The 115,343-nt window shown below is 68.6% G+C and carries 86 protein-coding genes, 1 pseudogene and 1 riboswitch (1 of these 88 running past the window's edge); of the genes and pseudogenes, 51 read left to right on the top strand and 36 right to left on the bottom strand.

The features are described from left to right. The 10 genes from AMD30_RS00430 to AMD30_RS00385 all read left to right on the top strand — a co-directional run. A protein-coding gene (locus tag AMD30_RS00430; RefSeq protein ID WP_044507199.1) for an MCE family protein crosses the window boundary here: on the top strand, positions 1-1,082 show its 3' portion. 40 nt of this gene lie to the left of the window's left edge; only the last 1,082 of its 1,122 coding nucleotides appear in the window; its start codon lies beyond the left edge, outside the window; it ends in the stop codon at positions 1,080-1,082. Then, the gene (locus AMD30_RS00425) at positions 1,075-2,133 is read left to right on the top strand and encodes an MCE family protein (protein ID WP_014928754.1); all 1,059 of its coding nucleotides are present in this window, start codon (positions 1,075-1,077) and stop codon (positions 2,131-2,133) included. Before AMD30_RS00430 ends, AMD30_RS00425 begins: the two co-directional genes overlap by 8 nt. Beyond that, a complete protein-coding gene (locus AMD30_RS00420) occupies positions 2,130-3,350 on the top strand; it encodes an MCE family protein (RefSeq protein ID WP_055474377.1) in 1,221 nt (406 codons plus the stop codon). The genes AMD30_RS00425 and AMD30_RS00420 overlap by 4 nt, the downstream gene beginning before the upstream one ends. Position 3,351: 1 nt before the next feature. Then, a complete protein-coding gene (locus tag AMD30_RS00415) occupies positions 3,352-4,626 on the top strand; it encodes an MCE family protein (RefSeq protein ID WP_010840628.1) in 1,275 nt (424 codons plus the stop codon). Next, positions 4,623-5,900 (top strand): MCE family protein, encoded by a 1,278-nt coding sequence (locus tag AMD30_RS00410; protein ID WP_010840627.1) that lies wholly within the window; start codon positions 4,623-4,625, stop codon positions 5,898-5,900. Before AMD30_RS00415 ends, AMD30_RS00410 begins: the two co-directional genes overlap by 4 nt. After that, positions 5,900-7,333, top strand: a complete 1,434-nt coding sequence (locus tag AMD30_RS00405) for an MCE family protein (RefSeq protein WP_010840626.1) — start codon at positions 5,900-5,902, stop codon at positions 7,331-7,333. The genes AMD30_RS00410 and AMD30_RS00405 overlap by 1 nt, the downstream gene beginning before the upstream one ends. Beyond that, positions 7,297-8,238 (top strand): hypothetical protein, encoded by a 942-nt coding sequence (locus AMD30_RS00400; RefSeq protein ID WP_055474376.1) that lies wholly within the window; start codon positions 7,297-7,299, stop codon positions 8,236-8,238. The genes AMD30_RS00405 and AMD30_RS00400 overlap by 37 nt, the downstream gene beginning before the upstream one ends. Further along, complete coding sequence (locus AMD30_RS00395) at positions 8,238-8,960, top strand: hypothetical protein (protein WP_231632605.1); 723 nt, start codon at positions 8,238-8,240, stop codon at positions 8,958-8,960. The genes AMD30_RS00400 and AMD30_RS00395 overlap by 1 nt, the downstream gene beginning before the upstream one ends. Before the next feature lie 343 nt (positions 8,961-9,303). Next, complete coding sequence (locus AMD30_RS00390; RefSeq protein ID WP_055474375.1) at positions 9,304-11,421, top strand: heavy metal translocating P-type ATPase; 2,118 nt, start codon at positions 9,304-9,306, stop codon at positions 11,419-11,421. Positions 11,422-11,557: 136 nt separating this feature from the next. Next, positions 11,558-12,523 (top strand): hypothetical protein, encoded by a 966-nt coding sequence (locus tag AMD30_RS00385; RefSeq protein WP_055474374.1) that lies wholly within the window; start codon positions 11,558-11,560, stop codon positions 12,521-12,523. Here AMD30_RS00385 and AMD30_RS00380 read toward each other — a convergent pair. The 4 genes from AMD30_RS00380 to AMD30_RS00365 all read right to left on the bottom strand — a co-directional run bounded on the left by AMD30_RS00380 (position 12,480) and on the right by AMD30_RS00365 (position 15,810). Further along, positions 12,480-13,187 (bottom strand): FABP family protein, encoded by a 708-nt coding sequence (locus tag AMD30_RS00380; protein ID WP_010840621.1) that lies wholly within the window; start codon positions 13,185-13,187, stop codon positions 12,480-12,482. The two genes, AMD30_RS00385 and AMD30_RS00380, sit on opposite strands and share 44 nt — an antisense overlap. Before the next feature lie 201 nt (positions 13,188-13,388). Then, positions 13,389-13,694, bottom strand: coding sequence for a DUF1416 domain-containing protein (locus tag AMD30_RS00375; protein WP_010840619.1), 306 nt, complete (start codon positions 13,692-13,694; stop codon positions 13,389-13,391). 5 nt (positions 13,695-13,699) lie between these two features. Then, positions 13,700-14,539: a sulfurtransferase gene (locus AMD30_RS00370; RefSeq protein WP_010840618.1), complete on the bottom strand. Its 840-nt coding sequence runs from the start codon at positions 14,537-14,539 to the stop codon at positions 13,700-13,702. A 413-nt stretch (positions 14,540-14,952) separates the two neighbouring features. Further along, positions 14,953-15,810: an LmeA family phospholipid-binding protein gene (locus AMD30_RS00365; RefSeq protein WP_055474373.1), complete on the bottom strand. Its 858-nt coding sequence runs from the start codon at positions 15,808-15,810 to the stop codon at positions 14,953-14,955. Positions 15,811-16,022: 212 nt separating this feature from the next. Here AMD30_RS00365 and AMD30_RS00360 point away from each other — a divergent pair, with 212 nt between their 5' ends. Next, positions 16,023-16,847 carry a winged helix-turn-helix domain-containing protein gene (locus AMD30_RS00360; protein WP_010840616.1) on the top strand — a complete coding sequence of 275 codons (825 nt, stop codon included), beginning with the start codon at positions 16,023-16,025 and terminating at the stop codon, positions 16,845-16,847. A gap of 4 nt (positions 16,848-16,851) precedes the next feature. Further along, the gene (gene mshD / locus AMD30_RS00355; RefSeq protein WP_055474372.1) at positions 16,852-17,757 is read left to right on the top strand and encodes a mycothiol synthase; all 906 of its coding nucleotides are present in this window, start codon (positions 16,852-16,854) and stop codon (positions 17,755-17,757) included. A 3-nt stretch (positions 17,758-17,760) separates the two neighbouring features. On the opposite strand, the gene AMD30_RS00350 is transcribed toward mshD, so the two are convergent. Beyond that, positions 17,761-20,391: an alpha/beta fold hydrolase gene (locus tag AMD30_RS00350; RefSeq protein WP_055474371.1), complete on the bottom strand. Its 2,631-nt coding sequence runs from the start codon at positions 20,389-20,391 to the stop codon at positions 17,761-17,763. Further along, positions 20,388-21,722, bottom strand: coding sequence for a lipopolysaccharide biosynthesis protein (locus AMD30_RS00345; protein WP_055474370.1), 1,335 nt, complete (start codon positions 21,720-21,722; stop codon positions 20,388-20,390). The genes AMD30_RS00350 and AMD30_RS00345 overlap by 4 nt, the downstream gene beginning before the upstream one ends. Positions 21,723-22,123: 401 nt before the next feature. Between AMD30_RS00345 and AMD30_RS00340 the strand changes: the two genes are divergently transcribed. Further along, on the top strand, positions 22,124-22,969 hold the full coding sequence (locus tag AMD30_RS00340; protein ID WP_010840612.1) for a glycosyltransferase family 2 protein: 846 nt from the start codon (positions 22,124-22,126) through the stop codon (positions 22,967-22,969). 275 nt (positions 22,970-23,244) lie between these two features. Here AMD30_RS00340 and AMD30_RS00335 read toward each other — a convergent pair whose 3' ends face one another. From AMD30_RS00335 to AMD30_RS00315, 5 genes are all read right to left on the bottom strand, one after another. Further along, complete coding sequence (locus AMD30_RS00335) at positions 23,245-25,413, bottom strand: hypothetical protein (RefSeq protein WP_055474369.1); 2,169 nt, start codon at positions 25,411-25,413, stop codon at positions 23,245-23,247. After that, entirely contained in the window at positions 25,410-26,744 is a 1,335-nt protein-coding gene (locus AMD30_RS00330; protein WP_084817169.1) for a glycosyltransferase family 2 protein, read from the bottom strand. Before AMD30_RS00330 ends, AMD30_RS00335 begins: the two co-directional genes overlap by 4 nt. Continuing rightward, a complete protein-coding gene (locus AMD30_RS00325) occupies positions 26,741-27,520 on the bottom strand; it encodes a glycoside hydrolase family 16 protein (RefSeq protein ID WP_055474531.1) in 780 nt (259 codons plus the stop codon). The genes AMD30_RS00330 and AMD30_RS00325 overlap by 4 nt, the downstream gene beginning before the upstream one ends. Positions 27,521-27,546: 26 nt before the next feature. Then, the gene (locus tag AMD30_RS00320) at positions 27,547-28,542 is read right to left on the bottom strand and encodes a glycosyltransferase family 2 protein (RefSeq protein ID WP_055474368.1); all 996 of its coding nucleotides are present in this window, start codon (positions 28,540-28,542) and stop codon (positions 27,547-27,549) included. 65 nt (positions 28,543-28,607) lie between these two features. Then, complete coding sequence (locus AMD30_RS00315; protein WP_055474367.1) at positions 28,608-29,909, bottom strand: hypothetical protein; 1,302 nt, start codon at positions 29,907-29,909, stop codon at positions 28,608-28,610. 232 nt (positions 29,910-30,141) lie between these two features. Between AMD30_RS00315 and pstS the strand changes: the two genes are divergently transcribed. The 4 genes from pstS to pstB all read left to right on the top strand — a co-directional run bounded on the left by pstS (position 30,142) and on the right by pstB (position 34,113). Continuing rightward, positions 30,142-31,218, top strand: a complete 1,077-nt coding sequence (pstS, locus tag AMD30_RS00310; RefSeq protein WP_010840606.1) for a phosphate ABC transporter substrate-binding protein PstS — start codon at positions 30,142-30,144, stop codon at positions 31,216-31,218. Positions 31,219-31,359: 141 nt separating this feature from the next. Then, positions 31,360-32,388, top strand: coding sequence for a phosphate ABC transporter permease subunit PstC (pstC, locus tag AMD30_RS00305; RefSeq protein WP_010840605.1), 1,029 nt, complete (start codon positions 31,360-31,362; stop codon positions 32,386-32,388). Positions 32,389-32,390: 2 nt separating this feature from the next. Beyond that, positions 32,391-33,290, top strand: coding sequence for a phosphate ABC transporter permease PstA (pstA, locus tag AMD30_RS00300; protein ID WP_035716889.1), 900 nt, complete (start codon positions 32,391-32,393; stop codon positions 33,288-33,290). 46 nt (positions 33,291-33,336) lie between these two features. Continuing rightward, positions 33,337-34,113 carry a phosphate ABC transporter ATP-binding protein PstB gene (gene pstB / locus AMD30_RS00295; RefSeq protein WP_010840603.1) on the top strand — a complete coding sequence of 259 codons (777 nt, stop codon included), beginning with the start codon at positions 33,337-33,339 and terminating at the stop codon, positions 34,111-34,113. Between the two features lie 105 nt (positions 34,114-34,218). On the opposite strand, the gene AMD30_RS25190 is transcribed toward pstB, so the two are convergent. From AMD30_RS25190 to AMD30_RS00270, 6 genes are all read right to left on the bottom strand, one after another. Continuing rightward, positions 34,219-34,368, bottom strand: coding sequence for a hypothetical protein (locus tag AMD30_RS25190; RefSeq protein ID WP_010840602.1), 150 nt, complete (start codon positions 34,366-34,368; stop codon positions 34,219-34,221). 166 nt (positions 34,369-34,534) lie between these two features. Beyond that, positions 34,535-35,197 carry a phosphate signaling complex protein PhoU gene (gene phoU / locus AMD30_RS00290; RefSeq protein WP_044507185.1) on the bottom strand — a complete coding sequence of 221 codons (663 nt, stop codon included), beginning with the start codon at positions 35,195-35,197 and terminating at the stop codon, positions 34,535-34,537. Positions 35,198-35,304: 107 nt separating this feature from the next. Further along, positions 35,305-37,560 carry an LCP family protein gene (locus AMD30_RS00285; RefSeq protein ID WP_055474366.1) on the bottom strand — a complete coding sequence of 752 codons (2,256 nt, stop codon included), beginning with the start codon at positions 37,558-37,560 and terminating at the stop codon, positions 35,305-35,307. A 176-nt stretch (positions 37,561-37,736) separates the two neighbouring features. Beyond that, a complete protein-coding gene (dusB, locus tag AMD30_RS00280; RefSeq protein ID WP_269432730.1) occupies positions 37,737-38,870 on the bottom strand; it encodes a tRNA dihydrouridine synthase DusB in 1,134 nt (377 codons plus the stop codon). A gap of 128 nt (positions 38,871-38,998) precedes the next feature. Then, positions 38,999-39,991, bottom strand: a complete 993-nt coding sequence (locus AMD30_RS00275; protein WP_010840598.1) for an acyl-ACP desaturase — start codon at positions 39,989-39,991, stop codon at positions 38,999-39,001. 365 nt (positions 39,992-40,356) lie between these two features. Then, positions 40,357-40,914, bottom strand: coding sequence for a nuclear transport factor 2 family protein (locus tag AMD30_RS00270; protein WP_055474365.1), 558 nt, complete (start codon positions 40,912-40,914; stop codon positions 40,357-40,359). A 105-nt stretch (positions 40,915-41,019) separates the two neighbouring features. Between AMD30_RS00270 and AMD30_RS00265 the strand changes: the two genes are divergently transcribed. From AMD30_RS00265 to AMD30_RS00255, 3 genes are all read left to right on the top strand, one after another. Further along, positions 41,020-42,939 (top strand): serine/threonine-protein kinase, encoded by a 1,920-nt coding sequence (locus AMD30_RS00265; protein WP_010840596.1) that lies wholly within the window; start codon positions 41,020-41,022, stop codon positions 42,937-42,939. Continuing rightward, a complete protein-coding gene (locus tag AMD30_RS00260; RefSeq protein WP_055474364.1) occupies positions 42,939-43,772 on the top strand; it encodes a hypothetical protein in 834 nt (277 codons plus the stop codon). Before AMD30_RS00265 ends, AMD30_RS00260 begins: the two co-directional genes overlap by 1 nt. A 131-nt stretch (positions 43,773-43,903) precedes the next feature. Then, positions 43,904-45,304 carry a WS/DGAT/MGAT family O-acyltransferase gene (locus AMD30_RS00255; protein WP_010840594.1) on the top strand — a complete coding sequence of 467 codons (1,401 nt, stop codon included), beginning with the start codon at positions 43,904-43,906 and terminating at the stop codon, positions 45,302-45,304. Between the two features lie 17 nt (positions 45,305-45,321). Here AMD30_RS00255 and AMD30_RS00250 read toward each other — a convergent pair whose 3' ends face one another. Genes AMD30_RS00250 through AMD30_RS00235 form a run of 4 tightly spaced genes read right to left on the bottom strand, consistent with a single transcriptional unit; the run spans position 45,322 to position 49,036 of the window. Next, positions 45,322-47,358, bottom strand: coding sequence for an NAD(+) synthase (locus AMD30_RS00250; RefSeq protein ID WP_055474363.1), 2,037 nt, complete (start codon positions 47,356-47,358; stop codon positions 45,322-45,324). A 50-nt stretch (positions 47,359-47,408) separates the two neighbouring features. Next, on the bottom strand, positions 47,409-48,233 hold the full coding sequence (gene nadE / locus AMD30_RS00245) for an ammonia-dependent NAD(+) synthetase (RefSeq protein WP_055474362.1): 825 nt from the start codon (positions 48,231-48,233) through the stop codon (positions 47,409-47,411). A gap of 21 nt (positions 48,234-48,254) precedes the next feature. Beyond that, entirely contained in the window at positions 48,255-48,749 is a 495-nt protein-coding gene (locus AMD30_RS00240) for a SixA phosphatase family protein (protein ID WP_055474361.1), read from the bottom strand. Beyond that, the gene (locus AMD30_RS00235; RefSeq protein ID WP_055474360.1) at positions 48,746-49,036 is read right to left on the bottom strand and encodes a hypothetical protein; all 291 of its coding nucleotides are present in this window, start codon (positions 49,034-49,036) and stop codon (positions 48,746-48,748) included. The genes AMD30_RS00240 and AMD30_RS00235 overlap by 4 nt, the downstream gene beginning before the upstream one ends. A gap of 115 nt (positions 49,037-49,151) precedes the next feature. On the opposite strand from AMD30_RS00235, the gene AMD30_RS00230 reads away from it, so the two are divergent. Next, the gene (locus AMD30_RS00230) at positions 49,152-50,093 is read left to right on the top strand and encodes a DMT family transporter (RefSeq protein ID WP_055474530.1); all 942 of its coding nucleotides are present in this window, start codon (positions 49,152-49,154) and stop codon (positions 50,091-50,093) included. Between the two features lie 28 nt (positions 50,094-50,121). On the opposite strand, the gene AMD30_RS00225 is transcribed toward AMD30_RS00230, so the two are convergent. Beyond that, complete coding sequence (locus AMD30_RS00225; RefSeq protein ID WP_010840588.1) at positions 50,122-50,562, bottom strand: flavodoxin domain-containing protein; 441 nt, start codon at positions 50,560-50,562, stop codon at positions 50,122-50,124. Between the two features lie 101 nt (positions 50,563-50,663). On the opposite strand from AMD30_RS00225, the gene AMD30_RS00220 reads away from it, so the two are divergent. From AMD30_RS00220 to mmsB, 3 genes are read left to right on the top strand one after another with little or no spacing between them, the layout of a single operon-like run. After that, the gene (locus tag AMD30_RS00220; protein ID WP_014927954.1) at positions 50,664-52,253 is read left to right on the top strand and encodes a CoA-acylating methylmalonate-semialdehyde dehydrogenase; all 1,590 of its coding nucleotides are present in this window, start codon (positions 50,664-50,666) and stop codon (positions 52,251-52,253) included. Between the two features lie 6 nt (positions 52,254-52,259). Beyond that, positions 52,260-53,435 (top strand): acyl-CoA dehydrogenase family protein, encoded by a 1,176-nt coding sequence (locus AMD30_RS00215; protein WP_010840586.1) that lies wholly within the window; start codon positions 52,260-52,262, stop codon positions 53,433-53,435. Between the two features lie 39 nt (positions 53,436-53,474). Beyond that, positions 53,475-54,344 carry a 3-hydroxyisobutyrate dehydrogenase gene (mmsB, locus tag AMD30_RS00210; RefSeq protein ID WP_010840585.1) on the top strand — a complete coding sequence of 290 codons (870 nt, stop codon included), beginning with the start codon at positions 53,475-53,477 and terminating at the stop codon, positions 54,342-54,344. Between the two features lie 16 nt (positions 54,345-54,360). Here mmsB and AMD30_RS00205 read toward each other — a convergent pair whose 3' ends face one another. Then, on the bottom strand, positions 54,361-55,281 hold the full coding sequence (locus AMD30_RS00205; protein ID WP_055474359.1) for a type IV toxin-antitoxin system AbiEi family antitoxin domain-containing protein: 921 nt from the start codon (positions 55,279-55,281) through the stop codon (positions 54,361-54,363). Positions 55,282-55,381: 100 nt separating this feature from the next. Beyond that, positions 55,382-55,885, bottom strand: a complete 504-nt coding sequence (locus AMD30_RS00200; RefSeq protein WP_055474358.1) for a MarR family winged helix-turn-helix transcriptional regulator — start codon at positions 55,883-55,885, stop codon at positions 55,382-55,384. Positions 55,886-56,774: 889 nt separating this feature from the next. On the opposite strand from AMD30_RS00200, the gene AMD30_RS00195 reads away from it, so the two are divergent. Both AMD30_RS00195 and AMD30_RS00190 read left to right on the top strand, forming a co-directional pair. Beyond that, the gene (locus AMD30_RS00195; protein WP_055474357.1) at positions 56,775-75,095 is read left to right on the top strand and encodes an amino acid adenylation domain-containing protein; all 18,321 of its coding nucleotides are present in this window, start codon (positions 56,775-56,777) and stop codon (positions 75,093-75,095) included. Beyond that, complete coding sequence (locus AMD30_RS00190) at positions 75,092-76,147, top strand: hypothetical protein (protein ID WP_231632603.1); 1,056 nt, start codon at positions 75,092-75,094, stop codon at positions 76,145-76,147. The genes AMD30_RS00195 and AMD30_RS00190 overlap by 4 nt, the downstream gene beginning before the upstream one ends. Positions 76,148-76,202: 55 nt before the next feature. On the opposite strand, the gene AMD30_RS00185 is transcribed toward AMD30_RS00190, so the two are convergent. Continuing rightward, positions 76,203-76,832, bottom strand: coding sequence for a TetR/AcrR family transcriptional regulator (locus AMD30_RS00185; RefSeq protein WP_010840580.1), 630 nt, complete (start codon positions 76,830-76,832; stop codon positions 76,203-76,205). Between the two features lie 251 nt (positions 76,833-77,083). Between AMD30_RS00185 and AMD30_RS00180 the strand changes: the two genes are divergently transcribed. From AMD30_RS00180 to AMD30_RS00140, 9 genes are all read left to right on the top strand, one after another. Further along, entirely contained in the window at positions 77,084-78,649 is a 1,566-nt protein-coding gene (locus AMD30_RS00180) for an amino acid permease (protein WP_055474355.1), read from the top strand. A gap of 194 nt (positions 78,650-78,843) precedes the next feature. Next, the gene (locus tag AMD30_RS00175; RefSeq protein ID WP_010840578.1) at positions 78,844-79,695 is read left to right on the top strand and encodes an urea amidolyase associated protein UAAP1; all 852 of its coding nucleotides are present in this window, start codon (positions 78,844-78,846) and stop codon (positions 79,693-79,695) included. 25 nt (positions 79,696-79,720) lie between these two features. Continuing rightward, positions 79,721-80,401: an urea amidolyase associated protein UAAP2 gene (locus AMD30_RS00170; RefSeq protein WP_055474354.1), complete on the top strand. Its 681-nt coding sequence runs from the start codon at positions 79,721-79,723 to the stop codon at positions 80,399-80,401. A 50-nt stretch (positions 80,402-80,451) separates the two neighbouring features. Continuing rightward, positions 80,452-82,521: a 5-oxoprolinase/urea amidolyase family protein gene (locus tag AMD30_RS00165; protein WP_055474353.1), complete on the top strand. Its 2,070-nt coding sequence runs from the start codon at positions 80,452-80,454 to the stop codon at positions 82,519-82,521. Next, positions 82,518-84,191 (top strand): allophanate hydrolase, encoded by a 1,674-nt coding sequence (gene atzF / locus AMD30_RS00160; protein WP_055474352.1) that lies wholly within the window; start codon positions 82,518-82,520, stop codon positions 84,189-84,191. Before AMD30_RS00165 ends, atzF begins: the two co-directional genes overlap by 4 nt. A 228-nt stretch (positions 84,192-84,419) precedes the next feature. Then, positions 84,420-86,057: a hypothetical protein gene (locus AMD30_RS00155; RefSeq protein WP_055474351.1), complete on the top strand. Its 1,638-nt coding sequence runs from the start codon at positions 84,420-84,422 to the stop codon at positions 86,055-86,057. A 277-nt stretch (positions 86,058-86,334) separates the two neighbouring features. Next, on the top strand, positions 86,335-86,529 hold the full coding sequence (locus AMD30_RS00150) for a hypothetical protein (RefSeq protein ID WP_014927941.1): 195 nt from the start codon (positions 86,335-86,337) through the stop codon (positions 86,527-86,529). 205 nt (positions 86,530-86,734) lie between these two features. Next, on the top strand, positions 86,735-87,622 hold the full coding sequence (locus AMD30_RS00145; protein WP_010840572.1) for a DUF3558 family protein: 888 nt from the start codon (positions 86,735-86,737) through the stop codon (positions 87,620-87,622). Next, positions 87,619-88,170: a DUF3558 domain-containing protein gene (locus AMD30_RS00140; RefSeq protein WP_010840571.1), complete on the top strand. Its 552-nt coding sequence runs from the start codon at positions 87,619-87,621 to the stop codon at positions 88,168-88,170. The genes AMD30_RS00145 and AMD30_RS00140 overlap by 4 nt, the downstream gene beginning before the upstream one ends. 15 nt (positions 88,171-88,185) lie before the next feature. On the opposite strand, the gene AMD30_RS00135 is transcribed toward AMD30_RS00140, so the two are convergent. Then, on the bottom strand, positions 88,186-89,013 hold the full coding sequence (locus AMD30_RS00135) for an acyl-[acyl-carrier-protein] thioesterase (RefSeq protein WP_014927938.1): 828 nt from the start codon (positions 89,011-89,013) through the stop codon (positions 88,186-88,188). A 100-nt stretch (positions 89,014-89,113) separates the two neighbouring features. Between AMD30_RS00135 and AMD30_RS00130 the strand changes: the two genes are divergently transcribed. The 4 genes from AMD30_RS00130 to AMD30_RS00115 are packed head-to-tail and all read left to right on the top strand — an operon-like array spanning position 89,114 to position 93,866. After that, entirely contained in the window at positions 89,114-90,790 is a 1,677-nt protein-coding gene (locus tag AMD30_RS00130; protein WP_014927937.1) for an FAD-dependent oxidoreductase, read from the top strand. Between the two features lie 2 nt (positions 90,791-90,792). Then, entirely contained in the window at positions 90,793-92,067 is a 1,275-nt protein-coding gene (locus tag AMD30_RS00125; protein WP_035716923.1) for a glycosyltransferase family 4 protein, read from the top strand. Beyond that, positions 92,054-92,785 carry a class I SAM-dependent methyltransferase gene (locus AMD30_RS00120; RefSeq protein WP_010840567.1) on the top strand — a complete coding sequence of 244 codons (732 nt, stop codon included), beginning with the start codon at positions 92,054-92,056 and terminating at the stop codon, positions 92,783-92,785. Before AMD30_RS00125 ends, AMD30_RS00120 begins: the two co-directional genes overlap by 14 nt. Before the next feature lie 25 nt (positions 92,786-92,810). Beyond that, on the top strand, positions 92,811-93,866 hold the full coding sequence (locus AMD30_RS00115) for a prenyltransferase (RefSeq protein ID WP_010840566.1): 1,056 nt from the start codon (positions 92,811-92,813) through the stop codon (positions 93,864-93,866). A 19-nt stretch (positions 93,867-93,885) separates the two neighbouring features. On the opposite strand, the gene AMD30_RS00110 is transcribed toward AMD30_RS00115, so the two are convergent. The 6 genes from AMD30_RS00110 to AMD30_RS00085 all read right to left on the bottom strand — a co-directional run bounded on the left by AMD30_RS00110 (position 93,886) and on the right by AMD30_RS00085 (position 98,905). Further along, positions 93,886-94,707, bottom strand: a complete 822-nt coding sequence (locus tag AMD30_RS00110; RefSeq protein WP_035716922.1) for an ABC transporter ATP-binding protein — start codon at positions 94,705-94,707, stop codon at positions 93,886-93,888. Then, positions 94,704-95,483 carry an ABC transporter permease gene (locus AMD30_RS00105; protein WP_010840564.1) on the bottom strand — a complete coding sequence of 260 codons (780 nt, stop codon included), beginning with the start codon at positions 95,481-95,483 and terminating at the stop codon, positions 94,704-94,706. The genes AMD30_RS00110 and AMD30_RS00105 overlap by 4 nt, the downstream gene beginning before the upstream one ends. A gap of 5 nt (positions 95,484-95,488) precedes the next feature. Further along, positions 95,489-96,517, bottom strand: coding sequence for an ABC transporter substrate-binding protein (locus AMD30_RS00100; protein WP_055474350.1), 1,029 nt, complete (start codon positions 96,515-96,517; stop codon positions 95,489-95,491). After that, on the bottom strand, positions 96,502-97,212 hold the full coding sequence (locus AMD30_RS00095) for a TenA family protein (RefSeq protein WP_055474349.1): 711 nt from the start codon (positions 97,210-97,212) through the stop codon (positions 96,502-96,504). The genes AMD30_RS00100 and AMD30_RS00095 overlap by 16 nt, the downstream gene beginning before the upstream one ends. After that, positions 97,200-97,295: riboswitch (TPP riboswitch) on the bottom strand. (Overlaps the previous gene by 13 nt.) Positions 97,296-97,325: 30 nt before the next feature. Further along, positions 97,326-98,183 (bottom strand): LLM class F420-dependent oxidoreductase, encoded by an 858-nt coding sequence (locus AMD30_RS00090; protein ID WP_055474348.1) that lies wholly within the window; start codon positions 98,181-98,183, stop codon positions 97,326-97,328. 80 nt (positions 98,184-98,263) lie between these two features. Then, positions 98,264-98,905 carry a TetR/AcrR family transcriptional regulator gene (locus AMD30_RS00085; protein WP_055474347.1) on the bottom strand — a complete coding sequence of 214 codons (642 nt, stop codon included), beginning with the start codon at positions 98,903-98,905 and terminating at the stop codon, positions 98,264-98,266. Positions 98,906-99,082: 177 nt separating this feature from the next. On the opposite strand from AMD30_RS00085, the gene AMD30_RS00080 reads away from it, so the two are divergent. The 3 genes from AMD30_RS00080 to AMD30_RS00070 are packed head-to-tail and all read left to right on the top strand — an operon-like array spanning position 99,083 to position 102,161. Beyond that, entirely contained in the window at positions 99,083-100,459 is a 1,377-nt protein-coding gene (locus AMD30_RS00080) for a flavin-containing monooxygenase (protein WP_010840559.1), read from the top strand. Then, positions 100,456-101,409, top strand: a complete 954-nt coding sequence (locus AMD30_RS00075; protein WP_010840558.1) for an alpha/beta hydrolase — start codon at positions 100,456-100,458, stop codon at positions 101,407-101,409. The genes AMD30_RS00080 and AMD30_RS00075 overlap by 4 nt, the downstream gene beginning before the upstream one ends. Next, positions 101,406-102,161 (top strand): SDR family NAD(P)-dependent oxidoreductase, encoded by a 756-nt coding sequence (locus AMD30_RS00070; protein ID WP_010840557.1) that lies wholly within the window; start codon positions 101,406-101,408, stop codon positions 102,159-102,161. Before AMD30_RS00075 ends, AMD30_RS00070 begins: the two co-directional genes overlap by 4 nt. A gap of 27 nt (positions 102,162-102,188) precedes the next feature. Here the strand turns inward: AMD30_RS00070 and AMD30_RS00065 are convergent, their stop codons facing one another. Beyond that, positions 102,189-102,887 carry a class I SAM-dependent methyltransferase gene (locus AMD30_RS00065; protein ID WP_010840556.1) on the bottom strand — a complete coding sequence of 233 codons (699 nt, stop codon included), beginning with the start codon at positions 102,885-102,887 and terminating at the stop codon, positions 102,189-102,191. 50 nt (positions 102,888-102,937) lie between these two features. On the opposite strand from AMD30_RS00065, the gene AMD30_RS00060 reads away from it, so the two are divergent. From AMD30_RS00060 to AMD30_RS00045, 4 genes are all read left to right on the top strand, one after another. Beyond that, positions 102,938-103,912 carry an NADPH:quinone oxidoreductase family protein gene (locus AMD30_RS00060; protein ID WP_055474346.1) on the top strand — a complete coding sequence of 325 codons (975 nt, stop codon included), beginning with the start codon at positions 102,938-102,940 and terminating at the stop codon, positions 103,910-103,912. 63 nt (positions 103,913-103,975) lie between these two features. Then, a complete protein-coding gene (locus tag AMD30_RS00055; protein ID WP_010840554.1) occupies positions 103,976-104,245 on the top strand; it encodes a DUF2277 domain-containing protein in 270 nt (89 codons plus the stop codon). A 145-nt stretch (positions 104,246-104,390) separates the two neighbouring features. Further along, positions 104,391-106,217, top strand: a complete 1,827-nt coding sequence (locus AMD30_RS00050; protein ID WP_055474345.1) for an ABC transporter substrate-binding protein/permease — start codon at positions 104,391-104,393, stop codon at positions 106,215-106,217. 4 nt (positions 106,218-106,221) lie between these two features. Then, positions 106,222-107,001: an amino acid ABC transporter ATP-binding protein gene (locus AMD30_RS00045; RefSeq protein ID WP_014927924.1), complete on the top strand. Its 780-nt coding sequence runs from the start codon at positions 106,222-106,224 to the stop codon at positions 106,999-107,001. A 39-nt stretch (positions 107,002-107,040) separates the two neighbouring features. Here AMD30_RS00045 and AMD30_RS00040 read toward each other — a convergent pair whose 3' ends face one another. From AMD30_RS00040 to AMD30_RS00030, 3 genes are read right to left on the bottom strand one after another with little or no spacing between them, the layout of a single operon-like run. Continuing rightward, complete coding sequence (locus tag AMD30_RS00040) at positions 107,041-107,955, bottom strand: amidohydrolase family protein (protein ID WP_035716880.1); 915 nt, start codon at positions 107,953-107,955, stop codon at positions 107,041-107,043. A gap of 45 nt (positions 107,956-108,000) precedes the next feature. Further along, positions 108,001-109,050: an alcohol dehydrogenase catalytic domain-containing protein gene (locus AMD30_RS00035; RefSeq protein ID WP_055474344.1), complete on the bottom strand. Its 1,050-nt coding sequence runs from the start codon at positions 109,048-109,050 to the stop codon at positions 108,001-108,003. Next, complete coding sequence (locus AMD30_RS00030) at positions 109,050-109,691, bottom strand: PaaI family thioesterase (RefSeq protein ID WP_055474343.1); 642 nt, start codon at positions 109,689-109,691, stop codon at positions 109,050-109,052. The genes AMD30_RS00035 and AMD30_RS00030 overlap by 1 nt, the downstream gene beginning before the upstream one ends. 197 nt (positions 109,692-109,888) lie before the next feature. Here AMD30_RS00030 and AMD30_RS00025 point away from each other — a divergent pair, with 197 nt between their 5' ends. The 5 genes and pseudogenes from AMD30_RS00025 to AMD30_RS24920 all read left to right on the top strand — a co-directional run. Further along, positions 109,889-110,686, top strand: a complete 798-nt coding sequence (locus AMD30_RS00025; RefSeq protein WP_010840548.1) for a lysophospholipid acyltransferase family protein — start codon at positions 109,889-109,891, stop codon at positions 110,684-110,686. 16 nt (positions 110,687-110,702) lie between these two features. Then, the gene (locus AMD30_RS00020) at positions 110,703-112,358 is read left to right on the top strand and encodes an AMP-binding protein (RefSeq protein WP_055474342.1); all 1,656 of its coding nucleotides are present in this window, start codon (positions 110,703-110,705) and stop codon (positions 112,356-112,358) included. A 3-nt stretch (positions 112,359-112,361) separates the two neighbouring features. Beyond that, positions 112,362-113,813, top strand: a complete 1,452-nt coding sequence (locus AMD30_RS00015) for a wax ester/triacylglycerol synthase domain-containing protein (protein ID WP_055474341.1) — start codon at positions 112,362-112,364, stop codon at positions 113,811-113,813. Then, positions 113,810-114,988, top strand: coding sequence for an alpha/beta hydrolase (locus AMD30_RS00010; RefSeq protein ID WP_055474340.1), 1,179 nt, complete (start codon positions 113,810-113,812; stop codon positions 114,986-114,988). The genes AMD30_RS00015 and AMD30_RS00010 overlap by 4 nt, the downstream gene beginning before the upstream one ends. A gap of 203 nt (positions 114,989-115,191) precedes the next feature. After that, a pseudogene (locus tag AMD30_RS24920) lies at positions 115,192-115,343 on the top strand (IS1380 family transposase); the annotation flags it as partial.

The following is a 115,343-nucleotide window of genomic DNA, read 5'->3' as shown; positions in this document are numbered from 1 at the left end:
CGTCGTTCCTCGGTGCCTTCAAGGGCACCCAGCAGGTGACCCTCGTCGCGCCCCGAGCCGGGCTGGTGATGAACCCCGACGCCAAGGTGAAACTGCGTGGCGTCGAGGTGGGTCGGGTCGCCGAGATCTCCGAGCGCGGCGGCGACGCGATCCTGACCCTCGACATCGCCGACGGCGACATGGCGAAGATCCCCGCGAACGTGGCGGCCGACATCAAGTCGAACACGATCTTCGGCGCCAAGGCGGTCAACTTCGTGGTCCCCGGAGAACCGGAGGGCACGCTGACCGCGGGAGCCGAGATCCCCGCCGACCGGGTGGTCGTCGAACTGAACACCGTCTACCAGCAGCTCGTCTCGGTGCTCGCCCAACTCCAGCCGGAGAAGCTCAACGCAACCCTCGGCGCGATCAACACGGCTCTGCAGGGGCAGGGCGACGAGATCGGCGACGCCCTCGAGCAACTCACCGCGCTGCTCGGCAAGACCAACCCGCATCTGCCCGCGCTCAACCGCCTGTTCCGGGAAGGCGCGACCGTCACCAACGTGTACGCGGACTCGATGCCCGACCTGCTGCGGACCGTCGACAACTTCACCGTCGTCGGGAACACGTTGGTGGACAACACGTCCAACCTCGACGCGCTGCTCATCAACGCCACCGGGATGGCGAACACCATCGACGGGGTCATCGCGCCGTCGAAGAAGACACTCATCGGTGCGCTGTCGGACCTCGACCCCATCGCCGCGCTGCTGGGTTACAACGCCCCGGGGATCAAGTGCTTCCTCACCGCCAGCGCGATCGCCTCCGAGGTGGCGGCGCCGTTCCTCGGTGAGCGCAACGGCATGCTGATGCTCGACGCCGGTCTGCTGCCGGGCAAGGATCCCTACGCCTACCCCTACGACCTGCCGCGGGTCGGGGTCGAAGGGCCGCCGACGTGCCAGGGCGGGCTCAGCGATCCCTCCTCCGCGGTGCCGGCACCGTTCTACGTCGGCGACAACGCGCCGCAGCCCTATCAGCCCAGGACCAAGCCGAAGGCGAACTCGCAGAAGCTGTTCCAGATCCTGTTCGGAGAACCGCCCCGTGGATAACCGCGCTCGCGCGTTCCGCGCGACCCTGATCAAACTGGGTGCCTTCACCGTGGTGATGGTCCTGGTGTTCGTCGCGCTGGTCGTCGTCTTCAGCCGCTATCGTTCCGGCGCGTCGAACGAGTACAGTGCCGTCTTCACCAGCGCGTCGGCGATGAAGTCGGGCAGCAAGGTCAAGATCGCCGGCGTCGAGGTCGGATCGGTCGGTGACGTCGAACTGAACCGCGACAACGATGCCGTGATCACGTTCAGCGTCGACCAGAAGTATCCGCTCCCGGAGTCGGCCCGCGCGCTGATCCGGTACGAGAACCTCACCGGCGACCGGTATCTCGAGTTGCAGCAGGGGACGGGCAACACATCGACCTTCCTCGCCGACGGTGCGCAGATCCCGGTCGGCCAGACCGAGCCCGCGCTCGACCTCGACAAGCTCGTCGGCGGCTTCAAACCGCTGTTCCGGACCCTGGACGCCGACGACGCCAACGCGCTCACCAGTTCGCTGATCGCGGTCTTCCAGGGGCAGGGCGGTGCGTTGAACACCTTGCTGGGCAACACCGCGTCGTTCACCGACTCGCTGGCCGACCGCGACCAGTTGATCGGCGACGTGATCAACAACCTCAACACGACCCTCGCCACGCTCGACGGCGACCGGGAAGGCCTGGACACCAGCGTCGATCTCCTGCAGCAACTGGTCACCGGGCTCGCCGAACAGAAGGCCACGGTCGGCAACGCGCTGACGCAGACCTCGCGCGTCACCAACGGTCTCGCCGATCTGCTGGCCACCACCCGGCCGACCCTGCAGTCGATGGTGACCAACACAGGACGGGTCTCGGAGGAGTTGCTGGCCGCGGAACCCTTCATCCGCAACCTGATCTCGCGACTTCCCGAGGACTACAAGACGCTGTCGAACCTGGGCTCCTACGGTGCGTGGCTGCAGATCTACTTCTGTCGCATCCGCCTGTTGCTCCCGGCACCCGGGGGGCAGACGATCCTGTACACCTCGAACAACGTGATGGGCAACACCACGACGGCCGGCGGAAGGTGTGACGGCTCATGAGTCTTCCGTTCGGAGGTATGTTCTCGAGCCGCAGATCCGAATCCGACGAGGCCGACGTCGCCCGCGAGGTGAAGCGCGGGCAGCGAAGCCGCGCGCAGGTCGGCGTCATCGGCATCGTCGTGATCGGTCTGGTGGTGATCACCGCGATGCAGATGGACAAGCTGCCCTACATCTCGCCGATCAGCACCTACACCGCCTATTTCGACGACGCGGGCGGACTCACCAAGGGCGACATCGTCACCGTCTCCGGTGTCCAGGTCGGCACGGTCGAGTCGATCGCACTGGCCGGCACCGACGCCGGGACCAAGGTCGAGGTCGGATTCCGCATGGACGACACCGTCCAGATGGGGGCGGACTCCCAGGCCGCGATCCGGACCGAGACCGTGCTCGGCCGACGCAATCTCACCGTCATCCCGCACGGCGGGGACCGGATCAAGCCCGGTGGCTCGATCCCGGTCGGCAACACGATCTCGCCGTATTCGCTGCAAGACGCGCTCGAGGGCGCGACGGACACCGTGGCCGAGACCGACACCGAGCAGCTCAACGAAGCGCTGAACACGCTGACCATCACCTTCTCCGAGACCCCGGATCAGGTGCAGGGAGCGGTCAACGGTGTGGCGCGACTGTCGAAGGCGGTCGCCGACCGCGACAACGAGTTACGGGCGCTGCTGGCCAAGGCCAACCAGGTCAGCAAGATCGTCGGCGACCGCAACGAGCAGATCAACCGCCTGCTCGTCGACGCCAACGCCCTCGTCGGCGAGATCGAGATGCGGCGCTACGCGCTCAACCAGTTGATCAAGGGAATCGGCGACGTCACCGCTCAACTGCGGGGTTTCATCGCCGAGAACAATGCGCAGCTGACGCCGGTCCTGCAGAAGTTCGACCGCGTCGCGACGATCCTCACCGATCAGGAGAAGGAACTGAAGGAGACGATCGACCGGCTGGGACCGTTCGCCAACACGCTCGGCGAGGCGGTGGCGTCGGGTCCGAACTTCGACTCGCTGGTCGGACTCAACACCTTCGGCGACTACACCGCGGTCTTCCTCAACGCATTGCGCGGCCGGTACCCGCAGCTGTGGCAATCGTTCATGTACACCGCCTTCCCCCTCCTGCCTGATGCCTGGCAGCAGGGACCGCCGGTGGGCAGCGATCCGCCGCGCGGACCCCTGCCGAGGCCGACCTATCCCACGCCCGCGCCGACCACGAGGGGGAGGTGACATGACCGTCGGAAGTATGACCATCGGGCGCAAGGTGCTCTTCGGTGTGCTCGCCGTGGTTCTCGCGATCGCCCTGATCCTCGTCGGCTGGAAGGTGTTCACCAAATCCACGACGAACACCTTCACCGCCTATTTCGGCGGTGTCGCCAGTCTCTACAAGGGCGACCCGGTCCGGGTGCTCGGTGTGAACGTCGGCAGTGTCTCGGCGATAACCCCGCGCGAGAACGACGTGAAAGTCGAACTGCGCGTGGACAAGAGCGTCGACATCCCGCAGGACGCGAAGGCGGTCATCGTCGCACAGAGTCTGGTCTCGGGCCGGTTCGTGCAGCTGACGCCGGTCTACTCGGGCGGGCCGCAGATGTCCGACGGCGCCGACATCCCGATGGATCGCACCGCGGTGCCGATGGAGTGGGACGACATCAAGGCCCAGCTCACCCGGCTCACCGAGGCCATCGGGCCGGAGGGGGCCGATCCGGGGTCGGCGGCCAAGGCGGTCAACGTCTTCGACGAGAACCTCGAGGGCAACGGGGAGGCGATCAACGCCTCGATCCGCGAGGTGTCCGACGTGATCGGCACCCTCGCGGCCGGCAGCGGCGATCTGTTCGCCACCATCCAGAGCCTGCAGAAACTGACCGACGCACTGTCGGGCAGCCACGAACAGCTGGTGCAGTTCAACGGCCGGATCGCCTCGGTCAGTTCGGTTCTCGCGGACAACACGACCGAACTCGACGAGGCGCTGAAAGGCCTCGACGCGGCGATGACCGACGTGCAGACCTTCATCGACACCAACCAGACGGCGCTGTCGTCGTCGGTGGAGCGACTGGCGGCGAGTACGAAGATCGTGGCGGACAAGGACCAACAGGTGCGCGGCGTGTTGCATTCGGCGCCCAACCAGCTCGCGAACTTCTACAACATCTACAACCCGCTGTCGGGTTCGCTCTCGGGTGTGTTCGGTCTGGGCAACGGCACCAACCTGATCACGCTGCTGTGCGGGTCGATGGAATCGACCAAGCGACCCGGCACCACGATGGCCGACGTCGACAAGTGCGTGGAGATCCTCGCGCCCGTCCTGTCGTCGATCTCGATGAACTACCCACCGTTCCTGACCAATCCGGTGCAGGGCCGCAACGCGACACCGAGCCAGCTCCAATATCAGAACGCGAGTGTTCGCGCGCGTGCGAACGCCGGTGTCACCCGGTTGGACAACGAGACCCGGCGTGACAATCGGGGCAGTCCGCTCGAGGATCTGCTGGTCCCGTTCGGAGGTGACCGATGAGGCCGGCACGCCTGCGCGGCGGGCTGGTCACGGGCGCGGCATCCCTCGCGCTGATCCTGGCCGGATGTTCGTTCGACGGCCCCAACTCGCTGCCGGTCCCGGGCGCCGAGGGCACCGGTGGTGGTTCCTACGAGATCACCGCCCTGATCCCGTCGGCTGCCGGACTGGTCAACAACGCGCCGGTCCTCATCGACGACGCGACGGTCGGGAGCATCGGCGACATCGAGGTGGAGGACTGGAACGCGCTGGTCACCATCCGACTCAACGACGGTGTGATCGTCCCGCGCGGGTCGCACGTCATGGTGGGGCTGACGAGTGTGCTGGGTTCGACGCACCTGGAGATCGTGCAACCGGCCGAACCCGAGGGCGGCCGGCTCGAGCCGGGCGACCAGATCCCCCTCACCAAGTGCCCGGAGCAATCCAACATCGTGCCGGACCCGTCAGTGCCCGCGGTCCCCGACATCAATGCGGCACAACAGGTGTCGGCATGCACCTATCCCAGTACCGAACAGGTGCTGAGCTCACTGTCGGTGGTGCTCAACGGTGGTGGCCTGTCGCAGATCGGCGACATCGTGCACGAGATGAGTGAGGTCTTCGGCGGACGCGAGGACCAGATCAAGGAACTCATCCCGCGGCTGAACACACTCGTCGCCGATCTGGATGCGCAGAAGGGCAACATCATCCGGGCCACCGAAGGACTCGACCGGTTGTCGCGCACCATGAACGAGCAGGCCGGCACCATCGAACGCGCGCTCGCCGACAGTCCCCAGATACTGCAGCTGCTCGTCGACCAGCGTCAGCAGTTCCTCGACACGCTCGGCTCGGTCGCGACACTGTCGAAGACCGCCAACGACATCCTCGATGCCAACTCCGAGAACATCGTGACGATCGTGGAGGGCATCGAACCGGCCCTCGATCAGCTCCAGGCCGCCGGTCCCGCGATGACGCAATCGCTGAACATCCTGCTGACCTTCCCGTTCTACGAACCGACGATCCGGACGATCGTCAAGGGTGACTACGTGAACTCGGACCTCGTCCTCGATCTGACCCTCGAACGCCTGAACAAGACGATGTTCGCCAGTCTCGGCGTCACCGGTCCCGAGGGCGTCTTCGGTCGTCCGGCCGGCGCCGCCGCGCGCGGGCTCGACCCGTTCATCGCGCCGCTGCAACCGGGTGGTGAGCGGTTGCCCGACTCGACCGAACCGGTTCCGGCGAACATGATCCCGCGGAGTCCGGCGGTCACGCCGGTCCCGGCGGCGGGGGGTGGCCGCTGATGAAGATCACGCGATTCGTCCGGATGCAGCTGATGCTCTTCGCCATCGTGACCGTGGTCGCGATGGTGGTGATGGCGCTGTTCTACATCCGCATCCCGTCGATGTTCGGGGTCGGTAGCTATCAGGTGCAGCTGCTGCTGCCCACCAGCGGTGGCCTGTACCAGAACGCGAACGTCAGCTATCGCGGCGTCTACGTCGGCAAGGTCGACTCGGTGCAGCTGACCGACACCGGTGTCGAGGCGATGCTCACCATCGAGAACGGTGCGGAGATCCCGGCGTCGTCGACCGCGTCGGTGCGCAGCGTCTCCGCGATCGGCGAGCAGTTCGTGGAGTTCACGCCGGACCCCGAGGCCGGTGAGTCCGGAGAATTGCTGCAGGACGGTGCCACGGTCTCGACCGACAAGGTGCCGGTGGAGATCTCCGCGATGCTCGACCAGGCCGACCGGTTGCTCGCCGAGATCGGCGACACTCGGCTGCGCTCGCTCATGGACGAGGCCTTCGTCGCGTTCAACGGCACGGGGGAAGCGCTCCAGCGGCTGCTCGACTCGATGGTCCTCTTCGTCGACGAGGCGAACAAGAACACCGACACGACGATCCAGCTGGTCGAACAGGGTGCGCCGCTGCTGGCCACCCAGTCGCGCACCGCCGACGCCATCCGATCCTGGACGCGGGACGTCACCGCGTTCACCGACCAGCTCCGCGCGAACCGCCCCGAGATCGGCGACATCCTGCGGAAGGGGCCGGCCACCGCGTCGAAGAGCCAGGAACTCTTCGAGTCCCTCGGTGCGTCGTACCCGCTGCTGGTCTCGAATCTGGGGACCATCGCCAAGACGCAGGTGGTGTACCTGCCGAACTGGAAGCAGGTGCTGGTTCTCTATCCGCGACTGGTCAGTTCGCTGATCACGGCGCTGAACACCGGAACCACGCGGTTCGGACCCAACGTCAACTTCTCGCTGGCCTTCCAGGACCGGCCGCCGTGCAACATCGGCTTCCTGCCGAAGGAGGACTGGCGCTGGCCCTCGGAGCAGACCGCCCGTGAGTTGCCGCCGGGCATGCTGTGCCGGGTGCCGCAGAACTCCAACATCGCCGTCCGCGGCGCCCGCAATTACCCGTGCGCGGAGTTCCCGGGACGACGGGCGCCCACCCCGGCTGAGTGCGAAACCGGCTATGTACCCAAGCCGGGCTCGGTCGACCCGTTCCAGAGCGGACTGCCGTTCGGGCTGAAATGGCAGCCGGCCTCCTCCGGTACCGTGACACCGGGCACACCGAAGGACTTCGACGCGGAGCCCGCGGTGTACGCCACGACATACGACCCGGACTCGGGCAACTTCATCGGACCCGACGGGAAGACCTACAACGCCGGGGCCGGCAGCGATGAGCAGGGACAGAGCAGTACATGGCAGACGATGATCAGCGGGACGGTCGCCCCGTGACCCCGGACGGGCCCGGTACGGCATCCCCAGATCGCACCGGCACGGGTGACAGTCGGAATACGAAGCGGCCCGTGCGGTCGGCTCCGATCAGGCGTGGTCGTCCCGCCGGCAAGAAGCCGTCGAAGTCGTCGAAGCCGACCGCACCGGCTCCCGCACCCGACGATCCCGCAGCCACAGATGGGGACACCGACACGCCGTCGCCGGCCACCGCCGATTCCGCGCACGACACGACGTCGACGGTGTCCCCGCCGGAGTCGAGCCGGCGGACCGACGCCGAACCACCGATCGCGCCCGACCCGTCCGAGGTCGAGAAGACCGTCAGCTACCGGGAGCGCCGACGAGCCCGGACGGCTGCGTCGTCGAATGCCCGGGCACCGAAGGGCAAGCGCCGCATTCGTTATCGCGGTTCCGGCCGTCGCTCGCCGCGGACAATCGTGGGTGTTGTGGTGGCGCTCGTGGTCATCGTGGTGTGTGCCATCGCGTCGGTGGTGTTCGCGCTCGGTATCGCGCGACAGGACCGGACCGACGACCTGCGTGCCGAGTATTCGGCGTTCGCGTCGCAGGTGCTCGTGAACCTCACCAGCATGAACCCCGACACCGTCGACCAGACGCTGAACTCGGTGCAGGAGGACACCAGCGGCAAGGTCAAGCAGGAGGTGGAGACCAACATCCAGCAGGTCGCGGCACTCGTCCGGGACGGCAAGCTGGAAACACGGTCGCTCATCCTCAGCTCCGCGGTCACCAAGGCCGAACCCGACGAGGGCTCGGTCATCATGGTGTTCGGCTGGCACCAGCGGTCCCTCGACGGCGAGGTGCCGTCGCAGGAGAAGGTCTTCCGCTGGCGGGTCGACATGACACGGATCAACGGCGACCTCAAGATGACCGACTTCGAGTGGGTGGCGTGATGGCGTCGAAGTCGAAGTCGAAGTCGAAGTCGAAGTCGAAGTCGAAGTCGAAGTCGAAGTCGAAGTCGAAGTCGCGATTCACGGTGGGGAAGGGGCGTCTCGGGCTGATCGCGCTCGGTGTCGTGCTGGTCGCCGCGGTCGTGGCGACAGCGTTCCTCGGGTTCCGTTTCACCCAGGGCCGCGCCGTCGAGGATGCGCGTGCATCGTCACTCACGGCGGCTCGTGAGTATGCGACGACGATGTTCGGCTACAACGCCGAGAACGTCACCGAGCACATCGATCAGTCGATGAGTGTGCTCACCGGGCCGGCCAAGCCGGAGTACACGAAACTGATCACCGACAACAACCTCGCCGCCGAGGTGCGCAAGCAGTCGGTGGTGTCCGAGGTGACGATCCAGGACGCGGGCGTGGTGACCAACACGGCCGACACCTCGCAGGTCTTGATCTTCATGAACCAGTCGGTGACCCGCGGCAACAAGGAACTCGTCAGCATCAATCCGTCGCGGCTGACCTTCGACATGAAGCGCGAGGGCGACCGCTGGCTCATCAACGCCATCGAGGTCATCACCGACGACACGTTCCGATCGAAGATCGAGGTCGTCGAGTCGCTGCCCCCCGACGCGAAGCCGGTACCCGCCCCGAGTTCCGCCCCCACGGCGACGCCGTCGGGGACGCCATCGGTGGCCCCCGGCCCCGCCGGAGCGCCGGTTCCCACCCCCTGACCGCGTTAATCCGTTGCGGCGCGCCGCAATCGGGCGTACTTTCGCGGGTACACAAGGAAGGAGGTGGTCTGATAGTGATTTCTCATCGGACATGTGAGGTGACCATCCGCTAGCAGTTGACCGTGTGGCATTCGTGTCGCACCGAGACGGGATCCATCCGTCGGTCGGCGCAAGCGAATACCAGGTGGTCACCCGGCCCCCGCATCCCGACCCGGTCCGGTCGGCGCAGGCCCCTCGTGGGCGATGCGGGGGCCGTTCCATGTCCGGCCGCGTTCGGTGAGTACCCGTACGGGGTAGAAGTAGACCTGGCGCAGGTACCCCTGGGGGGTATATCCTCACCCGTATGGACACGCACCACGACCATCCACGCGCAGCGGCCTCGCCGACGACCGGCCACGCGGCGAGCCCCCACACCCCAGCCGGGCACGGCAACCACGGGGAGCACGACGGGGATGCCGACCACGGTGGGCATGCCGATCACAGCGGGCACGTCGACCGATTCCGGCGACTGTTCTGGATCATGCTCGTCCTGGCCATCCCGACCGTCGCGTTCAATGACATGTTCGCCGACATCCTCGGTTACGAGCTGCCCGACGCGGAGTGGGTGCGATGGGTGTCGCCGCTGTTCGGCACCGTTGTCTACCTGTGGGGCGGACGTCCGTTCCTCGTCGGTGCGGCAGAGGAGATCCGTACCCGTCGTCCGGGGATGATGCTCCTGATCTCGCTGGCCATCACCGTCGCGTTCGTCGCCTCCTGGGGTTCGACGCTGCACCTGTTCGACCATGAGCTGAACTTCTGGTGGGAGCTGGCCCTGCTCGTGGTGATCATGCTGCTCGGTCACTGGATCGAGATGCGTTCGCTGGCGCGGACGACGTCGGCGCTCGACTCACTCGCCGCGCTCCTTCCGGACGAGGCCGAGAAGGTCGTGGGGGACGACATCGTCTCGGTGCCGCCCGACTCCCTGGTCGTCGGCGACGTGGTCGTCGTCCGGCCCGGAGCGTCCGTACCCGCCGACGGCACCATCGTCGACGGCTCCGCGAACATGGACGAGTCGATGGTCACCGGCGAGTCGGCCCCCGTTCGGCGTGGGATCGGTGACGTCGTCGTCGCCGGCACCGTCGCGACCGACTCCGGACTGCGGGTCAGTGTGAACGCGACCGGCGACGACACCGCCCTGGCCGGCATCGGACGCCTCGTCGCCGACGCGCAGGCCTCCTCGTCGCGGGCCCAGCGGCTCGCCGACACCGCGGCCGGGTGGCTGTTCTGGTTCGCTCTCGGTTCCGCCGTGCTCACCGCGATCGTCTGGACCGCCGTCGGGTCGCCCGACGACGCCGTCGTCCGCGCCATCACGGTGCTGGTCATCGCGTGCCCGCATGCACTGGGACTGGCGATCCCGCTCGTCGTCGCCATCGCGACCGAGCGAGCGGCGCGCGCCGGGGTCCTGGTCACGGACCGGCTCGCACTCGAGTCCATGCGCAACGTCGACGCCGTGTTGTTCGACAAGACCGGCACCGTGACCAAGGGGGAGCCGACCGTCGTCGAGATCGAACCCGCTCCGGGACACGATCGGCGTCGGGTGCTGAGCCTCGCGGCCGCCGCGGAGGCGGCCAGTGAGCACCCGTTGGCGTCGGCGATCACGCGTGCCGCCCGGGCCGACGGGGTCGACACGCTCGCCGCCCAGGACTTCTCCTCCTCGCCCGCGGTGGGGGTGTCCGCGTCCGTCGACGGGCACGAGGTCCGGGTGGGTGGACCCAACCTGCTCGACGAACGGGGCCTCGACGAGCTGTCCGTCTCGGCGGCGTGGCGTGCGCAAGGTGCGATCATCCTCCACGTGCTCGTCGACGACCGCGTCGCCGGAGCGATCCGGCTCGCCGACGAGGTCCGGCCGGAGTCGCGCGAAGCCGTGGACGAACTCCACGCGCTCGGTGTCCAGGTCGTGATGATCACCGGAGACGCGCAGGCCGTCGCCGACGACGTCGCCGGTCGACTGGGCATCGATCGGGTGTACGCCGGGGTCCGGCCCGAGGACAAAGCTGCCATCGTCGGCGAGCTGCAGCGTGAGGGACATCGCGTCGCCATGGTCGGCGACGGGGTCAACGACGCCCCCGCCCTCGCGCAGGCCGACGTCGGAATCGCCATCGGCGCCGGTACCGACGTGGCGATCGGCTCGGCCGGCGTCGTCCTGGCCTCCTCCGATCCGCGATCGGTCCTGTCGGTCATCGAGCTGTCGCGCGCCGGCTACCGGAAGATGCGGCAGAACCTCTGGTGGGCAGCGGGATACAACCTCGTCTCGGTGCCCTTGGCGGCCGGAATCCTGGCGCCGGTCGGCTTCGTCCTGCCGATGAGCGTCGGTGCCATCCTGATGTCCGCGTCGACGGTGGTGGTGGCGCTGAACGCCCAGTTGCTGCGACGGCTCGACCTGCGTCCCGGTTCCGTCGGAACCCGCTCCGGGCGCAGGTAGGCCAGGCCGGCGCACCGGCGACGGACGTGGTGATCCGCGTAGCGCAGTACTCGCGAGATTTCGGCACCGAACAGCTGGAATGGTCACACAGCAGAGTCCACGGCGCCCGTCGAGGCGTCGAGAGGGAGAAGGAGCGATGGTGGCCACATCTGTCGCCGCGGCGGTCGGAGAGTCGAACCGCAACCGGGATGAACCCGGCGTGGGCGAACGCTATTGGACCCCGGGCGATCCGGACTTCGGGACGGCGTCGCCACCCCGTTTCGAGTTCGCCGATCCCCACGCCGCCGGGTTGTTCCACGCGGGGTCGTTCCACGCCGAAGGCACGTCCCACGACATCGGTGACCGCATCACCATCCACAACCGCGGCCTGCGCGATGCCGCCGCGGTGGTTCTGCTCGCCGACGGCACGTCGTATCTCGAACCGTTGACTCCCGGCTCGGAAATCGTTCTGCCGGAATGTGATTCACTCACCTATGTGCAGGCGCCGCGCACCACCGGCGGGCGGCCGGTTCTGTACGGCGCGGTGTGGGTGCGGTCCGGACGGGTGATGCCGGTGACGCTGCCGATTCCCACTCGGCGCGAGTTTCTCGATGCCCGGTATCTCACCCCGTGGAGCGCGGAGTGGAACGGCGGTGTCTCCGGCAGACAGATCCTCGACGCCGCTGCGGCGGGCATCTCGTATCAGTACCGCACGGGCGGCTCGACGTTTGTCGTGCGCAACTCGGGCCGTGACTGGATCGGCGTGGTGCATCGATCCGGGACCGACATCACCTTCGTCGAGTGTCCACCGGGAGAACGCGTCTGCTTCGAACTGTCCCCACATGCCGCGCGGGCCGAGGTGTTCTCGGTCGTCGGGCGGCGTGTCGGTGGTACGGCCGGGCACGGACCGTACATGTCGCCGTCGGGGACGGTGCATCCCGGCTGGGCGGGACGTCCGGGCGAGGCCACCGCCTACGGATCGGTCGTCGTCATGCTCGGGGCGCCGGTGTACAGCGCACTACCGAAGCGGAATCTGTACATGGCGTTCTCGGATCGGCGACGCGGGGGTTCCGGCCCGATCAGCCGACGTGGCGGCGCAGCTTGGCGGACAGTCGCGGGGTGAGGTCCCCGTCGGCGTCGACGCGTTCCTCGACATAGGCGAGGTCGCCATCGGCGACGAGGCCGTACAGGCGTTTGGCGCCGCCGGTGCGTCGGCCGGATTCGGCCTTGATGACGACGTCGGTGGCGAGTTCCCAGGTGGTCTGGTTCAGCGGGGTGCCGTAGAAGAGCTCGATCGATCCCTCGGCGTGCGCGAGGAGCAACTCGATGGAGTCGTCCTCACCGATCCGCCAGAATCCGGATTCGCGGAGATCGGGCTGTTGATAGGAGGCGTCCTCGTCGATCACCCACGAGCGGGACTCCCAGGCGAGGAAGTTCTGACCGTCGTGCGAGACGACGATCTGCTGTGCGAAGTGGTAATCGGTGTCCGTCTCGGGATCATGCCCTTCACCCTCTCCGCGCCACACACCCACGAGGGGGAGCAGGGCGAGGAGGCCGGGGTGGAGATCGGCACCCAGGCGGAGGTTGGCGGTGTCGGCGGGGAGCGGCAGATCATCCCAGGTGGGGATGTTGCGTTCCCGGCTGCCGGACTCCGCCGCACGGGCTTCGGCCTGACTGATCGCCTCGTCGCCGGACCGGCGGGGTTCGGCGTCGGCGACGAACCCGTCATCGGAGGGCTCCGGATGACCTGGATTGTCCGCGGCCGGACCTCCGGGTGCGGACGTCACGACTCGTCGGTCACCAGGCGGTACAGCGTGTAGACACCGAACCAGGTGATCAGCACAGCGGCCAGGATCAGCAGGATTTCGAAGAAGAGGACCACGAGAGAAATTCTAACCCCGGGCCGGCGGGTGGGCCTCCGCAGGGTCGCAACGAGACAGCCCGGTCACCGCGGATGCGGTGACCGGGCTGTCTGGTCGACATCGGCGTCACTTCGAGACGGTGATGTCCTTCTCGTGGATGCCGGGGCCCTCGGGACTGATCGTCACGTCGCCGTTGCCCACAGCGGACAGGGCGCGAAGCGTCCAGGTGCCGGGGGCGGCGAAGAAGCGGAAGTCACCGGTGGGCGAGGCAACGACCTCGGCGGTGAATTCACCGGTCGAGTCGAGCAGACGGACGAAGGCGCCGGCGACGGGCGAGCCCGAGCCGTCGGTGACCTGTCCGGTCAGGACGGTCTCCTTCTCCACGTCGACGCCCGCGGGCAGCTTCTGTCCCTGCTTGGGTGCAGCACACATATCTCTTACTTTCCTTCTCCGAGTTCGATCGGGACGCCGATCAGCGAGCCGTATTCGGTCCAGCTGCCGTCGTAGTTCTTGACGTTCTGGTGACCGAGCAGTTCCTTCAGGACGAACCAGGTGTGGCTCGAGCGCTCGCCGATACGGCAGTAGGCGATGGTGTCCTTCGAGCCGTCGAGGCCGGCCTCGCCGTAGAGCTCCTTGAGCTCCTCGTCGGACTTGAAGGTGCCGTCCTCGTTGGCGGCCTTGCTCCACGGCACGTTGATGGCGCTGGGGATGTGGCCGGGACGCTGGCTCTGCTCCTGCGGGAGGTGAGCCGGCGCGAGGATCTTGCCCGAGAACTCGTCAGGGCTGCGCACATCGACGAGGTTCTTGACGTTGATGGCGTCGACGACCTCGTCGCGGAAGGCGCGGATGCTGAGGTCCGGCTCGCCTGCCTTGTAGGTCGTGGCGGGGCGGCTGACGGCATCGCTGGACAGCGGGCGACCGTCGAGTTCCCACTTCTTGCGGCCGCCGTCGAGCAGCTTGACCTCGTTGTGGCCGTACAGCTTGAAGTACCAGTAGGCGTAGGCGGCGAACCAGTTGTTGTTGCCGCCGTAGAGGATCACGGTGTCGTCGTTGGCGATGCCGCGCTCGGAGAGCAGGGCGCCGAACTGCTCGGCGTCGACGAAGTCGCGGCGGACCGGATCCTGCAGGTCGGTCTTCCAGTCGAGCTTGACGGCGCCGGCGATGTGGCCGCCGTCGTAGGCCGAGGTGTCCTCGTCGACCTCGACGAAGACGGTCTTGTCGGCATTGAGGTTCTGCTCAGCCCATTCGGTGCTGACCAGGACGTCGGAACGTGCCATGGCGGTGTCCTTTCCAGTGGATCTGTGATGGTCGTCGATCAGATGGAGATGGTGGAGAGTGAGGCGCGGGACGGATTCCCGCGTTCTCGGCGGAGATGATGAGCGCGGGTGGCGGCGCATGGAATCGAGGATTCAGACCTCGGTGGAGACGCCCCCGTCCTCATCGACGGTGTGGGCGGCCGGCTGCTCACGCAGCACGGATGGTCACACCGTCAACGGCGAGTGCGACAACAACAGTCGGCGACACGACAGAAGTCGATCGCCCGGCGTCGTGTGAGCAAGTACTCACGGCGCTGCTGCATGCCCACGAGGGTACAACAGAGCCGATCTCGGACCCCAACGGCCGGGGTGCTTTGGCGCCGACACCGCCAGAAACCCGTCTGAACTGCTCAGAGTCTCCTCGGACGGTCGTCTCAGAAGCGGTCGGGACGGACCGCGGCCGGGCCCGAATCGCCGACCAGCTGGACGTCCCCGCCGAAGCTCTCCGCGCGCTCGGCCGTGACATCCCAGGCCATCGGCAGGCGGGGGAGCGTCATGCTGAACCGGTCGAGCACCGCGGTGCGCATCTCGGGCGGGACCTCGGCGTCGACGTGGCGTTCGGGCCCGGTGTAGAAGCCGGTGGCCCGGATGTCCAGTGCGCCGTCGACGACGGCGAGGTCGACGGAGACACTGACTCGGACCTTCGGCCCGTCGTAGGCCGACGCCGACGGCGGGTCGGCGGGATCGAGGCCGTCGCGCGGCGGCAGCGCGACCGTACCGGTGAACACCACGCCGCTCTGGCGACTGACGGTGCCGTCCTGGGGGCCGCCCGCGCCGGCCCTGCCGTCCGGCCCCGGGGTGCTCACGGTCAGGTCGACGATGCGCAGGTACCGGGCGAGGGTGACGGCGTCGAGGCGGGTGTATGCCGAGATCGAGCGGGTGTGGAGAACATCACTCGGGGAGAATCCGCTGCCGTCGGCGACGTCGAACGGGCCGAGCGAGGCACCCAGCTCACCCCGGCAGACACCGCGAACGGGCTCGCATCCCGGTAGTTCGACGCCCCGCGCGGCGATGGTGGCACCCGCGAAGTGACCGGCGGATGACTGGGAGGTGAACGGGAAACCGGCGATGGTGACCTCGGGATCGAAAGTCACGCGGGGGGATTCGGCGATCGCGCGGGAGAGCTGGTATTCCCCGCGGACGGCGGCCCCGACGTCGACGCCGACGGCGACCCCCACTGCGGCAAGGGTGGCGACGATGCCGATGACGAGCACTTTCCGGATGCGCGGCATACTCGGCCGATCACCCTCCCCGTCGTCGTCATCCTGCGGTCGAGGTCGCCTTGTTAACAGCGAACCGCCCCGGTGGCGCTATTCTGTCACCTGTCCCGCACACGTTGGTAAGGCGGCGTAAACAATCGCCGAGCGCATGTGGGGGTGGCGTTCACGTCGTGGTGAGCGATCTGGATGGTCCGGGACGGGGACGAACGAGATCGGAGTGCTTGGTGGATCTCTTGTTGTTGACGGCCGACCCCAATCCGGAGTCGGTCTTGCCGTCGTTGTCGCTCCTCGCGCATACGGTGAGGACCGCTCCGACCGAGGTGTCGTCACTCATGGAGGCGGGGAACGCCGATGTGGCGCTGGTCGACGCGCGCGCCGATCTGGCCGCAGCTCGTGGACTGTGCCGGCTGTTGGGCAGTACCGGCTCCTCGGTGCCGGTTGCGGCGGTGCTGACCGAGGGTGGGCTGGTCGCGGTCAACGCGGACTGGGGTATCGACGAATTCCTGCTGCCGGGGACCGGCCCCGCGGAGCTCGACGCCCGGCTGCGCCTGCTCGTGGTGCGCACCCGCGGGGTCGCGGCCGAGGAGTCCTCGGGCAAGGTCACCCTGGGTGAACTCGTGATCGACGAGGGGACCTACACCGCGCGGCTGCGCGGACGTCCGCTCGACCTGACCTACAAGGAATTCGAACTCCTGAAGTATCTGGCGCAGAACGCGGGTCGCGTGTTCACCAGGGCGCAGCTGCTGCAGGAGGTGTGGGGGTACGACTTCTTCGGCGGCACCCGCACCGTCGACGTGCACGTCCGTCGACTCCGCGCCAAGCTCGGCAGCGAGCACGAATCGCTGATCGGCACAGTGCGCAACGTGGGTTACAAGGCCGTGCGTCCGACGCGGGGCCGGGCGGCGGCGGCCGACACCGATCTGTCCGACGACGAGCCGGCGGGTCCTGGCCCGGTCGGTGCCGAGCAGGCGGACGCCGACGACTTCGACGGCGCTCTCGACGGTCCGGATCCCTTCGACGAGGAGTTCAGTGCAAGCGCCGGAAACTGATCAGGTGCAGGTGCATCGGGGCGCGCTGCCCGACGATGTCGCGGATTTCGCTCATCGCCTGGTGCGCGATGCGACAGCGGCCGACGGCGTCGCCCCGCTCTCGGAGGGCGCGGTGACGGCCATCGACGCTCCGGACGGATCGCCGGTCGTGCATGTCTGGTCGACTGCGGCCTATGCCGTCATCGTCCCGGGTCGCGACGGTGAGCCGGCGATGATCGAGGCGGTCGTCGATCCGGCCCATCGGCGCAAGGGGCACGGTCGGCAACTGCTCGACGCGGCCTTCGGTGCCGCACCCGTTCCCGAGTCGGGAGCCGGGGTGCGGGTGTGGGCGCACGGTGACCTGCCCGGCGCGGTGGCGCTCGCCGCATCCATGGGCCTGACGAAGCGTCGCGAACTGCTGCAGCTGCGTCGTCCGGTCGGAGCCGGCCACGAACTCCCGGAACTCGTCGTCGACCCGACCGTCGAGCTCCGGACCTATGCCGGACCGTCCGACGATGCCGAGATCCTGCGCGTGAACAACGCGGCCTTCGACTGGCATCCGGAGCAGGGTGGCTGGTCCGCGGAGCAGATCCGCGAACGGGTGGGCGCCGACTGGTTCGATCCGGAGGGTCTGTTCCTCGCCTTCGACCGTTCCGGCGGCGAGGCCGGCGACGAGCCCGGCAGGCTCCTCGGGTTCCACTGGACCAAGCGGCACGACGCCGACCTCGGCGAGGTCTACATCGTCGGGGTCGATCCCGCCGCACAGGGCCGGGGGCTCGGCCGATTGCTGACGCTGGCCGGACTGCACCATCTCGCGCGCGCAGGTGTCTCGGAGATCAACCTCTACGTGGAGGGCGACAACGCCGCCGCGCTGCACACCTATGAGCGGCTCGGGTTCACCCGTTACGCCGTCGACGTCGCCTACGGCTGAGTCTCACCGGTCCCGCGTTCGCAGGACGGTGTCGATGGCGTCGACGATGTCGCCGATGTGGGGTTCGCGGACCACGGACAGGTGGTTGCAGTCGAGACGGAGGACGTCGACGTCCCCGGTCACGATGTGGCGCCGCCAGATCGACGGTTCGTCGCGGTTCTCGCTGCCCTGCACCACCAGGGCACGCCCGGAATAGGGGCGGGGACGATGCAGCCGCCCGACCCGGACGCCGAGTTCCTCGAGGGCCTGGGCGTCGGCGGTCGGCGAGGTCTTCACCACGCCCGCGAGCGGGACGCGAATGCGTCGGCGCCACAGTTCTTTCCGCGGAAGCGGCTCGTACACCGGGGTGGTGGTGAGGGACGGGTCGGCACGTTTGGCGCGATGCAGGATCCGCGGCGGGACGAACGTGTCCACCACGACGACCAGGTCGACACGGTGCCCCTCGGCCTCGAGTCGCCGCGCGGTCTCCAGGGCGATGAACCCTCCCAGCGAGTGCCCGACGAGGACGTAGGGTCCCTCGGGCTGGATACGACGCAGGTCGCGCAGATGGCGACGGACGGCGGCGTTGACCGTCCAGTCGGGGATCCCGCGGGTGTCCAGGCCGTGCGGTGCGAACGCGAAAACCGGTCCGACGCCGTCGAGTTCGCCGACGCGGTCGGCGAACGGCACGAACGTGAGTGCCGAGGCGCCCGCGCCGGTGAAACAGAAGACCGGCCGCCCGTGTCCCCGGCGCAACGGGATCGTCGTCGGTGCCAGGCGTTCGCCTCGCCGATCCCGCGACCCCGTGCCCGAGCCGCCGGTGCGGGCGGCGATGATCGTCGCGAGCTCGGCGACGGTCGGCGCGGAGGCCATGTCGGACTGGGTGAGGCCCGCTCGGTGCGTCGAGTTGAGGCGCACCATGATCTGCTGGATCGTCAGGGAATCCGCACCCAAGGCATAGATGTTCTCGGTCCGCCCGACGACATCCAGCGAGAGTTCACCGGCCCAGGTCGCGGCGACGGATGACTCGAGTTCGCCGACAACGGGTTCGATGTGGCGCCGGGGCTCGGGCAGGGCGGTGCGGTCGATCTTGCCCCGGGCATTGCGGGGCAGGTCGGACAGTTCGACGATGTGCGCCGGGACCATCCAGGGGGGCAACGCCTCGCGGAGGCGCGCGCGCAGGGCCGCTGTCGGCGGTGTGCGCCGGTTTCCCTCCGGGACCACGTACGCGATCAATTCGATTGTCTGGCTCGCATTCTCGCGCGCGATGACGACGGCCTCGGAGAGATCGCCCTCGCGTAGGAGCGCGGCGCTCACCTCGGCCGGTTCGACGAGGTAACCCCGGATCTTCACCGCATCGTCGGCGCGGCCGAGCAGGACGAGGTCCTCGCCGTCGAACCGCCCGTTGTCTCCGGAGTGGAACGTGCGAATCCCATTGTCGTCGACCGAGAACCGATCGACGTCGCCGGCCGGGTCGAGGTAGCCGAGAGCGATGTATCGCGAGGAGATCGACACCCGTCCGGACCGTTCGACCCTCACCGTCTTGTGGAGTGCCGGTGTGCCGGCGGGCAGCGGTCCTGTTCGCGCAGGGTCGCCGGCGCGAACGTCGAAGTGTCCGATCGCGTAGGTCTCCGAGGAGCCGGCCCAGTTGGTGACCGTCGCCTGGGGTGCCAACAACAGTGTGGCGGTCGCGGATTCACCGGTGAGCGGCTCACCGGTGGTGATGATCCGTCGCACCGTCGACCACGCGGGGTGGACGGTGCCGGCGGTACTCGAGCGAACGAGTGAACGCAGCAGCGACGGGGTCAGGAAGACGGTGTGGATCTGCTCCGCCGCGATCATGTCGAGCAGGTCGGTCGGCGTGCCCTGCCTGGGGTCGGCCACGAGGACATCGCAGCCGCTCAGCAGTGAACCCATCAAGACGTTCAACCCGCCGCCGAAACTGATCGGCATGCACAGGGCGACGCGCAAGCGCTCACCGAGCCCGAAGCGCTCCCGCATGAAGATCGAGTCACACAGCCACATCGCGCCCGGTTGCAGCACGCCCTTCGGCGTTCCGGTGGAACCGGAAGTGAACTGGATGTTCGTGACCCCGAACGCGGCGTCGGATCCGGATCGGGTGTCCTCGGTCTCGATCGCCCGCGCCGCCGTGTCCGGTGCGGACGCCGCGTCGACGAGGAGGCCGGTCGTCTCGACGACCGGGAGATCACATCGGGTTCCGCAGTCGCGCAACCCGTCCATGTGTTCGGCGTCGGCGATGGCCAGTCCCGGTGGCCGACCGTGGGTGCGCAGCGACGCGAGGATCGCGTCGATCCGCTCCGCGGGCAGGGCCGTGTCGAGCGTGACCAGGGGGCGCCGCGTCAGGAAGACACCGAGGACCACGGCGACGGTGTCCGGCCACAGACCGAGCTGGACGACGACCGGGCCCTGATCAGTGGGCTGCAGGTCGCGGATGCGGGCGGCGACTCCCCGTGCGGCGCGGAGGAGTTCGCGGTAGCTGATCACGGTGTCCGACAAGCGGAGCGCGATCGCGTCCCCGAACCGGTCGGCCGCCGTCGCGAACGCGTGCGCCAGTCCGCCGGTCAGGTCCGGCTCGGGGGCGGAGACAGGCGTGGGCACCGCGGCCAGGGGGCCACGAGAGGTGTCGATGGTCATGGTGTGGTCGTCCTCGCCGAGAGCTCGGCAGCAGTGGTGGTGGGGGTCAGGGCCTGCCGGATGAGGCGCAGCCCGGGAACGAGCAGGAGGATCACGACGGCGACGTTGGCCGTGAGGTAGACGTAACCGACGCCGATGATGCCCCAGTGGTCGGCGCCGAAGACGATGCCGCACAGGACGATCACGCCGAACACGCCCTGCACGCCGACCGCGAGACGGAGTTTGCGGCGCACGCGGGCCAGAGCGGTGTAGATCGTCACGAACGACACCGTCGGCAGGGTGAGCGCCATCAAGCGGATCAGGTCGGTGCCCTCGTCGGCGTACTGCGGTCCCATGATCGCGAGAATCCAGGGCGCGGTGACGAACAGCACGACGCAGCCGATGACCCCGGCGCCGCCGCACAGGGCGATGAACCGGAGCGTTGCCGACCGGAGATCGGCGCCGGGCTCCGCGGCGGTGGCCACGAAGGGTGCCGACGTGGCGTGCAGGAGGATCGACGCGGTGTTGACGACCAGCCAGCAGATCGAGAAGTAGGCGTTCATCTCGGTGCCCAGGCGCGCCACGATGACCAGCGGGACGATGAGCGGCACGACCACCCCGACGGCCGTGATCCCCAGTGAGCCGGCGTAGAACTGGGCGATCTCGCCGGGCCGCGGCAATGTGCCCGGCCCGGTCATCGAGCGTGCGGTTCGACGGATCGCGCCCAGACCCACCCACGCCGCGATCACCGCGGCGGGTAGGACCCAGGCCCAGAAGACGGCGAACCCGGTGGCGATCGGGATGAACGCCGTCACGAGGACCAGCTTGATGGTCGACTGGGAGATGTTCTTCGTGGCGACCGTTCGTGAACGGCCCAGGCCGATGAGGATCTGGTCCTGGATGGCGAAGATGCCGAGAACGGCCACGAACAGCGGGAAAAGCCAAGTCTCCCAGGGGCTCATGAACAGCGAGTCGACCGGTCCGAGGAGGACGAAACCGAGGCCGAGGAGAAGTGCGGCACCGATGATCACCATGCGCCCCGACGCGATCATTCGTGAAGCGTTGCCACCCGCGACCGGCAGAAAGCGTTCGTAGAGACTGCCGATGCTCAGATTCGACAAGGTCGCCAGCAGCGTCGCCGAGGTGATGAGCGCCGACGCCCGACCCACTTCCGCGGTGGTGTAGCCGCGCGCGGCGATCGTCCAGAAGATGAACCCGAGCACGCCGGTCGCCAGACTCGACGTCATGACGGCCATGATGTTGAGGCCCACGCCCGTCTGGTCGCCGAGGAGTCCGCCCGGGTTTCTGGTGAGTCCCCGTCGCGTCCGGATGCGACGGTGGGTGACGGTCACCGTCGGAGTCCGGATCGGTGTGCGGTCGCCGAGATCCGCGGATGGGACCCGAGTCGGTCTTGTGATCGTCGAGACGGCGTGTGCGCGTCGAACACTGACATCTCCGATCCGATCCGGCGGCTGTAGATCTGGCGGGGCGCTCGGATCCGAGATGAGGGTAGCCTATCCTGAAGATTGCTTCCATTCGGTGGTGCCGGAGCCCTTTTCGGGTCGACGGCGCCCTGACCGGCGGGGAGTGCGGAAGGCGAGGACCCCGTGCACGTCTGCGAGTCCGTTTTGGGCGGTTCGTATGAAGCTGATCACAAAGTAAGAGAAGCCTAACCTTACTGGTTATGCTTCTTCTCGCTGAGCGTCGTGGGGGGCGCTTCATGGCTTATCGATGATGCGAATGCTCTGGAGGAATGGTGACCGACTTGATCGACGCTGGGAATGGCACGGGGAGTGCCGATCCGGCGGTGCTCGACGATTTGACGGAGTTCGAGAACGAACTGGGCGTCTCCGAGGCCGGGATCGTGGAGACGGCGAAACCGACTGTCACCGTGGTGATCCCGACCCGGAACGAAGCGCTCAACCTGCCGTATGTTGCCGAGCGGATGCCGCCCGTGGATCAGATCGTCGTCGTCGACGGTGCGTCGGTCGACGGAACGGTGGACGTCGCGCGGTCGTTGTGGCCCGACGCGACGATCGTCTCGCAGACCCGTTCCGGGAAGGGAAACGCGCTCGCCTGCGGGTTCGAGGTGGCGACCGGCGACATCATCGTCATGATCGATGCCGACGGGTCCACCGATCCCGCCGAGATCCCCGACTTCGTCGGAGCGCTCGTGGCCGGCTCGGACCTCGCCAAGGGCAGCCGCTTCTCCCTGGGTGGACACAGCGATGACATCACCGCCTTCCGCCGCGTCGGCAACAAGGGGCTCAACTGGCTCGTGAACCGGATCTTCGCCACCTCGTTCGCCGATCTCTGCTACGGCTACAACGCATTCTGGCGTCGGCACCTGGACGTCCTCGACCTTCCGCTCACCGACTTCGACGAACCCCAGTGGGGCGACGGATTCGAGATCGAGACGATCATCAACGTGCGGATGGCGCGCAGCGGCTTGACGATCCGGGAGGTCGGCAGCCGGGAGTCCAAGCGAATCCACGGACGCAGCAACCTCAACGCCCTGACCGACGGTATGCGCGTGCTCCGGACGATCGGCCTCGAGCGTCGTCTCCATCGCGACGCGAAAGCCTCAGCCGTTCGCTGAGCAGCATCGAAAGACGTTCGGCCGCACCGCTGGACGGCTCGCGTGACAAGAACGCCGGCGACCGTGTGGTCGCCGGCGTCTCGCGCTCTACCGATGAACCTCAACTCGACTGATGGACTTCGATCGAAGTCCATCAGTCGAGTTGAAGTTCATCGGTCGCGTGGGTGTTTGTCCGGACCCTTCGTGGCTCGTCGCTTGCGCTCCTCGCACCTCAGGGAGCAGGAAGCAGGTCGTTCTTTCGGATCAGGGAGCAGGAAGCAGGTCGTTCTTTCGGATCAGGGAGCAGAGGCGGCGGGCTTCGGTTCGAAGACGAAGATCGCGGTGTCGCCGTCCTCGTGGACCAACCGCCACCCGGGTGCGACCCGCAGGGCCGCCTCGAGCTCCGCTGCCGCACCGGGGCGGTAGGTGCCGTAGTACTCGGAGATCCGACGAGACTGCTCGGTGAAGGTGACGTAGGTCGGCTTGTCGGACTGGTCGACCTTCCAGAAGAGGTCGCCGAGTTGTTCGGGACTGGGGAACGTCATCCGGTCGCCCGCGAGGTCGAAACTGAGCGGGTAGTCGAAGTAGGGGTTCGCCAGCGTCATCGGGGCGTAGTTGCCGTTCGTCCGGGTGGGCATGCCCGCCGGATGCAGTGTGATGAACCGGGTTCCGGGCTCGGCGGTCTCGGTGATGGCGTCGATAGCCTCGTACTGCGCGCGCGTCTCGACGATCACCGGCCACAGCGCGACGTAGGAGTACATCCCGGCGAGAGTCGCCGCACAGACCAGGATCGCGGCACCGGCGGCGCGCAACCGGGCGCGGCCGCCGCGTGCGAAGCCGGTGAGCAACCACACGAGGGTGGGCGCGATGAGCAGCGCGCACCCGAGTAGCCCATAGAGATACACGCGGAAGATCGCCTCGCCGCCGTAACTCTGTCCCAGCAGCAGGGCGAGGGCGGAGAAGGCGAGAACGGCCAGGGTGAGCCAGTGTGCGCGTCGGCGGCGCCAGCCGATCAGCGCGCAGATCCCCGCCGCCACCACGACGCCCGCCGACAGGGCGCGGCACACCGTCGACGTCGTCTCCTTCGCGGGGACACCGGCCATCGTGAAGTTGGTGGCCGCGTTGTCGATCGGGTTACCCCCCGAGAGGATGCCGTACGGCGCGACGGCTTCGAGATTGGCCAGGAGATAGGCACCGGCGATGCCGAGCATGATGGCCACCGCCCACCACGGCCGGACCCGGCGCAGGACCACCAGTACGACGGCCGCACCCAGAACCCAGAACGGTGTCAGCTGATGACTCGGCACGATCGCCGCGAACGGGATGATCGCCAGGACTGCGGCTCGCGGGGCACGCCGGGACGCCAGCAGAAGGGCGATCGCACCGTAGGCCAGGACAAGTGCCCACGCCTGGGGCGCGAAGTAGTCCTGGCCGACCCAGTTGACCGTCTCGACGATGAGGGCCGCGGTCAGTGCGACGACACGGCTCATCGACAACGTGCGGGCGGTGGCATAGACGACGACCGCGAGCAGGATGTGGACGACCGTGGCGAAGAGATGCGCCAGGACCATCGGATCGAGCCCGGTGGCGTCGCAGAACCATGCGGCGACCGCGAAGAAGGCGGGCCACTGGGCGTAGATGTCGGTGCCGCCCGGGGTGAGCGTGCCCGTGTCCTGGATGTAGTCGACGACCGCGAGGTGCTTGTAGGTCCAGTCGTAGAGCGGCATCTCGGTACCGAGCCAGGTGGTCACGCGGCTGACGACGATCGCGGTGCCGATGGTGACGACCAGTCCGGAGCTGCTGCGGGTGGCGATCGCGACGACGGCTGCGGCCGCCGTCAGCACCGTCGCCGGGATGAGTAGACGTCCGCTGCCGGAGAACAACAGGCCGTAGTAGCTCGCGTCGACGCTGGGCAGCGTCGGCACGGCCACTGCCCAGCAGGTCAGCGCCGCAACGCACAAGGCGACCGACACGCGAAAGCCGGTGGAGCGCAGCGCCGGACTGCGGACCGCGGTGAGTCCGCGGGATGTGAGTCGACTCCGCAGCTCCCGGACGTCGGGTGCCGGGGTGTGCGTTCGCCGACGGTGGACGATGCCGGATGCCAGGACCGCCGCACTGCCGGCCACGAGGAGTGTGGTCGGATGCCACCACGACGACCAGAGCGCGGCGATGGTGACGAGGGTGGTCAGCGCCATGCCGAGCGTCGGTACCGCGGCGAGCACGGTGCGCCGCGGGAGTGTCACCCAGGTGCACACGGCGGCACCGGGTCCACAGAGAACGAAGAAGCCCACCAGCAGTGCGCTCGGCACCGACGGCAGGGGCAGGGCGCCGACGAGTCCGGCGATCGCGGCGACGAGGCTCAGGACCGCGACGGACCCCGACGGTCCGGCCGATGCCGGGGAGATCCCGGCCCGAGCGTCGGCGTCGGTGGGAGGTGACGGCGCGGCCTCCGCGGCGGCCGTCACGACCGCGCCTTCGCCAGAGGCCTGGCGCGCCGGCCGCGAAGCCGTTCGCGTGCAAGAGCGACGGGCCCGCCGACGACCGACAGCACCTCACGCCGGCCTGCCTGCGCCGCAACGCCGTCGGCTATCCCCTCCGGTGGCCTGGTGATCGCGCCGTAGGCGGCACCGGCTCTCGCGACGGCTCGCGACCGGCGCCGGAGTACGCGCAGCGCGAGCGCGAGATGATGCCGCTCGGTGGCGACCTTCGTCAGCCATGCACCGAGCCCGAGCCCGTAGCCCCGTGACTGTTCCAGGAGATCCTCGTCGGTGCTGCGATGCCGGTGCCAGATGATCGAATCCGGCTCGTTGGCCAGCGCATGGCCGGCCGTCAGGATGCGGAAGAACATGTCGATGTCCTCGCCTCCCCGCGTTCGTGTCCCGGCCCCGAGCGCCTCGTCGAATCCGCCCAGCGCCAGGGCGACGTCCCGGCGGATCGCGAAGTTCGCACCGGTGCCGTAGACGCCGATCTGGAAGGGGAACAACGGGAGATCCGACGGTGGGTCGGCGAGCGAGAAGACCCGTGCCCGCATGGAATCCGCCCAGGACACCCGCCAGTCGAAGTAGATCTGGGACCGCGTCCGCAATTCCCCGCTCGGCACCATTCCGCACACACACGCGATCTCCGGTGACCGGCCGAAACCCTGGGCCAGGCCGAGCAGCCACCCGGCGTCGGCGACGACGTCGTCGTCGGTGTAGGCCACGAGGTCGTGAGCGGCGGCGAGCAGACCGGCGTTGCGCGCGTTGGACAGTCCGGCCACCGGCTCGGTCACGAGCCGGAACCGCGGATCGTCGAGCGTGTCCACCACGCGTCGCGTGCCGTCGGTGCGGGGTGCGTTGTCGACGACGACCACCTCGTAGTCGGGATAGTCGAGTCGTTGCAACGAGGACAGTGCATCGGCCAGCATGCCCGGCCGCTCATGCGTGCAGACGACGACGCTGATCGGCGGCAGTGTGGCACGAGATGGCAAGTCCGGCAGAGCGTACGGTGCGACCGGGACACGCACCAGGCCGTCGACGATCGGCGCGTCGACGAACCGGATGGGCGCGGACCCGTGCCGGAGGAGAACCCGGGCTCGCCTATAACCGGCGGCGTCGAGTGGGGCGCACGTGACCATTCCGTCGGATACCGAATCGGGATCCCGGTCGTCGCCGGTGATCTCGGCGACATCGAGCATCCCTACCCAGGTGGCGCCCGGCCATTCGGGGGCGCCCTCGAGCGGCATCGCGGGATCGAGTGGGACGGGGTCCGGCTCGGCGGTGGCATCCGCCGCGTCGTGGGCGTAGTCGGTTGTCACGGTGCGGTCACCCGGACCCAGTCGACGAGCATGGTGTTCTCCGCAGGTGTCGTGTCGTCGGTCGGTCCGGGCCAGTTGCCCCCGACGGCGAGGTTGAGAAGTAGGTGGAAGGGCTGATCGAGTACCCACCGCGAGTCCGGTGCCAGATCCCCGGGCTCGACGACGAACAGCCGTTGGTCGTCGATCCCGCTCTCGATCCGGCCCGGGAGCTTGTTCACCCAGTAGGTACGGAAGGTCGAGGTCAGTGGCTGGGCGGGCACGCCCGACCTCGAGATGTTCTGTCCCCGTTCGGATGATGCCTGCGGGACGTGGACGCCGGTGTGGTACTCGGGTGCCTGGTTGAGTGTCTCGATGATGTCGATCTCCCCGGCCGCGGGCCAGCCGACCTCGTCGATGTCGTCGCCGAGCATCCAGAACGCGGGGTGTAGGCCGGTGCCGGCGGGCACGGCGATGCGGGCACTGACCCGGCCGTAGGTGACCGACAACCGGTCCTTCGTGGACAACCTGGCCGAGGTGTAACCGTCGGGTCCCCGTCGCGCGGTGATGGCCAGATGTCCCTCGCCGTCGATCCGGGCGTTGGCTGGCGAGTCGGTGTACACCTGCGCTTCGTCGTTGCCCCAGCCCCCGCCGCCGGTCATCATCTGCCAGGGGTCGTCCGGTGCACGCGCGGGGCCGTCGAACTCGTCGACGAAGATGACCTCGGGCCCGTTGTCGGGTTCGGCCAGGACGGTCGGTGCCGAACACGCCGACACCGCCGTCGCCACCACCGCGCCCATCGACGCCAGCAGCCGTCCGGGCCCCATCATCGGGACACACCACGGTCGCGGCGGACGAGGCCGGAAACGTATCCGGCGCAGGTGAACACGAAGCCCATGACGAGCGCGCCGACACGACTCGGGGTCCGGCGATGACGCCAGACCCCGGAGGGCAGCACCCGGGTGGTGTATCTCCGCTCGCTCGACAGGGCATCGCCGGTGCCGGCCAATTCGGACAGAATCGCCTTGGAGCGTCCCTCTTGGTAGCACCTACGGGCAAAGTAGACGAACCGGGCGCGGTCGTCGGTCACCGCATGTGTGACCTCGAAAGTGGTGTCGCGCAAGATCTTCGAGGAAGGATCGCGACGACGCAGGTCGATGCCCATGAGGGTTTCCTCGCATCCGGCGGGCATCGTGCCGCGCCGGCCGAGCCGCGTCGAGAATCCGCCGATGTCGGTCAGTGCGTCCCGGCGGACCGCCATCGCGGCGCCGATCGGGTTGCGGATGGCCGAGCCGTCGCCGGGCAGTCCTCGGTAGTCGCAACCGATCACCCATCCGAATTCTTCGGGAAACCACCGGGGCGCGGGCGAATCCCACTGCGCCACAACGGCTCCGCCCACCGCCACGATGTCGGCGTCCGCGCATCGGGCCCGAACGGCCGCGAGTGCCCCCGGTGCCGGGCACGCGTCGTCGTCGATGAAGACGACGATGTCACCGCGGGCGGCGGCGGTGCCGGAGTTGCGCGCGTCGGAGAGCCCGCGGGATCCCTCGTTCGCGCACACGACCGCGTCGGGATGTGCGGCCGCGAGGTCGGCCCACAGGGTCTCGTTGTGATCGACGACGAGGACGAGTTCGTCACCGGGGCCGAGCTGTGCCCGGATCTCGGCGATCGCGATGTCGAGCAGCCGGCGCCTGCGTTCGGTGTAACAGCAGACGACCACCGACAGGGTCGGATAGGGGCGGACCGGGGCGTCGGGGTCGGGGGCACCCGGAACGGGGGTCGCCTGGTCGGCCAGTGGATCGACAGGATGGGAGGACAGCACGGTTTCGGCCTTCGGTAGCTCGGGATCAGATGTGGTTCGCGGTGTGACCGGGGGAGTGATGGACGTCAGGACACCCCGACGATCCGTACGGCGTGCCCGGCGACGGCGTCCATCGCCGCGCGAATGCGCGCCGGGTCGAAGACGTCGTCGCGGAACGCCGCGGTCATCGAGACCGCGCCGCCCACGAAACCGGTCGTGACCGTGATCCCGGTTGCCGACGGCGGCGTGGCCACCCCGATGACCGCGGCGCGGGCGGGGTCGGACCATTGCCAGCCGCGTTCGTGTCCGGGCAGGTGGCCGACACTCGAGTGGAGCAGTTCGGCACGGACCCGACCGTCGGCCGGGACGTGCTGGGCCGGCGACGCCGAGCCGCGGTCGTCGCGTGGACGGCACAGGGTCTTGATCGTGGCGAGTGCCAGATTGGCGGTCGGCCGTCCCATCCGGGCCGACGCGGTCATCGCGCGCTGCAGCGCGGCAGCCGAGGTGGCCTCGTCTACGGGGAAGCTCAGCCCGGCAGAGAAATTGCCGTAGGTCCGCATCGCGGATGGCAGGTATGTGCGGGCGTCGAAGGGCAACGTGACCATCGGGTCGAGCCGGACGCCCGCCTCGGTCAGCGCCGCGACCAGGGCAACCGTGTAGATGGCGAACAGCCCCGTTCCCGGCATGGACGACGTCCGCCCGGCCCGGATCGCGTCCACCGCGGGGGCCGCGATGTGGACGTTCGCGGAGACCGGCCGTCGTGGCGGAACCGGGCGTCGGGTGCGAGGCGGCTCGACGGGTTCGCGGTGCCGCTGGAAGCGCAGCAGCGAGACGGCGCGGCGCGGGTCGGCCACCGTGATCGCAGACGCGACCAGCAGCGGGGGGAGAACAGGTCCCCGGCGCGGCAGCGTCGACGGGTCGACCGCGCCCACGATGACGTCGACGATGAGATTCAGCAGGGTGAGGTCGCCGAGTCCGTGGTCGTAGTCCAGGGCGAGGTGGTCGCCGGCCAGCACGATCCGCAACGGCCGGTGGGGCAACGAGTACAGAACATCGAACAGGCGGGCCGGGTCTGTGCCGGGCGCCGGCGGTGACGCGTCGACGACCGAGTCGGCGGCGGCGTCGGGGTCGAAGACCCACTCGCGTCGATGGGGCGAGGGAAGGAGGCCGACGCGGGTGTGCGGCCCCACCCGCGCGAGGCGCACGATCCGGTCGGCGGCCACCGCGCGGGACGGGAGGTCGAGCGGGCCGATCACCAGTGCCGCCCGGTTGTGTCCGTGCAGCAGGTCGATCGCCGCGCAGCGGAAACGCGAAAGCGTGCCGGGTCGGGATGCCGGTGGGTCGACGTGCCGGGGGGTCGAAGCCGCGGTGGGTGAGGGCGTGGCCATGAGTGCGATCCGGGAAACTATAGCAAGGCTTGCCTAAGTCCCGAATGTCGGGTTACGCAGATCACGTACGCTCGCCCCGAAGTTGTTCTCACCCCGTCTGCCTTGGCCAGTTCACCCGCAGTTCATCTTTTGTAGGGGATCAGTCCACCACGCCCCCATAGCTTTCCATTCGGACACTCCGGACCCGACGCCAGTCGGGGCGGAGAACGCGAACGGAAAGGCAACACCAGCGGTGAAAATCAATCGGAACGGCGCCCTGGCGTCGGTGTCGGCGATCGCGGCACTGACTCTCGTGACGGCGTGCGGTGGGGGAAGCGAACAGACGGTCAGCGGCGAGGGTTCCACCGCGCAGCAGAAGGCCATGGAGCACTTCAGCCAGGTCCTGACCGACAACAGTGACATCGTGCTCGACTACACCGGCAGCGGCTCCGGTGACGGCATCAAGAAGTTCATCGCGGGTGACGTCGACTTCGCCGGGTCGGACTCCGCCCTCAAGGCCGACGAGGTCACCGAGGCCACCGCGCGCTGCAACGGCAACGCCCCGTGGCACCTGCCGCTGGTCGTCGGTCCCGTCGCGGTCGCCTACAACCTCGAAGGTGTCGACGACCTCAAGCTCAACCCGAGCGTCATCGCGAAGATCTTCAACGGCAAGATCACCAAGTGGAACGACCCGGCCGTGGCCGCACTGAACCCGGGCGTGCAGCTGCCCGCCAGCGACATCGTCCCGGTGTACCGCTCGGACAGCTCCGGTACCACCGACAACTTCCAGCGCTTCCTCGAGAACTCGGCTCCCGCCGACTGGCCGTACGAGCACAGCAAGGAATTCGCTCCCAAGGGCGTCGGCTCGGGTGCCTCGAAGTCCACCGGCGTCGGCGACACCGTGAAGAAGACCCCCGGATCGATCACCTACGTCGAGTGGGGCTTCGCCACCGAGAACGACCTCGGAGTGGCGCAGGTCGACTTCGGTGCCGGCCCGGTCGCGCTGAACGCCGAGAGCGCCGGTACCGCCCTCGAGTCGCTGGCCTTCAAGGACCCGGCCAGCAAGGACCTCGTCGTCGACACCGACGCGCTGTTCGCCTCCAAGGCTCCGGGTGCGTACCCGCTGCTGCTCACCCCGTACTCGATCGTCTGCTCCGCGGGCTACGAGGACGAGGCCACCAGCCAGACCTTGAAGGACGCCTTCACCGGAATCCTCAACGACGGCCAGGCCGGCCTCGAGGAGATCGGCTACGTGCCGGTCCCCGACGCCTTCAAGGCCAAGCTGCAGGGAACCATCGATTCGCTGTCCGGTGGGTCCGGGAACGCCTGATCAACCCCATCTGATCGCGTGCGCGGGGCCGCTTCGGTTGCGGCCCCGCGCACGTGGTTGACACACTGACACGACATTTCGCGTGTCCACGAGACGGCGGGAAGTGCCCCAATGACCAGAGCCGAATCACAAGAAGGACGCATGACCTCGCTGAGCAAAGAGGGTGGCGCGATTCCGCCGGACACCGGTGAATCGAACGCCCCCGGGTCATCGCCAGACCAACCGGAATCCAAACTGCACGCAGCCGCGCATCACCGGGTCGCCGACAAGGTGTTCCGGAATCTGGCCGTCGGGTCGGGGTTCGTGGTCTCCCTCGTCATCGCGCTGATCGCGCTCTTCCTTCTCGCACAGGCGATCCCGTCGCTGGCGAAGAACGAGGAGAACTTCTTCACCTACACCGGTCAGTGGATCACCAGTGGAGATCAGCTCGCCTTCGGCATCCCGCAGCTCTTCTATGCGACGGTGGTCGTGTCGGTGATCGCGTTGCTGATCGCGATGCCCGTCGCACTCGGTATCTCGATCTTCCTGACCGAATACGCGCCCAAGCGATTCGTCGGCCCGATCACCTACACCGTCGACCTCCTGGCCGCTGTGCCCTCGATCGTCTACGGCCTCTGGGGCATCCTCGTGCTCGGCCCGGCGCTGGTGCCGGTGAACGAGTGGCTGGTCGCGAACCTCGGCTTCCTGCCCTTCTTCCAGCAGCCCACCCAGGTCGCCAACATGAGCACCGGCGGAACGCTGCTGACCGCGGGAATCGTGCTCGCCGTCATGATCCTGCCGATCATCACCGCGGTGACCCGCGAGGTCTTCATGCAGACCCCGAAGGGTCATCGTGAGGCGGCGCTCGCGCTGGGCGCCACCAAGTTCGAGGTCGTCAAGGTCGCGGTGCTGCCATTCGGGTTCTCCGGTTACATCTCCGGGTCGATGCTCGGCCTGGGCCGCGCGCTCGGCGAGACGATGGCGCTGCTGCTCATCATCTCGACCGTCGGGCCGATGAACTTCAACCTGATGGAGAGCGGCGAGACCTTCGCCACGAAGATCGCCAACAACGCGGCCGAGTTCGACTCCCCGGCGAAGACCGGCGCCTACATCTCGGCCGGCCTGACCCTGTTCGTCCTGACCTTCATCGTCAACGCCGCCGCCCGCGCGGTCGTCGCCGGAAAGAAGTGACCATGTCTGTGACAACGACAACTTCCGCGGCCGACCCGGTCAAGAAGCCGTCGGGCTTCACCCCGATGTCCGGGCGCCGGCGTTTCACCGACGCCACCGTGCGTGTCGCCGTCGTCGCCGCCCTCCTGGTGGCACTCGTCCCGCTCCTCTGGCTGGTCTTCACCCTGCTGTCGCGGGGTATCGAGACCATCCTCGACATCGACTGGTGGACCCAGGCCGAGCGGAAGGGCGGTGCGGCCAACGCGATCGTCGGCACCCTGATGCAGACCGCGCTCGCCGCCGTCATCTCCATTCCCCTGGGCATCTTCGTCGCCATCTACCTGGTTGAGTACGCGACCAAGAAATCGCTCCTGGCACGCGTCACCACCTTCATGGTCGACATCCTCTCCGGCGTGCCCTCGATCGTCGCCGCGCTGTTCGTCTACGCGGTATGGCGCACCACACTCGGCCTGCCCCGCTCGGGATTCGTGGTGGCCATCGCGCTGGTGCTCCTGATGGTTCCGCTGGTGGTCCGCGCCACCGAGGAGATGCTGAAGATCGTGCCGCAGGACCTGCGGGAGGCGTCGTACGCGTTGGGCATCCCCAAGTGGAAGACCATCGTGAAGGTCGTCCTGCCGACGGCACTGTCGGGCATCGTCACCGGCGTCATGCTCGCGATCGCCCGGGTGATGGGTGAATCGGCACCGGTGCTGATCCTCGTCGGCGCCACGCGAGCGATGAACTTCAACCCGTTCGAGGGCAACCAGCAGTCGCTGCCGCTGATGATGGTGCAGCAGTACAACAACGGGCCGGGCGCCTTCGACCAGGTGTGGGGTGCGGCGCTGACGCTGGTGATCCTCGTCGCCATCGTCTACTTCGGTGCCAAGGCGGTGTCGAAGCTCTTCGCCCCCAAGACCTCCTGACCTCCCACCCATCTCGGGTCATCTTTTTCCAGAACGGACCAATGCCATGGCCAAGCGCCTCGACATCAAAGACCTGAACATCTACTACGGCGATTTCCACGCGGTCAAGGACGTCACCCTCGAGGTCCCGCCGCGGTGCATCACCGCCTTCATCGGCCCGTCGGGCTGTGGCAAGTCGACGGTGCTGCGAACCCTCAACCGCATGCACGAGGTGACCCCGGGCGCCTACGCCAAGGGGAGCGTCCTGCTCGACGGCGAGGACATCTACGGCAAGTCCGTGGACCCGGTGAGCGTGCGCGCGACCATCGGCATGGTGTTCCAGCGGCCGAACCCGTTCCCGACGATGTCGATCCGCGACAACGTCGTCGCCGGCCTCCGCCTGCAGGGTGTACGGAACCGGTCACAGCTCGACGACGTCGCGGAGAAGAGTCTCCGCGGCGCCAACCTCTGGGAAGAGGTCAAGGACCGTCTGGACAAGCCCGGTGGCGGCCTGTCGGGCGGCCAGCAGCAGCGTCTGTGCATCGCCCGTGCGATCGCGGTCTCGCCCGACGTCCTGCTCATGGACGAGCCGTGCTCGGCGCTGGACCCGATCTCCACACTGGCCATCGAGGATCTGATGGGTGAACTCAAGAAGGAGTACACCATCGTCATCGTGACCCACAACATGCAGCAGGCGGCCCGCGTCAGCGACCAGACCGCGTTCTTCAATCTCGAGGCGGTCGGCCAGCCCGGTCAGCTCGTCGAGATCAACGACACCGAGACGATGTTCTCGAACCCGACGAAGAAGGAAACCGAGGACTACATCTCGGGCCGCTTCGGCTGAATCGACCGCGACACCGACCAGGCCCGCTCACCCGTCCGGGGAGCGGGCCTCGTCGTGTCGGCGGGTGTGGGTGCGGCGGGCTCCGGCTGTCGACGAGTCGCGGAGTCACATGTTGAGCACCAGGATCGCCAGCATGGCGACCAGTGACGCGGTCACACCCAGGTATGTCAGTATCTTGCGTCGATGGGCGGCAGCCTCTGCGTCCTCGTCGGTCACCGCATTGAAATCGGGCTCGGTCGGATAGTGCTGGGCCATGTCCGCCACCCTAACGACGAGCTGGACGCAACTGAAATCTCGCAGGACTCGGTCCGGGCACAGATCTTCACGGACATGAAAAAGAGGCCGAGTTCAGTGTGCGAAACTGAATTCTCGGCCTCTTTCGTGTGGTCCTCCGCTCGGCGATCAGCGCCAGCGAGGGAAATCACCCAAGGGTCTGGAACTGCTCCGGGGTCTTGCCGGTCGCGGTGAACACCACGCGGCGTCCGATCAGCACCGCATGGTCGGCGAACCGCTCGTAGTACCGGCCGAGCAGTGTCACGTCCACCGCGGCGGCGACGCCGTGCTTCCATTCGCGGTCCATGAGCACTGTGAACAGGTGGCGATGGAGGTCGTCCATCGCGTCGTCGTCCTCCTGGAGACGGAGCGCGGCCTGCGGGTCGCTGGTCACCAGGACCTCGTGCGCGTTCTTCGCCAGGGTCACCGCCAAGCGGCCCATCTCGGCGAAGTAGCCGTTGACCTCTTCGGGGAGGGCCTTCGCCGGGTGGCGACGACGTGCGACCTTCGCGACGTGCAGGGCCAGCGCACCCATGCGGTCGGCGTCGGCGACGATCTGGAATCCACTCACGACTCCGCGCAGGTCGCCGGCGACCGGGGCCTGCAGCGCGAGAAGCGCGAAGGACTGTTCCTCGGCGCGAGCCGTCAGCCGGCTCATCCGGTCGGTGTCCCCGATGACCTCTTCGGCGACGGCGAGATCGGCCTGCAGCAGGGCCTGCGTGGCGCGCGCCATCGCAGTGCCGGCGAGCTCGCACATCTCACCCAGTACCGAGGTCAGCGCCTCGAGTTGCTCTTGGTAGGCGGTACGCATGATCCCAGGATACGTGCGTGATCACACGACTCCGACTCCGACCGATGAACGCACAGTGAACGTCGGGTGCAGATCCGTCCACCCGGACGGTCGCGGACGTTCGCCGATCACGTGCAGGTGGTGTCACCCGCGTTGGTGATCGCCAGGTCGTTGGGCAGATTGCCGGTGTTCTCGGCGGGTGCGAGCTGATTCGCGGTCAGCGTCGCCCCGGAGGCCGGCACGGACCCGAGGGTGCCGGCGAAATCCGCACCGACGATGAGCTCGACGCCCGATTTGACCGTTCGGTCGAGCTGGATGCTCGCGTTGGGGAACATCTCGGCGAGGGTCGCGGCGGCGTCGCGCTGCCCCGGCCCGTAGCGCACCACGGTGTCGTCGCGGTTCTCCGAGGCGTCGGCGACACCGCGGACGTCGAAGCCGTACGGGGTGAGTTGTTCGGACACCTCGGTGGCGAGACCGGTCTGATCGGTGCCGTTGAGCACCCGGACGCCCACGTTGCCGGGATTCTGTGCCGTGGCGGTGACGGGTCCGGGAGTGCCGGCGTCGGCGTTCGTGCTCGGTGCGTCAGAACTCGAGGGAGCCCTCGACGACGACGGCGGCTTCTTGCGTGCCTGCTCGCCCGGCAGGGGCAGGTCGTCGATGATGGCGTCGAAGATCGCGTCGATGTCGCTGGTGCGCGGGATCTCGTTGTTGGCCCCGTCGGTGGACGTACCCGAGGTCGGGATCGTCAGGAACGAGACGCGTCCGGCCTCGATGCCCTGCATCGATTCGGCCAGGCTGATCAGCGACTGGGTGTCGACTCCGTCGACATAGCTGTATTCGATGAAGGTGTTGACGATCCCGTTGAGCTTGTTGGGGTTCGACAGGACATTGCCCGACAGGCTCGACCGCAGCAGGGACGACATGAACAACTGCTGACGTTTGATCCGGCCGTAGTCGCCGTTGCCCTCCGAGGCGATGTTGCGGGCGCGCACGTAGTTCAGGGCGCGCCGGCCGGTGAGCTTCTGCTTGCCGGGCTTGCGCAGGATCTGCCCGATCTCGTAGTCGTAGAGCGGGACCGTCGAACAGACCTCGACGCCGCCGATCGCGCGGACGACCTTTTCGAAACCGTAGAAGTCCATCCCGATGAAGTGATTGATGTTGAGGCCACTCATCGCGGTGATGACGCGGACGAGGCACTGCGGACCGCCGTAGAAGTAGACACTGTTGAGCTTGACGCCGCTCTGGGGCGGCATCTCGGCGCCGTACTGGCCGGTCTCGTTGTCCCACGCATTGCACGCCGGCTGGTCCACCTGCAGGTCACGCGGGAAGGACACCGCGACGACGCGACCGCGGTTGGCCGGGATGTTGACCAGGATGACGGTGTCCGAACGGGCGCCCTCGGCGTCGGCGGTGGTGCCGGCGCCGACCTTGGCGTTCTGTCCGCCCCGGGTGTCGGTTCCGACGATCAGATAGGTCTCGTCGCCGTACTGGGCGTCTTTGTTGCGGATGTTCTGGTCATCGGGATCGACGGCGGTGACATTGCGCCAGTTGCCGTTCCACGACTGCAGGTAGCCCCAGACGAATCCGGTGCCGACGAGGGCGAGCACGCACGCGATGGCGACCAGGATCCGTCCGGTCGCGGCGGTCTTGCGGAGCATCGCGCCCGGGCGGTCCTCGTCGCGCCCGGGATGGCGTCGGGGCGCCGAACGCAGGGCGAGGGGGCCGGTGAGGTCGGGAGTGCGCTCGAGCGGCGGCTGCACGGCCGGGGCGCCGGCCGGAGGCCCGGCGACCGGCTCCTGGGCACGGGATTCCTCGATGGCCCGCTTAGCGGTCGCGCGGTCGGACAGGTCCGGTGCGGAGTCGCCGACGGTCGGGATCTTCTGGGTGACGTCGTTGTCGAAGCGGTGGACCGTGGTGGGGCGGTCGTCGGGTGCCGGTTGCGGGCTGTCCGGCGCGCGACCGGGCGGAGCCGGCGGGGGCTCGGCGCCCGAACCGAACGGCTGGCCGAGGCGGCGGGCCCGTCCGCGGGTCGACGGCGGGATCTCGGGCGTCCGTGACTCCGGACGTGGCGGCATCGCGCGGCGGGTGCCGGGCCGGCCGGGACCCGCGGGCGGCTCGGCGGGTGCCGACTCCTCCGCGTTCATCTGCTCCATGAGCTGGCGGACCGTGAGCCGCGTTCGTCCACGGACGAAACGATCCGCCGAGCGGGGCTCGCGGAGGCTGGGGTGTGCGGGCGGCTGAGTACCGGGATCGGCGGGGCCGGTCGCGTCCTGACCCGGCGCCGGGACGAAGTCGTCGCGGGAGGGTCCGGCGCGACGGCCACGACGAGAGCGATCGGCGTCGCCCGCCTCGGGGTCGTCCGGGCCCGGTGTCCTACGACTCAATGCACGTTCCTCATGCCCCGTGGTCTGGTTCGCAAGTCACCGCAGATCGGGGCTCGACCAGCGCGGTGCGCACAGATGTGAGGCCCCGGCGGCCGGGACCTCCGCGCAATAGTACTGATTGCACCTGAGAATGGGTCTCAGCCAGGCGGCGGTTGTGACGGTTTTCGCAGTTCGGTTCAACCGCCGGAGTGCATGATCTCAGCGCCGGCCGGGATGACGTCCTCGTCCGGATCGTCGAGCCACCCGTCCGGCAGTGCGACCTTGGCCGGCGAACCCTGCCTACCGCGCGGGCCGTGGCCGTCGGACGGGAAGGGGGCGTCGGCGGGCAACTCGGCGAGCAGCTCACGCAGCTCGTCGACGCTGCCGACCAGCGCCATCCGCCGGCGGATCTCCGAACCTGCCGGGAAGCCGCGCAGGTACCAGGCGACATGCTTGCGGATCTCGCGGCAGCCCTTCATCTCACCGTGGTGATCGACCAGGAGTTGGCAGTGCCGGACCATGATGTCGGCGACCTCGCCCAGGTTCGGCGGCGTGGGGGCCGCGAAACCACCGAGTTCGGCCGCGAGTTCGGCGAACAACCAGGGACGGCCGAGGCAGCCGCGGCCGACGACCACACCGTCGCAGCCCGTCTGGTTCATCATCGCGACCGCATCGGCGGGTTCGAAGATGTCGCCGTTGCCGAGCACGGGCACCGAGGTCACGTGCTCCTTGAGCCGGGCGATCTCGTCCCAGTCGGCCTCGCCGGAATAGCGCTGCGACGCGGTGCGCGCATGGAGGGCCACGGCGGCCGCGCCCTCCTCCGCGGCGATCCGGCCGGCGTCGAGGTGGGTGCGGTGCTCGTCGTCGATGCCGATGCGGAACTTCACCGTCACCGGGATGTCGGTGCCCTCGGTGGCGCGGACGGCCGCGGCGACGATCTTGCGGAACAGGGTGCGCTTGTACGGGATCGCCGAACCGCCGCCCTTGCGCGTCACCTTGGGGACCGGGCAGCCGAAGTTCATGTCGATGTGGTCGGCGAGGTTCTCGTCGACGATCATCTTCGCGGCCTGGTACGTGTACTCCGGGTCGACGGTGTAGAGCTGCATCGACCGTGGATTCTCGTCGGGTCCGAAGGTCGTCATGTGCATCGTGACCGGATGCCGCTCGACGAGTGCGCGAGCCGTCACCATCTCGCAGACGTACAGCCCGGAGACGGTGCCGGTGCGGGCGAGTTCGAGTTCACGGCACAGCGTCCGGAACGCGACGTTCGTGACACCGGCCATGGGGGCGAGCACGACCGGGCTGGCCAGCTCGATCGAGCCGATGCGCAGCCCCTTCGAGACGCTCGCAAGCTTGCTCCTCAGGGAGCTGGGACCGGCGCTCGCAAGCTCGCTCCTCAGGGAGCTGGGACCGGCGCCTTCGGTGGTCGAAGGCGCCGGGTGCGTCGAGAGGGTGGTGCTCAGGATGCCTGCTGCTCCCGCTTCTTGGCCTCGCGGGCGAGCGAACGGTCGCGCATCTCCTCGAAGCGGATGGTGTCCTTCTCGAGCTGCTCGAGGAAGGCGGCGAGCTCCTCGCGGGTCTTCTCGCCCTCGCTGGTGAAGTCGTCGCGCTCGAAGACGTTCCACTTGCGCAGGACCGGCATGACGACCTCTTCGAGGTGCTGGCGCAGGTCGTAGATGCCGTGCTTGGCCATGAGCACGCCGTGGCGACGGAAGTTGGGCATACCGGCGCCGGGCATCTGGAAGTTGGTCACGATGTCGGTGACCGCACGCAGCGTCTGGTCGGGGGAGATGTCGAAGCCCGCACCGCAGATGTTGCGATAGAAGATCATGTGCAGGTTCTCGTCGGCCGCGATGCGCTGGAGCATCTTGTCGGCGATCGGGTCGTTGCAGGCCTTGCCGGTGTTGCGGTGGCTGACGCGGGTCGCGAGTTCCTGGAAGGTCACGTAGGCCACGGAGTGCAGGATGCCCAGTTCGTCGGCGTGCTCTTCGAGCTCGTCCACGCGCCCGGCGGCGGCCAGCATCGGGTCGTAACCGTTGGTCATGTGGATCATCCGCGCCTCTTCGAGGGCGACGGGATCGACACCGCGGGTGACCACGAGGTAGTCGCGCATGACGATGCCGTGGCGGTTCTCCTCGGCGGTCCAGCGACCGACCCAGTGTCCCCACGCGGAGTCGATGGAGAAGTTGTCGGCGATGACGCGGTGGTACGACGGCAGGTTGTCCTCGGTGAGGAGGTTCGTGATCATCGCGGCCTTGGCGACCTCGTCGAGCTGCGACTGCTCGGGGTCGTAGTCGACGCCACCGAGGGCGGCGAAGTTGCGGCCCTCGTCCCACGGCACGTAATCGTGGGGGTTCCAGTCCTTGGCGATCTTGAGGTGACGGTTGACGTTGTCCTCGGCAACCGGGGCCAGCTCCTTGAGAAGCTCGAGTTGCGTCAGCTCGCGTGCCATATAGATGTCCTCCGAACGGTGTCCGCGTATGTCATCGTGCGTGTGTCGTCGTCTGTATGTCGTCGTGGGTCGGTCCGCGTGCGCGGCCGGCTGCCACAGTCGTGGTTCCCGACGTCGTCGGTGGTACTCGCCGCCCCGGCGGGGGTGTGCGGTCCCCGCCGGACCGTGGGTGAGCCGGATGGGATGGTGCCACGGCCCCCGACGCCGATGGTCAAAGTCCTAGCGTACGGCACGCTCACCGGTGTCCCAAGTCCGTCGTGAGGGTGTCGTCGCAGCACCGGTGAACCGTTACCGACCGCCGGGGTGTCATCCGTCACCTCCGGAGCCCGGACCGGTGAAGCCGGATCCGGCCAGCTCGGCGGGGGTCAGCGCCGCGAGGCGAACATCGCGCCGGTGGTCTCCATCCAGGCCGCCGCGGATTCGTCGATGGTGCCCAGTTCGCGCGCTTTCTCACACCAGCGCATCGCCGCCCGCCCGAACTCCATCGGGTTGTACACGTCTTCCTCACAGCTCCAGCGCCCCTCACCGGCATAGGTGAGGATGGTGATGTTGGTGGCTGTGATGTGGGTCGAGTCACCGGGATCGCGCATCGGGTTGTCGACTTCGCAGATGACCCGGCCGGTCGGGGCGTCGACCACATGCCACAGCGACGGGAAACCGGTCATGTGGCTGCCGGGAAAGGAGGTCATGGTGCGCCAGATCCAGGCCCGGATCTCCTCGCGGCCGCGCATGGTGCCGAGCGCGTGTTCGATGTAGTCGGCGTCGTCGGTGAACAGCTCGGCGTAGCGATCCCAGTCCCGGCTGACGGCGATCTCGGCGACCGTGCGCTGGAACTGCGCGAACGCCTCGTCGAGTTCGGCTGCCGTGAACTGGGCCGGCGTGGCTGCGGTGATCGGTGGAGTCGGTGTCTCGGTGGTGTCCATCGTCGCCGATCGTAGAGTCCGAGGCGGCGTCGTCCACCGCGTTTCGCGACACTCGGTACCATTCGTGCCCAGCACAAACACCGCACACGGATCGGTGAGGACGTCATGTACCAGGTAGGGGACCTGATAGCGGGGTACCGCGTCCTCGGCGTGCTCGGACGCGGCGGTATGGGTGAGGTCTACCAGGTCGCCCACCCTCGGTTGCCGCGCGCCGACGCCCTCAAGGTTCTCCGGTCGGTACACGCCACCGATCCGGTCTTCCGCGCGCGTTTCGAACGCGAGGCCGACATCGTGGCGCCCCTGCATCATCCCAACATCGTCGCCGTCTACGACCGTGGCGTGTTCGAGGGTCTGCTGTGGATCGCGATGGAATACGTGCCGGGTACCGACGCCGCTCGCATGCTCGCCCGGGAGTCCCCCCTCGACCCCGGGCTCGCGTGCACGATCATCGCCGGAGCGGCGGCGGGTCTGGATGCGGCGCACCGCCGCGGGGTCATGCACCGTGACATCAAACCGGCCAACATCCTGATCACGCCGGGCGAGGCAGGAGACGACGGCGGCGTCGGCGGCCCAGAGGCCATCAAGCTCACCGACTTCGGCATCGCGCAGGTCCTCGACGAGGTCACCCACCTGACCGGTACCGGCATCACGATCGGCACCATGCGTTACGCCTCGCCGGAGCAGATCGAGGGGCTGCGCGTCGACGGCCGGAGCGACATCTACTCCCTGGCCGCCACCGCCTATGAATTGCTGACCGGTGCACCGCCTTTCGACTCGCCGTCACTGCACGGGCTGATGACCGCGCACATGCACCACGAACCTCCGTCCGCCAGCGCGCGCAACCGGGCGCTGCCCGCGGCCGTCGACCGGGTGCTCGCCCGGGCGATCGCCAAGGAGCCGGGTCGCCGTCACCCGACGGCCGGGGAGTTCGCGGCCGCGCTGGCCGACGTCTTCGACTCCCGTGCGACGCTCATCGGCCCTGTGGTGCAGCCCCATCCGCCGGAGGCCTCCGCGACCCGGGGTCCGGATGACGACCCCCCGGCCGGGTCGGGGTACGCCGGAACCGGCGTCGATGTGGGTGTTCGCCCGGCGATCTCCGACCCCGGCCCGGGCGGGGCGCTGCACGCGCCGCCGTCCGGGGTCGCGCCGGAACCCCCGCCGGCGTGGCCGTCCGACGACGATGCGACGCAACCGAATCCGGTCCGTCGGCCACGAAGCCTGATCGTGATCGGGATCGTGGCGATGCTCGTCGCCGGAATCCTGGGCGCCGGAATCGGTCTCGTGCGTATGTCGGCCACCGCGCTCGACACCCCGGACCCACCGGATGCGGAGGTCACCACCGCCGCCGTCGAACTGAGCTGGAACCACGTGGCCGGCGCCACCGGCTACGTGGTCACCCAGAACGACACCGTGATCTACTCCGGGCCGGCCACCGAGTTCACCGCGCCCCGGCCGGTGCCCGGCAGCTACACCTATCAGGTCGCCGCGCACGACGACGGCCGGATGTCGGACTTCTCGCGGAACTCCGAGCAGGTTGACGTGTTCATGACGTGGGGGCATCTGCAACCGATCGCCGACCTGTACCACGACCTGATCCCGGCGACACCGTTGAGCACCAACGGTTTCGACGCGATGCGCTGCTGGGGTGAGGACGGCGACCTCGCCTTCTCGTCGAGCAAGCGCACCGTCTCGTGCACCAGGGACGCCGACACCACGACCGGAGCCGGCAGTGCTGGACCGTCCGGTCCGGAGGTGGCCGCGTATCAGGTGATCGTCGACGCCTACGACACCCCGGAGGAGGCCGTCGCGTCGGCGAAGGTGACCGCCTACGACCTCCGCGGCGTCGACTACACGACGGCGCAGGGACACACCGGCACGCTGTACCTGTCGGACAAGCAACGCGAGCAGGGTCAGGCGATCCTCACGTTCGACGACGGCGACCATGCGCGGTCGGTGGTGTGGGTGGTCGTCCCGGGCAAGCCCGCGGCGGCCGCCGGGGATGTCCTGAAGAGGTTGCCGATCTGATGACCTCACCGACTTCGCCGACCCCGCCGACCGTCCCGGCCCGACCGCGGCGGACCGGCCCCGCGCCCTGGCTGATCGGACTGATCGTGCTGATCTCGGCGCTGGTGGCGGTCGGCGGATTCGCGGTGGTCCGTTCGGTGACGGCGCCGGACGCGCCGGACGCGCCCGGCGGGCTGACCCTGCAGGCGCGGCCCGGACGGGTGATCGCGACCTGGGATCCGGTCCCCGGGGCGTCCGCCTATCAGCTCCTCCGCGGCGACGGCTACGTCGTCCACCAGGGTCCGGAGACCACCGCCGAGGATGCGACCGTGAGTGCCGGGGAACATGCTTACCGGGTGGTCGCGATGCGCGGGGGCGTGTACTCCGAGGCCGGCCCGGTGCAGCGGGTTCGGACGGGAGCGAGCTGGGGAGAATTCGCTCCGCTCGTGGCGCAGTTCCCCGAGCTGCTCCCGCAGGCGCCCGACACCGCCGCGCAGTGGATGAACACCGAGTGCGTCCGCCGATACTCCGGGGGCCGGGACGAGGTCGGCCCCTCGGAGACCGGCGCGGGTCAGGTGCGCACCGTCTTCGTCGTCCGGTGTGCGGCGGGTTCGGTCGACCGGCCCTTCGGGGTGTTCTGGTTCGCCTCGAGGGATGCGCTGAACGCGGAGTACTCGCGTTCGTCGTCGACCTCGCGACCGGTGCGGTGGCGGCACGGGACGGGGTTGATCGACGAGAACGGTCGCGGCGTCTTCAAGATCACCGACGACCCGTCACGCGAACTGGCGATGATCGTCGTGCTCGAGACCGACGGTCAGGACATTCTCGACATGGTGGACTCACTGCCACTCTGACGGCCCCGGCGATCTGTCCCGATGTGGTGGTGGCGGTCGGCGGAACCGGCTCCGCGAGGGACACCGGGTGCGGCATGATGGCGTGGGGTGCCTGCGGGGTGGGTGCCCGACGCCGAGGAGAGGCTGAACTCATGCAGCGCTTGAGTGGACTGGACGCATCGTTTCTCTACCTCGAGACCCGTGCGCAACTGATGCACGTCATCGGCCTCTTCGAGATCGATCCGAGCACCATGCCGGACGAGTATCGGTTCGACAAGCTCCGGGCCGAGATGGAACGCCGCGTCGCCGCCATCCCGACGTTCCGGCGCAAGCTCGACAATTCGCTGCTCAACATCGACCACCCGGTGTGGATCGAGGACGAGGACTTCGACATCGAGCGCCACGTGCACCGTGTGGGTGTGCCGGCGCCCGGCGGCGCCGCAGAGGTCGCCGAATTGTGCGGTCATCTGGCCGGTCAGACCCTCGACCGCGGGAAGCCGCTGTGGGAGCTGTGGGTCATCGAGGGGCTCGCCAACGGCCGGGTGTGCGCGATGCTGCGGATGCACCATGCCGGGACCGACGGTGTCACCGGCGCCGACATGCTGGCCCAGATGTGCACGCTCACACCGGAACCCCCCGAGCTCGACGCCGACAAGGTCGGCGAGTCGGCGGGGCCGTCGTCGCGGGCCGCGATGGCGGCGGGCGGCGCCGTCAACTTCTTCGTGCAACGGCCGCTTGCCATGGTCAAACTCCTGCCCCGGACGGTCGGCGTGCCCATCGGGTGGCTCCGTCGCGCGCAACAGGATTCGGCGATGCCCGCACCGTTCCGGGCCCCGCGTACGCGCTTCAACGCGCCGATCACGCCGCATCGGAGCATCGCGGTGACGCAGTTGTCGCTCGACGACGTGAAGCGCGTGAAGGACCACTTCGACGTCAAGCTCAACGACGTCGTGCTCGCGATGGTCGGCGGTGCTCTCCGTACCTACCTCCTCGGCCACGATGAGCTTCCCGACCGGCCGCTCGTCGGGATGGTGCCGGTGTCCGTGCACGGAGCCGACGAGAAGGACCTCGTCGTGAGCGGCACCAACAAGGTCACCGGCATGTTCACGCTGCTCTCCTCCGACGAGTCCGATCCTGTTGCCCGGCTGCGAAAGCAGGCCGAACTGAGTCGCACCTCGAAGGCGCATCACGCGGAGATCGATGCGAACATCCTGCGGTCCTGGGCCCAGTTCGCCCCCGGCACAACGCTGTCCACCGTGATGAAGATCTACGGTGACCGCAACTGGGCGTCGGCCCACCCGCCGATCTTCAACGTCCTGGTGTCCAACGTCGCGGGACCGGACTTCCCGCTGTACTTCCTCGGCGCGCGCGTGACCGGCGTGTACCCGCTCGGCCCGATCATGCACGGACTCGGACTGAACATCACGGTCTTCTCCGCCGACGGCAACCTCAACATCGGCATCGTGGGGTGCACCGACCAGACCCCGGACCCCTCGGCCATCGCCGACGCGTTCGACGACGAGCTCAAGCAACTGCTCGCCGCCTGCGACTGACCGGCGGTGCGCCCGGCCTAGCTCCCGGGCGCACCGCCGGCCAGCTGGTCGAGCCAGACCCGCGCCGACGCATCCGACGGTGAACGCCAGTCGCCGCGCGGGGACAGGGACCCGCCCGAGCCGATCTTCGGCCCGTTGGGCATCGCCGAGCGCTTGAACTGGTTGCCCATGAAGCGCTTCAAGAACACTCCGAGCCAGTGCTCGATGGTCGCCTCGTCGTACTGGTTGCGTTTGTCCTCGGTCAGCAGATCCGACCACGGTCCGCGGGTGCGGTCACCCCACGCCTGCCGGGCGAGGTAGGCGATCTTCGTCGGGCGATAGCCGAACCGCGTCAGGTGGTAGAGGAAGAAGTCGTGCAGTTCGTAGGGGCCGACGGTGTCCTCGGTGCTCTGGATCCGGCCGTCGTCGCCGGCGGGCACGAGTTCGGGGGAGATGACGTCGTCGAGGATCTCCACCAGGGTCTCGGTGGTCTCCGCGGAGTGGTGACCGCTGGTGATCATCCATCGGATCAGGTGCTGGATGAGCGTTTTCGGCACCGAGCCGTTGACGTTGTAGTGCGACATCTGGTCGCCGACGCCGTAGGTGCACCACCCGAGCGCGAGCTCGGACAGGTCGCCGGTCCCGAGCACGATGGCACCGTTGGAGTTCGCGAGGCGGAACAGGTGCGAGGTCCGTTCACCGGCCTGCACGTTCTCGAAGGTGACGTCGTAGACCTTCTCGCCGCGCGCGTACGGATGGTCGAGGTCGGCGAGCATCTGTTCGCACGACGGCCGGATGTCGATCTCCGTGCCGCTCACACCGAGGGAGTTCATCAGCGCGTGGGCCCGCCGGAGGGTCGGGCCGCCGGTTGCGAAGCCGGGCATCGTGTAACCGAGGATGTTGGTGCGCGGCAGCCCGAGTCGATCGAAGGTGTCGACGGCGACGAGGAGCGCGAGCGTCGAGTCCAGACCGCCCGAGACGCCGATGACGATCTTCTCCAGACCCGTGGAGCGCAGTCGCTGGGCAAGCCCTTGCACCTGGATGGAGCGGACCTCCGCGCAGCGTTCGTCGCGGTCGGCGGAATCCGCCGGTACGTACGGAAACCGGGGGACCACCCGCCGGACGACGTCGTCGTCGTCGGACAGGTTCCCGAAGCTGAAGCCGATGCGGCGCAACGACTTCAGACGATCGGCGTGGTCGCCGACCTGGTCGCGCAGACTGATCATGCGCATACGTTCCTGCCGCAGCCGGTCGAGGTCGATGTCGGCGGAGATGATCTGGTCGGTCGTCGCGAACTGTTCGCTGCGGGCCAGGAGCGAGCCGTTCTCGGTGATGAGGGCGTCGCCGTCCCAGGCCAGATCGGTGGTCGATTCGCCGAACCCTGCGGCGACGTACACGTGGGCCGAGATGGTCCGCGCGGAATGTCCGGTGCAGAGATTGGTGCGGTAGCTCTCTTTGCCGATGGTGACCGGACTGCCCGACAGATTGGCCAGCACCGTGGCGCCGCCGAGAGCCGCCCACGTGCTCGGGGGGATCGCCACCCAGCCGTCCTCGCAGATCTCGACGAACAGTGCGAAGCCCGGGAGGTCGCGCGCCTCGAACACGAGGTCGGCGCCGAACGGCACCTCGTTGCCGCCGATCGACACGGTCGAAGGGATCGCGTCGCGTGCCGCGGCGAAGAAGCGCTGCTCGTAGAACTCCCGGTAGTTCGGCAGGTAGGACTTCGGGACCACTCCCAGCACGGCACCGTCGTGGATGACCGCGGCACAGTTGTACAGGCCGTCGCCGACCTGCACCGGCAGACCGACGCAGAGGACCGGCTTCAGTCCGGCGCTGGCGGCGACGACCTCATCGAGCGCGGCGCGACAGCCGTCGAGCAAGGCGTCCTGATGGAAGAGATCGTCGACGCTGTAACCGCACAGCCCGAGTTCGGGGAAGACGACCAGGCAGGCTCCGTCGTCGGCGGCCCGCGTCGCGAGCTCGATGGTGCGCGCGGCGTTGACCGCGGGCTCGGCGATCGTCAGGACGGGCACGGCTCCGGCGACCCGGGCGAATCCGTTTGCGTAGACAGACACTCCGACACCCTAATCGCGGGCGCGCCCCGATGCCTCCGCCGAGCGCATCGTCAAGAGCGCCACCAGGTGTCGTCGACCTCCACGGGGGTCGTGCGCTTGTGCCGGTTGCGGTGCCAGGCGGCCTCGATCTTCTCCGCGGCCTCGGCGGGGATCTCGCGACCCTCGAGGTAGTCGTCGATGTCGTCGTAGCGCAGGCCGAGCTCGTCCTCGTCGGTCTGACCGGCCTTCTCGTCGAGCAGGTCGGCGGTCGGGACCTTCTCCCACAGCTGCTGCGGCGCCCCGAGGTGACGCAGCAGTGCACGACCCTGCCGCTTGTCGAGCCCCGAGAGCGGCAGCACGTCGGCGGCGCCGTCGCCGTGTTTGGTGAAGAAGCCGGTGACGTTCTCCGACGCGTGGTCGGAGCCGATCACCAGCAGTCCCCGGTCGCCGGCCAGGGCGTACTGCGCGACCATCCGGTGCCGGGCCTTCGCGTTGCCCTTGGTGAAGTCGGACAGACCGGTGCCGGTGGCGCGTTCGATCTCGGCGTTGAGGGCGTCGACGCCGGGGGCCACGTTGACGGTCACGATCTCGTCGGCGGCCACGAACTCGAGAGCCGCGGCCGCGTCGTCCTCGTCGTGCTGCACCCGATAGGGGAGCCGGACGCCGACGAACACGGCCTCGCCGCCGTCGGCCCGGACGCGGTCGGCGGCCAACTGTGCCAGGCGTCCGGCCAGGGTGGAGTCCACCCCGCCGGAGATGCCCAGGACATAGCCTTTGGCGCCGGTCGCTCCGAGGTAGTCGGCGAGGAACCGGACGCGGCGCTCCACCTCCTCGTCGGGATCGATGGAGGGCTTCACCCCGAGGGCGTCGATGATGGTTCGTTGGATCTCACGCATGGTCCCAGTGTGCGTCATCGGTCAGTCCTCGCGCGGGATCCGCACGCCGACGAGGCGGGCCCCGGGGTCGGGGGCCATGCCGATGCGGTCCCACGGGTGGGTGACGGCGACAACCGCGTACGCCGAGGTGGGGAACCGTTCGATGAACCCGTCCGGATCGAGCGTCAGCGCGGTCTCGGGCATCCCGGGCGCGTGTCCGACGACGAGGATCGTCTGGGCGTCTGCCGGCGCGTGGAGGCGGATGGACTCGAGGATCTCCTCCGGCGCGCCGCCGTAGATGTCGTCGACGAAGGTCACCGGCGCGTCGATGCCGGTCCGGACCAGGGTCTGCCGCGTCCGCGTCGCCGACGAGCAGAGCACCGCGTCGACTCGCAGGCCCTCATCGGCCATCCATCGCCCGGCGAGCGCGGCCTGCCGGTCGCCCCGTTCGGCCAGCGGGCGGCCGTGGTCGGGCGTCCCGGGCGGGTAGCCCGACTTGCCGTGGCGCATGAGGATCAGCGTGCGGGCCCGGCTCATGCGGCGCCGTGTCGCCGGTCGCGGCTCCGGTGGCGCTGTCCGGACTCCGCATCCATCATCCGCAGCACTCGTACGGTGGCACGCCATGCCGAGGCCTCCTGGCGGAGGAAAGCCGCGTGCTCGTCGTCGCCGCGGGCCTCGGCCTCCTCGGCGGCGACATCGAACTCCAGATATTCGTCGACGGCGCAGGCGATGAACTCGCCCACCGAGTCGCAGTCGGTGCAGGCCACCTCGATCGCGGCGGCGTCGAGGGTGGCCAGCCGTTCCAGATCTGACCGATAACGCATGGGTTCGAATCTACGTTGTCCGGGCAGGTGGTGGGTGTTCCGACACCGCGAACATCACCTCGGGCGGCTCCGGCCGCGACCGCGTGCGCGAGGAGCCGCCGTTACCCTGGGGATCGTGCACACCTGGGTACCCGCGCTCTTCGCGGTGTTCGCCGCGCTGATGATCGCGGCCGGCACCGTGTTGCGTCAGCGCGCCTCCCGGGTGAGCGGGGCCATCACCCCGGGCTGGTGGGCGGGTGCCGCGATCGCGCTGTGCGGCTTCGGTTTGCAGGCATCGGCGCTGGGGCTCGGCTCGATCCTGCTGGTGCAGCCGCTCGTCGTGCTGGCGGTGCTGTTCGCGCTGCCGCTGGAGGCGTGGGCCGATCATCGGCACCCGGCCCGCGTCGAATGGGCATGGGGCGGGGTGCTGGTGGCCTGCGTGGTCACCTTCCTCATCGTGGCGCGTCCCGAACCCTCGATGAGGCGGCCCGACGCACTGCTGCTCTGGAGCACGGTGGGGGCGGTGATCGGTGTCGTCGTCGCGTTGGTGATCCTCGCGCACCGCTCGAGTCCGCACTACAAGGCGTTGTTCTACGGGCTGCTGGCCGGCATCCTGTTCGGCGTGTCGGCGCTACTGGTGAAGACGGTGATCTACCAGGTCACACACCATTTCTGGCGTACCTTCGTGCACCCGGAGATCTATCTCTTCGTGCTGGTGGTGGTGTGTGCGGTCATCGCGCAGCAGATGGGTTTCGGCGCCGGCGACCTGCAGACGTCGTTCCCGTCGATGACGGTGGCCGAGCCGGCCGTCGCGATGGTCCTCGGCGTGCTGCTGCTCGGCGAGAACCTGAAGGTGTCGGTGCCGACGGCGCTGTTCCTCGGGATCGTGCTCGCGATCATGGTCCGCGCGGTGTGCGAACTCGCGAAGCTGTCGGCCGTGCGCGGGTGGGAGCAGGCCGTGGCTGCGGAGGAATCCGCCGCAGAAGATGCCGCCGAGGATGCCGCCGCCGAGGATGCGGCTGCGGAAGAGTCCGCGGCGGGGGAGTCGGAAGCGGCGACGCGGCGGCCGGTGGCCTGACCACCGGCCGCATCGACGTCAGGCGTTCTCAGATCTCCTGCGAGATCCCCTCGGCCCACTCGGCGGCCTGCTTCGCCGGCTTGATCGGCGACGAGTTGTCGTGGCGGGCGTGCTCGCCCACCTGGACCGCGCCACGCTTGGTGAGCATCTCGGCGACGATCTCGCCGCCGCGGTTGAACGTGTCGTAGATCGAGTCGCCCAGACCGAACACCGCGAACCGCAGGCCGGTGAGGTCGGGGTCGACGCTCTCGAGTTCGTCGGCGAAGGGCTCGGCGCCCGTCGGCAGTTCGCCTTCGCCATAGGTCGAGCACACGATGACGAGGAAGTCCTCGGGGTCGAGGTCCTCGACCGCGAACTCGCTCATGTCGTAGATCGAGGGGTCGTGGTCGGCGGCCAGCGTGTCGGCGATGGCGTCCGCGACGAGCTCGCCGTTACCGGTTTCGGTTCCGTAGAGGATGACGACCGACATGTGAACTCCTCTCGACGTCGGCGTTTTCGCAAAGCGAGGGTAGCCTAACCGGCTCGCCGTCGCGAAATCGCTGGTGACAGGGGGTTGGAAGAAATACTTGGATGTCCTACTATGTGGTGACACCGGCCATACCCCCAACGAAGTCAAAGGTGATCTCCGTGTCCGCTCCTGCTGTCCCCTCGATCCCGCACTACCTGAACGGCAAGCGCGTTTCCGCCGAGGGCGGACGTTTCGCCGACGTCTTCAACCCGAGCACCGGCTCCGTGGCCGCCCAGGTCCCGCTCGCGTCCACCGACGAGGTCTCCGCCGCGATCGCGACCGCATCGGCCGCCCAGAAAGAGTGGGCCGCCTGGAACCCGCAGCGCCGCGCCCGCGTCATGATGCGGTTCGTCGACCTGATCAACAAGAACGCCGACGAGCTCGCGACCACGCTGTCGCTCGAGCACGGCAAGACCCACGCCGACGCACTCGGCGACATCCAGCGCGGTGTCGAGGTCATCGAGTTCGCGATCGGCATCCCACACCTGATCAAGGGCGAGTTCACCGCCGGTGCCGGAGGCGGTATCGACGTGCACTCCATGCGCCAGCCGCTCGGCGTCGTCGCCGGCATCACCCCGTTCAACTTCCCGGCGATGATCCCGCTGTGGAAGGCCGGCCCCGCGCTGGCATGCGGCAACGCCTTCATCCTCAAGCCCAGTGAGCGGGATCCCTCCGTCCCGGTCCGGCTCGCCGAATTGTTCACCGAGGCAGGACTTCCCGACGGTGTCTTCCAGGTCGTGCACGGCGACAAGGAAGCCGTCGACGCGCTGCTGACCCACCCCGACGTCAAGGCTCTCGGCTTCGTCGGCAGCTCCGACATCGCGCAGTACATCTACTCGACCGCGGCCGCCCACGGGAAGCGCTCACAGTGCTTCGGTGGCGCCAAGAACCACGCGATCATCATGCCCGACGCCAACCTCGACCAGGTCGTCGACGCGCTGATCGGCGCGGGCTACGGCAGCGCCGGCGAGCGCTGCATGGCGATCAGCGTCGCCGTCCCGGTCGGCGAGCAGACCGCGGACCGGCTGCGCGCCAAGCTGATCGACAGGGTGAACGCGCTGCGCGTCGGCCACAGCCTGGACCCCAAGGCCGATTACGGGCCGCTGGTCACCGCCGCCGCCCTCGAGCGAGTCCGCGGATTCATCGACAAGGGAGCCGAGGAGGGTGCCGAGGTCGTCATCGACGGTCGCGACCGCACCAGCAACGAGCAGACCTTCGGCGACGAGGACATCTCGAAGGGCTTCTTCATCGGCCCGACGCTGTTCGACCACGTCACCAAGGACATGACCATCTACACCGAGGAGATCTTCGGACCGGTCCTGTCGATCGTGCGCGCCGGGGACTACGAGGAGGCCCTCGCGCTGGCGTCGGACCACCAGTACGGCAACGGTGTCGCGATCTTCACCCAGGACGGCGACGCCGCCCGCGACTTCACGGCCCGTGTCGACGTCGGCATGGTCGGCGTGAACGTGCCGATCCCGGTTCCGGTGGCGTACTACACCTTCGGCGGTTGGAAGCGCTCGGGCTTCGGCGATCTCAACCAGCACGGCCCGGCGTCGATCCAGTTCTACACCAAGACCAAGACGGTGACGACGCGCTGGCCGTCCGGCATCAAGGACGGCGCCGAGTTCGTCATCCCGACGATGGACTGATCGGCGTTGACCACCTTTGCCGACGCCGCATTCGCCCGGCTCGACGGTGACGACCGTGTCATCGTCGAGACCGCGGCGGGTTTCGCGGCGAAGAAGCTGGCGCCGTTCGCGCTGGAGTGGGACGCCGCCAACCACTTCCCGGTCGACGAACTGCGCGAGGCGTCCGAGCTCGGGATGGGCGCCATCTACTGTTCGGAGGACGCCGGCGGCAGTGGCCTGCGTCGTCTCGACGGGGTGCGCATCTTCGAGCAACTGGCGTACGCCGATCCGGCCGTCGCGTCGTTCCTGTCCATCCACAACATGTGCACGTGGATGGTCGACAAGTACGGCACCGAGGAGCAGCGTTCGACCTGGGTGCCGCGCCTGGCGACCATGGAGACGGTCGCGAGTTACTGCCTGACCGAGCCGGGCGCCGGCTCGGACGCGGCCGCGCTCGCGACCCGCGCCGAGCGGTCCGGTGACGAGTACGTGCTCACCGGGGTGAAGCAGTTCATCTCCGGCGCCGGGTCGTCGGACCTGTACGTCATCATGGCCCGCACTGGCGATGCCGGTCCCAAGGGCATCTCCACGTTCCTGGTCGAAAAGGGCTCGCCCGGACTGAGTTTCGGAGCCCAGGAGCACAAGATGGGCTGGCATGCGCAGCCCACGGCGCAGGTCATCCTCGACGAGGTGCGGGTGCCGGCGACGAGCCTGCTCGGCGGCACCGAGGGCCTCGGCTTCGGTATCGCGATGAACGGACTGAACGGCGGCCGCATCAACATCGCGGCGTCGTCGCTCGGTGGCGCGCAGGCCGCGTTCGACAAGGCGGCCGCCTATGTCGCCAGTCGCCGTGCCTTCGGGCACGCGCTCATCGACGAGCCGACCATCCGGTTCACCCTCGCCGACATGGCGACCTCCCTGCAGGCGTCGCGGCTGATGTTGTGGCAGGCGGCGTCGGCGTTGGACGACGACGCGCCCGACAAGGTCGAGCAGTGCGCGATGGCCAAGCGTTTCGTCACCGACACGTGCTACGAGGTCGCCGACCAGGCGTTGCAGCTGCACGGCGGATACGGATATCTCACCGAGTACGGAATCGAGAAAATCGTCCGCGACCTCCGTGTGCACCGCATCCTGGAGGGGACCAACGAGATCATGCGGGTCGTGCTCGGCCGCTCGATCGCGACCCGCTACCGGGACAGCTGAATCCGCTCCACACAACCACTTTCGTAGGAAGCAGAGACAATGACGACGATCGCTTTCCTCGGCCTCGGCAACATGGGTGGCCCGATGGCCGCCAACCTGGTGAAAGCCGGCCACACCGTTCGCGGGTTCGATCCGGTTCCCGAGGCGGTGAAGACCGCCCAGGACAACGGCATCGAGACCTTCCCGGCCGCGATCGAGGCCGTGTCCGCCGCCGAGGTCGTGATCACGATGCTGCCCAACGGCGGCATCGTGAAGAAGCTGTACGACGACATCCTCCCGGCCACCCCGACCGGTGCGCTGTTCATCGACTCGTCGACGATCTCCGTCGACGATGCGCGAGAGATCCACCGGCTCGCCTCCGAGCACGGCTTCGCACAGGTCGACGCACCGGTGTCGGGTGGGGTCAAGGGAGCCGTCGCCGGCACGCTCGCGTTCATGGTCGGCGGTGAGGACGAGGCCTTCGCCGCCGCCCGCGGAACCCTGGATCCGATGGCGGGCAAGATCATCCACTGCGGCGCCGCCGGCGCCGGCCAGGCCGCCAAGGTGTGCAACAACATGGTCCTCGCCGTCCAGCAGATCGCGGTGGGGGAGGCCTTCGTCCTCGCCCAGAAGCTCGGGCTCGACGACCAGGCGCTCTACGACGTGATCACCGGCGCCACCGGCAACTGCTGGGCCGTGCAGACCAACTGCCCGGTCCCGGGGCCGGTCCCGACCTCGCCCGCGAACAACGACTTCAAGCCGGGCTTCGCGACCGCCCTGATGAACAAGGACCTCGGCCTGGCGATGGACGCCGTCGCCAGCACCGGGGCCCGTGCACCGCTGGGCACCCACGCCGCACAGCTCTACCGCAACTTCGCCGAACAGCACGCCGACCTCGACTTCAGCGCGATCATCACCTCGCTGCACTAGTCGTTCGACGCTCCCCTCAGATCCGTATGACGTTGTGTCCGTATTCCGGACGCAACGTCATACGGGTACAACCGGCTGCTCGATCGAGCGCAGCTCGGACGTTCGCAGCGACCTCTGTCGGGCGGTCGACGAGGTCAGCCCAGGTGAAGTTGAGGACCGTCCACCCTTTCGCGGTCAGGAGATTTCTCTTCACCCGGTCCCGCTGGAAGGTTCGCGTGTCCCGGTGGAACGCGAAACCGTCGATCTCGATGGCGACTGTCACGTCTGGAAACGCGAAATCGATGACGTAGCCGTGGGCAGGCATGTTCGCCACCCATCCGGTGAGCCCGCCCGCGGTGAACAATCGGACCGTCATCCGCTCAGCTTCCGAACGAGCCCCCTCCCCGAGCAGCCGCAGATACGACGCAACGCGCGGAGCGCCATGGCGTCGGGGATAGCGGGCGTGGGCAACCAGGAGCGCGTCGACGGTCACCCGCTTCGTCAACAGGGCGGAGTCGATGACGCTGATCCCCAACTCCAACGATGCGTCGAGGACGGTCATGGCAGGCGCGGTGGTCCGAAGTCCTCGGTGTACCGCGATGTCCTCGTCGTGCAGGTGCCGGTACCGAACCACCGCGGTTGCCGACGATCGTCGTGCCTTACCCCGGGTTCCCGTGTAGACGACGTGCTTTCTGGGCTCGGTGTCGTGGAGTCCGAGCCACCAGGCGGCCGCTGTACCGCCCAGAACCGCATCGGCATGCACCGACAGCACCGCGATCCGGGCCTGGGCACACGCCGCTCGGGCATGCCCGGTCACCAGATACACACCGCGGGCCACCGCGGTCCACTCCCCGGCTGCCACTCTGCGGCGGATCGTCGACGAGTCCGCGCCGCACTCACGAGCTTCTCGGGCTGAGAAGATGCCGTCGCGGCGAACTGTCAATTCGGTGATGTCCATGATGCTTCGACGCCGCCGACGGTAATGCGGTTCCCGTCGGCGGCGGCGCGAGAGACCTGTATGACATCGGGTCCGGAAACCGACTACAAAGTCATACCGATCAGAAGTCCCCGTTGTGCTTCCGCAGTGACTGGATCGCGCCGACGAGCCCGGTCATCTCGTCGTCGGACATGCCGACGTCGCCGAAGACCTCGCTGTTGAGGGTCTCCGTCGCGTCGCTCACCGTCTTCTGTCCGAGCTCGGTGATCTCGACGAGTGTCGTGCGTCCGTCGGTGGGATGCGGGACGCGGCGGACGAGTCCGCCCTCTTCGAGCCGACGGATCGCGTGGGTCACGCTGGTGACATGGACCTGGAGCCGGTCGCTCGCCTTGGTGATGGGCAGGGAGCCCTGCCGCGAGAACGCCAGCAGCCGGAGGAGTTCGAAGCGGGAGAAGCTGAGGTCGTACGGCCGGAGCGCTGCCTCGACGCGGGCGAGCAGGATCTGGTGCGCACGCATCACCGAGGTGACCGCCACCATGCCGTCGGCGACCTCGCCCCACCCCGCCTGGGTCCAGTTCTCCCGTGCCTCGGCGATGGGGTCGAAATCCATGCTGCGCCCTGCCATACCGACACCCTAGTGGTGTGTCTCAGGGCCAGGCGACTGGTCTCCGGTGTTCGATCCGCGCCTGGCTGCGTTGTCGTCGGTCGAGATGGCTCCGCCATCCCTCTCCTCTGCCTTGCCAGATCACCGATCGCTCCACCGGATACCGACCACCTGGTCCAGAGACACACCACTGGTGCCCGTCGTGCCACGACACCGTCGTCGCATCGTGGTGGGCACGGGTGCCCGGTCGGGCCGGGGACGGCCGGCGCCGCCGGTCGTCTGGTTCGAAGTCGGCCGGATGTGGACTGTGTCGTATCAGTGAATGACGCTGCGAATTCGAGTGATTCACCGGAGTGAGTAAATCAAAGTGTGACCGGGTTATTCGACGATATTCCGGCGTTTAGCGCGGGGAAATTCTTCGTTAGCAATAGAACCTAACTGTACGCATGACCTTTCTGGGCGATTCGTGACCAATGCGTTCAATGGGGCCAATGGGGTGAGGGCTCAAATATCAACTGTCGCTTGTAGTTTGACAATAAAGCCAAGAATGATGAATCCGCATTCGATTTTTTCGCATGCGTAACTGAAAATCAGAGACATGCACGAAAATCCACCCTTTTCCGGAAACTCATCCGATTAGACCATTCGATGTTTCGTGACGTTTTCGAGACGTTATCCCAGGTCTCATTACCGCACCTTTACCCACATTTTGCCTTTGCCGAAAATTGATGTCGGCGAATGTTAATCGGGAGTAATGTTCCGATTTGTCGACGGGGCGACAGCTCTCCAGGGGGGCTTCTTGGCTTGATCTTGCGCGGGGTCGTGGAATTCTTCGTCCCGTGGTCTGCGGGGTCCGCTCGGGTCGTCCCGCCTCGGACGAGTGCGATCTATACGAACGCATGGAGGCCAAGTGACCATCTCCGACAAGGACCTCGTACACCCGTCCGCGCATGCCGCGACGACCCAGCCCACAACCGACGGCCGTTCGCCGAAACCGGTCGGCGCCGACGCCCCGACGAGACCGGAGTCCGGCGTCGACTCGCTGCCGCTGTCCGCCGCGCAACGTGGGATCTGGTTCGCGCAGCACCTCGCCGGGGATCTGCCGATCTCGGTGGCGCAGTACGTCGACATCGACGGCGAGCTGGACACCGAGTTGCTGGCAAGGGTCTGCCGGATCACCGGGCGGGAGTTCGGATCGGGGCACCTCCGTCTGATCGTCGTCGACGGCGCACCACGGCAGTACGTGGCCGAGCAGGGCGGCCCGGTGAGCACCGTGGACCTGCGGGACGAGGCCGATGCGATCGCCTCGGCTCATCGGCTGATGCTGCTCGACTACACGAGACCGCTCGATCTGCTCGCGGATCACCTGATGACGAGCATCGTCTACCGAGTCGGGGACGAGCACTACATCTGGTATCTCCGTGCCCACCACATCGCGCTCGACGGGTTCGCCGCCGTGACGATGGTCCGGCGGATCACCGAGTTGTACAACGCTGCCGTTCGCGGCGACGCGGCCCCGCCGTCGAAGGCGAGCGACATCGCCGACATCATCGCCCAGGATGCGTCGTATCCGGGGTCGACCCGTCACGACAACGACCGGAAGTACTGGAGCGAACACCTCGAGGGCGCCCCACCGGTCGTCACGCTGGCCGGGCGGCACGGCAAGCCGACGCTGCACCCGATCCTGGTGAGCGCGCCGATACCCGAGGACACGGCTCGACTCCTCGACGTCGCCGCGCACGAGGGAGGCGGCGTCACCCCGGTGATCGTCGCGGCCTTCGCCGCGTACCTCGCGCGGATGACCGGAAGTGCCGAGGTGCTCCTCAGTCTGCCGGTGTCCGGCAGGCACTCGGCCGTGCTGCGCAGGTCGGGCGGCATGGTGGCGAACGTGGTGCCGCTGCGCGTGCCCGTCGCCGGCCGCACCCTCGGCGACGTGGTGACCTCCGTGCAGGGCGAGCTCCTGAGCGCCCTGCGCCGCCAGCGGTACCGCCAGGAGGACATCTTCGCCGACATGGGGATGGCGCGCGACGAGTCGGCGGCGTTCGGGCCCGCGGTGAACCTCATGATGGTCGACAGCGAGGTCGTCCTGGGCGAGGTCACCGGGCGGTTGCATGTGTTGACCTCCGGTCCGACGTCCGATCTGTTCGTCAACATCTACCCGGGCGCGGGTAAGAGCAGCACGCACATCGACCTGCAGGGCAATCCGAACATCTACAGCCCCGACGAGCTCACCGCGCACCACCGTCGGTTCCTGATGTTCCTGCACGAGTTCCTCGGCGGGGCGCCCGACGACCACGTGGGACGACTCCCGCTGCTCGACGAGCAGGAGCGCGCGACGTTGCTCCCCGTCCGGGGCGCCCAGGCCGCCCGGCCACGGCTGCTGGCCGAGATACTCGCCGACACCGTTGCGCGCCATAATGATTCGATTGCGGTCTGCGCTCCGGGGCGATCGATGACCTATCGCGAACTGGATGCCGCCTCGTCGCGACTCGCGCATCGCCTGCTGGCCGCCGGCTGTGCGCCGGAGGAGTCGGTCGCCGTCCTGTTGCGGCGATCCCTGGACACCGTCGTGGCCGTCTGGGCGGTGGCGAAGACCGGGGCCGCGATCGTTCAGGTGGATCCCGAGTACCCGCGCAAGCGGATCGAGCACATCTTCGCCGACAGCGGCGCCCGGGCCGCGATCACCGTCGACGAGTTCGCCGATCGCGTCCCGCCGGCAGCAATCCGGATCGACGTCGGTGACCTCGCGCAGGGCGACGGCGCCGACGACCTGGGCGCAGGTGCCCGCACCGACGGCGCGGTGCGTGCGCGGCTCGAGAACGTGGCGTACCTGACCTACACATCCGGCTCGACCGGTGTGCCGAAGGGTGTGCAGGTCACCCACTCGGGCCTGGCGAGTCTCATCGCCGACCGGACCGACGCGTACGGGCTCGGGCCCGAGTCGCGGGTGTCCTATGCGCTGTCCCCGAGCTTCGACGCGTCGATGGAACAGCTCCTGACCTGCTTCGCGACCGGAGCCGCACTGGTGATCGTGCCTCCGGAGATCATCGGCGGCGACCGACTCACCCGGTTGCTGGCCGACGAGCGCGTGACCCACCTGACCCTGACGCCCGCGATGCTGGCGACCGTCGAACCGGAGCCGCTGACCCGGCTGCAGACGGTCGTCGTCGGCGGCGACAGGTGCGCGCCGCACGTCGTCGAACGCTGGACGCGGTCGGCGACGATGATCAACGAGTACGGACCGACCGAGTCGACGATCACGGCCTCGAGTTCGGTTGTCGAGCCCACCGGGAACGTCACCGTGGGCGGCCCCATCCGTGGGACATCGGTGATGGTCCTCGACCACGCGCTGGAGCCGGTGCCGATGGGGACCGCGGGCGAGCTGTACCTCGCCGGCCCCGGGCTGGCGCGCGGCTACGCGCACCTGTCCGGTCAGACCGCGGCTCGATTCGTGGCCCATCCGTACGGCGCGCCCGGCGCTCGTATGTACCGGACCGGCGATCTCGCCCGCTGGGTGGGACCGTCGGCATCTCCGAGACTGGAGTTGTTGGGCCGCACCGACTTCCAGCTGAAGATCCGCGGCTACCGGATCGAGCCCGGCGAGATCGATGCCGCCCTCACCGGCCACGTCGCGGTGGACCAGTCCGTCACCGTGCCCGCACGCAACCACGCCGGCACGACCGTCCTGGCCTCGTACGTGGTGCCGGCCGCGGGTGAGCGGGCCGAGCCGGCGGAGCTGGAGCGTTTCGCGCGCGAATGTCTGCCGCCGCACCTGGTCCCGGCTGTGATCACGACTCTCGACGCCCTTCCGCTGAACTCGTTCGGCAAGGTCGACCGGCGGGCCCTGCCCGCACCCGTGTTCGCCTCCGCGCGGTCTGGCCGGCCGCCGTCCACTCCCCGGGAATACCAACTGGCGCAGCTCTTCTCCGAAGTCCTGGGAGTGGCGGAGGTGGGTGCCGACGACAGCTTCTTCGTCCTCGGCGGGGACAGCATCCTGTCGATCCAGCTCGTGGCACGGGCGAAGACGAACGGACTGTCGTTCACCACCCAGGACGTGTTCGAGCACAAGACCGTCGCCGCCCTCGCCGCGATGGCGTCCGACGTCGCCGACGACACCGGACTGGGCGAGCTGCCCGGCGGTGCCATCGGGTCCCTACCGCTGTCGCCGATCATGCACGCGATGCTCGAACGCGGTCCCATCGACCGGTTCGGCCAGGCGGCGCTCGTCGAACTCCCGCCCGCCGACGAACGCGACGAACTGGTGCGCACGCTCAGCGCCGTCCTGGATCGGCACGACATTCTCCGGGCCGCGCTGGTCGACGATCTCGCCGACCAGCCGCACGTGGTGGTCCGCCCGCCCGGCACGATCGACGCCGGCGAGGCGCTGGAGCACGTGTGGCTGGAACGACGCGACGCCGACGAGGTCGACCGGCACCTCCAGGCCGCCGCCGACCGGCTGGACCCGCGGGCCGGTGAGCTGGTGAGGTTCGTCTGGATGCAGGATCGGGACCGCACCGTCCCCGACCTGATGTGGCTCGTCATCCACCATCTGGCCGTCGACGGGGTCTCCTGGCGGATCATCCTCGCCGACCTGGCGATGGCCTCGCACCACGTCCGAGAGGGTAGAGCTCCGCGTTTCGGTCCGCCGACCACGTCGGTGCGGCGCTGGGTCCACGGCCTGGTGGAGAAGGCCCCCGCGCGCACCACGGCCGAACTCGATCGGTGGACAGAGGTCATGGCGCCGGACGACCGGTTGCTCGGTCGTCGCGCGCTCGACCCGGATCGCGACATCGTCGCCACCGCCGGCCGTCTGCGGATGCGGATTCCGGCGGACGTGACCGAGGCGGTGCTCACCACCATCCCGGCGCGCTTCCACGGGAGTGCCAACGATGCCCTGCTCGCGGCTCTGGCCCTGGCGCTCGCGCAGTGGCGACGCCGGCGCGGGCAGGACGACGGCAGTGAACTGATCGCACTCGAAGGTCACGGCCGTGAAGAGGCCGCGGTACCCGGTGCGGACCTCACCTCGACGGTCGGTTGGTTCACCTCACGCTTTCCCGTCCGGCTCGAGCTGCACGGCGTCGACGTCGAGGACGCCCTGACCGGTGGCGAGGCCGCGGGGCGGGCGATCAAACAGGTCAAGGAACAGCTGCGCGCGGCACCCGATCACGGCGTCGGATACGGCATGGTCCGATACCTCGATCCGATCGGTCGCGACCGGCTCGGCAGCCGGCCCGAACCCCAGATCAGCCTCAATTACCTGGGCCGGATGGGGACCGGCGACCACACCGGTCCCTGGATGCCGGCACGCGGCTTCGACGCGCTGGCCGGGACCGGTGACCCCTGGATGGCCCTGCCCGCCGTCATCGACATCAATGCGATCGCCGAACAGGGTCCGGCCGGCCTCGAACTCGATGCCGGGTGGGACTACGCATCCCTGGTGCTCGACCGGGTCGACGTCGAGGAGCTCGCGGACCTGTGGGTGCAAGCGCTCAAGGGCCTCGCCCAGCACGTGCGTTCCGGGACAGCCGGCGGGCACACGCCGTCGGACTTCCCGCTGGTCTCGGCCACCCAGGCGGAGGTGGACGGATGGACCCGGGCCCACCCCTCGATCGTCGACGTGTGGCCGCTGACCGCGCTGCAGTCCGGACTGCTGTTCCACGCCACCTACGACGACGCCGCCGACGGCTACACGGTGCAGGCCGAACTGCGGCTGGGCGGGCACCTGCGACCAGAACGGATGCGGCGTGCGGCGCAGGCGCTGATCGACCGGCACGACAGTCTCCGCGTCGCGTTCGTCGAGACGGGCGCCGGGCCGCGCCAGATCCTCCTCGACGACGTGTCCGTCGACTGGTCGGACTCCGACCTCACCGGCATCGCCGACACCGGCGACCGGGACCGCGCACTGCGCGGACTCATCGCCGAGTCGGCCGCTCCGTTCGACCTGGCCCGTCCGCCCCTGCTGCGTTTCCGGCTGGTCCGGACGGGCAGCGGCGAGACCGCGGACGCCGACGAGTACCTGCTCTCGATCACCAACCATCACATCGTGCTCGACGGGTGGTCGATGCCCGTGCTCATCTCCGAGCTGTTGGGCCTGTACCTCACCGACGGCGACGAGAAGGGAGACACCGGTCTACCGGCGCCCCGGACCTTCCGGGACTACCTGCAGTGGCTGCACACCCGCGACCACGACGCGACGACGCGCGCGTGGCAGGAGACCCTCGCCGGGATCGAGAGCCCGACGCGGCTCACCGGTGTCCCGGAACGCGGCGCCACCGGCGAGGTCGGCGAGACCGGCCTCGAACTCGACATCGCGACGACGGAGGCGATCGCGGGACTCGGACGTGCCCACGGCGTCACCGCCAACACCTCGATCCAGGTGGCCTGGGCGTTGCTGCTCTCGATCATGACCGGACGGTCCGACGTCGTGTTCGGCAACACGGTGTCCGATCGTCCCGCCTCCATCCCGGGCATCGAGAAGATGATCGGACTGTTCATCAACACCCTTCCGGTACGAATCCGGCTCGACCCGGACGAGCGCGTGGTCGACCTGCTCACGCGGGCGCAGTCCGAGCAGGCGGCGATGCTCGACCACCGCGACATCGGTCTGGCCGAGCTGCAGCGGGTGACCGGGGTGGCCGACATGTTCGACACCGCGACCGTGCTGGAGTCCTACCCTGTCGATCCCGACGAGATCAACCGCATGCTCGCCGACGCGGGGCTGCGCTGGAACGGCCTGACCGCGCACGACGCGACCCCGTATCCGGTCAGCCTCCAGGTCACACCGCCCCGGCCCGGCCGAGCCGACCATTCGGCCACCGATCGGTCCGGCACCTATGAACTGGTGCTGAAGTACGCCGTCGACCGCCTCGACCGGGAGTCCGCCGAGGTGCTGCTCGAGCGGTTCGTGCTGCTGCTGCGGCAGATCGCCGCCGAACCGGGCCGCAAGGTCGCCGCGCTGGCCTCGTGCTGGGACACCGAACGCAGCGCACTGTGCCCGATCGAGGGCCCGCCCGCGGTGTCGGCCCGCGTGCTCCGGGACATCCTCGCGGAGACCGCCCGGCTGTACCCCGAGGCGCCTGCGGTACGGGCCGACGGCGCCACCATGACTTACCGCGAACTGGAAGGCCGCGGCGATCGGCTGGCGGGTGAACTCGCCGCTCGTGGCGTCGGTCCGGAAACAGCAGTGGCGCTCGCGGTCCCGCGATCGGCCGCCCTCATCGTGGCGATCTGGGCGGTCGCGCGGACCGGAGCTGCCTTCGTCGCCGTCGACCCGGGGAACCCGGCGTACCGCATCGCCGAGCTGCTCACCGACGCGAGATCCACCATCGGGGTGACCGTCGACGCCGTCGTCCCGAACCTCCCGGACACCGTCGAGTGGCTGACCCTGGTCGGCCCCGGCACGCTTCCGCTGGGGGAGGGCGTCGCGTTCTCGGACCGGCCGGACCGCTCGCGCCCGCTCCGGCCCGACAATGCGGCCTACCTCATCTTCACGTCCGGTTCCACCGGCCGGCCCAAGGCCGTCCACATCACCCACCGCGGTCTCGCCGATCGGGTCGTCGAGTACGCGGAATCGTTCGCCGTGCAACCGGATTCGACGATCCTGCAGGTCGCGTCGCCAGGTTTCGACGCCTGCGTCTCGGAAGTACTGGTCGCGCACAGCGCCGGCGCGTGCCTGGTCGTCGCGCCGCCGGAGGTCTACGGCGGGTCCGAGCTCGAGGACCTGTTGCGGACCGAGCGGGTCTCGCACGCGATCATCACGCCGACCGTGCTCAACACGATGGACCCGTCCCGCCTGCCGGCACTGCGGATCATCGCGGTGGTCGGCGAGGCGACGGGCGCGGACATCGTGAACCGGTGGTCGCCGGGGCGTCGTCTGATGAACCACTACGGACCCACCGAGACCACGATCTGGGCGACCGGGGCCAACGATCTCCGGCCCGGTGAGCCGGTCACGATCGGAGAGCCGATCCGGGGTGTGTCGGCGTTCGTGCTCGACACCTGGTTGCGCCCGGTGCCCGTCGGGGTGGTCGGCGAACTCTATCTCGGCGGCCCCGGCCTCGCCCGCGGCTACTTCGACCGCCCGGGCGTCAGCGCCACACGATTCGTGGCGGATCCCGTCCGCGGTTCCGGCGAACGCCTGTACCGCACCGGCGATGCGGTGCGGTGGGTACGCGCGGAGGGCGCTCTCCGACTGGAGTACCTGGGGCGCAACGACCATCAGGTGAAGATCCACGGCCTGCGGATCGAGACCGGGGACATCGATGCCCACCTCGCGCGCAACGCCGGTGTCGCCCAGACGGCCACGGTGCTCCAGCGCGGACCGGGGGGTCGACCGGCGATCGTGTCCTACGTCGTGGGCACGCCCGACGAGACGATGGATGTGCACGCACTGCACGACGAACTCGCGAACACATTGCCGCACTACATGGTTCCCGCGGCGATCGTCGAACTGGAGTCGATGCCCGTCACCCGATCCGGCAAGGTCGACACGAAAGCACTGCGGCAGTGCGACTTCCGGGCTGAGAGCAGCGGCGGACGGCCGCCGGAGACGGCCGCCGAGCGGATCATCGCCGCCCTGTTCGCCGAGGTGCTGCAGCTCGACGACGTCACCGCCGACGACAACTTCTTCACGCTCGGCGGTGACAGCATCGTCTCGATGCAGCTGGTCGCGTCGGCGAAGGCCGCCGGCCTGTCCATCACCCCGCGCGCGGTCTTCGAGGCGAAGACCGTGGCCGCACTCGCCGCCGTCGCGACCGGGACCGACGGTGTCCGGCGCTCGAGCGGTAGCGCGGAAGCCCCGGCCGCCGAGTCGGCCGCGCACCTGGAGGAGTTGCCGGACATCGACCTCGACGGCCTCCGGCACCGCTTCCCGCGGCTCGCGGATGTGTGGCCGCTGTCGCCGACACAGTCGGGTATCCACTTCCATTCGACGCTCGATCCCGACGTCGTGGACGACTACACCGTGCAGTCGACCATCGCCCTGTCCGGTCCGGTCGACGCGGACCTGCTGCGCCGCGCGGCGCAGGCTCTCGTGGATCGGCACGACATCTTGCGTACGGCGTTCGTCCCGACGTCGCAGGGTCCCCGGCAGATCGTCGTCGGCGGCGTCGAGGTGCGTTTCCGGGCCGTCGACCTCGCCGGCGGGGACCGGGGAGCGGCCCGCCGGATCGCGGCCGACGACGCCGCCGCGGGTTTCGACCTCGCCGAGCCGTCGCTGATCCGTTTCACCCTCGTGCAGCTCGACCGCGATCGCTTCGCACTCCACGTCACCAATCACCACGTGATCCTCGACGGCTGGTCGATGCCTCTGCTGCTCGGCGAACTCCTGCAGTACTACGGCGATCCCGCGCAGATCGGCGCGGCCGGACCGGCGGCGTCGTACCGGGACTACCTCTCGTGGCTCGCCGATCAGGATCACGACGCCTCGGCGGCCGCGTGGGCGCGGGCCTACGCCGACGTCGACGGCCCCACCCGGGTGACCCGTCGCGGTGCCGCGACCACCGGGGTCGCCGCCGGCGAGATCACGGCCGAACTCCCCGGGCAGGAGTATGCGCGCCTGCGGTCGGCGGCCGCGGAGTCCGCCGTGACGGTCGGCACCGCGTTGTCGGCGGCATGGGCGCTCGTCCTGCGAACCCTCACCGGTGACACGGATGTGGTCCTGGGCTCCGCGGTGGCCGGACGACCACCGGAGCTGCCCGGCGTCGATCGGGCGCTGGGCATGTTCCTCAACACGGTGCCGATCCGCGTCCGTCTCGATCCATCGATGTCGTTGCGTGAGTTGCTGGTACACGTGCAGGACACGAATGCACTGGTCCTCGACCACCACTACGTCGGACTCCCGGCCATCCACCGCGCGGTGGGCAGGCCGGACCTGTTCGACACCGCGCTGGCCTTCCAGTCGTTCCCGCTGCGCGAGGACGTGCTGCAACAGCTGGTCGCCTCGGCCGGACTGCACGTCGACGGCATCACCGGACTCGACGCCACGCCCTACCCGCTGAGCGTCGTCGTGGCGCCGAAGGTCGACGGTGGCGAGGGCGAACCGGGACTCGGGATCACGGTGCGGTTCCACCGGGACGAGTTCGACGAGAGCCGTGCGCGTGAGATCGTGGACCACTTCGTCGAATGCCTGGCCCGAATCGCCGACGAGCCGGGCTCACGGCTCGGCGACCTCCGCCCGGCCGGGCACGAGGCCGGCGCCGGTCGGATCGACGAGATGCCGCAACCGGCGACCCTTCTCGACATTCTCACCGCCGCGGCCGCGCACGACCCGGATGCGAGCGCGGTGACGTGCGGTGAGCGGTCGATGTCGTACCGGCAGCTGACCGACGAGTCCGACCGGGTGGCCCGGCAGATCCTGCGCCGTGCGGAGGGGCGCGTGGTGGCGTGCGCCCTGCCGCGGTCGGTCGAGGCGGTCATCGCGATCTGGGCCGCGGCGAAGGCGGGGGTGCCGTTCCTGCCGCTGGACCCGAACCTGCCCGCCGAACGCATCGAGTTCGTGCTCGCCGATTCCCGTGCCGGCCTGGGGATCACGGTCGGCGCGTGCCGGGCGGGACTGCCCGACAGCGTCGACTGGATCGTCCTCGACGATCCGCGGGCCGACGCGAGCGTCTCGGACCCCTCCTCCGGCCCGGTCACCGACGCCGAACGGGGCGGCCCGATCCGGATCGGGGACAACGCCTACGTGATCTACACCTCGGGGTCCACGGGCACACCGAAGGGTGTGGTCGTCTCCCACCGTGGACTCGCGCATGTCGTCGAGGCCCAGCGTGCGGTCCTCGGCGTCGATCCCTCGTCGACGGTGCTCCAGGTGGCCTCACCGAGCTTCGACGCCTTCGTGTTCGAGCTGCTGATGGCGCACGGTTCCGGGGGACGGCTGGTCGTGTCGCCGCCGGAGGTCTACGGTGGCCCTGACCTCGCGAACCTGGTACGGCGAGAGAAGATCTCACACGCGGTACTGACCCCGTCGGCTCTGGCCACGGTGCCGGCCGACGGTCTCGACGCCCTGCGCGTGCTGGCGACCGCGGGTGAACCGGTCGGCCCCGAGCTGGTCGCCCGCTGGGCTGGTGGACGCCGGATGGTCAACCTCTACGGACCGACCGAAGCCACCATCTGGGCCACCGCGAGCACGCCGTTGCGCGTGGGCGAACCGATCACGATCGGAACCGCGGTGGGGCCTGTCGGCACGTTGGTGCTCGACTCGTGGCTGCGCCCGGTCCCGCAGGGCGTCGTCGGCGAGTTGTACCTCGTGGGACCCGGACTGGCCGACAGCTACGTCGGCCGCGCCGCGACGACCGCCGCGCGATTCGTGCCCTGCCCGGCCGATGGGCCCGGTACCCGGATGTACCGGACGGGTGATCTCGTCCGGATCTCCCGTGCCGGTGAACTGGAGTATCTGGGACGCAACGACTTCCAGGTGAAGGTGCGTGGCACTCGGGTCGAGGTCGCCGAGATAGACGCACGCCTCGGGTCTCGCGACGGCGTCGCGTACGCCGTGACCGTCCCACACGGGGGGAGCGGAACGCCGCAGTGTCTGGTGTCGTACGTGACCGCCGCCCCGGGGGTGTCGCTGTCCGGTGCCGAGCTTCGCAGGTCGCTCGAGCAGACGCTGCCCGCCTACATGGTTCCGGCCGCGGTCGTCGTACTGGACGAGATCCCACTCACCCCGACCGGCAAGCTGGATCGGCGTCGACTCCCCGAACCGGTCTTCGCCGCACGGGAATTCCGCGCGCCGTCCAACCGCGTCGAGGCCACGGTCGCCACCGTCTTCGGCGAGGTCCTCGGGATTCGGCGAGTAGGCGCCGACGACGACTTCTTCACCCTGGGCGGCGACTCGCTGAGCGCATCCGTGGTGACCGCGCGGCTGGGTGCGGAGCTCGGGGTCCGGATCCCGCTGCGATCGGTCTTCGAGGCGCCCGGCGTCGCGGCCCTGGCGGAGCTCGCCGCATCGTCGCCCGGCGCCCGGCGCACCCCCTTGACGGCTGCCGTTCGTCCGGAGCGCATCCCGTTGTCGCTGGCGCAGCAGCGGATGTGGTTCCTCAACCGGATGGAGCCCGAGTCGCCGGCCTACAACATCCCGGTGGTCCTCGAGCTGACGGGACACGTGGACCTCTCGGCACTCGAGCAGGCACTGGGGGACGTCGTGGGGCGGCACGAGGTACTGCGGACGATCTATCCCGAGACCGACGGCGAGCCATGCCAACTCCTCCTCGACGAGGCCCCGGTGATCCTGGAGTCGGTCCGGGCGTCTGTCGCCGAGGTCGAGGACGTCGTCGTCGGATTCGTCCGTCGCGGCTTCGACGTGACCGCGTCGGTGCCGATGCGGGTGGCAGTGGTCGCGGTCGATCCGGACGGAGCCGGAGCGGTCCCGGGGTCGCGGGCCGACGGGCGTTTCCTGCTGGTGCTCGTGGTCCATCACATCGCCGGGGACGGGCAGTCCATGGCGCCGCTGGCGCGAGATGTGATGACCGCCTACACCGCCCGGCTCGCCGGACGCGAACCGTCCTGGGAGCCACTGGCGATCCAATACGCCGACTACGCCCTGTGGCAGCGAGAGGTTCTCGGCCGCAACGACGATCCGGACTCGCTGATGCGCAGCCAGCTCGACTTCTGGCGGTCGGCCATGGCCGACGCCCCCGACGTGCTCGATCTGCCCACCGACCGGCCGCGTCCGCCGGTGGCGACACTCGCCGGCGGGCAGGTGCCGGTCGCGATCGACGCCCGCCTGCACGGTCAGCTCCTCGCTCTGGCGCGCGCTCACGGCGCGTCGCTGTTCATGGTCCTGCATGCCGCGCTCGCGACGGTCCTCGGCCGGCTGAGCGGCGGGGACGACGTCGTGATCGGCACACCCGTTGCCGGGCGCGGCGAACCGGGCCTGGAACCGATCGTCGGCATGTTCGTGAACACCCTCGCGCTCCGTACCGATCTCGACGCCGCGGAGTCGTTCGCCGGATTGCTCGACCGCGTCCGCGATGTCGACCTGGACGCCTTCGAGCACTCCGACGTACCGTTCGAGCGGATCGTCTCCGAACTCAATCCGCAACGGTCCACCGCTCACCATCCGCTGTTCCAGGTCGCCCTCGCGTTCCAGAACCTGTCCGGCGTCGACCTCGAACTACCGGACCTGCGCGTGTCCCGTGCGCAGGCGGACACCGGCATCTGCCAGTTCGACCTCCAGCTGGTGCTCGCCGAGTCGTACACGGACACCGGAGCGGCGCAGGGGATCTCCGGAACGATGATGTTCGCCCGCGATCTCTTCGACCCCGCGACCGTGGCGGTCTTCGTCCGCCGCCTGCAGCTCGTTCTCGATGCGATCGTCACCGACGCGTCGACCCCCGTCGGCGACATCGACTGGCTCGGTGGCACCGAGCGCGCCGAACTGCTGTCGGTCGTCGGATCGGGTGCGGTGACCGAGCCCAGGCTGCTGCCGGAGGTCTTCGCGAACGCCGTCGAGATCGATCCCGACGGTGCGGCGGTGATCGCCGGCGACGTCGAGCTGTCCTACGGTGACCTCGATCGCCGATCGAATCGTCTTGCTCGGCAGCTGATCCGGAGCGGAGCTGCACCGGAGCGGCCGGTGGTGGTGGCCGTCGAGCGGTCGGCCGACTCACTGGTGGCGTGGTGGGCCGTCGTGAAGGCGGGTGCCCCCTACGTTCCGGTCGATCCGCACTACCCGGCTGCACGCATCGAGCAGATGGTGTCCGATTCCGCTGCGTCACTGGGGATCACGACATGTAAATCGCGACCGGCGTTGTCCGGCGCGGTCGACTGGGTGGTCCTCGACGATCCCGCGACCACCACAGCGGTCGACGAACAGTCGTCCTCGCCGATCGAACAGTCCGATCGGGTGTGCCCGGTCCGACCCGCGAACACCGCGTGGGTCGTCTTCACATCCGGTTCGACCGGCGTGCCGAAGGGTGTCGCTGTCTCGCATGCGGGCGTCGCGGACTACCTCGCCACGCTGCACGCCGACCGATCCGGCGGAACAGCCCCGCGGGTCCTGCATTTCGCCTCCCCGTCCTTCGATGCATCGCTGCTGGAGATCCTGCTGGCCGTGAGCGCCGCAGGCACGCTGGTGGTGGCACCCACCGGGATGCGGGGCGGTCGGGAACTGGCCGACTTCCTCCGCCACCACCGCGTCTCCCACGCATTCGTCACCCCGGCCGCGCTGGCCTCGGTGGACCCGGACGGGCTCGACGACCTGCGGGTCGTCCTGTCGGGAGGTGACGAGGTGCCGACCGATCTGGTGAGCCGGTGGGTGGGTACCGATCCGGCCGGCGCCAGGCAGTTCCGCGTGCTGTACGGCCCCACCGAGACGACCATCGTGGCCACCGCGACGGCTCCGATGCGGGTGGGGGAACGTTCGTCGATCGGGTCGGCGGTCGCCGGAATGCAGACACTCGTGCTCGACCCGCGCCTGCACCCGGTGCCGGACGGGGTCGCCGGCGAACTCTACCTCTCCGGACCCGCGCTGGCGCGCGGTTATCTGAACCGCCCGGGGGTGTCGGCGGCCCGGTTCGTCGCCCACCCCGCCGGCCGTGCGGGAGAACGCGCGTACCGGACGGGTGACATCGTCCGCCGGAACTCTGCGGGACGACTGGAATTTCTGGGACGCAACGACTTCCAGGTGAAGGTGCATGGTTTCCGGGTCGAACTCGGGGAGATCGACGCGGCGCTGGCCGACCGGGCCGCGGTGGCCTTCGCCGTCACCGTTCCGCGGCACGACCCCGGTATCGGCATGCGCCTGGTGTCCTACGTGGTGCCCGCGCCGGGCGTCGCCCTCGTCGGCGAGAAGTTGCGTGCCGGGCTCGGCGAGGTCCTGCCGTCGTACATGGTTCCGGCCGCGGTCGTGGTCATCGACGAGATCCCGCTGACGCCGAGCGGGAAACTCGACCGGCGTGCCCTACCCGCACCCGTCGTCACCACCAGGAGCTTCCGTGCGCCGGCCACGCCGGTCGAGGAGATTGTCGCGGGAGTGTTCGCCGACGTCCTGTCCGTCGGCGCCGCGGTGGGTGCCGACGACGACTTCTTCGACCTCGGTGGGAACAGCCTCGCCGCCACCCGGGTGGTGGCGAGAATCGGTGCGGCGCTCGACACCACGATCCCGGTCGCGATGCTCTTCGAGGCGTCCACGGTGACGCGGCTGGCGGCGCGCGCGGAATCCCACGCGGACACCGGACGCGTCGGCCTGGTGGCGCACACTCGTCCGGAACGGGTCCCGCTGTCCTACGCCCAGCAGCGCATGTGGTTCCTGAACCGGATCGAACCCGAGTCGCCCGCGTACAGCATCCCGATCGTGGTGCGGCTGTCCGGCAGCCTCGATGTCGACGCGCTCCACCGGGCGATCGGCGACGTCGTCGACCGCCACGAGATCCTGCGTACCGTGTATCCCTTCGCCGAGGGGGAGCCGGCCCAGGTGATCCTCCCGGCCGAGGCCGACGTCGTCCCGATGGAGGTCACCCGGCTCGCCGAACACGAGGTGGACCAGGCGATCTCGGATCTGATCGGGACACCGTTCGATCTGACCGCCCAGGCGCCGACGCGCATCGTGCTCTTCGAGCTCGGCGGTGACGAATGGGTGCTCGCCGTCGTCCTGCACCACATCGGCGGAGACGGGTCGTCGTTGACGCCGCTCGCGCGGGACATCATGACGGCCTACGTCGCGCGTACGCAGGGGGAGGCGCCCGGATGGGAGCCGCTGCCGGTGCAGTATGCCGACTACGCGATCTGGCAACGCGCCGTCCTGGGTTCCGAGTCGGACCCGGACTCGTTGCTGCGCGCGCAGATCGACTATTGGGCGGAGCAGTTGGCCGACACACCACCGCTCCTCGAACTGCCCACCGACCGGCCGCGCCCGGCCACGCAGTCCTACGCCGGGGGCTCGGTCGGCCTCACCGTCGACGCCGATCTGCACGCCGGGCTCCAGCGGGTTGCCCGCGCGCACAACACGACCCTGTTCATGGTCTTCCACGCCGCGCTGGCGGCTGTGCTCGCCCGGCTCGCCGCGACCGACGACGTCGCCATCGGCACCCCGTACGCCGGACGCGGGGAACGCGAGCTCGACGAACTGATCGGCATGTTCGTCAACACCCTCGTCCTCCGCACGAGGGTGCGCAGCGGGATGTCGTTCGGCGAGTTGATCGACGACGTGCGCGTCACCGACCTCGCGGCGTTCGGTCACGCCGACGTCCCCTTCGAGCGGCTCGTCTCCGAACTCAACCCCGTCCGCTCCGACGCCCACAACCCCCTGTTCCAGGTGATGCTGGCGTTCCAGAACATCTCCACCACCGACATCGAACTACCCGAACTGTCGGTGCGGGCTGTCGAACCGGACACCGGACTGGCCCTGTTCGACCTGCAGGTGACGGTGGCCGACACCTACGACGCGAACGGCGCGCCGGCCGGCATCACCGGCGGGGTCACCTTCGCGGCCGACCTCTTCGACGCCTCGACCGTGGAGCGGTTCGTCGAGCGGCTGGTGGGGATGCTCGAGGCCATGGCGACCGACGTCGATCGTCCCGTCCACGACGTCGAGTTGCTCGACGACGCCGAACGGTATGCGGCGCTGGAGGGTCCGAACGCGACGTCGCACGACGTGAACTCCGCCGAAACCCTGGCCTCGATGTTCGCCGCAGCCGCTCTCGCACACGCCGATGACATCGCGGTGGTCTCCGGGACGGTCTCGCAGAGCTATGCGGAGTTCTCCGGGCGAGTGAATCGGCTGGCCCGCTGGATGATCGCTCGGGGAGTGGGTCCGGACGCGCTGGTCGCTCTTCGCATGCGGCGCTCGCTCGACCAGCTCACCGCGATGTACGCGGTGCACGCCGCGGGCGGTGGCTATGTGCCGATCGACCCGGATCATCCCACCGAGCGCATCGACTACATGATCGAGTGCGCCGCGCCCGTGCTGGTGCTGTCCTCACTCGACGCGGTCGACCTCTCGGAGTTCGACGACTCGCCGGTGACCGACGACGCCCGGATCACACCGCTGAACCCAGATGCCCTCGCCTACGTGCTGTTCACCTCCGGTTCCACGGGCAGGCCCAAAGGTGTTGCCGTGTCGCACCGTTCGGTGGTCAACCAGGTGCGCTGGATCTGTACCGAGTACGGCCTCGACCGGGCGGACGTGGTGTTGCAGAAGACCCCTGCGACGTTCGACGTGTCCGTGTGGGAACTGTTCGCGACACTGGCGGTGGGTGCCCGGCTGGTCATCGCGCGACCGGATGGCCACACCGATCCGCGATACCTGGCCGAGGTCATGTCCGCCCACCGGGTCACCGTCACGTCGTTCGTGCCGTCGATGCTGGCGGTGTTCGCCGATGCCCTGCCCGTCGGCTCGGTGACGTCGCTGCGGGCACTGCTCGTGGCCGGTGAGGCATTCGGGCCCGACGTGGTGGACGCCGCCCGCCGCGCGCTGCCGGGAGTGGAGCTGCACAACCTCTACGGGCCGACGGAGTTCACGGTGCACGCGACCGCCTCCGCGGTGGGCACGGCCGACGACGGTGCGGTGCCGATGGGGGCACCGGTGTGGAACGCCCGCGCCTACGTGCTGGATTCGCGGATGCGGCCGGTGCCGGTGGGCGTGACCGGAGACCTGTATCTGTCCGGTACGCAGGTGGCGCGCGGCTATCACGGACGTCCCGGCCTGACCGCCGATCGGTTCGTGGCCGATCCGTTCGCCGCCGGCGCCCGGATGTACCGCACCGGTGACCTGGTGCGTCGTCGCCGGAGCGGTGAGCTGGAGTACCTGGGACGCAGCGACTTCCAGGTCAAGCTCCGCGGATTGCGCATCGAACTCGGCGAGATCGAGGCGGTGTTCGCCGCGCATCCGGATGTTGCCCGTGCGGCGGCCGCGGTCACCTCCACCGACGCGGTCGACTATCTCACCGTCTATCTGGTGCCGTCCGGGCCGAACCGCGGCGATGCGAGGGGTTCGCTGAACACCGCCGAGGTCACCGCATTCGCCTCGGCAGCGCTTCCGGGATACATGATCCCCACGGCGGTGATGGTGCTCGACTCGCTGCCGCTCACCGCCTCGGGCAAGCTCGACCGGGCTCGTCTGCCGCAACCGCCGCGCGACGCCTCCGGGTTCCGCGCACCGTCGTCGTGGCTGGAGACCGAGATCGCGCGGACATTCGAGCACGTGCTCGGCGTGCCCAGAGTCGGCGCCGATGACGACTTCTACGCCCTCGGCGGCAACTCGCTGAGATCGGTGCAGGTGGTCAACGATCTCGAGACCGAGCTGCACGTGGAGATCCCGATCCGGTGGATGCTCTCCGATTCGAGTCCGGCCGACCTCGCCCGGCGCATCGAGGCCGGGACAGGCACCGGGGTCGACCCCGAACACGACTCCGCGGCCGGGCCCGGTGGCCCCGGGTCGCGCAGTGTGGGACTCGACGTGCTGCTCCCGATCCGCCCGGACGGCGACCAGCCGCCGCTGTTCTGCATCCATCCCGCGTCGGGACTGGCCTGGTGCTACCAGACGCTGAGCCGACACATCCCGGCCGGCCGGCCGGTCTACGGCCTGCAGGCGCCGCAGATCGGTGGTGAGGTGCCCGGTCCCACGACGATGTCCGACATCGCGCGCAGGTACTTCGACGAGATCCGGGCGGTACAGGCCGACGGGCCGTATCACCTGCTGGGCTGGTCGTTGGGAGGTGTGATCGCCCACGCGGTGGCCGCCGAGATGCGCGCGGCCGGTCACGAGGTCGCGCTGCTGGCGATGCTCGACACGGAGGCCGACGGCGTCGACACGTCGGCGATCACCGCCGTCACAGCGGGCGAACTGATCAGCAACCTCGGACCGGTGCTCGGCATCGACTTCGTGAGTTCGGACGCGACCGCCGAACGCGCCGCCGAGCAGATCGCCGAGCGTCTCGGAGACGGATTCGGCATCGATGCCGCGACGATCGAGCGGCTGACCGACGCCTACAACCTGTTGATCCGTGCGACCGGTGAGTGGCACCCGCCGGTCGTCGATGCCGACGTGCTCTACTTCACCGCCGTGCGCGATCGACGACCGGATGCGGTGGGTGCCAACGGGTGGGGTCGCCACATCCGGGGAAGCATCACGAATGTCGACGTGGACTCCCACCACCTGGGGATGACCGAGAACGAGGCGATCGTGCAGATCGCCGCCGTGCTCGACGAGCACCTGACGCCCGAAAGTGCCACGCGGAAGGCCGGTTCGGGGTTAGCGTTTTCTCACGATGATCGGTTCACCATCAAGAAATGAGGTCGTCCATGGACAAGATCGGCAAATCCGGCGCACACCGGTGCCCACGTCCGCGCGGTCGCCGCCCGGCCGGCGCCCTGCTCGGCTGCGCATTGGCCGCATCGCTCACGGTGACGGTCCCGGCCCTCGCCCAGGCGGCCTCGCCCGGTGTCGCCCTGCCCGTCCCGCTGATACCCACGACATCGACTCCAGGGGAACAAGCGCTGTCCGGCAACGCCTTCCGGATCGCGCACGTCGACGCCTCGTTGGTGTCGGACGCCGCCCCCGTTGTGGTCGGTCAGTGGCCAGAAGCGGGCTCGGCCGTTGGATCGCCGGCTCCGAGGAACCTGCGGCCGCTGGGTCAGGTCGTGGTGCCGGTCGCTGCCGCCGATGCCGGAGACCGGGTCCGGGTCGGCAACCTCGACATGACCCGTCCGAATGCGGTGTCGCCGGAACTGGCGGCGCAGATCTCGGCGGGTTCCGGTGAGATCGTGCAGGGAATCTCGGATGTGTTGCGCAGCAACGGTGTTTCGGCCGATCGAGCGGACCGGGTGGCCGAGCAGATGGTCGGCGACGCGGCGGTCGGCGGGGTCATCGGTGCAGGCGTGGCAGCGCCCCTCGCCCTCGCGGTCGGTGGCGTGGTGGGTGCCCCATTGGGTCTGATTCTCACGTTGCCGTTGTGGCCCACCGGACTCGTCGTCGGGCCGTTGGTGGGGACGGCCGTGGTCGCCACCCTCGTCGCGCTGCCCGCGGTCGCCGCCGGTGTCGCGATCGGCGCCGCGCACGGCTACGACAAGGGTTGGAAGGTACCGATCAGCGGACCGCGGCACCTGCGCCCAGACGCCGGGGAGGTGGCGACCGCACGGTCCGTCGTCCCGCATCAGGCCAAGCACGCCGCATCCGCGCCGGTCGTCGTCCCGGAGGTCGCCGCACCCGTCGTCCGGCAGGTGTCCCCGACTCCCGCCGTCAAGCGGGTGGAGCCCATGGGGTCTGCCGGGAGTGGTCCGGCGGACTGCTCGATCGTGCGCAAGATGGAGGTGGCGCTGCGGGGAGGCGTGATCGGGACCTGCTAGTCGTCGAGCCTCCCGGGATTCCGTAGCGACAATGCGCGCCAGATACGCACTGCTGCTACAGAATCCGCGAGATTGCGTCGATCACGGTGTCGGCGAGACCGGCGGCGGTGTGCTCGCCGAGTTCGCCGCGCTGCTCGTCGGCGCGCATCATGATGACGGACTCCACCAGCCGGAAGGGGAGCAGCGTGCGCTTGTCGGTGTCGTCGCCGAGCGCCGCAGCCGCCAGTGCGGCATACGAATCGGCCAATTCCTGTCGAGCCGAACGGAATTCGACGAATCGCTGATCGGCGACCTCGGGTAGGAGATAGAGCGCACCGAGGTTCCAGCGCGACCGCGCCAGCTGATCGATGTCGAATCGCGCGAGTTCGAGGAGTCGCGCCCGGGCGGGTTCGTCGCCGTCGAGGAGCCCCCGCGCGCGTTCGAGGGAGGCGACCACGGTCGTCTCCAGCAGCGTTGCGAGGATGTCGTCCTTGGTGCCGAAGTAGTGGTACATCGACGCCTGTCGGATGCCCACCGCCTCGGCGATCATCCGCGTCGACGTCCCGGTGTACCCGTGGCGGGTGAACAATTCTGCGGCGGCGTCGAGGATCTCCTCGCGGGCGGTCTGCCCGCGTCGCCGGGCCGGTACCAGGCGCGGTCGGCCGCGACCGATCGGAGTCGGGGGCGCGCTCGAGCCGGTGGGCATGCTCGTCTCCTCAGTGCGGTCGGGGCGATTTCTCGACCCTAGCCGACGAATCGCGTGCTTCTGCCGCGCGTGAACCCGCAGGTCGGGGAAGCCCATGGCGTGTAACGAGGACGTAACCGGAGTTTTCACGACCGGAACATTTCTGTCAATCGATAGAAATCAGCGAGGGCTTACCTATCAGGTGACAGGAAACAGTGCCTGACTCACACCGTGCTCAACGTGGAGCTTCTTCTCCGAAAGGAAGACCGCGCATGACCTCCACCCCTGAAGTGGCTCCCGCGACGCCCTCCTCGCCCGCCGGCGTCCCGGACGCCGACGCCCACGACCTCTCGGCACTCGGCTACGACCAGCAACTCCACCGTTCGCTCGGCAAGTTCGCGTCCTTCGCCGCCGGGTTCTCCTTCGTCTCCATCCTGACCACCATCTTCCAGCTGTTCGGCCTGGGGTTCGGCTTCGGCGGCCCGGCCTTCTTCTGGACCTGGCCGATCGTGTACGCCGGCCAGTTCCTGGTCGCCCTGTGCTTCGCCGAAATCGCTGCGCGGTACCCGATCTCGGGTGCGATCTACCAGTGGTCGCGGCGCATGGGCGGCGAGGTCGTCGGCTGGTTCGGCGGCTGGTTCATGATGATCGCGCAGATCGTCACCGCGGCCGCGGCCGCCATCGCCCTGCAGGTCGTCCTGCCGTCGATCTGGATCGGCTTCCAGATCATCGGCGACGACCCGACCCTCACCACCACGAGCGGCGCGGCGAACGCGGTCCTGCTCGGCTCGGTCCTGCTCGTCATCGTGACCGCGATCAACTGTGTCGGTGTCCGGTGGATGAGCCGCGTCAACAGCATCGGTGTCGTCTGTGAACTCGTCGGCGTCGTGGCGGTCATCCTGGCACTGTTCACCCATGCGCAGCGCGGCCCCGACGTCGTCTTCGACACCGGCGTTCCCGGTCAGCAACCCGGCTACATCTGGGCGTTCATCGTCTCCGGACTCATGGCCGCCTACGTCATGGTCGGGTTCGGGTCGGCAGGCGAACTGGCCGAGGAGACCCGGGACCCGCGCCGCGTCGCACCCCGCACCATCCGGATGGCGCTGACCGTCTCGGCCATCGGCGGCGGGCTGATGCTGCTCGGCACCCTCATGGCGGCCCCGACCCTCGACGAGCAACTCGCGACCGGCGGACTGCCCTACGTGCTCGACTCGGTTCTCGGGAGCTTCTGGGGCAAGGTCCTGCTCTGCGACGTCGCGATCGCGATCTTCATCTGCACCCTCGCGATCCAGACCGCCTGCTCGCGGCTGATGTTCTCGATGGCGCGCGACGGCCGGCTCCCGTTCTCGGCGCAGCTGTCCCACGTCAACAGCCGCACCGGGACACCGATCCTGCCGTCGATCCTGATCGGTGTGCTGTGCATCGGCATCCTGCTGGTCAACGTCGGCAACTCCGCGATCTTCGCGACCCTCGCCAGCGTGTGCATCATCCTCATCTACCTCGCCTACCTGGCCGTCACCGGTCCGATGCTCTACCGGCGGTTCCAGGGCTGGCCGCATCGTGGCGGGGACACCCCGGCCGTCGACGCCGGTGGGCGAAAGTTGTTCAGCCTCGGCCGTTTCGGAATCGTGGTGAACGCCCTGGCGGTGCTCTACGGCGCCCTGATGGTGATCAACCTGGCGTGGCCGCGGGCCGAGGTCTTCGACCCCTCCGGTGAGATGCCGATCCTGCGCTGGGCCGGCCCCATCTGCATCGTGGCGACCGTCCTCGTCGGGATCGCCTGCTACCCCCGCGGCAAGGAGCATCCGCGACCGGTGAGCACCCGCCTGTCCGCGTAATCCCGGTCGCGACCCTTCGAGGCTCGCTTCGCTCGCACCTCAGGGAGCAGGGAGTTGGTTGCTTCGCTCGCACCTCAGGGAGCTGATTACTCCGAGGAGCGCAGCCGCAGCCCTCTGATCCCTGAGGTGCGAGGAGCGCAAGCGACGAGCCTCGAAGGGGCACCCCGAACACCCACTACGACAAAGGAGTTCCCATGAGCACGATCACCGCTCCCGGTACCGGGACCACCTCCGGTGCCCGCGAACACGCCCGCTCCCAGGCCGGCGCGATCACCGACAGCATGCCGGTGGTGCCGGCATCGGCCTGGCCGAACCCGCCCGCTGACGTGCCGGCCGCATCGTTGACCTGGGCGGAGACCGTTCCCGGCGGCCGGTACACCAGCAAGGTCCTGGCACGGGGGACCCGGCTGCGGTTCACCGACGTCGCGGGGGCGGCCTGCGCGCACCTGCTGCTGTGGCGCGCCGACGCGCCGTGGGAGCGTCTCAACGTCGCCGACACCGTCAAGGTGCCCTGGCAGGCGTATCTGGGTGCGGGGCATCCGCTTCTCAGCGATCAGGGGCGGGTGCTGGCGACCGTCGTCGCCGACGACTCAGGCCACCATGACGCGCTGTGCGGCACCTCGACTCTCGCCGGAAACGCTGCGAAATACGGAGCGGGCGAGGTGCATTCGGCGAGTCCGGCGGGCCGCGAACTGTTCACCCTGGCGGCGGCGAAGCACGGTCTGACACCCGCGGATGTCGCCCCGTCGTTGTCGTTCTTCCACGGCGTCACCGTCGACGCCGACGGGTCGCTGCGCTCGATCGGGAGCGCCGGACCCGGCCGGACGGTCGACCTCATCCTGCACCTGCCGTGCACGGTGGCAGTCGTCAACACCGCGCATCCGCTCGACCCGTCGCCCGACTTCGGCACCACCTCGCTGGAAGTGCTGGCGTGGCAGGCGCAGAGCGATCTCGACGCCCTGCTGGACGACGTCGCCGGCACCGACCCCGAGTACCAGCGCGCCGCCGCCAACTCCGAAGACGTCTGGGCCGCGGCTCATCACTGAGCCGTCCAACAGAGAGGACACCATCGTGACCGAGACAAGCACCGCAGTCATCACCGATTTCGCCTCGGCGCCCGCCGCCGAACTCGCCCTCGTCCCCGGCGCCGTCGTCGACGACGCGCAAGTGGGCGAGCGCGCACCGTGGTCGGGTGTCGTCGCCGCCGGCGACATCCTCACCATCGTCGACCTCCACGGCAACCAGGCCGTCGACACGCTGTTCTACGCGGCCGCCGACACGTCCCGACGGTATTCGGCCCAGGCGACCATCGCCGCGCAGGGCAACATCTTCCTGACCACCGGCAGTGTGATCCGCGATCACGACTCCGCAGCGCTGATGACGATCGTCGCCGACGAAGTCGGCAGCCACGACACCCTCGGCGGCGCATGCTCGCAGGAGTCGAACACGCTGCGTTACGGGCACCACACCAAACATCAGCACGCGTGCGTCGAGAACTTCCTCATCGAGGGCAGCCGCCACGGGCTCGGCAAGGCAGACCTCGTCGGCAACGTCAATTTCTTCATGAACGTGCCCGTCGACCCCGACGGCTCGCTGGGGATCGTCGACGGGTTGTCCGCACCCGGTAAGCGTCTGGCGTTGCGTGCCGAGGTCGACACCCTGGTGCTCATCTCGAACTGCCCGCAGATCAACAACCCCTGCAACGGATTCGACCCCACCGCGGTCCGGGTCATCGTCACCCGGCCGTTCTGAGAATCCGCTCCCACCGCGCGCCGACCGAGTCCGACGAGGAATCCACCATCATGACTGCCACCACCCCGGGTGCCGTGACCGTAATCCGGTCCGGTCCGCTCACCACGATCCAGGACTGGCCCGGCCGGGTCGGGTACTGGAAGGTCGGCGTGCCGCCGTCCGGCCCGATGGACGACCTGTCCTTCCGGCTCGCCAACCTCGCCGTCGGCAACCCGGAGACCGCCGCCGGCCTGGAGATCACGCTCATGGGACCCGCACTGCGGTTCGACCGGCCCGCGGTCGTCGCCGTCACCGGCGCGCCGGTGCCCGTGACCGTGAACGGAGCGGCTGTGCCGCAATGGGTCCCGCTCACTGTCGCCGAGGGTGACGTCCTCGACATCGGTTCGACCGGTGTCCTGGGCATGCGGGCCTACGTCGCGGTCGCCGGCGGGCTCGACGCCGCCGATCATCTCGGCAGCCGGTCGACCTTCACCATGGGCCGGTTCGGCGGACTCGACGGCCGGGCGCTCGTCGCCGGCGACCGCCTCGAACTGCTCGGCGCGCCGGCCGGGGCGCCGCGTCGGATTCTCGGAGACGAGCAGCCGGCCTTCACCAACACGTGGCAGCTGGCCGTGACCGTGGGGCCCCACGGAGCGCCGGAGTTCTTCACCGACGAGGACATCGCCGACCTGTTCGCGACCGACTACGAGGTGCACTTCAACTCCGACCGGACCGGAATCCGATTGATCGGCCCCAAACCGCGATGGGCACGCGACGACGGCGGTGAGGCCGGACTGCACCCGTCGAACATCCACGACACCGCCTACTCCGTCGGCGCTCTCGACTTCACCGGGGACACGCCCATCCTCCTCGGTCCGGACGGCCCGAGTCTCGGTGGATTCGTCTGTCCGGTGACCGTGACGACCGCGCAACGGTGGAAGCTCGGCCAGCTGAAGCCGGGCGACACGATCAGTTTCGTCGCGGTACGCGGCGACCGGGCCGCCTCGCCCTCCGAGCTCGGTCTGGGCCGGCGGGCCAGCTTCGTCGACGTCTGGTCGTCGGGTGGCGATCCCGACAACGGAATCCTGGGGACCACGACGACCGCGGACGGATCGACCTCGGTGACCTACCGCCGTTCCGGTGACGACAACATCCTCGTCGAATACGGCGAGATGCATCTCGACCTCGCCCTGCGTGCCCGAGTGCACGCGCTGGGCGAGCGGATCGCCGCGGAGAAACCGCGCGGACTCATCGACCTCACCCCGGGGATACGTTCGCTGCAGGTGAAGGCGGATCCCGACGTGTGGTCGCAGGCGCAGATGCTGGAGTGGCTGACCGAATGCGAGAGCCAGCTGCCGGCCGCCGAGGACCTCGTGGTGACGAGTCGTACTGTGCACCTGCCGTTGTCGTGGGACGATCCCGCCACCCGGGAGGCGATCGAACGCTACATGCTGGGCGTACGATCCGATGCGCCGTGGTGCCCGTGGAACATCGAGTTCATCCGGCGGATGAACGGCCTGGACTCCGTCGACGACGTGTACCGCACCGTCTTCGACGCGAGCTACCTCGTGCTCGGCCTCGGGGACGTCTATCTCGGTGCGCCGGTTGCGGTCCCGCTCGACCCGCGGCATCGCCTCGTCACCACCAAATACAACCCCGCCCGCACCTGGACGCCGGAGAACGCGGTGGGGATCGGCGGCGCCTACCTCTGCATCTACGGCATGGAGGGGCCGGGCGGTTACCAGTTCGTCGGCCGCACCACGCAGGTGTGGAACCACCGGCATCCGCTGCCGGCACCGGCGTTCGACCCCGAGCATCCGTGGCTGCTGCGGTTCTTCGACCGGATCCATTGGTACCCGGTGAGTTCGGAGGAACTCCTCGACATGCGGGCCGACGTCGCCGCCGGGCGTGGTGAAAGCACGAAGATCGTCGACGGTGAATTCTCGCTGGCCGCGCACCAGCGATTCCTCGACGAGCATGCCGCCGACATCGCGACCCGGCGGGAGAAGATGGAGATCGCCCGGGCCGAAGAGCGCGAACGGTGGTCGGTGCAAGGCGAATTCGCGGCGAAAGCCGCCGGAGCAGAGCTCGCCGGCACCGGGGCAGCGGGGATCAGAGAGGACGAGGAGCAGGTGGCATGAGCAGGATCGACGAGCTGTATGCGCGGATCGCCGAGGCAGACCGTCCGGAGGTGTTCATCACCCTGCGACCCGCCGGTGAGGTCGCAGCCGAGTACGAGCGGTCCGTCGCCGCCGGCGGCCCCTTGGCCGGCGTGCTTCTCGCCGTGAAGGACAACGTCGACGTCGGCGGTCTGCCGACCACCGCGGGATGTCCCGGTTTCGCCTTCACCCCCGAGTCCGATGCGCCCGCGGTCGCGGCATTGCGCGCGGCCGGCGCGGTGGTGGTGGGCAAGACCAACCTCGACCAGTTCGCAACCGGTCTGGTGGGTACTCGCAGTCCGTATGGCGCGGTGCGGGATTCGCGACGTCCCGACCGCATCTCGGGCGGGTCGAGTTCCGGGTCGGCGGTGGCGGTCGCCCTCGGATTCGCCGACATCGCGATCGGAACCGACACCGCCGGATCGGGTCGGGTGCCGGCCGGCCTGCAGGGCATCGTCGGCATCAAGCCGACCGTCGGTGTGGTCTCGACAGCCGGAGTGGTGCCCGCCTGCGCGAGCTATGACGTCGTCACCGTCTTCGCCGCCGACCTCGCGCTGGCCGACCGTGCGATGGCGGCGATGGCCGGCGCGCAGGGCCCGCGGCCCTTCCCGACGTCGATCCCGTACGCCGCGCCCGAGCGCCCGGTCGTCGCGGTGCCCACCGAGCTGCCCGGGCTCGACGACCGGTGGCGGGCCGCGTTCGACGAGGCGGTGCTGCGTGCCGAGGCGGCGGGGCTCATGGTCAAGACCATCGACCTGTCGCCGTTCCTCGAGGCCGCCCGGCTCCTGTACGACGACGCGCTCGTGGCCGAGCGATTCGACGCGGTGGGGGACTTTCTCGGCTCCGTCGCCGATCCCGATGACGCCGGCATCGACCCGACCGTGTCGACGATCATCGGTGCCGCGGCCAGGTTTTCGGCCGTCGACCTGTTGCGGGCTCGCCGTCGGCTCGCGGACCTGCGGTCCGAGGCGATGGAGCAGTGGGGCGACGCCACGGTTCTGATGGTGCCGACCGCGCCGGCGCACCCGACCCTCGCCGAGGTGGCCGCCGATCCGGTGGGCGTCAACTCGCGGATGGGCACCTACACCAACTTCTGCAACCTCTTCGACCTGTGCGGCCTCGCGGTACCGGCCGGGACAGTCGTCGACGAGGACGGCAGTACAGCACAATTCGGCATCACACTGCTGGGCCGCGCGCATGCCGACGCCGTCGTCGTCGATGTGGCCCGCCGGTTTCTCGGCGACGACACGGTGGCGCCGTCCTGGGCGGAGCGCGACGACGCGATCGAGCTCGCGGTCTTCGGCGCACACATGCGGGGCGGACCGCTGACCCATGAGCTCGGCGAACGCGGCGCCCGATGGTCGGGTGAGGTCACCACGACCCCGTCGTACCGCCTGGTCGCGCTGGACACGACCCCGCCGAAGCCGGGGCTGATCCGAGATCCGGTTGCCGGCCGCGCGATCCGGGGCGAGGTGTGGACGGTGCCTTCCGCAGCGCTCGGGGATTTCCTGGCCGCCCTCCCCGAACCGATGATGCTGGGCAAGGTCGAGATCGCCGTCGGCGAGACCGGACCTGCCCGCTGGATCGTCGGCTTCGGATGCGCCGCCGACGCGGGCGCATCCGGGCAGAGTCTCGATCGCGATCGCTGGTAGCCCGGTCACCGGGTTCGTCTGCGCCGGAACCCGTCTGCGCCGGAACCCGTCTGCGCCGGAACCCGTCTGCGCCGGAACCCGTCTGCGCCGGAACCCGTCTCACGCCCCGTCTGGGACGTCTGTCCAGAACGGCCGCCTCGTGCCATTTCCACCGATCTGACCTCTGGTCGCCGACCGTGATGATTCACTTACTCAGCTCGGGCGGTCGGGGAGAGGGAGTTGGGACGGATGACCAGGGTGGGGCGCAACGGGATTCGACGATCGGACAAGGTCGCACGACGCGAGAACCGGAAACAGCGGCGGCAACACCGCGCGATCGCGGGGGCGGCGGCGCTGGCGACCGTCGCCGCGGTCGGCGCGGGGCAGGTGGCGGAACCGGCGGTGGCCGACGCGGCGCTGGTCCCGGCGATCCCGTCCGAGATCGACGACCTGCGGAACTGGTCGAACGGTTTCGACAGTGGCAATCCGCTGGGAAGTCTGGTGACCACGATCGGAAACGGCGCCCTCGCCGACATCGCGGAGCAGTGGCGGATCCAGAGCTGCATGTCCGGCGCCGTCCGGGACGGGGCCGACTGCTCTGCGTCGGGCACGGAGTACGGCGGCATCGGACTCGCCGTCGTCCTGCCCGACCGCATCGAGGTCGTACCCGTCGCCGTCTACGATCCGGTCAAGCAGGTGTTCGACGGGTTGTCCGGGTCGGTCCTCGGGGACATCATCCGCCGGCTCGGCATCGATCTGCCGCCGACGATGATCGACGGCCCCGCAACCGAGGGTTCGGCGACGGTCGCCGGGAACGGCTTCCAGTTCGCGCTGGCCTACCGCGGTGGCGACGCGAGCGCGACGTCCTACCTCCCGTTGAGCATCGCGACCTCGGGTGCGAGCGACGGACGGACGGCGAGGTCGTTCGCGCTGATCGGGATGGCCCATGCATGGAACACCGGTCCGCTCGACGTCACTGTCCTCGGCGAGAAGATCGGAACAATCCCCGGTGTCACGGGCGTCGGCTGCTACGGCGGACTCACCGGCGCCTACGCAGAGGGCGTCGGGGCCTGTGCGAATGTGCTGGGCACTTTCGACTTCCGCTGGCAGCAACCCGACGGCGAAGTGCAGTTCGCGCTCACCGATCCGACGGCACTGATCGCCGATCCGGGCGGGGTTCTCGGTGGCCTCGGTGCGGAGGTCCTCGAGGGTCTGCTCGCCGGCATCCTGAGCGGCTCCGGCATCGACTTCGACAGCGACTGGATGTCCCTCTCCAAGGACTTCGCCCGCCTGAGCGTCGGCGGCGACCACGATCTGTTCAGCGGCAACTTCCTCCGGCTGACGAGCGATTACGGATTCACCGGTCCGATTACGGTCGACTGGCTGGGTTCGACGGTCACCTTCCGGCCACTGGTCGAGGTCAACGGCGAGCTCCGGCCGAATCGTCTGGGCCTGCCGGTCATCGAGTTCGGTCAGCTCGACACCGGTGAGTTCATCCCGGCCATCCGCATCCCGGCGTACGAGTTCCCGTTCGGTCTGCCCGCGACCGATCCGATCGACACCGGTGCGTCGAACACGTTGCTTCCCGCGAGCCGTTCGGCGGAGGAGGCGCCTGTCGAACGTGTCACCACGGCATCGCACGACACGCCCGAGGCGGCGGCCGGCCCGGAGGCCGTCGACGCGGAGAGCTACGTCGGCAAGCACCGCGCGGCAGACGAGGACAGCTACGTCGGCAGGCACCGGACGCCGCAACCCTCCGACGACAGCGGCGCGGGGGAGTCGCACGCTCCGGAATCCGACAGCCCCGACGACGACACCACGGATGACGACAGCACGGAGGCGGGCGACGTCGACGCGGGCAGCGCCGACGAGTCCCCTGCTCCCTGAGGTGTGAGGAGCGTTAGCGACGAGCCTCCTGCTCCCTGAGGAGCGCCCGGAGCTTGCGGAGGGCGCGTCACGAAGGGTCTTCGCAATCCGACTCGCCAAGACCCTTCGTGACGCTCGCAAGCTCGCTCCTCAGGGAGCAGAGCGTGACGCTCGCAAGCTCGCTCCTCAGGGAGCAGAGCGTGACGCTCGGCCCCGCCCTGGGACGGGACTACGCTGGGCACACGACCCCGGGCCGGTTGCGCAGGCCGGTACGGGGCAACCGACCAGGGAGGGCCTCATGGCGATCGATCGGGACAAGAGCAGAGCGGTGTCGGAGGTCGTGCGCGAGCACCCGGTGATGAGCCTTGTCGCGGTGTCCCCGGGCATCGCCGTGTTCGCGGCGTTGCTGCTGCTCGACCAGACCTTTCTGGCGATCCTGTTCCTCATCCTCGCCGTCGGCGGGGGTGCATACCTGCTGACCCGCAAGCGCTGACGGTGTCGCCCGTTCGGAGTCCGCGTCGAGGTATTCGCCGCGGCTACAGTGGTGCGCAATGAGTCCCGCCGGCGCCGAGCAGGCGCGGTGAACGGGTAAAGAGGAGAGCGGTGAAGGGAGTCGGCGTCGTGGTCGCTGAACCGGGTCGAGACGCTCCGGCCGGACGTGTTCTCGCGTTCGGGACGAATCGGCTGGGCGGCTGATCGTGTCCACCCGCGTCGACGCCTACATCTGGGCCATCCGACTGACCAAGACGAGGTCGGCTGCGGGCGCCGCCTGCCGTGGCGGGCACGTCCGGGTCAACGGGGTCACCGCCAAACCCGCGCAGCCGGTGGTGCCGGGCGACGAGATCCGGGTGCGGCTCGCCGGGCACGAGCGCATCGTCGAGGTCACCCGGACGATCAGCAAACGGGTGTCCGCGCCGATGGCCGCGGAGTGCTTCATCGACCGGTCTCCGCCACCCCCGCCCAGAGAGATCCTGGCCAGTCAGCCGCGTCGCGACCGGGGTGCCGGCCGGCCGACGAAACGTGAACGGCGCCAGCTGGACCGGCTGCGCGACAGCACCTTCCTCGTCGCGGCGCTGGCCGCGGTCGCGCTTGTCGTCGGCGCATGTTCCGGCGACGAGCCGACGGCCGACCCGAACAAGCCGAACACGCCCGAGGCGCCCGCGCAGGCAGGTTCCGGACCGTTCTTCGGCGAATGCGGCGGGGTGTCCCTCGACGAGGTCGTCCGCATCACCGGTTTCGGTGGGCTCACCGAAACCGTGAACAACACCTCGGTGTGCGAATGGGACACGACCGGTTCCAGGACCGGTGCCGTCGCCTCGTTCAACTGGTATCGCGGGTCGCCGATCGGTCGCGAGGAAGCGAACGTGAAGCTCTCGCGCGACGTGACCGACAAACTCGAGATCGACGGTCACGAGGGGTTCATCGGCTACACGCAGTCAGGTCAGATCTGTGAGGTCGGCATCGGTTTCGGTGCGGACTTCTTCGAGTGGTCGATCCGGGGCGACGCCGCGACACCGCGACCGATCGAAGAGATCTGCGATGCCGCGCGTGAACTGGCGACCCTGTCGATCGAGCGTGCGTCATGAAGCGGCTCGCCGTCCTGATCGCGGCCGTGCTGGTGGGCCTGTCCGTCCTCGCCGGGTGCGCACGGACCGTCGACGGTGAGCCGGTGCCCGTGGGTGCCGCGGACCAGTCCGGCAGCAGCGACATCGACACCGACCAGTTCGACCGCCTGCTGCTCGAATGCGACGTGTTGCCCGACGCCATGATCGCCGACGTCGTCGCCGGCGGCGGATTCGCCGAGCGCTCCTTCAGCGGCGCCATCTGCCGCTGGCTGGTCTCCGGTACCACCGACGTGGTCAGCGTGACGTTCAACTGGTTCGAGTGGGGCAACGTCAACGTCGAGAAGGAGACGGCGAAAAAGCTGGGCTTCGAGACCGAGAACATCAAGGTCGCCAGTCAGTCGGCATTCACCCAGCGCAGCCCCGATCGTCCCGGGGTCTGCGGGGTGACGGCCAGGGCGCCGAGCCGCGGCATCTTCACCTGGTTCGTCGAGCCCCGCGGTGCGCCCCAGGGCGACCCGTGCGAGGCGCCGATCAAACTGATGGAGCTACTGCTCCAGGGCGGTCAGTGAGCCTGTCGAAACCCATCACTCCGGGATCGGCCCGACGACGACGCTGGCCGCGACCACGAGTTCGTCGCCGGTACCCGGGATCATCAGCCACACGGTCAGCCGGTCGCCCTCGCGCACCCGCCGCAGGATGAGCCGGGTGCCGGGCACGATGGGCCGCAGGTACTCGATCACCACGCGGTGCGGACCGTCGACCAGGTCGGGATGTTCGACGAGTTCGTCTTCGATCGCCTCGAGGTAGGCGGCGTTGTTCAGGTGTTTGAACGGGTCGAAGTCGGTGATCCGCAGAACGTGTTCGCGGTCGGGGAAGTCGATCTCGGCGGGGTCGGGGGCCTTCTCCGGGTTCATCGACCGCCAGCGCAGGCGGTGCTCGTCGGTCATCGAGGACAGCATCGAGAACGCCTCGTCGGACAGCCGCGACGGCATGCCCTTCTCGTTGACGTTGATCCAGAACGCCTCGGTCTCGATCAGCCCCGGAGGGCGAGGCCGCGGGTTGAACCGGTTCGTCTCGTGGTCGGCGGTGAGGCGCACGCGCATGTTGGTCCAGCGGGTCGACAGTGCGCCGCACCAGCGCTGCGCGGTGACCGCGGCCGGCCATGTCAGGGGCTCGATGACGTCGATGATGGTGCGCCGGACGATCCAGAACGGATCGGTGTCACCGAACGATGTGGCCTCGATGTTGTCGTTGGCCACGTCCTGGAGGTATCGCGCAACGGCGTCGAGCCGCACCCGCATGTCCTGGTCGACGTCGCCGGTGCGGACCCGATATCCCACCTCGTAGAACTGGGATCCAGGCTTGCGGTCCGGAAGTGATGCACCGGACACTGCTGGCGTAACCTGGCTCACTCGAGTCCCTTCGGTAGGTCGCCGGTATCTTTGCAGCTAAGATACATTCAATCGAAAAAATAGAACACGTTCTACGTGTCGGATCACGAGGAAACAGCAGATGGCGCATGTGATTACCCGCCCATGTTGCAACGATGCCAGTTGCGTGAGCGTGTGTCCGGTGAACTGCATCCACCCCACGCCCGACGAGCCGGAGTTCCTGACGGCGGAGGCCCTCTACATCGATCCGGAGACGTGTATCGACTGCGGTGCCTGCATCGACGAGTGCCCGGTGGAGGCGATCATCCCCGACGATCAGCTGGAGGCGCGCGACGAGCCGTACCTGCAGATCAACGCGGACTACTACAAGGACCACGACGTCGAGGGCGGGCTCGTCCCGCCGCGCAAGGCGCCGCCGCTGCCCGACAAGGAACTGCACGTGGCCATCGTCGGTGCCGGGCCCGCCGCGTTCTACGCCGCCGAGGAACTCGTCCGCAAGCCGAGCATCAAGGTCGACATGTTCGATCGCCTGCCGACGCCCTACGGACTCGTACGCGCCGGGGTGGCACCGGACCACAGCGCCACCAAGGGCGTGGAGAAGACCTTCGCCTCGGTCGCGGCCAAGAAGAACTTCTCGTACTACCTCAATGTCGAGGTGGGCAAGCACATCAGCCACGACGAACTCGTGGCGCGCTACCACGCGGTGATCTACGCGGTGGGTGCCTCGACCGACAAGCGGCTGGGCATCGACGGCGAGGACCTGTCCAACTCGGTTGCCGCGACGCAGTTCGTCGCCTGGTACAACGGCCATCCCGACTTCGCCGAACTCGACGTCGACCTGTCCGGTGAGCGGGCGGTCGTGGTCGGCAACGGCAACGTCGCGCTCGACGTCGCACGCATCCTGGTCACCGATCCCGACGAGCTCGCCAAGACCGACATCGCCGATCACGCACTCGCGAAACTGCGGGAGTCGAAGGTCTCCGAGGTCGTGCTGCTCGGTCGCCGCGGTGTCGCGCAGGCCGCCTACACCAACAGCGAATTCCTGGCACTCGGTGAGGTCGAGGGCGTGGACGTGGTCATCGATCCCGACGAGCTCGTCCTCGACCCGGCCACCGAGGCGGCGCTGTCCGACGACACGCTCGACTCGACGATCGCCACCAAGATCCGGCTCGCCCGCGAGTTCGCCGAGCGGCCGCAGACCGAGGGGAACAAGCGCATCGTGTTCCGGTTCCTCGCGTCTCCCGTCGAAATTGCCGGTGACGGGGAAGTGGCTAGTCTTACCTGCGTGCGCAATGCCTACGCCGACGCGACCGGGAAAGTCGCGGTGACACCCACCGACGAGCGTTTCGACCTCGAGACCGGCCTGGTCCTCCGGGCCATCGGATACCGCGGTGTGCCCGTCACCGACCTGCCCTTCGACGAGGGACACGGCGTGGTCCCGAACAGCGAAGGGCGCGTCCAGACCGCGGCAGGCGGTGAGGTGATGCCGGGCCTTTATGTGACGGGATGGATCAAACGAGGGGCGACGGGGGGTATCGGCATGAACCGCATCTGCGGCCAGGAGACCGCGCAGGCGGTCATCGCCGACTTCGTCGCCGCGGCCTTCGACGATCCGTCGACCTCTCGGGACGATGTCGACGCCCTCGTGGCCGATCGTGGTGCCAACCGCATCGATCTCACCGGGTGGAAGGCGATCGACGCGGCCGAGAAGTCCGCAGGCAAGGCCGCCGGCCGGGTGCGCGCGAAGTTCGTCAGTGTCTCCGAGTTCGAGGCGGCCGCCACCGCCGGGGCGCGGTGACCGTGCGCATCGCACTGCTGTCCTACCGCAGCAAGCCGCACTGTGGCGGACAGGGCGTCTACGTCCGCCATCTCTCCCGCGAACTCGCCCTCCTGGGCCACAGCGTCGAGATCTTCTCGGGTCAGCCGTATCCGGAACTGGATCAGGTGGCCATCGATGCCGGCGTCACCGTCACCAAGGTGCCGAGCCTGGGACTCTACGACGAGCCGGACCCGTTCCGCACGCCCCGGCCGTCGGAGTACCGCGACTGGATCGACGTCCTCGAGGTCGGTTCGATGTGGACGGCGAGCTTCGGCGAGCCGCTCACCTTCAGCCTCCGGGTGGCCCGTCTCCTCAAGGAGCGTCGCGACGACTTCGACATCGTCCACGACAACCAGTGTCTCGGTTACGGATTGCTCGACATCCAGAAGGCGGGTTTCCCGCTGATCGCGACGATCCATCACCCGATCACGCGCGACCGCACGCTGGCGGTGAAGGCGGCCAAGGGATGGCGCAAGATCAGCGCATGGCGGTGGCATTCGTTCCTGCGCATGCAGGGTCGCGTGTCCCGCCGGATCCCTGAGCTGCTCACCGTTTCCCGGAGCAGTGAGGTCGACATCCGCAAGGCATTCGACATCCCGTCGGGCCGTATCACGACGATCCCGCTGGGAGTCGACACCGAGATCTTCACGCCGGCTGCCACGCGGGTGCCGGGTCGCATCGTGTGTGTCGCCAGTGCCGACGCTCCGTTGAAGGGCGTGTCCTACCTCCTCGAGGCGGTCGCCAAGCTGTCGTCCGAGCGCGACGTCGAACTGGTACTGGTGTCCAAGTTGGACCCGAACGGTCCGTCCGCCGAGATGATCGAGGATCTGGCGATCTCCGATCGGGTCACGGTGGTGTCCGGACTCGAGGACACCGAGCTCGCCGGTCTGCTCGCTTCTGCCGAGGTCGCGTGCGTGCCCTCGCTCTACGAGGGCTTCTCGCTGCCCGCGGTGGAGGCGATGAGCTGTGGCACGCCGCTCGTCGCCACCCGGGCCGGCGCGATCCCGGAGGTCGTCGGAACCGCCGAGGAGGCCGCATTGCTGGTGCCGCCGAGGGATTCCGGACGTCTGGCCCAGGCCATCGGCCGGCTCCTCGACGACGCGGACCTGCGGAAGCGACTCGGTGACGGCGGTCGTCGCCGCGCCGAGGAGAACTACAGCTGGGCAGCGGTGGCCGCGAAGACGGCGGCGCACTACGAAACCGTGCTCGCCGGACACCGGCGGGCAACAGAAGGGACAGTGAGTGCTCACAGTTGATTTCGACCGGCTGGGCGTTGGACCGGGGACCAAGGCGATCGACATCGGGGCGGGGCAGGGTAGGCACTCGTTCGAGATGTTCCGTCGCGGCGCTGAGGTCATCGCATTCGACATGTCTGAGAGCGACATGTCCGACGTCGGTGAGATGTTCGACGCGATGATGGCCGAAGGGCATGTGCCCGCGTCGGCCAAGGCTCGCGCCGAGGTCGGGGATGCGCTTCGTCTCCCGTACTCGGACAACAGTTTCGACGTCGTGCTGATGAGTGAGATCCTCGAGCACATCCCGAGCGACGAAGGCGCGATCACCGAGATGGTGCGCGTGCTGAAGCCGGGTGGCGTCGCGGCGGTCACCGTGCCCCGGTACTGGCCGGAGAAGGTGTGCTGGGCCCTGTCCGACGAGTACCACGAGGTCGAGGGTGGGCACGTTCGCATCTACAAGGCCTCCGAGCTCGCGGACAAGTTGCGCCGCGCCGGACTGGAGGTCACCGGCACCGACCACGCCCACGCCCTGCATGCCCCGTACTGGTGGCTGAAATGCGCGGTGGGAGTCGAGAACAACGACAACGTCCTGGTGAAGGGTTATCACCAGCTGCTCGTCTGGGACATGATGAGCAAGCCGTGGCTGACCCGCGTCGGGGAGCAGGTGCTCAACCCGCTCATCGGCAAGTCGGTGGCCCTCTACCTGCGTAAGCCCGAGACCGCCACCGCGTCTTCATGACCGGGCCCTCCAGGACGGGAGCTCCATGACGGCCGCTCCGGCGGTCCCCGGTGTGGTCACGGCCGACGAGATGCACGCCACGGGTGCCGCGATCGTCGGCATGCAGGAAGAGTCCGGGGCACTGCCCTGGTTCCCGGGCGGTCAGACCGACCCGTGGGACCACATCGAATCCGCGATGGCGTTGTCGGTGACCGGGTTTCACGCCGAGGCCGAGGCTGCGTACGAGTGGTCGCGCCGCAAACAGCGCGATGACGGTTCGTGGCCCATCCGCACCGTCGGTGGCAAGGTGGAGGACGCGGGCACCGACAGCAACTTCTGCGCCTACATCGCGGTCGGGGTGTGGCACCACTACCTGATCACCGGTGACGACGCCTTCCTGCAGAAGATGTGGCCGGTGGTCTGGTCGGCGATCGACTGTGTGCTCCGCTTCCAGCGAGACGACGGTGCGTTCCGCTGGGGCGGCGACCACCGGACCGGGGCGATGTTCGGGGAGGCGCTGATCACGGGCAATGCCAGCATCTTCCAGGCCCTGGACTGCGCCATCCGGATCGCCGGGGAGATGGACCAGCCCGACGACGCCTGGATCGCGGCTCACAGTGTGCTCGGCGACGCCATCCGTACCGACGTCGCGCGCGACGAGTGGCAGATCTTCACCCCGCCGTCCGAACACTCGATGGACTGGTACTACCCGATCCTCGGCGGCGCGGTCCGCGGTCGCGACGGTCAGGAGCTCATCGCTCGCCGGTGGGAGCAGTTCGTCGTGCCGGGCAAGGGGGTTCGATGCGTGGACCACCGTCCGTGGGTCACCGGCGCCGAAACATGTGAACTCGCACTGGCACTCGATGCGCTCGGCGACACCGCCGACGCCGTCGAGCTCATCGCGTCCATCCAGCACCTGCGCGACCCCGATGGATCGTATTGGACCGGACTGGTTTTCGCCGACGGCAAACGCTGGCCGGTGGAGAAGAGCTGCTGGACCTCGGCGGCGGTCGTGCTGGCGGCCGACGCGGTGAGCCGTACGAGTGTGGCCAACGGGATCTTCCGGGATGTGCGGCAGAGGCTCGTGGCACCGACGCCCTGATCGGTCATCGCTCGGACGATCATTCCTCGATCGACCGGCGCGGGTCGGTCTGCTCGGCGAGGGCCCGACGCGCTTCGTCGTGCAGCACTTCACGCAGATCTCCCTCGAGCGCGACGAACTCGGGGGAGGTCTGAACCGCCAGTTCCCGCGGTCGTGGGAGGTCGACGCGTGTTTCCCGGACGACGGTCGCCGGACGGGCGGACAGCACGATCACCCGGTCGGAGAGGTAGACGGCCTCACGGATGTCGTGGGTGATCATCAGCACGGTCCAGCGGTAGCGTTGCCACACCGACTGCAGCCACGACTGCATCTCGGTCCGGGTCAGCGAGTCGAGCGCGCCGAACGGCTCGTCGAGCAGCAGGAGATTGCGATTCTGCACGACCGTGCGGAGCAGTGCCGCCCGCTGCCGCATCCCGCCGGACAGCTGAGACGGACGCGCGTCCTCGAACCCGGACAGTCCGAAGGTGGGGAACAGTTCGGCGGCCCGGCGCCGGGCCTCGGCTGTCGACACACCGTGCACCTGGAGGCCGAGGATCGTGTTGTCGAGGATCGTGCGCCACGGGAACAGCAGGTCTTTCTGCGGCATGTACGCGCAGTGCCCGGCCACTGCGGTGTCGGAGCCGACGGTGACGCTGCCCGAGTCGGGGACGTCGAGCCCGGCGAGCATGCTGAAGATCGTGCTCTTGCCGCATCCACTCGGCCCGATGACGGAGACGAATTCGCCGGGTTCGGCCGTGAACGAGACCGCGTCGAGGACATGCCGCCGGGGACGACCTCGGCCGGGCTGAGGGAAGGATTTCGTCAGCCGGTCCACGACGAGCCGGCGGGTCTCGTCGGTCATGACGGCGCCTTCTCGGCTCGCGCCCACGGTGCGACGACCCGTTCGACCGCGAAGGTCAGCAGGTAGAGGGACACACTGACGAGTGCCGTCACCAGGACCGCGGCGAGCACGAGGTCGGTGCGGAACGAGTTCTTCTGCAGGCTCATGTAGATGCCGAGCCCTTGCGTGGCGCCGACGTACTCGGCGAACACGGCACCGACCACCGCGTAGGTGATGCCGATCCGCAGCGCGGTGAAGAACCGGGGCAGCGCGGAGGGGAGGCGGACGTAGCGAAAGATCTGGCGGCGAGTGGCACCCATGCTCCGCAGGAGTGCGCCGGCCTCGCGGTCGGCGGCCGCGAATCCCTCGATCAGCCCGATCGCCATCGGAAAGAAGGTGACCAGGGCGATGACCAGGACTTTGGGCAGTACGCCGAATCCGAACCAGATGACCATCAGCGGCGCGATCGCGATGATCGGCAACGTCTGCGACGCGACGAACAGGGGTACGAACGCCCGGCGCAGTACGGGGGAGAAGTCGACGATGATCGCCAGCACCCACGCCAGTACCAGCGACACCCCGAATCCGATCAGTGTGACCTGGAGAGTCGCCGCGGCATGCACCCCGATCTCGCTCCGGTGCGCCCACCCCTGCTCCGCGACACGCGACGGTGACGGCAGGAGCTGGGGCCGGATTCCGCTGAGCTCGACGTAGATCTGCCAGACCGCGACGAGGGCCGCCACCGTCACGATCGCGGGTGCCGCCCGCCGGAGACCGGTGCTAGCGGGCGGGGCCACGGCACTCAGCCCAGGTACTCATTGGTGAAGTAGGTCGACCAGTCCGGTTCGGCCGTGAGCGGAGCGCCGTCCGGACCGGTGAGAAGTCCACTGCGGTAGAGGAATCCGGAGTTGCCGGCCCATTGTTCCAGCGTTTGCGTGCCGACCTTGCCGTCGGCATCCTTCATGTACCGGTCGGCGAGCATCCGCTGGCTCTCGATCACCAGCTGTTCGTCGTTGAACGCGCCGGGGTTGGCCTCGATGAGGTCGCGTGCGGCCGCGTCTGGGTCGTCCGCCGCGGCCTGGTAGCCGCGTTGCAGCGCCCGTACGAACTTCGCCGCACGCTCCGGATTCTCCGCCAGCCAGTCCTCGTTGGCGTCGACGACGATCGCGTAGGCCTCCGGGAATCCGAAGTCGGTGTAGTGGAAGTACTTCATCGGGGTTCCGTGATGCTCGGCCTCGATGCCCTCCCAGGCGAGGTAGGAGACGGTGAAGTCCGCCCGCCCCGAGTAGACGGCCTCGTACGCGGAGGTGCCGAGGGTCACCGACGTGAAATCTCCTGTGCCGCCGTCGTTCCGGATCACCTGCTTGAGGGTCTCTTCCTCGCCGGGGTCGCCGAACCCGGCATATGTCCTGCCGTCGAGGTCCTTCGGGCTCGCGATGTCGTCACGACCGGCCCGAACCCCGATACCCGTCGCCCATCGCTGCAGCGGCGCGAGCACGGAGATCGTGTGCGCGCCCGAGGCCCGGGAGAAGGTGGACGAGTTGTGGGTGCTGATCCCGAACTGGGCGTTCCCCGCGTCCACCACGGTGTCGACGGCGGTGTTGTTGTAGGGCAGTATCTCGACGTCCAGTCCGGACTCGGCGAAGAAGCCGCGCTGTTGCGCCACGAACAGTCCCGTGTGGTTGGTGTTCGGGGTCCAGTCGAGCGCGAATCGGATGGTGTCGTCGGAGGCGGAGTCCGACCCGCACGCGGTGGCTGTCGACAACACCGCGATCGCGACGACGAACCCGGCGAGGATGCGGTGCACGCGGCCGATCATGCGGCGGGCCATGCGTAGGGGTGCAACGCGGTGTCCCAGAACATGAGCTCGTACCGGGTGGCGACGGTGAACGCAGCGGTCATCGCGGCCTGCTCCTCCGCGCCGGCGGACGCCGCCGCCGCATCCACCAATTCCCTTGCCCGAGCGGCGGACTCCTGGAACTCCGGGGCGTCGTAGGTGGTCACCCACTGTGCGTAGGGATGGTTCGGGTCGGCGGCGAGAACCGCGGCGGCGCTCGCGGCAAGTCCTCGGCCGACATCGGCGTAGATCCAGAAGCAGGGCAGTGCGGCGGCCGCGCCGACCGCGTACGACTCGGTCGCGGCGGTGGCGATCAGATAGGACACGTACCCGAGGCAGGCGGTCGACGGCTCGGGTTCACCCTGCCGCGGCGGCAACTGGCCTCCCTCGAGCAGGTCGCCGTGCAGGGTGACCTCGACGGCGGCCGCGGTTGCCGACGAATTCGCCCAGAACGCCGCGGTCTGCGGATCCGGCGACTTCGACGCCAGGATCGCGAGTGCTCTCGAGTACCCGGCCAGGTACAGGGAATCCTGTTCCAGGTAGGTGCGGAACACCTCCAGGGGCAACGTCCCGTCCCCGAGGCGGCGCAGGAACTCGAGATCGTCGATCGCCGCCCTCAGGCCGGAGGTCTGGTCCCACAGCTGATCGGTGAAGCGGCCGGTATCGGGCAACAGCGTACGCAAAGACATGACATCCCTTCGCCAGCATTACCTGGACAGGTTCTCGGGTCTCATCTCAGCCCCGCGGTCGCGGAGCACCCCGTGTCAGAACGGAACCAGGCTAGCAGAAGGGAGCAGGGGGCCTAGACGACCGCGGGCTCGATGCCCAGCTTGCCGGCCAGCTTCGCGAGGTATCCGGTCGCGCGCTCGACCGAGTCGTCGGGCAGGCCGTACAGCACTGTCGTGACCCCGATCTCGCGCCATTTCTCGAGCTTCTCGGGGACCGGCCGGAAATCGAGGACGACGATCTCGGGCTCGCCGTCGCGGCCGGCGTCGGACCAGATCTGCTTGAGCAGGGACACCGATCCCTCGATGTCCTCCTCGCCGGGGGTCGTGATCCACCCATCGGCACTGCGCGCGATCCACTTGAAGTTCTTCTCGTTGCCCGCCGCGCCCACCTGCACCGGGATGTGCGCCTGGGTCGACTTGGGCCACGCCCAGCTGGGGCCGAAGTTGACGAACTCGCCGGCGAACTCGGCCTCTTCCTGCGTCCAGAGGGCGGTCATCGCCTCGAGGTATTCCCGGAGCATGGTCCGCCGCCGCTTCGGCGGCACGTCGTGGTCGGCGAGTTCGTCGAGATTCCAGCCGAATCCGACACCGAGAGTGACTCTTCCGTCGGAGATGTGATCGAGCGTCGCGATGGTCTTGGCGAGAGTGATGGGGTCGGACTGCACCGGCAGGGCCACCGCGGTGGCGAGCCGGATGCGTTCGGTCACGGCTGCCGCGGCAGCGAGTGACGTCCAGGGGTCCAGGGTGCGCATGTAGCGCTCGTCGGGAAGGGTCTCGTCGCCGGTGCGGGGGTGTGCGGCGTCGCGTCGCGTCGGAATGTGTCCGTGTTCGGGGACGTAGTACGACGCGAACCCCGCATCCTCGATGAGCGGAGCCAGGACATGGGGCTTGAGTCCCCGGTCACTGGTGAACTGCACGATCCCGAAATCCATGTGGCCCTCCGACGGCGTCGTTCGGTCGTCCGCACGATCCGGACGGTTGACTGGACACCAGTCTAGGTGATCGGCGTCACTCAGGCCAGGGGTGGCCGGTGGGCGCCGACGGTCCGATCACGCGGGTGTGTGGACAGCGCCGGCATGACGAAGAGGTCCAGGTGACGCCGGATCTGCCCGGCGTCGTCGATGTCGAGTGCCTCGCCGGGCGAGGTGCCGAGGCTGATCAGCACGCGCGCAACCCATTCGGACACCTCGCGCAGATCGTGTGCGGGATGTATCTCGCCCCGGTCGACGGCCTGCTCGACGAAGGGGAGCCAGAACGCCGCGAGGTCGGGGATCAGTTTGACGACGCCGACGCCCGCGCATTCGGCGAACTCGGTCGGCTCCTCGGTGCGGAGCCTCAACAGCAGCGTGCCCGGGTCGTCGTAGGCGCCTCGACCGATACGCACCCCGGCGGTGAGCTGGCCGGCCAGGTCGCCGATGGCATCGAGCTCGGCACGGGCGTCGCGCCAGAACGATTCGGTCAGGCGGACGATCGTCGCGCCGATCATGGACGGTTTGTCCGGATAGTGCCGATACAGCCACGCGCGGGACACGCCCGCCGACTCCGCGACCTGTTGCATGGTGGTCGCCCGGATGCCCTTGTCCGCGAGCAACTTCTGCGTGGCGTCGAGCAACCGCTCGTGGACCGTCGTGGTCGAGGCTTCGGTCACCGGCATCTCCTGCGTTCGGGGTCGTCGCGCGCCGTGTGTCCGGGTGTCCGCTCGGGGTGGGAAGCAGATACGTCGTAGACAGTTCGCGGATTCTGTGTACACGATACGTCCCATCGTGTAGACACAAATCAGATTGTGTCTACATCCACATCGTGACCACAGCGGGTCCATCGAGGGGGCAGTGTGCCTTTACCAACAACCGCGATCATCGGCGCCGGAATCAGCGGGCTGACCGCCGGGAAGATGCTCACCGACTACGGCGTCCCGTACACCTGTTTCGAGAGTTCGGACAGGGTGGGCGGCAACTGGGCGTTCGGGAACCCGAACGGTCACAGCAGCGCCTACCGGTCGCTGCACATCGACACCTCGAAGCATCAGTTGTCGTTCCGGGATTTCCCGATGCCCGACGACTACCCCGACTTCCCGCACCACACCCAGGTGAAGGCGTATCTCGATTCGTACGCCGAGGCCTTCGATCTGTACTCGTCGATCGAGTTCACCAACGGGATCGAGCACGCGACCCGGTTGGACGGCGGCGGTTGGGAACTGGAGACCCAGCACGGCGAACGTCGACGGTTCGACCTGCTGGTGGTGGCGAACGGTCATCACTGGGATCCGCGGTGGCCCGACTTCCCCGGCGACTTCGACGGCATCGAGATGCATGCCCACCACTACATCGATCCGCGTACCCCGCACGACTTCACGGGCAAGCGCATCCTGGTGGTCGGGCTGGGCAACAGCGCGGCCGACATCGCCGTCGAACTGTCGTCGAAGGCGCTGGACAACAAGCTGACCCTCTCCACACGGTCGGGTGCGTGGATCGTGCCGAAGTACTTCGGCGGCAAACCGGCGGACAAGTACTACCGGTCGACGCCGTACCTGCCCACGTCCTGGCAGCGGAAGTTCGTCCAGGTCATGCAGCCGGTGACCGCGGGCCGCCCAGAGGATTACGGCCTGCCGACGCCGAATCACAAGTTCTTCGAGGCGCATCCGACCCAGTCGGTGGAACTGCCGCTACGCCTGGGGTCGGGCGATGTCATCCCCAAACCCAACATCAGTCGATTCGACGGGTCCACGGTCCATTTCGACGACGGGACGGCCGACGACTTCGACATCATCATCTACGCGACGGGGTACAACATCACGTTCCCGTTCTTCGACCCGGACTTCATCAGTGCGCCCGACAACCGGATCGACCTCTACAAGCGGATGTTCTACCCGGGGATCGATGACCTCGTCTTCGCCGGGTTCGCACAGGCGGTTCCGACCCTGTTCCCGTTCGTGGAGTGCCAGGCGCGGCTGATCGGGGCCTACGCGACGGGACACTACCGGCTTCCCTCGGTGCCGGAGATGCGACAGACGATCGAGGCGGACATGCAGTACTACACGGGGCACATGCTCGACCGGCCGCGACACACACAGCAGCTCGATCACTATCTCTACGAACACAACATGCGGACCAAGGAGATCCCGGCCGGCATCCGCCGTGCCCGGCAGCAGGGGCCGCCGACCTGGGCGGGGATCACCGCGGACCTGGTCACGAAGGGAGTCTCCGCATGAGCACCCCCGACGGCGCGACCACCGTACGTTTCCGCTCGACCGACGCCGAATGCGATGCCTGGTTCTTCCCGGGCGCGGAGTCGTCGGCATTCGAGATCGACGGCAAGCGCCCCGTCGTCGTCATGGCACACGGCTTCGCCGGGACGAAGGACTCGGGCCTGGCCCCGTACGCACAGCGTTTCGCGGCCGCCGGTCTGGCGGTCCTCGCGTTCGACTACCGCGGCTTCGGGTTGTCCGGAGGTGATCCGCGACAACAGATCTCACTGGAACGCCAGGCCGACGACTATCGCGCGGCGGTCACCGCGGCCAGCGAGCAGCCGGGAGTGGACCCCGAGCGGATCATCCTCTGGGGTGTGTCCCAGTCCGGCGGGCACGCGCTCACCGTCGCCGCCGATCGCACCGACGTGGTCGCGGTCATCGCGGTGGTCCCGCTGGTCAACGGTCTCGCTGCCGGTCGTGTCGCTTATGCGCAGGTCGGTGGGGCGGCCATCGCCCGATCCACCGCCACCGCGGTGGCCAGTTCGGTGGCGCGGCGGTTCGGCCGCGCGCCCAAGATGATGCGGGTCGTCGGCGAACCCGGCGACGTGGGTGCCGCGCTGACCGCGCCCGGGTTCCTGGAGAGTTATCGCGCCATCGCCGGGCCGTCGTGGCGTAACGAGGTCGACGCGTCGGTCGGGCTCGAGATCGGATCGTTCCGGGTCGACAAGTACGCCACCCATGTCCATGCCCCGGTGCTCTTCCAGATCGCCGACTTCGACTCCGCCGCACCGCCGCACGCGGCGTCGAAGACCGCGTTCAAGGCGCACGCCGAGGTTCGCCACTACCCGTGCGATCACTTCGACGTCTTTGCGGGCAACGATTACTTCGAACCATGCGTCGCACACGAGATCGGCTTCCTGACCAGGCATCTGGTGTCGAGGTCCGAGGTCGTGGGGGCCGGGACGCGATGAGCCGGGCGATCGTGATCGGGGGTGCCTCCGGCATCGGTCTCGCCACGGTCGACGCGTTCGTCGAGGAGGGCGTGCAGGTGACCGTGGCCGACCGCGACACCGAACGTGCCGACCAGGTCGCGGCCGCGCGTGACGGGGTGGTGGCGGTGCACCTCGACGTGACCGACGAGGCTTCGGTCGCAGCGACTTTCGCCGATGCCGGCGAGTTCGACACAGTGGTGAACTGCGCCGGTCTGTCGAATCCTGGTGCACTGACCGAACTCGAACTCGATGCGTGGCGAAACACCGTCGACACCTGCCTCACCGGCACGTTCCTCGTGATCAAGCATGCCGGACGCGGGATCGCCGACGGCGGGTCGATCATCTGTGTCGCGTCGCTCAACGGGCGTCAGCCGGGCGCGGGCATGGGGGCGTACTGCGCGTCGAAAGCCGGTGTACTGATGCTTGTCGAAGTGGCCGCCCTCGAGCTCGCGGATCGTCGGGTGCGGGTCAATGCGGTGTCGCCGGGACTGGTCATGACGCCGTTGACCGAGGGCATCGGCTTCGTGCCGGGCCTCACCGAGGACTATCTCGACAACACCCCGCTGGGCAGGAGCGGGGAACCGGCCGAGATCGCCGACACGATAACGTTTCTCGCCTCGGACAAGGCGCGCTGGATCACCGGTGCCGCCTTCGACGTCAACGGTGGTGCGCACCTGAAGCGCTACCCCGACGTGCTCGGCAAGGTGCGCGCGCTGGCCGGGGAGGGGTAGTACCGCGCGCCTCTGCTCGCCGAGGTGTCACACCTTCGGTGCCAGTGGCGCGCCGACCTCGCCCGAGTCGCGGCGGAGGACACGCAGCGAGCCTTCGGCGCGAACTTCCGTGAACTGCCCGGTTTCCAGCGCCTGGCAATAGATCTCATACGGTGGCCGACCGCCGTCGGCCGGGTCGGGGAAGACGTCGTGGATGAGCAGCGCGCCACCGATCCGCACCCACGGCGCCCAGCCGTCGAGGTCGGTCTGCGCCGCCTCCATGCTGTGCCCGCCGTCGATGAAGACGAAGTCGGCCGGGCGGCCCCAGATCTTCGCGGCGACAGCCGACGGCGCGAGCAGTCCGACGACGGTGTTCTCGAGCCCGGCGTCGAACATGGTGCGGCGGAACCGTGCCGACGTGTCGAGTGTTCCGGTGTGCGCGTCGACCAGGGACTCGTCGTGATACTCCCAGCCGGGCTGATGTTCCTCGGAGCCGCGGTGATGGTCGACCGTCACGATGACGGCGTCGTGCGCTTCGCCGGCCGAACCGAGGAAGACGGTCGACTTCCCGCAGTACGTTCCGATCTCCACGCCGACCTTCGTCGAATCGGGTTGCGAGAGATACTCTCCGGCGATCTCGAAGAGTGTCTGGGCCTCGTCGAGCGGCATGAATCCGGGTGCCTCGTCGGCGACGCGGAGGCGGTCGGTGGAGGGTGCGTTGGGCGACGGTGCCGCGGGTTGTGACATGGCACCAGATCCTATCGGGTGTGTGAGGGTCGCCGCGTAGGGTGAGCCGTATGAAAGCTCAGGTGCTCACCGCAGAGACAGGACCCTCCGGACTCGAGTTGACCGACGTCCCCGACCCCACGCCGGCCGACGGTCAGGTGATCGTCGACGTGAAGTCGTGCGGCGTGTGCTTCCCCGACGTGCTGATGACTCAGGGCAAGTACCAGCTGCGCGTCCCGACCCCGTTCACCCCCGGCACCGAGGTCGCCGGCGTGGTGCGCTCGGCACCCGAGGGGTCGTCGGTCGCGGTCGGGGACAAGGTCCTCGTGGCGTCGATCGTCGGCGGATTCGCCGAGCAGGTCGCGGCCGCACCCGAACAGCTCCTCCCGCTCCCCGAAGGGCTGACCTTCGAGCAGGGTTCGGCGATGGGGATCAACTATCAGACCGCGCTGTTCGCGCTCAAGACGCGGGCACACACCCAGCCGGGTGAGGTCGTGGGCGTGCTCGGCGCCGCCGGCGGTGTCGGGACCGCGTCGATCATGGTCGCCAAGGCGATGGGCGCGAGGGTCATCGCCATCGTGCATCGCAAGGGCGCCGAGGAACTCCTGCGCAGTGCCGGGGCCGACGAGATCGTGCAGCTCGAGGAGGGATGGGGCACCAAGCTCAAGGAGATCGTCCCCAGGGGCGTCGACGTCATGATCGACCCGTCGGGTGGCGAGGTGTTCGACGAGGCGCTGCGGCAGGTGGCGCCCGACGGCCGGTACGTCGTGGTGGGCTTCGCGGCGGGCGGTATCCCGACCGTCAAACTCAACCGGGTCCTGTTCCGCAACATCGCGGTCGTCGGTGCCGCGTGGGGCGAATACGTGCGCACCCACCCGGAGCTGAATCTGCCCGCGAAGCTGCACGAGGAGCTGTCGCAGATGATCGCCGACGGCCTGGAACCCCAGGTGAACGTGACTTATACGCTCGATCAGCTGCCCGAGGCGTTGACCGATCTCGCCGAAGGGCGGATCCTGGGCAAAGCGGTCGTCAAGATCGGTGACTGAGGTCCCCACCTGAGTGCGGTCCCGGCGGCGACCCTCACGAGCATCCGACCGAAGGGATCTGCCATGTGCCGCAACATCACCGAACTCCGTGGACTGGAACCGCCGGCGACGGGGGACGAGATCGAGGCGGCCGCACGGCAGTACGTGCGCAAGGTGAGCGGGGTCCGCCACCCGTCGGCGGCGAACGCCGAGGCGTTCGAGGCGGCGGTCACCGCGGTCACCGCTGCCACGCGCACACTCCTCGACGTCCTGCCGGAGCGTCGTCAGCCGCCGAAGACAGTGCCCCCGCTCCGGCGCCCCGAGGTCCAGGCGCGTATCGCCGCTCGAGGCTGAACCCCCGGGCCTGCACGTCAACGGCCGTCGGAAGGGTGGGCTCGTAGTTCGGTGCCGGTCGACGAACGCGCAGCTCCGCCGGATTAAACCCACCGGCGAGCAAAAATTTGGGACACCTCTCGTGCGTCCGGATAGTGTCGACACGGTGTCCAACCACCGATCCCATCGCGCCCACGGGGCCGCGCCGCGCGCTGTTCGCGTCGTAGCGCTGGCCCTGACGGCCGCCATCGTCGGCCTGTTGACCATCCTCGGCGGACCGGTGCCCCGTGCGCAGGCCGCCCCGGCCGACAGCTGTGCGCCGGCCGGACTCGCGTCGGCGTCGGCGGCGCCGGTCAACCTCGCCGCCGCAGATCAGGGGGGTGAAGACCGCTACACCACCGAGTCGACCACGCCGCTCGACCAGATCGACGTCGGTCAGCTGGAGCTGCTGTCGCCCGGCAAGATCTCCGTCGGCACCCTGTCCGATGCCGGGCCGAGCATCTGCGTGAACAGTGCGGGCGACTTCACCGGCTTCGACAACGAACTCCTCAAGGCCGTCGCCGCGAAGCTTGGTCTGCAGGTCGAGTTCAACGGCACCGAGTTCGCGGGTCTTCTGTCGCAGGTGGCCAACAACCGTTTCGACGTCGGATCGTCGTCGATCACCACCACCGACGACCGCCGCAGGACCGTCGACTTCACCAACGGCTACGACTTCGGGTACTTCTCCCTCGTCGCGCCGACCGCCGGCCCGATCAAGGGATTCGGCGACCTCTCCGACTCGACGCGGATCGCTGTCGTGCAGGGCACCGTCCAGGACGACTACGTCGTCAACACCCTGGGTCTCGACCCGGTGAAGTTCCCGGACTACGCCACCGCGTACGCCAATCTGAAGAGTGGCCAGGTCGACGCCTGGGTCGCTCCGTCGCAGCAGGCGGAGGGGGCGGTCCGCGAGGGCGACGGCACCGCGATCGTCGAGAACACCTTCAGCGTGAACAACTTCGTCGCCTGGGCCGTGGGCAAGAACAAGCCGCGGCTCACCGAGGCCCTCAACTCCGGACTCGACGCCATCATCGCCGACGGCACGTACGCCGATCTCTACGTCGACTGGGTGCCCCGCGAACTGCCCGAGGGATGGAAGCCCGGCAGCAAGGCCGCGCCCGCCCCGGACCTGCCCGACATCGCCGCCATCGCGGCCGAGAATGCCGAGAAGGCCGGCCCGGCGGAGGAGACCGCGCCCAAGAGCACCCTGCAGCAACTCGGCGACACCTTCTTCAACTGGGACCTCTACAAGGAATCGTTCCCCGAGCTGATCAAGACCGGTCTCGTCAACACCCTGATCCTGTCGCTGGTCTCGGGAGTGCTCGGCACCATCCTGGGCATGATCCTGGCGATCTGCGGGATCTCGCGGTCGCGGTGGCTGCGCTGGCCGGCGCGGGTCTACACCGACATCTTCCGCGGGCTGCCCGCGGTCGTCGTCATCCTGATCGTCGGTCTCGGTGTGGGTCCGGTGGTCAAGGGCATCACCGGCAACAACCCGTACTGGCTCGGCGCGGTCGCGCTCGCCCTGCTCGCCGCGGCCTACATCGGCGAGATCTTCCGGTCGGGAATCCAGAGCGTCGACGACGGGCAGCTCGAGGCCTCGCGTGCCATCGGCTTCAGCTACCGGGAGTCGATGCGGCTCGTCGTCGTCCCGCAGGGCGTCCGGCGGGTGCTCCCGGCGTTGATGAACCAGTTCATCAGCCTGATCAAGGACAGCTCGCTGGTGTACTTCCTCGGGCTGCTGGCCAGCCAGCGGGAGCTGTTCGCGGTCGGCCGAGACCTGAACGCGCAGACGGGCAACCTCTCGCCGCTCGTCGCCGCGGGAATCATGTACCTCATCCTGACGATCCCGTTGACACACCTGGTCAACTACATCGACCGGCGTCTGCGCACCGGACGGCCCGCCGAGGTCCAGGACGACCCGCTGCCCCCGACCGTCGTCGAGAAGGGATAGGCCCGTGCCCGATCTCAGCAAGTCCGAGTCACCGTCCCCGAATGCCGCCGTCGTCCGGGAAGCCGTCTCGTTGACCGGTACCGATCTCCACCTGTCGTTCGGCAAACAGCACGTGTTGCGGGGTGTCGACATCCAGGTCGACGCCGGCACCACCACGACCGTCATCGGGCCGTCGGGGTCGGGTAAGTCGACCCTGCTGCGTGTGCTGAACCGGTTGTACGAACCCGATCAGGGAGACATCCTGCTCGACGGACGGTCCGTCCTCAAGGACAACCCGGACGAGCTCCGGCGGCGGATCGGCATGGTGTTCCAGCAGTTCAATCTGTTCCCGCACAAGACCGTCGTCGACAACGTCGCGCTCGGACCGCGAAAGCTGAAGGGGCTGAGCAAGGACGAGGCCCGCGAGGTCGCTCTCCGGCAACTCGAGATCGTCGGGCTCACCAACAAGGCCGACGTGCGTCCGGCACGACTCTCTGGCGGTCAGCAGCAGCGGGTGGCGATCGCGCGAGCGCTCGCCATGACTCCGGAGGTCATGTTCTTCGACGAGGCGACCTCCGCGCTGGACCCCGAACTCGTCAAGGGAGTCCTCTCGCTCATGGCGGATCTGGCCACCGAGGGGATGACCATGGTGGTCGTCACCCACGAGATGGGTTTCGCGCGCAACGTCTCCGACAACGTGCTGTTCATGGACCACGGAGCCGTCGTGGAGACCGGCCGGCCGGAACAGGTCTTCGACGACGCGAAGTCCGACCGGTTGCGGACTTTCCTGTCCCAGGTCCTGTAGCCGGGGTTCTTGTCGACGGGGGTCTCGCCGACCGCTGGCTCAGCCGATCCCGAAGAGCCTGGAGCCGTTGCGGTAGAACACGTCTCGGAGCCAGTCGGCACCGAGGTCGAGGCGGATGATCGCCTCGAGCGCATGGGTGTAGCCGTAGGGGATGTTCGGGAAATCGCTGCCGAAGAGGATCTTCTCGCCGGCGTCGGCCAGACGCGGCAGGTAGTCCGCCGGGAACGGGGCGTCTTCCTCGGCGAAGTCGGTGAACGCCATCGTGGTGTCCAGGTGCACATTCGGGTACTCCAGCGCGAGGTCGAGGAACGCGGTGTACTCGGGCATCCCCATGTGCGCGACGATCAGCGGCAACGACGGGAACCGGTGCAGGAGTTCGCGGATCGGCTCGGGGCCGGTGAAGGTGCCGGGCGCGGGCCCCGACCCGCAGTGGATGATGACGGGGACCTGCGAATCGGCGATCTGGGACCACACGCCGTCGAGGAGCGAATCGGTGGGGGAGAAGTCGCCGACCTGGATGTGGCACTTGAACACCCGGGTTCCCGCCTGGATGGCGCGGGAGACGTAGGTGTGGGCGGACTCCTCCGGATAGAAGGTCGCGGTGTGCAGGCAGTCGTCATGGCCGGCGGCGAAGTCGTGCGCCCAGCCGTTCAGCCACTCGGCCATGTTCGGCTTGTGGGGGTACACCAGCGACGAGTAGGCCCGCACCCCGAACTCGCGCAGCGTGGCCACCCGGACGTCCTCGTCGGCGCGGTAGGTGATCGGCCACTCGCGTCCCACCAGCGGCCCGACCGAGTCGAAGTAGGCCCAGACCTTGTCCATGACCGGACGCGGCATGAAGTGGGTGTGGACGTCGATGATGCCGGGCAGGTCCAGCTCTGACCAGATCGCGCGCACCCGCTGCGCCTCGTCGGTACTGAACGGCTCGGGGGTCACGGGAACGGCACTGTTCACCCCAGAGACCGTACGCCGGGTGCGCCGCCGGCCGCGAGTGCCACCTCAGCCGGCGGACGACACCGTCGGTGAGATGAGCACCTTTCGGTGGTCGTTGGGCACGGAGAGTTCGCGGAAGACGCGGTCGGCCTCGTCGAGCCCGACGATCTCGCTGACCAGCGCCGACGACCCGATCGCGCCCTTGCTCAACTCGGCTGCCGCGGTGCGGAATTCGCTCGCGGTGTAGTAGGAGACGAAGTGCATCGTGGTCTCTTTCACGACCCCGGCCACCGGCATGAACGAGTCGTCGCTCAAGCAGACGCCCGCGATGACGATGGTGCCGTGGGTGGCGACCGCGTCCAGGGCGGCGGCGATCATGCCCGGCTTGCCCACGCATTCGATGACGACGTCGAAGCCCGGTCCGACGTGCGCGAGGAGTTCGTCGGGGATGCACACCGCGGACGCACCGAGATCGAGTGCCGCCGCACGCCTGCCCGGGGACGGGTCCGAACAGACCAGGTCGGTGGCCACGCCGCGCGACAACCAGTGCAGCGCGGCGAGACCGACCGGACCCGCGCCCAGCACCAGCACCCGGTCCCCGGGACGGACGGACGCGCGGGTGACCGCGTGCAGTCCCACGGCCAGTGGTTCGACCAGGGCGCCGTCGACCGGATCGATGCCCTCGAGAAGAACGCTCTCGGCCGCCCCGACCAGGACGTACTCGGCCAGCCCGCCCGGGAGGACACCGAGTCCCAGGGTGCGCGCCGACCCGCATCGCGCGACGTCACCGGTGAGACAGGCGCGGCACCGGTGGCATCCGATCACCGGCATGGCGGCCACGGCATCGCCGACCCGGAAGGAGTGCGCCGGATCGGCGCGGCCCCGGCCGGCGTCGTCTGGGTCTGCCGGCCCGACGCCGACGACCTCGCCGGCGAATTCGTGACCCATGATCGTCCCGTGCGGGAGCAACGGCGCGGTGGACAGGTCGGAACCGCAGATGCCGTTCGCCGCCACGCGCAGGACGAGCTCGCCGGGGCCCGGCGTCGGGTCCGGTAGGTCGGCGACGAGGAATCTGCCTGCGCCGAACTCTCCTGGGCCGGTCACCGCGGCGCGCATCAGCCCGCCGACCAGCGGACGGACGGGACGTCGTCCGCCGCGCGGGGCACGATGAACACGCCCTCGGCCTCGCAGGTCACCCCCTGCGCATCGGAGATCGTGCCGCGGACGATGCGCTTGCGTCCGTTCCGCTCGGTCACCCACGCCCGCGCGACCAGCGCGCCGAGGGGTGTCGGCCGCCCGTACCGGGCGGTGAGGGTCCCGGTGTAGCAGGGGCCCTCGACGCTGGCCGCATTCCCCAGGACGTGGTCGAGGACCATCGCGCACACACCGCCGTGGACCTGGCCGGGTGGTCCCTCGTAGGCCGCGCCGAGAGTGAAGGCGCTGCGGACGCCGTCGTCGACGTGGACGACGTCGAGCGGCGGAGCCAGCGCGTTGCGCACCCCGATCACCGCGTTTCCCCAGGCCATCCCGGTGTTCTCGCGCGTGTGTCGTACCCCGAACGCGCCGTCCATCTGGCGACTCCGCAGGTCGGCCACCACCTCGGCGATCCGCCGTCGTGCCTCGTCGAGGTCCTCATCGGCCACCTCGGTGCGGATCACCGCGTCTACCAGATCCCGAACGGTGTCGGTGAGAGGGGTGTAGACCGCGCGGCGACGCGCGACCTCGTCTTCGGAGATGTCCTCCAAGGTGAACTCCATGTGGCTACCGATCAGTCAGTTGTGGCATAGGTAACGAACAGTGGCGACGCAAATTAGAACGTGTTCTAATTCAACCACTAGAACGTGTTCTCATTTTGCGGTTTCGAGGACATCGACCCCGGGTCGGACGTCGTGCTCCAGCCGATCGAGCGGTGATCCGATCGAACCGCACGAGCGATCCACAGGAGATGTGACCGATGAGCGCGAAGACCTTCGACCTCACCGCACGCGACGAGACCTGGGTGAAGCGGGTGCTGCCCGTCCTGAAACTCGTGGCGAAGACCTATTTCCGCTCCGAGGTCCGGGGCATGGACAAGGTGCCCGACGGCGGCGCACTCCTGGTGTCGAACCACTCCGGCGGATTGCTGGCGTTCGATGTCCCGGTCATCAGCGTGGCCTTTGCCGACGAGTTCGGTGCCGACCGTCCGCTCTACACCCTCGCCCACGACCTCATCTTCACCGGATCAGGCAAGCAGATCTTCGGCAAGGTCGGCTTCCTCCCCGCCCATCCCAAGAACGCGGTCGCCGCGCTGCGGTCGGGTGCCGCGACGATCGTGTTCCCCGGCGGGGAGTGGGAGGCGCTGCGGCCGAGCAGCCAGAGCGCGACCATCGACTTCCACGGTCGAACCGGTTACATCCGCACGGCGCTCGAGGCGGGCGTCCCGATCGTCCCCATCGTCACCATCGGCGGCCAGGAGACGCAGCTGTTCCTCAATCGCGGCGACACGCTGGCGCGTTTCCTCCGTCTCGACAAACTCCTGCGCACCGACACCGCGCCGTTCGCATTCGGCTTCCCGTTCGGCCTGACCGCCCACCTCCCGCCGAACATCCCGCTGCCGTCGAAGCTCGTGACGGAGGTCCTCGACCCGATCGACATCACCGCCGAGTTCGGCAACAACCCCGAACACGACGAGGTCGATCAGATGGTGCGCAAACGGATGCAACACGCTCTCGACGACCTCGCCCGCGCCCGCCGGTTCCCGGTTCTGGGCTGACCACGAGGAGACGACGATGATCTCGCAACTCCGCGATCGCGTCACCACCGCGTTGTGGCTCGTTCGCACCCTGATCCGCAGTGGATTCCTCGGCTCGCTCAGGGTCGACCGATATATCCGCATGGGGCTCAACCTGCGTCGGCACGGCGGTGCGTCGCCGGTGAGCGGTATCGGCCTCGCCGCGGCGCGCGATCCCGACGGCATCGCGCTCATCGACGAGGCGGGTCAGCTCACCTGGCGTGAACTCGACGCCCGCTGCGATGCGCTCGCCGTCGGATTGCGCGACGCTGCCGGCACATCCGTCGCGACCGTCGCCATCCTCTGCCGCAACCACCGCGGCCTCGTCGAGGCCCTCGCCGCGACGTCGCGGCTCGGCGCCGACGCCGTGCTCCTCAACACCGGCTTCGCCGCACCTCAGCTCGCCGATGTACTCGAACGCGAGCACGCCGACGTGCTCATCGCCGACGAGGAGTTCGATGCGGTCGTCGCGCCTGCGGCGCAACGCCTCCCGAGCATGCGGCTGATCCACGCGTGGACGGAGGGCGACCCGTCGCCCCGGGGCGCGACCGTCGACGGCCTGATCGACGCGAACAGCGGCTCGCGACCCGGCCGGCCCCCACGCGCCGGACGTATCGTGTTGCTGACCTCGGGGACCACCGGGATGCCCAAGGGCGCCCGTCGCGGCGGAAGCACCGACGTCGCCTCCCTCGCCGCCATGCTGGACAGGATTCCCTGGTGCGCAGGCGAATCGATCGTGATCGCCGCGCCGGCGTTCCACGCGTGGGGCTTCGGACAGGTGGCCATCGCGGCGACGATGTCGTGCACGATGATCATGCGGCGTCGGTTCGATCCGGAGGCGACACTCGAGCTGGTCCGCGACCACAGGGCCACCGGACTCGCGGTGGTGCCGGTGATGCTCGAACGCATCACCGATCTTCCCGACGAGGTCCTCGACGACCATCCGATGCCGACACTGCGCTTCGCCACCGCGAGCGGGTCGCGAATGCGCTCCGATGCGCTCGTCGCGTTCCTCGACCGGTACGGCGACGTGGTCTACAACAGCTACAACGCCACCGAGGCCGGCCTCATCACCACCGCGACCCCGGCCGATCTGCGCGTCGCTCCGGACACGGCCGGGCGACCGCTCACCGGTACCAGCGTCCGCATCCTCGACGACGACGACCGGGAAGTGCCCGTCGGCGGGGTCGGCCGCATCGTGGTCGCGAACAATTCGGGATTCGACGGTTACACCAGCTCGGACACAAAGGCTTTCAGCGATGGTCACATGGTGTCGGGCGACGTCGGCCGCTTCGACGAGAACGGGCTTCTCTTCGTCGTCGGCCGGGACGACGAGATGATCGTGTCCGGCGGGGAGAACGTCTATCCGCTCGAGGTCGAGCAGGCCATCGACGCGCTCGACGAGGTACGCGAGGTCGCGGTGACCGGTGTCGACGACGACAGGTTCGGTCAGCGACTCGTCGCCCACGTGGTGCGTGCGCCGCGAGCCCAGATCGGTGCCGACGACATCCGAGAACACGTGCGCGACCAGTTGGCCGGGTTCAAGGTCCCGCGCGACGTGTACTTCCTCGACGAACTGCCGCGCAACGCCACCGGGAAGATCGTCAAGCGCGAACTCGGCGCCGGACCCTCGACCGAACGGAAGGTGAGCTGACACATGAACTCCGTCCAGCAGATCGACCGATCCGCCGGTGGTGCGGACGCCGAACGGATGTCCGGACCCGATGCGCTCATGCTCAACATGGAGTCGGCGTCGAATCCGATGCACACGCTGAAGGTCGCGATTCTCGACACCGCGCGGCGCGGACGACCCCTCGACCTCGCCGAGCTCGCCGACGTCCTGCCCGACCACCTCGGGATGTTCCCGCGCGCAACCCAGCGTCTTGCGTGGGCGCGCGGACACCGTGCCCGACCCTTCTGGGTGCGCGACAACGACTTCGACGTGACCCGGCACCTGGACGAGCGATGGGTCGCCGCCCCGGGGGGACGTGCCGAGCTCGACGAGATCCTCTCCGAACTCGCGGTCCGGCAGCTCGACCGCCGCCGGCCGCTGTGGGGATTGACGCTCGTCCACGGTCTCGCCGGCGGCCGGCAGGCGGTCGTCGTACGTGTCCACCATGCCGTCGCCGACGGGCTGGCCGCACTCAACACCTTCATGGCCGCCACCGCCGGACCGGACGAGCGGGTCGGTCGGACGCCGATCGACCGGACCCGTGTCGAGCACGACCAGCGGGAGCTCACACGCGCAGCGCGTGCGGAATCCTGGCGCATGGTCCGCGATCTCCCGGCCGCGGCGTCGGCCCTGGCGCGCGCGTTCTCGGCAAAACGCAAGGCGGGTCACGCCGAACTCATCCCGAAACCACTGACCGTCCGCCGGACGAGTTTCAACGCGCGCAGCGGCGCCGAACGCGTCTGCGCGTCCGGTGACATCCCGCTCGCCGCCGTCCAGCGGCTCGCGCTCGCCACCGGCACCACCGTGAACGGGGCACTGCACGGCGTCATCGCGGGGGCGATCCGGGCGGAACTGATCGCCCGCGGCGAGGAGCCGGGCGTCGCGGTGTCCATCTTCGGAGTGTGCCGGAACCTGGCCTCGACGCGCGTCCACGGCAACGAGATCGCCACCGCGATGGCGTATCTGAGGTCGGATCTGGCCGATCCGGTCGAGCGGATCGCCGCCACCGGGAAGAGCTGCGCCGCCACCGTGCGATGTCGGCGCGAGGTCGGGTTCGAACTGACCGGCGCACTGGCCACCTACACCGGCCGTCTCGGACCGGCTTTCCGCGGTCTGGCCGCGCACCGCGCGCCGTTGGTGATGAACAACATCACCACGGCCAACATGCCCGGTCCGCGCACCACTCGGTGGGTCGGGGACATCGAGGTCGTCGACTGGATCTCGTTCGCCCTGGCGATCGCACCCGCCGACGTCAACCTCACCACGTACAGCTACGCCGGAAAACTCAGCATGGGGCTCATCGCGACGCCGGAGTCCATGCCCGACCCGGCCCGGTTCCTGCGGCGGGTGGCCGACGCGGCTGTCGAAGCCGCCGACGCGCTCGGGCGGCCGACCGAGGACACCGACGATGCCGTGCTGGCGCGGGAGGCGAGTTGATCGACTGGGAGTCCGGCGCAGCGCGACTGGGACTGTTCGCGAAAGTGCTGCCACGCGCGATCGGCAGTTCGCGTGCGGCCGGTCGCGGCGACCCGGCGGCGGGAGTGCCACCGGCGGAATGCGGTCCGCGCATGGTCGGGGAGACCGCCGTCGACGAGCTGTTCATCGCGATCAACTCGGTGATCCGGGACATCCCGCCGATCGAGTTCGTGGAACAGTGCGTGCAACGATGCGCCGGCGTCGCCGAGGAACTGGCCGCGCTGGGGCCGTCGGGAATCCACCTCGACCCCGGGCCGCCCGACATCGTGTCCCGTGATCGGAAGACCTTCGGGACGACCTCGTTCGATCACATCGACTACTCGGTCGCCGTTCCTTTCCCGGAGTCCATCGCCGCCGCCGACCCCTACGCCGACGGGATCGCCTCGGTCCGCGTGCTCTCGCGACGACGAACCGGCCGTCGCTGGTTGATCTGGGTGCACGGGGCGGCCCAGGGGCGCGCCGACGATCTCTATGCGTTCCGCGCTGCCAACCTGTACAACAAGCTCGGCTACGACGTGGTGTTCCCCGTCCTGCCTGCGCACGGCTCGCGGCGGGTGGAGAAGGTCGCCTACCCGGGTTTCGACCCGCTGGTCAACACCGTCATCACCATCCGGGCGATCGCCGAGATCCGCTCGCTCATCACCTGGATCGAGGGCCAGGAGCCGGCCGACATCGCGATCGCGGGTACGTCGCTCGGCGGTCCGATCGCGGCGATGGTCGCCTCGATGGATCCCCGGATCAGCTCGGTCCTGGCCGTCGTCCCGATGCTGGAGATGCACGCCACCCTCGCCCACCACATGGAACGCGGCGGGTCCAAGGGGCGTCACCTCGCGTCGCTGATGCGCAGCGACCCGGTTCGCGCGGTCTCGTCGGTGATCAATCCGCTGTCGGTGCACCCCATCCCGAGGCCAGAACGCCGGATGGTGGTCGCGGCGCTCAACGATCGGGTCACCTCGGTGTCCGCCGCCCAACAGCTACACCGACACTGGGGCGGGCAGGTCCACTGGTACTCCGGTAGCCATGTCGGACACGCCATCTCGGGCAGCATCCGGCAGGCCACGGACGAGTTCCTGCGTGCTTCCCCGCCGCCTGATTCTCGGTTCGACAGCGAAACCGGCCTGCGGTCGTTGATGTAGGAAAACCGTTGCTCCCTGAGCTGCGAGGAGCGGTGCGGCCTGCCCCCGCTCCCTGAGGTGCGAGGAGCGGTGCGGCCTGCCCCCGCTCCCTGAGCCTGGATCCGTGGATGGGTGTGGGGTGTCGATAACCTGAAAATGCCCTCTGAGCTGGAATGATTGGTGGTGTTGAGACACAAAACATTCCAGCTCAGAAGGCACTTTCAGTGAAAGTATTGCATAGGTTCACCGCCGAGTCCGCAGTCTTCGACGACGACAACCTGGTGTCACACGCCGGACTGGTGCCAGTGATGCGACTGGCCCACTCGACCGGGTTAGCCTCCCTGCTGGCCGAGCAAGTCGATTTGGGCACCACCCA

The sequence above is a fragment of the Gordonia sp. HS-NH1 genome (genome assembly GCF_001418765.1).
GTDB lineage: Bacteria > Actinomycetota > Actinomycetes > Mycobacteriales > Mycobacteriaceae > Gordonia.
The sequence above is the reverse complement of the archived record's forward strand: the minus strand, read 5'-3'. Positions and strand labels throughout refer to the sequence as shown.

Excerpts from the sequence above, each read along its gene's own strand:
- AMD30_RS00420 (WP_055474377.1), top strand. The coding sequence starts at position 2,130 with ATGAGTCTTCCGTTCGGAGGTATGTTCTCGAGCCGCAGATCCGAATCC.
- AMD30_RS00415 (WP_010840628.1), top strand. The coding sequence starts at position 3,352 with ATGACCGTCGGAAGTATGACCATCGGGCGCAAGGTGCTCTTCGGTGTG.
- AMD30_RS00410 (WP_010840627.1), top strand. The coding sequence starts at position 4,623 with ATGAGGCCGGCACGCCTGCGCGGCGGGCTGGTCACGGGCGCGGCATCC.
- AMD30_RS00405 (WP_010840626.1), top strand. The coding sequence starts at position 5,900 with ATGAAGATCACGCGATTCGTCCGGATGCAGCTGATGCTCTTCGCCATC.
- AMD30_RS00400 (WP_055474376.1), top strand. The coding sequence starts at position 7,297 with ATGGCAGACGATGATCAGCGGGACGGTCGCCCCGTGACCCCGGACGGG.
- AMD30_RS00395 (WP_231632605.1), top strand. The coding sequence starts at position 8,238 with ATGGCGTCGAAGTCGAAGTCGAAGTCGAAGTCGAAGTCGAAGTCGAAG.
- AMD30_RS00390 (WP_055474375.1), top strand. The coding sequence starts at position 9,304 with ATGGACACGCACCACGACCATCCACGCGCAGCGGCCTCGCCGACGACC.
- AMD30_RS00385 (WP_055474374.1), top strand. The coding sequence starts at position 11,558 with ATGGTGGCCACATCTGTCGCCGCGGCGGTCGGAGAGTCGAACCGCAAC.
- AMD30_RS00375 (WP_010840619.1), bottom strand. The coding sequence starts at position 13,694 with ATGTGTGCTGCACCCAAGCAGGGACAGAAGCTGCCCGCGGGCGTCGAC.
- AMD30_RS00370 (WP_010840618.1), bottom strand. The coding sequence starts at position 14,539 with ATGGCACGTTCCGACGTCCTGGTCAGCACCGAATGGGCTGAGCAGAAC.
- AMD30_RS00365 (WP_055474373.1), bottom strand. The coding sequence starts at position 15,810 with ATGCCGCGCATCCGGAAAGTGCTCGTCATCGGCATCGTCGCCACCCTT.
- AMD30_RS00350 (WP_055474371.1), bottom strand. The coding sequence starts at position 20,391 with ATGACCATCGACACCTCTCGTGGCCCCCTGGCCGCGGTGCCCACGCCT.
- AMD30_RS00340 (WP_010840612.1), top strand. The coding sequence starts at position 22,124 with ATGGTGACCGACTTGATCGACGCTGGGAATGGCACGGGGAGTGCCGAT.
- AMD30_RS00325 (WP_055474531.1), bottom strand. The coding sequence starts at position 27,520 with ATGGGCGCGGTGGTGGCGACGGCGGTGTCGGCGTGTTCGGCACCGACC.
- AMD30_RS00315 (WP_055474367.1), bottom strand. The coding sequence starts at position 29,909 with ATGGCCACGCCCTCACCCACCGCGGCTTCGACCCCCCGGCACGTCGAC.
- pstC (WP_010840605.1), top strand. The coding sequence starts at position 31,360 with ATGACCTCGCTGAGCAAAGAGGGTGGCGCGATTCCGCCGGACACCGGT.
- pstA (WP_035716889.1), top strand. The coding sequence starts at position 32,391 with ATGTCTGTGACAACGACAACTTCCGCGGCCGACCCGGTCAAGAAGCCG.
- pstB (WP_010840603.1), top strand. The coding sequence starts at position 33,337 with ATGGCCAAGCGCCTCGACATCAAAGACCTGAACATCTACTACGGCGAT.
- AMD30_RS25190 (WP_010840602.1), bottom strand. The coding sequence starts at position 34,368 with ATGGCCCAGCACTATCCGACCGAGCCCGATTTCAATGCGGTGACCGAC.
- phoU (WP_044507185.1), bottom strand. The coding sequence starts at position 35,197 with ATGCGTACCGCCTACCAAGAGCAACTCGAGGCGCTGACCTCGGTACTG.
- AMD30_RS00275 (WP_010840598.1), bottom strand. The coding sequence starts at position 39,991 with ATGGCACGCGAGCTGACGCAACTCGAGCTTCTCAAGGAGCTGGCCCCG.
- AMD30_RS00270 (WP_055474365.1), bottom strand. The coding sequence starts at position 40,914 with ATGGACACCACCGAGACACCGACTCCACCGATCACCGCAGCCACGCCG.
- AMD30_RS00265 (WP_010840596.1), top strand. The coding sequence starts at position 41,020 with ATGTACCAGGTAGGGGACCTGATAGCGGGGTACCGCGTCCTCGGCGTG.
- AMD30_RS00260 (WP_055474364.1), top strand. The coding sequence starts at position 42,939 with ATGACCTCACCGACTTCGCCGACCCCGCCGACCGTCCCGGCCCGACCG.
- AMD30_RS00255 (WP_010840594.1), top strand. The coding sequence starts at position 43,904 with ATGCAGCGCTTGAGTGGACTGGACGCATCGTTTCTCTACCTCGAGACC.
- nadE (WP_055474362.1), bottom strand. The coding sequence starts at position 48,233 with ATGCGTGAGATCCAACGAACCATCATCGACGCCCTCGGGGTGAAGCCC.
- AMD30_RS00240 (WP_055474361.1), bottom strand. The coding sequence starts at position 48,749 with ATGAGCCGGGCCCGCACGCTGATCCTCATGCGCCACGGCAAGTCGGGC.
- AMD30_RS00235 (WP_055474360.1), bottom strand. The coding sequence starts at position 49,036 with ATGCGTTATCGGTCAGATCTGGAACGGCTGGCCACCCTCGACGCCGCC.
- AMD30_RS00225 (WP_010840588.1), bottom strand. The coding sequence starts at position 50,562 with ATGTCGGTCGTCATCCTCTACGGAACCGAAACCGGTAACGGCGAGCTC.
- AMD30_RS00220 (WP_014927954.1), top strand. The coding sequence starts at position 50,664 with ATGTCCTACTATGTGGTGACACCGGCCATACCCCCAACGAAGTCAAAG.
- mmsB (WP_010840585.1), top strand. The coding sequence starts at position 53,475 with ATGACGACGATCGCTTTCCTCGGCCTCGGCAACATGGGTGGCCCGATG.
- AMD30_RS00205 (WP_055474359.1), bottom strand. The coding sequence starts at position 55,281 with ATGGACATCACCGAATTGACAGTTCGCCGCGACGGCATCTTCTCAGCC.
- AMD30_RS00200 (WP_055474358.1), bottom strand. The coding sequence starts at position 55,885 with ATGGCAGGGCGCAGCATGGATTTCGACCCCATCGCCGAGGCACGGGAG.
- AMD30_RS00190 (WP_231632603.1), top strand. The coding sequence starts at position 75,092 with ATGAGGTCGTCCATGGACAAGATCGGCAAATCCGGCGCACACCGGTGC.
- AMD30_RS00185 (WP_010840580.1), bottom strand. The coding sequence starts at position 76,832 with ATGCCCACCGGCTCGAGCGCGCCCCCGACTCCGATCGGTCGCGGCCGA.
- AMD30_RS00180 (WP_055474355.1), top strand. The coding sequence starts at position 77,084 with ATGACCTCCACCCCTGAAGTGGCTCCCGCGACGCCCTCCTCGCCCGCC.
- AMD30_RS00175 (WP_010840578.1), top strand. The coding sequence starts at position 78,844 with ATGAGCACGATCACCGCTCCCGGTACCGGGACCACCTCCGGTGCCCGC.
- AMD30_RS00165 (WP_055474353.1), top strand. The coding sequence starts at position 80,452 with ATGACTGCCACCACCCCGGGTGCCGTGACCGTAATCCGGTCCGGTCCG.
- atzF (WP_055474352.1), top strand. The coding sequence starts at position 82,518 with ATGAGCAGGATCGACGAGCTGTATGCGCGGATCGCCGAGGCAGACCGT.
- AMD30_RS00155 (WP_055474351.1), top strand. The coding sequence starts at position 84,420 with ATGACCAGGGTGGGGCGCAACGGGATTCGACGATCGGACAAGGTCGCA.
- AMD30_RS00150 (WP_014927941.1), top strand. The coding sequence starts at position 86,335 with ATGGCGATCGATCGGGACAAGAGCAGAGCGGTGTCGGAGGTCGTGCGC.
- AMD30_RS00140 (WP_010840571.1), top strand. The coding sequence starts at position 87,619 with ATGAAGCGGCTCGCCGTCCTGATCGCGGCCGTGCTGGTGGGCCTGTCC.
- AMD30_RS00130 (WP_014927937.1), top strand. The coding sequence starts at position 89,114 with ATGGCGCATGTGATTACCCGCCCATGTTGCAACGATGCCAGTTGCGTG.
- AMD30_RS00115 (WP_010840566.1), top strand. The coding sequence starts at position 92,811 with ATGACGGCCGCTCCGGCGGTCCCCGGTGTGGTCACGGCCGACGAGATG.
- AMD30_RS00110 (WP_035716922.1), bottom strand. The coding sequence starts at position 94,707 with ATGACCGACGAGACCCGCCGGCTCGTCGTGGACCGGCTGACGAAATCC.
- AMD30_RS00100 (WP_055474350.1), bottom strand. The coding sequence starts at position 96,517 with ATGGCCCGCCGCATGATCGGCCGCGTGCACCGCATCCTCGCCGGGTTC.
- AMD30_RS00095 (WP_055474349.1), bottom strand. The coding sequence starts at position 97,212 with ATGTCTTTGCGTACGCTGTTGCCCGATACCGGCCGCTTCACCGATCAG.
- AMD30_RS00090 (WP_055474348.1), bottom strand. The coding sequence starts at position 98,183 with ATGGATTTCGGGATCGTGCAGTTCACCAGTGACCGGGGACTCAAGCCC.
- AMD30_RS00085 (WP_055474347.1), bottom strand. The coding sequence starts at position 98,905 with ATGCCGGTGACCGAAGCCTCGACCACGACGGTCCACGAGCGGTTGCTC.
- AMD30_RS00075 (WP_010840558.1), top strand. The coding sequence starts at position 100,456 with ATGAGCACCCCCGACGGCGCGACCACCGTACGTTTCCGCTCGACCGAC.
- AMD30_RS00070 (WP_010840557.1), top strand. The coding sequence starts at position 101,406 with ATGAGCCGGGCGATCGTGATCGGGGGTGCCTCCGGCATCGGTCTCGCC.
- AMD30_RS00065 (WP_010840556.1), bottom strand. The coding sequence starts at position 102,887 with ATGTCACAACCCGCGGCACCGTCGCCCAACGCACCCTCCACCGACCGC.
- AMD30_RS00060 (WP_055474346.1), top strand. The coding sequence starts at position 102,938 with ATGAAAGCTCAGGTGCTCACCGCAGAGACAGGACCCTCCGGACTCGAG.
- AMD30_RS00055 (WP_010840554.1), top strand. The coding sequence starts at position 103,976 with ATGTGCCGCAACATCACCGAACTCCGTGGACTGGAACCGCCGGCGACG.
- AMD30_RS00035 (WP_055474344.1), bottom strand. The coding sequence starts at position 109,050 with ATGCGCGCCGCGGTGACCGGCCCAGGAGAGTTCGGCGCAGGCAGATTC.
- AMD30_RS00030 (WP_055474343.1), bottom strand. The coding sequence starts at position 109,691 with ATGGAGTTCACCTTGGAGGACATCTCCGAAGACGAGGTCGCGCGTCGC.
- AMD30_RS00025 (WP_010840548.1), top strand. The coding sequence starts at position 109,889 with ATGAGCGCGAAGACCTTCGACCTCACCGCACGCGACGAGACCTGGGTG.
- AMD30_RS00020 (WP_055474342.1), top strand. The coding sequence starts at position 110,703 with ATGATCTCGCAACTCCGCGATCGCGTCACCACCGCGTTGTGGCTCGTT.
- AMD30_RS00015 (WP_055474341.1), top strand. The coding sequence starts at position 112,362 with ATGAACTCCGTCCAGCAGATCGACCGATCCGCCGGTGGTGCGGACGCC.